This window comes from Paenibacillus sp. FW101-FHT12H11 (assembly GCF_058790355.1).
In genome coordinates, this window is the sequence record NZ_JBYTCO010000002.1 from 749,729 (window position 1) to 864,035 (window position 114,307).

The window sequence follows — 114,307 nt, forward strand, 5'->3', positions numbered from 1 at the left end:
CCATCCCATAGGCGATGACCGTAATGTCCGTACCTTGACGCTTCACGTCAGCTTTGCCGATTGGCACGATGTAGTCCTCTTCCGGTACATCAGCGGACAGCGCAAGATACGCCTTCTTGTGCTCGAAGAACAACACGGGATCCGCATCACGGATCGCTGCCTTGAGCAATCCCTTCGCGTCATACGGATTGGAAGGCGCGACGATTTTCAGACCCGGCGTGCCGAAGAAAACCGATTCCGGACACTGGGAATGGTACAAGGCGCCTGCGCCGGTCGCCCCGTAAGGCGCACGAATCACAATCGGGCAAGACCAGTCGTTATTGGAACGATAGCGGATTTTCGCCGCTTCGCTTAGAATTTGGTTTGTCGCCGGGAAGATGAAATCGGCGAATTGAATTTCGGCAATCGGCTTCATGCCGTACATAGCCGCACCGATCGCTACACCGACGATAGCGGATTCCGCCAGCGGTGTATCCAACACGCGATCTTCTCCAAACTGATCGCGAAGCCCTTTGGTGGTGTTCAAGACACCGCCTTTGCCAACGTCTTCACCGAGGACGAAAACATTGTCGTCCCCTTGCATTTCCTCCTGCATCGCAGATCGGATAGCTTCCAAATAAGTAATGACTGCCATAAATTAGTGGTCATCTCCTTCTGCGTAAACGTGGCGAAGCGTATCTTCCGGCTTCGGATATGGAGCTTGATCCGCGTATTTCGTAGCTTCGTTAATCTCTTGCTTGAGTTCTTCCTGAAGCTCACGATCCTGCTCATCGCTCCATAGACCGCACTCCATCAAATATTCTTTGAACTTGACAATTCCGTCTTTTTGACGATTTTCCTCAACTTCCTCTTTCGTGCGATACAGCATATCATCATCGGAAGTGGAGTGCGGCATCAGACGGTAGGACATCATTTCGATCAGGGTAGGACCTTCTCCGCGAGCTGCGCGGTCTCTGGCTTCTTTGGTAACACGATACATTTCCAACACATCGCTGCCGTCAACTTGAACGCCCGGGAAACCATACCCAAGTGCGCGATCTGAAATTTTCCCTGCTACTTGTTTATGTAGGGGGACCGAAATGGCGTATTGATTATTTTCACAAACAAAAATGACAGGCAGTTTATGTACCCCGGCAAAGTTGCACCCTTCGTGGAAATCCCCCTGGTTGCTCGAGCCTTCTCCAAAAGAGACGTAAGTAACCAAATCTTGCTTTTTCATTTTGGCGGCAAGCGCGATGCCAGCAGCATGAGGGACTTGCGTCGTTACAGGAGAAGATCCTGTGACGATATGATTTTTCCGGTCACCGAAATGCCCCGCCATCTGTCTGCCGCCGCTGTTAACATCTTCTGCTTTACAGAATACGGCAAGCATAAGATCCTTCACGGTCATACCAACCGCAAGAACAAACGCATAATCACGATAATAAGGCAGGAAATAATCTTTCTTGGCTTCCATGGCGAAAGCCATCCCTACTTGACCTGCATATTGCCCCATCCCGGAAACGTGGAAAGGAATTTTGCCCGCACGCTGAAGCATAAAAGCACGTTCATCATATTTAGCCGCAAGACTCATGACTCTATACATACGAATAACGACTTCGTCAGATAACCCTAATGTTCTATGCTTATAAAGCTGACCAATGGACATGGAGGTTGCCTCCTTAAAATAATTTAGATGCTATTCTTATTACCTGGTCCTAAGACTTGACTCTATAAGCTTATTATAAACGCAAACGCTTATGATTACAATTTTTTATCCGCTAATGGCAATTCCATCCACAGCAAGCATAGCCTCGCCTAAAGCTTCGGACAAAGTAGGATGCGGATGAATCGTTTGTCCGACTTCCCAAGGCGTCGCGTTCAGCACCTGAGCCAAAGCCGCTTCGGTAATGGAATTCGTCACATGAGGTCCGATCATATGCACACCGAGAATGTCATTGGTCACACTGTCGGCAATCACTTTCACGAAGCCGTCGCTATCGCCGTAAACAAGCGCTTTCCCGATCCCTTTAAAGCTGAATTTGCCTACTTTTATTTGATGGCCAAGATCGATTGCTTGCTGTTCCGTGTACCCTACGCTGGCAATTTCAGGTCTCGTGTACGTACATTTTGGGACCAGATGCGCCTGAAGCTCGTGAGGTGTTTGACCTGCGATATGTTCTGAAGCAAGAATCCCTTCATGCCCTGCCATATGCGCCAGCATTAACCCGCCAATCACATCGCCGACCGCATAAATGTGGGATTCTGTTGTTTGCATAAAACGATTTACACGAACGACGCCTTTATCTACTTTGATATCCGTGTTTTCAAGTCCGATGCCCTCAATATTGGCTGCTCGGCCAACAGAAACAAGCACTTTATCAGCTTGCAGCTCGATCAACTCGCCTTGCTTGTCCGCTTGCAAAGAGACCAAACCTTCCGCGATCTTCACAGAGTCAGGCAGCACTTTTGCGCCAGTCACCAAGTTAATGCCGCGCTTTTTGAACAAGCGCTCAAGCTCCTTGGAGATATCGCCGTCTTCCAGACTTACCAACCGTTTCTCATACTCCACGATTGTTACCTCAACACCGAAATCACGCAGCATCGAAGCCCACTCGACGCCAATCACGCCGCCTCCAATGATGATGATTGACTTCGGAAGCTCGTTCATCCGCAGCGCATCTTCGCTTGTCATAATATGTGTGCCGTCAATCTCAAGCCCTGGCAAGCTGCGAGGTTTGGATCCGGTCGCGATCACCAAATTGCTCGAAAGCAGTGTTTCGATATCGCCGTCTTCCTTCTCAACTGACACAGCTCCACTGCGTGGCGAGAAAATCGAAGGACCGATGATACGTCCATTTCCGTAATGAACGGTAATTTTATTTTTCTTCATCAGGAATTGCAGCCCTTGGTGCAGTTGATCAACGATACGCTGCTTGCGCGCAATCACATTCTCAAACTTGAGTTCAAGAGAGCCTGCAGTGATCCCGTATTCCTCGCTTTTTTTCATAGTTGCATAGACTTCGGCGCTTCGAAGCAAGGCTTTGCTTGGAATACAGCCTTGGTGCAAACAAGTGCCTCCCAGTTTCTCTCTTTCAACAACCGCCACCGTTTTCCCCAGCTGAGCAGCCCGGATAGCAGCCGTGTAACCGCCGATTCCGCCGCCTAGTACAACAACATCATATCTATGTTCACTCATTATATAATTCCTCCTATTGCCCTCTGTGCCATCATAGTCTCTACTATATTACCCTTTTTTGGATCGGAAATCATAGTCTTATTTGTGAATTAGACAGGCAAACCGTTTCAGAGTATGATGATAGAAATACCATGATCCCTAGATGTAAGGAGCAGCTATGAAAGCACCATTTTACCGATTTATCGCCATTCTTCTACTCGTTATTCCCGGTTTGACAGCAACTTATGGATTTCTCTCCATGAAAGACGCTTTTTTCGCACAGTTCGACATGGACGGCCACATGCTGTGGGGGAAATTTTTTCTAGGCCTTATTCTATTTCTTTTGGGAGTCGCTTTTATTGGTGGTTGGACTTTCTTCCGCGACCGCAAACGTAATTATCTGGCACCCAGGTTTAAAGCCAAACGGCGCAAATAGACCGGACCCTCAATTACTCAAGTCCGGCCTAGACGGTCTAGCCAATTTAAGAATCGGTTCCGCTCGATCAGGGCGGTAATGGAACTTACTTCAGCCTGTTTATGCAGCAAGATGAGCACGATTACAATCAGACATTGCATCTCCCAAGGAAGGGTCATGATGACAGTATATCCGAGCGTAAATCCAAGCAGATTCGCTCCGGCGTCCCCCAGCATGCCCTTGCCTCGCACATCCATGCCATATACCAAATAAGCTCCTAGGCATACTGGCCAAATAGGAAATACTAGAGGAATGCTACCGCCCGCCATCCATAAGGATACAACCCCTACAGTCACTACACCTGTGAAAAAAAACTTCAGCGAACGCCCAGGACGCACATCAAGCAAGTTCAAAGCGTTCGTCATCAGCATAAGCAAAAGCATCTGCCCCCCTATCCACCAGATAGGGGTTTGTTCGTTTTCGGCTGACAATGCCAGCCATCCCGCAGCTGTGGCTATTCCTAGCGCCTTGACGGCTCCCATGGAGAACGTTTTTGTCTCTTTCCAATAACGATAATGACCTTTTAAACCTTTCACAGCCTTGCTGCCGATTAAATCATCCGTCCAACCCAACAAGAAAATGAGGCTAGCTGCAAAAACAAACACCTGATGGTTCGTTTCAAGCGATTCCATCTTCGTCAAAGGGCCTAGCTGCCAATAGGCAAGAACGCGATTAACCAATTGCAGAACAAGCTCCTGCAGCCATAGAAGCAGCCACAGCAGCGCTCCCAACCCGCGCGGGACCTCCTGTCCGGCATAGTTCGTTTCAAGTTGTCTATGGCCCTCCAGGAACCTCAGAACGTGCGGCAGCAGCCATCGCCCGGCTGCCGCAATCACCATCAGATCGAGGAGCGATCCGATGAGTACCATAGCTGCTTCCTCTCCTTCCAGCGAGACAGCAGCGCCAAGCTAACCGCGGCAAATTGCTTGCCGCGATGCATGAATCCGTGCCAATCCCGCCCCGTTTCGCGGTGCGTGATTGGCACGTCCAGCTCCACGATGCGCAGGCCGTGCCGCGCCGCATCAATGGTTAGCGCGACTTCCACGCCGAAGCCGCGCCGAAGCTCCCCAAGCTCCCGCAGCCGATCTGCGCGCACAGCGCGCTGGCCGGACAAGGGAGCTTCGGTCTCATAGCCGCTGAGTCGGCGGATGCCGCGGCGGGCCAAGCCCTTCACTAAGCCGAAGCCGGCTTTGGTGCGGGGCGGCGGGAGCTTCGCGATCGCCATGTCCGCTTCGTGCCGCAGCAGCGGCTCGATGAGAACGAGCGCCAGCCCGGCGGTAGCCCGCAGATCGGCGTCCAGAAAAAGCAGCAGATCGCCTCTGGCTTCGGCGACGCCTGACTGCATGGCTGCGCCTTTCCCGCAGCGACGTTCATGCTTAATCAGCTTGTCCGCCCACGGCCAAGCGGCTTCATAGGTTTTATCGCAGCTCCCGTCATCCACCACGATAATTTCAATTCGCATTCCCGGATTATACATCAGATCCACTTGATCCTGCAGGTGCCGAAGCGTATGTTCAATACTTCCTTCCTCATTCCAAGCAGGAATGATAATGGATATGTAAGGTTTCATCCTTCACCTCCGAGTTTCCATACCACATGGGCGACCCGCTTCACGATCCAATGCAATTGGAATAGACTCAATGCGATAAAAAATAGGGAAAGTAACAAAGTTGAGCTAATCTCTTTCGTCCAACCGCGAGACTTATATAGGATACCTATGCTCTTGATGTCCACCAATCGCGCCCCGACTTTCATTCTGACCAGGAGCGTGCTCCCCATGCCCGCTCTCCCTTTTTCCAGAAAATCAATCATATGCGTGCGCGCGCCTACCGTGACTAACACTTCACACCTTTTCTCGTAAGCAAACAACAGCGCCATATCCTCGCTTGTACCAAAACATGGAAGCACATGGGCGGAAAGCCCCAAATCTTCGACTCGCGAAAGTCCCGGCGCGGTTCCATCCTCATAAGCATGCACAACAATTTCAGCGCCGCAGGATAGCGCCTTATCTGTCACGCTGTCCATATCGCCAACGATTAAATGAGGCAAGTAGCCACACTCGAGAAGAGCGTCCGCCCCGCCATCCACCCCGATCAGCACTGGCTTTACTTCAGCAATATAAGCTTTTGCGGCAAGCAAATCCTTCTTATACCCTTTTCCTCTGGAAACAATCAACACATGCTTATCTTCCAAATTTGTTTGGATAGCTATCTGAGGGAGAGGCTCCATCACCGCATGCATTTCACGCATGGCGTAAGATAACGTATTATCAATGAAATGCTCCATCAATTGTGTCGTCCGTTCATTCGCTTGCTGCTGCATGCCAAGCCATTTTTCACGTGTAAAAGCGCTGCAAGGAATCACTTGATCCTCCATTAGGATCCGATCCTCATAAACCGAAATTTCCGAATTAGTCTTGAAAGCTTCGAATACAGCGCTATCTGCTTCCCAAATCGGAATTTGTTCTTGAAGCAGCATAAGAGGACCGAGTGTCGGATACCTTCCGCTCATTGTCAGATCGCAATTTATGACAGCCTTGACTTTCTGATCGATAAGCTCTTGAGCGGCTACTTCATCGAGGTCACGATGCCGGAGCACGACAATGCGTCCAGGGGGTAAATCACGAAGCAGTACTTTCGTGATCGCTCCTGCGCTAATTTTCCCTCTGCACTGCGGCAGCGGCTTAGAAGAAAACAATGACAGCGAAAACCAATTCAAAATAGACACCGACTTTCCTTTCGTCTATAGATACGTCTATTTTGCCCTCTGCCATGAAATTCTATGTATAATATGCCCAGTTAATGGCAAGCATTGAGGTTATATTCTTGAGGAAAGGAGATTAACATCCATGGAGCTAAACATGAGTGCAGAGGAAGTGCTAGGCCATATTGTGCAGCTTCACAGCACAGGGGAATCACTAGCCAAAAAAAATGTGAAAAAGCTGCATCCTGATCTGATGAAAAACGCCCTGTATTACTACCCAAGCTGGGAACACGCCTTGCAAAAAACAGGAGTGGGCAATATCGTTCACTAAACATACATAGACACACATAGTAAAGCTCCGAGTGGCTGATCGCATGCCAAACTCGGAGCTATTTTTTCACCTTTATTCCTCGATAACTTCCCATTCCACCTGGATCATGCGGTCGACCCAAGTCCTGATCTTGATTTCTATCGCGCTCTCAATTTCTTCCTCTGTCATTTCCCCTAGCTTATGTTCAGCGATTTCCAACACATCTTGCTTCACCACATCGCCGGCCACAGCCAATTGAATGCTGATACGCAAATCACTCACCTCTTCGACTCACATCTATTTTCATTTTAAAAAAACTTTCCATTGCAGCTGCTCCCATGAATATTTAGAATGAAGAGGTACTACAAACATTCTACAACGAAAAGAGGAAGATCCCATGTCCAAATCGCAAGCGCAGAAGCTGCGGCAGCGCCATTTACGAGAAGGTAAACTTGATCCTGCCATTCAGCGTCTACACTGGAACGGCGTGAATCCCGTATCCAAAAAGACCCCAAGCCTGAAAGAATTGCAAGCTAAACAGCTGCATAAACACAAATCAAGGAATTTGAACCATCATCATGGGGACGATTCCTTTTTTCATGCAATCGTAATGCCCTGTTCAGCTGCATAACGGATGCATGCTTCTTTTTCGTCGGGACGAAATGTATACTTGCAATCAAATCCATTAAAGAACAGCTTCCACTCCGTGACGACGCCCTCATCATCCACCGCCAACTCGGCTACATATAAAGAATCAGGCTCATCTTCGAACTGCAGCCCGATATGAAGTTGCACCTTGCCCTCCACGATTTCCTGCTCACAATAATCGATTATCACCAGCGTAAGGCCTCCTATTGAATAAAATCTTTTTTATTTATATAATATACTAACGCGCCCAAGCTAATAAAGATAAGGGCATGCTAGTAGGAGGAATTACTAATGGCTTATGATCCGCAAGTAGTAGACGCAACAATCGTTAGTGATAATAAAAAAAATGGTCTTTTCGAAGTGGTCGTTTCATTGAAAGACCGGAACAAATGCCGTTTATTCTTTGAAAGAGATTCCGAAACCGGAATCGGCAGAGTGACCGACCTGAATAGATTGATGAAAGAACCTTGCCCGATCTGCCGCAAAGATTACCTTTGCAACTGCCTAGACCGGTACAAAGAATCCATCGCAGATCAAGCTTTAACTCTCATAAAATAATTGCTGCATCTAGAAAATGGTTGGTCAGGAGGATATCCTGATCAACCATTTTGCTTTTTCTCACCTTTATATCGCTCGCAGGCGAGGATCCATTTTTCTACAATCTCCGGATTCGAAGCGAAATGTACATGCGTGTAGCCAGCCACAAGACTCCCGCTCGCATATCCATCCGTTTGAATCCCCATGCGTCCACTTGATTGAAAAGCAGCCGGTATAACCGCTCCCTCCGCCGGTTCAAAAGTGGAATAGTGAAACTCATGTCCACGTGCTTTTGCCCCGGCTGAGAGTAAGAAGTCGGCTTCATTCGTACCCGTAATTTCACGGTAGCCTAATGCCGCTAGCTTCTTTTGCATGGTCACTTTTCCAGGAACAATTCCTACCATGTTATAGGCATTTCCTGTCGTATCTACAATTTGCTCCGTTAAATACATGAAGCCGCCGCATTCCGCCAACGTTGGAAGACCTTCCGCAATGCGATTGCGGAAAGACGCTTTTACCCGCTCATCGGCTCCCAGACGGTCTGCAAATTCTTCTGGAAACCCGCCTCCGAGATATAAGCCATCCGCATTGAGCGGAACCTCCTCGCCTGCAAGAGGTGAGAAGAACACGCATTGCGCGCCTCCCTCCTCCAATAGTTCGAGGTTCTCCGGGTAATAAAAGTGAAATGCGGCATCCTTGGCTACCGCAATTCTCACACGCTTACGCGCACCTGGGTCTGCGCCAGGAAACAGCCGCATCTGACTTTCAACCGGTTTTGCCGCTGCCACTTCAACCAGTTGGTCCAAGTTCACGGTAGCGGCTACCTGATCAGCCAACTTGTCAAAAAAGGGCTGCAGTTCTCCTCTCTCGATCGATGGGACAAGCCCCAGGTGTCTCTCCGGCAGCTCAATGCTCGCATCACGCGGCATGTAGCCAAGAACAGGAATGCTGCATTCCTGCTCGATCGCTTGCTTCACCATCTTATAATGCGCTTCACTACCCGCACGATTGACAATGACTCCAACAATGTTGTCGCCTTGCCCAAATTGCTGAAAGCCCATGACAATAGCCGCTGCGCTTCTGGCCATGCTCGCAATATTCACAATGAGAACGACAGGAGCACCGAGAATTCGGCTAATGTCAGCCGTACTTCCCTGATCGGTTGCAGGATCTTTTCCATCAAACATCCCCATGACGCCTTCGATAATCGAAATATCGGAGCCGTTGCTGCCGCGAACAAACAATTCCTTTACCCCTTCACGGCCTACCATCCATGAATCCAAATTGCGGGAAGGTCTGCCTGTCACGGCTGTATGATAGGTCGGATCAATATAATCGGGACCGCATTTAAACCCTTGGACCGCCAGTCCACGTTTTTGTAGAGCAGCCATGATGCCAATTGCTAGCGTAGTTTTGCCAACACCGCTGCCCGTTCCCGCAATAACCATTCTACGTGTCGCGCCTTTATTCATAGACAGCCCGATAAAGCCCCTCTAGTAAACTTTGATAGCTGCTCGCTTCATAGGTTATTTCCGAGAAAGACACATGAGTGACTTTATTGCTCGTTTTAACGATAAAAAAACTGTCTTCCGCCCGACCCGGGTCAATATACGTGTAGCATTCGAGCTGGCTGCTTCCTGTTTTTTGGCGCAAAAATTCAGTTGCTTCCGCACTTGCATTTGCATACTTAGGCATGGTTGGATTCCTCTCAAACTAATAAATTCATGTTTCCTAGTATAACTTTTTCTTGATCTAAAATCCAAAAAAAGAAAAGACTCGGTAAACGAACCCTACCCAAGTCTCTTTGAAAACCATATTCATTTCAATGGCGCCTTTTTCCTCTTCAATGCCAGATAGCCGCCTAACAGCGAGACCGGCACGATCGCGAAGAAGCCAATCAGCTCATACCATAATGGGATACCGTTATTGCTCAGCATCGAATCGAACCCGATCGCCGCCCCAATGACACCAATACATGCCGCATTAAAATATTCCGCACGTTTCGCTACCCTGGCAGCGACATATCCGCCAAGAAACGACCAGAAAAGGCCAATGACTAAAAACAACAGTAAAAGCATGACATTTGAATAAAATGTGCTAATATCCTGCTCGTTCACCGGGTTGCTTCCAAAGTATAGGCTGCCAAATAAAACGGTTGATACCAAAGTCCCCACATTATCAACCGCAACACCTAACAGCACGCCCAGGAAATGAAATTTTCTTTCACTTTTTTGCTCAACCATAAATTATTCTTCTCTCCTGATTACTTGTCTAGATCTACTCATCATACCATGCTGAAGACCCAGTATCCAGTTTCTTACCAACCTGGCGACTACCCGCGCATCTTCCACCAAGCAGTGTTCGGTACTTCATCTGCATGAATACGCACGGTCTGGCCGATTTTCGGCGTTGCGATTCGGACATGATTTCCATGTGCCGCTTTCACTGCCCGCTCCACAGGATCGAACCAATCATGCAGCGCTAAGGTGAAAGCTCCCCAGTGAATGGGAATGAGCAGCTTTCCTTTCACATCCTGATGGGCTTGTACAGTCTCTTCAGGCAACATATGAATATCAGCCCAGCGTTGATCATATTGGCCGCATTCCATTAACGTAACATCGAAAGGCCCATATTTCCGGCCAATCGCTTCGAAATGAGGGGAATACCCGCTGTCTCCGCTGAAAAATACGTTGGATTGCTCGCCTTTGATTACCCAGGAACACCAGAGCGTGGCCCCGCGGTCAGTCATGCTTCTTCCTGAAAAATGCGTCGCTGGCGTACAGGCAAATGTCAGCCCATCGTAGGTGAACTCATCCCACCAATCGTATTCCGCGATTTTTTCAGGTGGCACACCCCAGCGTTCCAAATGGCCTCCGACCCCTAGCGGGACCAGAAATTTATTTACTTTGTGCTTAATTTTCAGAATAGTGCCGTAATCCAGGTGGTCATAGTGATCATGAGATAACACGACGGCGTCAATGACAGGCAGTTCCGCAACTTCAAAAGGCAACCCGCCGCTATATCTTCCCTTCCCAAACCAAGGAAAAGGGGACGGAGCTCGGCCAAACATAGGATCGAGTAATAGGGCCTTTCCATCGATTGTGAGCAGTGACGCGGAATGGCCAAACCATGTTACTTTCGTTTCGGTATCCTTTTGAAGAAGCGGGGCTTCCATAACAAAGGGGATTGACGGTCGACGATTAGGGGCGCTTTTGGTAAAATCACGCAAAATACCCAATGTCGTTTTTAAGTTCATCTCCATCATGGCCGGAGCAGGATTTTGAAATTTCCCTTGAACAAATTGGGGAGAACGCGCTAATTTCAACGCTTTTTCCTTGGAAGGCCGTCGTCCAAAAACCGGATATCCATACATAACTAGCACAATAACAACAATAAGCACCATAACAATCACTAATGTTAATAACAACTTCTTCGCGCCTCCAAGCTTTACCTTACGGTGGTTAGTATGTTTTGACTTAGATGTATAACGTAAATTTGCAAAGTTTGGTTCCAATTTTTTTGCAATTCGGGACAAAAGCACAATCAGTCCTCTCGCCCAAACATTCATTTGAAAATAGTCATAAGCTATCTCGAAACACAAACCAAATCTCAGTTGGAGGTTGATTCGGATGAGTTGTGGAACTGGTGGGTATAATTCTTCAGCAGCAATCTTGGTTCTTTTCATTTTGCTGGTAATCATCACTAGCGCATTCGTTTGGTAATTAAACTTACAGAAAGGCTACCTGTTTGATAGGTAGTCTTTCTGACATTCCATCTACAACTTGCCCTTTTTAGTTAATTCACGGGGGACTCGCTTGTGATTAATTCATATAAATCATTTACTTCGCAGCCCAAAGTAACGGCAATCGAAATGGCCGACTTGAGCGGCATAATTCGTTTATTTTCCGCGAAATCAGAGAGCTTCTCCGGCTTATAATGCAAATCTTGTGCTAATTCCTCCATCGACATCCCCTTTTCTTGCAAACGCTCACTTAGCAGACACCTGCCGAGTTCATATTTCATGGATAAAATCCTCCGCTTCATCTCGTTGTAGGAAACAATAAAACCCAATAAACCAAATTGGTTCATTGGGTCCATATACGGTTATAAAGATTCTAACTGTCTCAAGAAACCTTATGCTCGATTCTGAGCTTATCCGCCACCATCGCGATGAATTCGCTATTCGTCGGCTTCGATTTCGAGATATTAATCGTGTAGCCAAAAATAAAGGAAATGCTGTCGATGTTGCCACGCGTCCAAGCGACTTCAATCGCGTGACGAATTGCGCGCTCAACGCGGCTAGGCGTCGTTTTGTACTTTTCAGCAATTGCTGGGTAAAGCGTTTTGGTAATCGCGCCTAGAATTTCGATGTTATTATACACCATCGTAATCGCTTCGCGAAGATATTGATATCCTTTAATATGTGCAGGAACGCCGATTTCATGTATGATGCTGGTGATATTTGCGTCCAAATTTTTTCCTTTAGGCATATGTACGACATTCGCGCGAGGTGTTGAAGCCGAGGAGGTTGTCGCATTGGTTTGCGTATTGCCTACCAGTTGGCGGATTCGATTCGTTAACGTTTCCATGTCAAAAGGCTTTAGTATGTAATAAGAGGCTCCAAGCTGTACAGCTTTTTGCGTAATATTTTCCTGACCGAACGCTGTCAGCATGATGATCTTGGGTTGTGTAGGGAGGTTCATTTCCCTCATTTTTTCGAGTACACCCAAACCGTCCAGATGAGGCATAATAATATCTAAAATGAGTACGTCTGGTAATTCGCGTTGTTGTTCGAGAAAACGAAGAACTTCATTACCGTTGTACGCAACCCCTACAATTTCCATATCCTCTTGCTCACCAATGAACTCGGATAATAAATGGGTAAACTCACGGTTATCGTCGGCTAGTAAAACTTGAATTTTTTGCAACGTAAAATCCTCCTTTAGCTACTGGGCAGGTTTGGTTATTTCTCTCTTAAGAAAGGTATTCGACACCCCAACTTAAATTCCTTCTGTCGAATATTATTTTTCTTTTCTTTTATTTCACTTTCTTATATAATAATATATTTATCTTCTGCATACTACATTTTTCGACAATTTCACAGTAAAACGGATATTCCTTTGTAGAATCCGGTTAAAATAAAACAAAGAACCAAAGGCTTTAGCTCGCCTTTGATTCTTTGAAAGTCGCTCCATTTGATGGTCTAAGAATGATCCCTGAGTCTTGCAGCATCCACTCGATAAAGCAACCATAGCCGCTGGTAGGATCATTAACAAACACATGCGTGACGGCACCGATGAGTTTCCCATTTTGAATGATGGGGCTGCCGCTCATCCCTTGCACAATACCGCCCGTTTTATCTAATAAACGAGGATCTGTGATTTTGATGACCATGCCTTTTGTCCCTGGCGTGTCCTGTTTAGAGACGTGTACAACTTGAATATCGAATTTCTCAACCTTCTGGCCTTCGACGACGGTATAAATCTGTGCCGGACCTTCCTTCACTTCCTCAGCGAAAGCAACAGGAATAGCTTCTTTATCCAAGCTGTGATCAGGTGCTGCATACATTTTGCCGAAGATACCGAAAGCAGTGTTACGTTCGATATTGCCAATCACTTTGCTATCTTTGTAAAGCGTAGCATGTTTTTCGCCGGGATCGCCGTTGTGGCTTTTGGAAATTGAGGTCACATTAGAATACACGATATCCCCGTCACCTACAATAATTGGCGTCTGGGTATCCATATCCGTGATGACATGTCCCAGAGCTCCATATACACCCTGATCAGGCGCATAGAAGGTCAGAGTGCCAACACCTGCAGCTGAGTCGCGGATATATAATCCCAAACGATAAGACTTGTCTACAACATCATAAACGGGTTGAAGCTTAACCGAGATCTCTTCATTGTTGCGCAGGATTTTGAGATCCAGAGGCGTTTTGCTCTCTCCGGATTTGGCAACCAGGTCCGCAACCTTACTGACATCCTTCGAATCCTTGCCATTGATTTTGGTAATCAAATCTCCGACTTGAATTTTGGCTTCTTCACCAGGTGAAACTTTTTGGTCTGGGGCAACAGTGACCAAGTGATGACCTACCACCAGAATACCGGCAGACTTAATCTTCACCCCGATGGTTTGCCCACCTGGAATGACTTTCAAATCAGGTACGACATTCACTTTCACTGTTTTAATCGGTATTGCGCCGAACAGCTTGAGCTTCATTTCGGTTTGCCCAGAGCGATCGGACTGTAATGAAATGGGTTCGTTCAGATTAACTTGAAATGAGTGCTCAGCATTGCCATTTACCTTCACAATGTCCGTGTCTTTGACCGTCACTTGAGCGCTAACGGGCATCGTTAATTGTAGCTGCTTTCCTTGACCGCTAAACAAGCGGAGTTCTTGGGGGAAAGAGGCAAAACTTTGAAAAGGCGGAGACAAACTTACCATACAAACGAAGAAGACGAGCAGGAGTCCGAACAATCTTTTCCTTTTGCTGGATTGCAATATCTTCACGCTCCCTCACACATCCTTAGGCCCTGACGAACTTCGTCGTCAAATGCGTACCTATAAGTTAACCCCACTCCCCCTGTTTTATAACTGAAAATGATGACTATCTATACTTTCATGCCCTTGCTTTCTTATTTCTTGCCATGGCAAGCATTTCCCCCGCATGATGCAGCGTCGTTTCCGTTACTTCGACCCCGCCGAGCATCCGCGCCAACTCTTCAATCCGTCCGGAATCCGGCATATCTTGCACCCGGGTGAACGTTCTGTCCTGATCAACTTCTTTGCGAATATAGAAATGAACATCAGCGAAGCTGGCGACTTGCGGTAAATGTGTAATCGAGAAAACTTGACAGCTGCCTGACAAATTAGACATTTTCTCAGCAATTGCTTGCGCCGCGCGTCCACTTACCCCTGTGTCAACTTCGTCGAAGACGAGTACAGGAATCTGATCGATTCGCGCAAAAATAGTTTTCATGGCCAGCATGATTCGCGACAATTCCCCGCCTGAAGCGATTTTGCTAAGCCCACGAAGCGGTTCCCCCGGATTAGGCGCCATCATAAATTCAATCTGATCGATCCCTTGGCGCGAAAATTTCACTTTCTTCCCTTCGACTTCGATCCCATTGCGCTCGTCAAGCACTTGCTCAACTTGGACGCGGAACTGGGTCCGTTCCATCTGCAGATCGCGAAGCTCATGCTCAATCTGCACGGCGAGCTGCTGAGCAATTCCGCGGCGCAAATTAGAAAGATCAAGCGCAGCGATGCTTAATTGCTTTTCGAGCGCAGCAAGCTTCGCCTCAATTTTCTGAATATGCTCGTCCTTATTCTCAATCGTGTCGACTTCTGTTTTTATTTTCTCCAAGTAAGTCAGGATCTCTTTAATATTCTCTCCATATTTTCGGCGAAGAGACGTAATTGTATCCAATCTTTGTTCAATAAAATCCAAACGTGACGGATTGAACTCAATGCCTTCTCGATAATCGCGTAATTGGTAAGCGGCATCCTCCAGCTGATAGTAGGCGGATTGCGCCTGTTCAAGCAGTGGCGTAAGGTTAGCCGGATCCAATTGAACGATATCCTGAATGCGAGAAACCGCTTTGCCGGCGGCATCCAAGCCACGATTCGTCGCATAAAGGAAATCGTAAGCTTCGGAAGTGCTTTGATACAGCCTTTCTGCGTTGGCCAGTTTGCGCTTCTCTTCCGCCAAAGTTTCATCTTCGCCAGCCTTCAGCTTGGCAGCCGATATCTCATCGATTTGGAAACGATATAAATCCAGCATCTGAAGCGCTTGTTTACTCGTTTCCTGAAGCTCGCGCAAATCCTTATGCAATTTCATATATTCATCATAAGTAGATTGATAGATTTTTTTAGCCGCAGCTATTTCCGCATCCCCGAACAAATCAAGAGAATGGATGTGCTCTTCATCGTTGAGCAGCGATTGATGCTCGTGCTGTCCATGGATATTAACGAGCCATTCCCCTGTTTGACGCAGCATCGTAAGATTCACGAGCTGACCGTTAATTCGGCTGGAGCTCTTCCCAGTAGCCGTAATTTCCCGGCGGATCAGCAAATGCTCGCCCGGATCCGCTTGAATGCCGAGCTCAGTCAGCGTATCCCAAACCGGATGAGTCGGCGGAAGCTCGAACATGGCTTCAATCTCAGCTTTGTCTGCTCCATAACGGACCAAATCGGAAGAACCCCTACCGCCAACAATGAGTGTTAACGCATCGATGATGATGGATTTCCCCGCGCCTGTTTCCCCTGTAAGGACATGAAACCCCATTTTAAAACGGATATGCACGTGTTCAATAACCGCCAAATTACGAATCGATAATTCTGTAAGCATGTATTCCTCCTGGCTTTAAGATAATAAGGACATAACTTCGTTTACAAAAGAAACGCTTTTCTCTTTGCCGCGGCAAATCACAAGAATCGTATCATCACCGCAAATGGTTCCCATGACACCTTCCCACTCCAAATTATCGATCAGTGCGCAGATGGTGTTTGCAGTACCCGGCAGACATTTCATCACAACCAGATTGTCGGTGCTATCAATGCTCACAAAATGATCGCTGAGCGCTCTACGCAGCCTTTGCATAGGGTTGAACCGTTGATCGGCCGGCATCGAATATTTGTATCTCCCGTCATCCAGCGGGATTTTAATGAGATGAAGCTCTTTGATATCCCGGGAAACCGTCGCTTGGGTAACGTGGAAACCAGCCGCCCGCAGGGACTCCACCAATTCATCTTGCGTCTCGATTTCGTTATTCGTAATGATTTCCCTGATTTTTACATGCCTTTGACCTTTCATGCCTACACCTCTATATGGAATGTGATTTTTTTGATTTTATTCATGGCCATATCGACATAAAGCACCCCGTCAGCCTCCGGATAAATAAGACTGTAAGCCAGCAGCATATCGCGAATGGAGCTGCCTGTCATTTCAAGCGGCTTCCGTTCCTTGGCTACTTTAACCAGGTAAATGCGATCATCCTTCTGGACAAAATAGTCAATAAATAGCCTGCTTTCCAGCTGCTCTTTATCATTCACGGTCATGGAGATTGGAATTTTTGTTTTACCGGCCAACACGTCAAAGCCAGCGCCTTCCAGCAGCTCAACAACTTCATCCTGAGGAATTTCTGAATGTTTCGGAATTCGGATTCGCTTTTTCGTTGGCCCATTCAGCCACCTTTGAAATCGAAAAAAAAGAAAACCTATACCTACAATCAGGATCAGCAAAATGACTGTGACATCGCCCTTCTCCATGTCCCTCACCTCGCCATAGTATTCGCGGATATGATCCGTAAATCCTTTTTATGAAGCAAGGAAAAGCGACTTCGTCGTGCTTTTCAGGATTAGCGCGCTTGTCAACCAAGGATAAACGATTTCGTCGTCCTTTAGGACAAGCGCGTTTGTCAAGGTAGGGCGAAGCAAATGTAAAAACTTATACTTTCTTTATCTACTGAAAAAACCCATCTCTGGGCCGCAAAAAGGGTGCTCAAAGATGAGTTTATTTGCCATGCAATTTTTGTGCTTCTTTTACGGTAAGGGCAATGAGGTCTTTCAGCGAAGCAGCGTCAGCAAGCGTGGCATCATCATTCGAATCGCTTGTCCAGTAAGCTAAAAATTCAATATTTCCTTCCCCACCCGTAATCGGTGAGTATGTTAATCCTTTTAATCGAAAACCAAGCTCTTCTGCAAAAGTGAGTACTGTGGTCAAAACTTCAGCATGCACGTCTGGATCCCGGACAACACCTGATTTACCCACTTTCTCTCGTCCTGCTTCAAACTGCGGTTTAATGAGCGCTACAACGGCACCCTCGTTCAATAAAATTTCTTTCAGAGGAGGTAAAATAATGCGCAAAGAAATAAAAGAGACATCAATACTGGCAAAAGTTGGCCGCGGGCCGTTCAGGTCTTCCATTGTGGTGTAACGGAAATTCGTTCTCTCCATCACTTGAACACGCTCATCATTGCGCAGCGACCAATCCAATTGATTGTAACCTACATCAACCGCGTAAACCTTGGAAGCGCCGTTCTGCAACGCACAATCTGTAAAACCGCCTGTGGATGCGCCTATATCGATCATGACAGCGCCAGCTAGATTGATCTCAAACTGTTTTAACGCCTTTTCCAGTTTCAAGCCGCCTCTGCTTACATAAGGATGAAGCGCCCCTTTCACTTTCAGCACAGCTTTGCGGCTGATCTTCATCCCTGCTTTATCTACGGGTTCTTCATCAGCAAAAACAAGGCCTGCCATAATGGCGGCCTTTGCTTTTTCCCTGCTTTCAAAATAGCCTTGCTCCAAGAGCAATAAATCCAATCGTTCTTTATCCGATGACATTGTGTTTGTCTTTACTCCTATTCGTAGCGTAGCAGCGTTTAGGCCCGTTGTCTTTTGCGAGGCACGAGCTTCTTCACTTCGGCAATTAAATTATGTGCAGTAAGTCCGACCTCTTCACGTTGTTCCTTCACCGATCCATGCTCAACGAAGTAATCGGGAATCCCCATCACGTTAACATGTAATCCTGTGAAATGATTAGCTGCAAAAAACTCCATGACAGCACTGCCGAACCCGCCTTGAATGGCGCCTTCTTCCATCGTGATGATCGGTATCGATTCATTCGCCAACTGGTGTAAATATAATTCATCCAGAGGTTTAATGAAGCGAGCGTTCACAACGCGAAGTTTGATTCCTTCTTTGGCTAATTGCTCAGAAGCCTCTAAGGCAACTTGAACCATTGGACCCACAGCCAAAACAGCGGCATAATCGCCATCACGCAGCGTCTCCCAAGTCCCAATAGGGATTGCTTTCGGCGCTTCATCCAGGTTCGCCCCGACGCCGCTGTTCCGAGGATAACGATAGGCAATTGGCCCTTCGTCATATTCAAGAGCTGTCTGCATCATATCCTGTAATTCTTTCTCATCCTTCGGCATCATCAGCACCATATTAGGCAACGAGCGCAGGAAGGCGATATCGTATACGCCTTGATGAGTTTCGCCATCAGGTCCTACAAAACCGGCGCGGTCAATGGCAAAGGCCACGTTCAACTTCGGACGGCAAATATCATGAACCACTTGGTCGTAAGCTCTTTGCAGGAAGGTAGAATACACGGCAAACACCGGCTTCAATCCTTCGCTGGCCAAACCTGCGCATAACGTAGCCGCATGCTGTTCCGCAATCCCAACGTCGATCATGCGGTCTGGGAATTGCTTGGCAAACTTGAGTAAGCCTGATCCCCCTGGCATCGCAGGTGTAACCGCCACGATGCGGGAATCCTGTTCAGCCATCTGGATAAGTGTGTTGCCAAACACTTCTGTATACATGGGAGGTCCAACCGATTTCAGCACTTGGCCTGACTCAATTTTGTAAGGTCCCGGTCCATGCCAGCTATGAGAGTCTTGCTCAGCAGGCGTGTAACCCTTCCCTTTTGTAGTGACGACATGCACAAGTACGGGCCCGACAACTTTCTCTGCTTGCTTCAAAGTATCCAGTAAAACAGGCAAATTATGTCCGTCAACGGGACCAATGTAAGTAAAGCCTAACTCTTCAAACCAAACTCCGTTTAATACAAAATATTTGAGACTGTCCTTGAGCTTCTCCGCTGTCTTAGCCAACGTGCCGCCAATGGCAGGTATTTTCTTAAGTAAATGTTCAACTTCTTCTTTCGCCTTCAAATAATGGCGATCCGAACGAATCTTGCTTAAATAGTTATGAATCGCCCCGACGTTGGGCGCAATGGACATTTCGTTGTCATTCAGAATGACCATAATATTCTTCTTCTCATGACCAATATGATTCATGGCTTCTAACGCCATGCCGCCAGTAATGGCACCGTCACCGATGATGGCAACGACTTTGTTGTGTTCGCCTTTGAGATCACGCGCCATGGCCATGCCCATCGCTGCGGATAAAGAGGTACTGCTGTGTCCGGCTTCCCAGACGTCATGTTCACTTTCAGATCGCTTGATAAACCCACACAAGCCTTTGTACTTACGCAATGTATCAAACTTATCCTTGCGGCCTGTCAAAATTTTGTGCACATACGCCTGATGACCCACATCAAAAAGCAATTTATCATAGGGGCTGTGGAACAAGGTATGTAAAGCGATGGTGAGCTCAACCACACCTAAGTTCGAGGACAGATGTCCACCTGTAACGGATAACTTTTCGATCAGAAATTGACGGATTTCACCAGCCAATACCTCAAGCTCCGCCATGGATAACCGTTTCAAATCCTCAGGTCGATTGATTTGTTCGAGCAGCACGCTTGTTTCCTCACTTTCAATGTGAAAATACTGTGATTCATTTCAACATTATATCATAGTTTTGGGCAAATCGTGAAAATCCACCCAAAGTAACAACAAAATATGTAAAATAAACCTTTAATGATCTCTTTCCATTAAATAATCAGCAAGCTGAAACAGCCGCTCCGGATTCGTAAACCCGCCTTGCAGAAGCGCTTTTTTAGCCTTCTCGGTCAATTCTTTGACCTTCATCTCGGAAGCTTCGAGTCCAATAAAATACGGGTAAGTCACCTTTTGCTGCTTCTCATCGCTCTTCACCGGCTTACCGAGCTTCTGCTCATCCCCGATAATATCCAAAATATCATCTTGAATTTGAAAAGCAAGTCCGATTGCATTCCCGAATTCACTTAACGCAGCTAGCTGCCCTGGTGTGGCTCCGGCAATATGTGCGCCCGCCCGCAGCGAAAATACGATAAGATCACTCGTTTTATGCAGATGGATGAACTCCAACTCTTCAAGCTTCGTTAAGCCCTGTTCTCCGAGCATATCAGCGGCTTGACCGCCAACCATACCTCTTGCTCCCGCGTATGCGGCAAGTTCTTCTGTAATGGCAAGCACTCGCTCCGCTGGGATGCCATGTACTTTGTGAGCTTGCGTGATGCTGTAGAAGGCATGTGTTAACAGAGCGTCTCCGGCCAGGATAGCCATGGCTTCCCCGTATACTTTGTGATTCGTCAGTTTCCCTCTGCGGTAATCATCATTATCCATCGCAGGGAGGTCATCATGAATCAAGGAGTACGTATGCACCATTTCAATCGCAAGTGCTGCAGGTAATGCCGCAGCCCCAGATCCGCCAAGCGCCTCAGCTGCCGCCAGAACGAGAATAGGCCGCAGCCGTTTCCCGCCAGCCATCAGTGAATAGTTCATGGACTCACGCAGAGAGGCAGGTACATTCCATTGCGCAGGGAGTGCTTGTATTAGTGCTGCTTCGACCAGTTCAGCATTCGAAGCAATATATTCACGAATAGTGGACATTGTCTTCAACCTAATTCCCCTTATCTTCCAAGACAGGTTGGAAAGGCTTCCTGTTTACAGTGCCTGTTTCCCCTTCAACCAGCATCTCAATTTTCTTCTCGACTTGCTCTAGCTTCACACCGCACAAGTGAGAGAGCCGCACACCTTCTTGATAAAGCTCAATCGCTTTCTCCAAAGGCACGTCGCCGCTTTCCAATTGCGCCACAATACGCTCCAATTGCTCAATTGCGACTTCAAAACTAACTTCCGTTTCATTCGTTGACATTTTGGTTCTCCTCCATCCCCGATACTTGGCAGTCCAATCTGCCGTCCTTGAGGCGAATCTTCACATGATCCCCAACCTTCACCTGGCTAACGGATCGAATAAGGACTTGGTCCTCTTCGTCATACGCCAAGCTGTAGCCGCGCTGCATGACCTTCAGCGGGCTGAGGGCGTCCAGATGACGGACGCTGGCTTGCCACTCCTGCTTCTTCGCACGCAGGAGGGTCTGCATGGCCGTGAGCATCTGCCGCCCCGAGGTATCGAGGCGCCGCCTTGCGAACACGGCCTGCTCTTTGGGATTGAAGCTGCTGAGCGTACGCTCCAGCTTCATGTGCCGCTCCGCCAGCCGCTGAACGCGCTGGCGCATCCGGTAACCGAGCTGCTCCGCCAGCCGGTCGAGCCTTTCCGCAGGCTGCATCAGCAGCTGCCTGCGGGGGTTCGTCAAGAACGGCGAGCGCTTCGCGCGCTCCAGCCGTTCCTGCTTGCGGCGCAGCTGCTGGAGCAGCCCGTAGTGCAGGCGCTGCGCCTGCTGCGATAGCTGCTGTTTCAGCTCCAGCGTGCTGGGCACGGCGAGCTCCGCCGCCGCCGTGGGCGTCGGGGCTCTCAGATCGGCGACGAAGTCCGCGATCGTGAAGTCCGTCTCGTGGCCGACGGCCGAGATGACAGGAATCGCGGAAGCTGCAATCGCCCGCGCCACGGCTTCCTCGTTGAACGCCCACAGCTCCTCCAGTGAGCCGCCTCCGCGGCCCACGATGAGCACGTCGGCTTCACCGAGGCGGTTCATCGCTTCGATCGCTTTGACGATCGAAGGAGCTGCTCCTGTCCCCTGTACAAGTACGGGGTACAGGAGGATCTGTACCGACGGGAAGCGCCGCTGAAGCGTGATGATGACATCACGGATCGCAGCCCCCGTCGGGGAGGTGATCACGCCGATCGCGCGCGGAAACCGAGGAATCGGTTTTTTGCGCTCCGCCGCGAACAGCCCTTCCGTTTCGAGCTTCTTTTTCAGCTGCTCGAAAGCTAAATACAAGCTGCCGATGCCATCCGGCTGCATCGCCGTCACATAGAACTGGTAAGCGCCGTCCCGTTCATACACGGAAATATTACCTCGGGCAATCACCTTGGTACCCTCTTTGGGGATGAAGCCTAGCCTCTGGTTATGGGAGGCGAACATGATACTCTTCAGTCTGCCATCGGCATCCTTCAGCGTAAAATACATATGTCCGCTGGAATGATGCGTGAAGTTGGAAATCTCCCCTCGCACCCACACATCCTGAAGGCGATTGTCGCCTTCAAGCAGCAATTTAATGTAACGGTTTAAATCCTTGACAGAAAAAATCTTCGTCTCGTTTCTACCCATAAGCTCGGTTAAACACTCACATTCACTTTAGTGGCGCGGCTTGCAGCATCCACCGTATTGCGAAGCAGCATCGTAATCGTCATTGGTCCCACACAGCCCGGTACCGGTGTAATCGCGCTTGCTATTTCTTTTACCGCTTCGAAATCAACGTCGCCTGTCAGCTTGCCATCAGCAGGACGATTCATCCCCACATCGATGACAACAGCGCCTGGTTTTACGTGATTAGCTTTAATTAAATGCGCTTTACCTACGGCAACAACAAGAATATCCGCTTGCTTCGTAATTTCTTCCATATTCGGGGTACGTGAATGAACAATAGAAACCGTTGCATGCTCGCGCAGCAATAACATAGCCATTGGTTTTCCAACAATATTGCTTCTTCCAACGACAACAGCGTGTTTCCCAGCGATTTCTACCCCTGTGCGTTTCAAGATTTCAATAACTCCGTGAGGCGTACAAGGCTTCATACCGTCTTTACCGATCATTAAATTCCCAACATTCACGGGGTGAAAGCAATCCACGTCTTTCAATGGGTCGATTTCATCCACAACTGCTTCTTCATCAATATGTTTAGGCAGGGGTGATTGTACAAGAATGCCGTTAATTTTGTTGTCGCTATTAAATTTGTGAATGAGTGCGATTAATTCTTGCTGAGTCGTAGCTTCAGGCAGACGGTGTACTTCCGAATAAATGCCTACGTCGTCGCATGCCTTTGCTTTATTTCGAACATACACTTGCGAAGCCGGGTCTTCCCCTACAATCACAACCACAAGGCCTGGTTGATGGCCACTCGCTGTAAGCGCTGCAGCATCCGCCCGAATTTCCTCACGAATAGAACTTACCAATTCTTTTCCATTAATAACTTGACCAGACATGTCTTTTCCCCCTAAAAATGTTGTGAACATCATCTTCGTAAGCTGTTAAGTTAAGTTGGTGTGACCTTACTTTTCAAATCTTCGACTTCCTTGATCATTTTACCAAGAACACCGTTGACGAATTTTCCGGATTCGTCCGTGCCATAATGCTTCGCCAAATCAATGGCTTCATTTACGACAACTTTCGGCGGAACATCGTCTCGGTAGAGCATTTCGTAGACAGCCAGACGCAGCACTTCACGATCAATGCGTGACAGCCTGTCCATAGCCCAGCCTTTCAAATACTCTTCAAGCAGCTCATCAATGCGAACTTTGTTGCTATATGTCCCCTCAACCAGCTCCAAAATGTAAGCTGAATTAATTTTGTCCCCTTTGATTTCCAATTGCGTTTCATTGTCATTTTCCGCTTCATGAACGGCGATTTGGACAGCTTCCTGAGGAGTAGCCTCATTCATCTGGATTTGGTATAAACTTTGTACAGCAAGCTCTCGTGCAACTCTGCGTTTCATTTTGTTCCTCCTAAGAGTTTTGCTTTAGCAAAACTGTCTTCGTAAGCGTAAACTTTGAGTTTTGCTAGGCAAAACCGTTTTCGTCCTTTTTTAAGCTCTTTTTGTTAGTATACGTCATAATGGAGCCAATCCAAACAAAAAAATCCATGGATGTACCAGGGATTTTAGCGAAACATTCTCCATTTTTGCGTGAGATAGCGCCAAATGTCTTCAAGCATGACGAAACTTTCCTTGCGATCCAGTTTGTTCCCAATATAAAATCCGACCAGAACAATGAATCCAAAGATCAGCATATCCCAGAATCCAAAAAATAAATAAATGAAGCCGAAGAAAATGCCTGCTGCCACTCCGATCACTTTGCCCCTATGGGACTCCCACAATTCGTTCCACATGAGTGGGTTCACCTCTATTCGACTCGGCTTTTAAACGTTGGGGCTGATTGCACGATATTTGCTACGAATACGGTTACGGAAGCTACGGGAATGCCGGTAATGTCCTCTATGTAACTTTTCACAGTACTTTGCATCTCTTCTGTGAGTTCAGGAATCGAACTTTCCCCATCCACCACGGTTCTGAGCGTAATTTCAAGTCCTGATTGATTCACTCTTACACGTGCGCGCAGATCCTTGGCACCTTTCGAACGACCAGCAGCTTTCAAAGATAAATTCTCGACGGTTTCCATAGAAATGCGAATATCGCCAAAATCCGTGCGTTGATCAATCGATGGCGCTTGAGCGCGGCCGCGGCGAAGCGTTAGAATGAGAAACCGAACAGAAATTAGCAGCATAACCAAGCTGATAACGATGGCCGGATATGCGTAGTTCTTCTCGTAATAGAAATTACGCAGCAGTTGACCTACTTGTTCTAATGGGATCCAGCTCGATGCTGTGAACAATACAAGGATAGATGCAACGAAAATAATTAGGCTATAGAGAAGCAGCAAGAGCCTGTCCACAATTTTACCCACGTAAGCTTGTCCCCTTCCTATAGTTAGAGGAAACCCCCTGCATGCTGTAGGGGGTTTCAATGATCCATATGGATGCAGCAATTCCGCCTTATTTCACTCGACCAGCAGCTGCTGTTTCTTCTTCAACCGGTTTCTCTGCCTGTTTAAAATGAACATCATGAATATGAACATTAACCTCAACGACGCTAAGTCCCGTCATTGATTCGATTGCGTGCTTGACATTCTGTTGAATGGCGCTAGCAACCTCGGGAATGCGATTCCCATATTCGATAATGATGGAGACGTCAATGGCAGCTTCACGTTGTCCGACTTCTACCTTTACGCCTTTGGACAAGTTCTTGCGTCCAAGCAATTCAGCAATGCCGCCAGCAAGTCCACCGCTCATCCCCGCTACTCCTTGCACTTCCACCGTTGCCAAACCGGCAATGATTTCAATAACCTCGGGGGCAATTTGGATGCTGCCCATGTCTGTTTTGACGTAATCCGGAGCGATTGTGCTCATTGTGGCACCTCCTAATAATTTTTGGATAAGCCATCCTTAATTTATAACTATACCATTTTGCCAAAAATATGACAAATGATTATCTATGAATCTGCATCGTTCACATCGTGCTCTTCCAGGAATTTAATATCATGGTCGCCTTTGATGAACTTCTTGTGTTCAAGCAGCTTCAGATGAAACGGAATCGTTGTGTTAACACCGTCAACGGCAAACTCCGTGAGCGCTCTTTTCATGCGGGCAATCGCTTCATCGCGCGTACTTCCCCAGACGATAAGTTTGGCGATCATAGAATCATAGTGTGGAGGAATCGTATAGCCCGGATAAACGGCGCTGTCTACGCGAACCCCAAAACCACCAGGAGGCAAATAGAATTTCACTTGACCTGCTGAAGGCATGAAGTTCCGGTTCGGATCTTCCGCATTTACACGGCATTCGATCGCCCAGCCATTGATACGAACATCATCTTGCGAGAAGGATAACGGATTGCCTTCAGCAACGCTAATCATCTCTTGGATAATGTCGATACCGGTAATCATTTCAGTTACGGGATGCTCGACTTGGATTCTCGTATTCATTTCCATGAAATAGAAATTACCGTCAGGTCCAAGCAAGAACTCAAGTGTTCCTGCACCCGAATAATTAACAGCCAGAGCTGCGCGAACGGCTGCCTGCCCCATCGCTGCACGCGTTTCAGGCGTCAGGATTGGACAAGGAGCTTCCTCAACGAGTTTCTGTCTACGGCGCTGTACGGAACAATCACGCTCACCCAAGTGAACGACGTTGCCATGTTTGTCCGCTAAAATTTGAATCTCAACATGCTTCATGCCCGTTAAATATTTTTCCAAATAAATACCGGCGTTGCCGAAAGCATTTTGTGCTTCTTGTTGCGCAGCCGTAATTTGGGAGACAAGCGTCTCTTCATTTTCGGCAATACGAATCCCTTTACCGCCGCCGCCGGCTGTCGCCTTAATGATAACCGGATACCCGATATCTCTTGCGATGACGATTGCGTCTTCCACGTTTTCAACCAAGCCGTCAGACCCTGGAATAATTGGCACGCGCGCGTCTTTCATCGTTTGCTTGGCAACCGCCTTGTCGCCCATACGGCTAATGGCGTCAGGTGAAGGACCGATGAACGTAATGTTGCAGCTTTCGCAAATTTCTGCGAAGTCGGCGTTTTCCGCTAAAAATCCATAACCGGGATGAATGGCATCACATTCTGTCAGTGTGGCAACACTCATCAGGTTCGTGAAGTTCAAGTAGCTGTCCTTGGACGCAGTCGGACCAATACAATAGGCTTCGTCAGCAAGTCGCACATGCAGCGCTTCACGATCTGCTTCCGAATATACAGCCACCGTATAAATGCCCAACTCACGGCAAGCTCGGATAATACGAACAGCTATTTCTCCTCGGTTCGCTATTAGGATTTTATGAAATTTCATTAATTTTCCTCCTAAGAGTTTTCCGTTAGCAAAATACTAACTTACTCCGGTCTCACCAAAAATAAAGGTTGTCCGTACTCAACAAGTTGACCGTTTTCAACGAGTACTTCAACGATTTCACCTTTGATTTCAGCTTCAATCTCATTCATCAATTTCATAGCTTCAACGATGCACACAACTGTTTTATCGCCTACTTTTTGACCAACACTTGCGAAAGGAGCAGCGCCAGGAGAAGCAGACTGATAGAAAGTTCCTACCATCGGTGAGACGATCTTATGTAAAGATGAGTCCTCTTGCTTAGCATGTCCAGTAGTCGCAGGTACAGAAGTTTCCAAAGCCGCAGCCGGTGCTGCGTGAGGAACACTTGCTTGACCAATCGGAGCATATGTGTGTTGAACTGGTGCTGTTACGTATACAGGCTCTGATTTATTCGGCTTGCGAATCGACAGGCGAGCACCTTCATTTTCAATTTCAAGTTCTTGTAAAGAGGATTGATCGACGAGTTTGATTAACTCTTTGATTTCACTCAATTTGAACATTCATGTCACTCCTTCAAAGTTGGTGAACCAGTAAAAAATGCGGTTTCATAGCCGCAACGTATGTATTATACCCATAAACGCAAGAAATGGAAAGAGTCCAGTTTTACCTGGACCCTTTCCTGTACCCTCCCTTGCCGTGTTGACAGCTCTTTTAAACTATGGACGCACGTATTGGATTTTGATGTTTTCCGGAGCAGCACCAAGCTCTTTGACGACCATATCAACGATCGTAACCCCTTGGCTTTTCTCTAGTTTATCGCTTTGAACCGTTACTTTCCATTTGTTGCCTTCTTGATTAACGATGGCTTGCGGGAAGTCTTTCATCAGCACATCTTGCAGATTTTCAACTTTTTCTTGAACATCTGTCAATTTAGATAAATCATTCGTTGCTTTCGCTACCGCTTCAGGTGTTTTTTTCGTGTCAATGATGATTTCCATCAGATCGGAAGAAGCTTTGGCGAAATATTCACTTTGTTTCATCTGCTCATTCGTAAAGTAGTCGCTTGCCGACGTTGTTTTCGCTTGTTCTTCCATTTGTTTCAGCACTTGATCGTCCGTTTTCACATCTGCTTTTGCGTCCGTTTTCACGTCTGTTTTAGCATCAGTTTTCACATCTGTTTTTGCATCGGTTTTAACATCCGTTTTCGCGTCTGTCTTAACGTCTGTTTTTGTTGAATTTTGCGGCGTTGTTGCTTTCGTGTCGACTTTTGTATCAGTGCCAGTAGTTGCTTTTACGTCTGTTTTTGCTGCATTTGCCGTGTCAACCTGAGCCATATCAATCTTCACTTCTTGGCTCTGCTTCGTCGTATCCGTCGATGCCAGATCGAGTTTATTCACATCCTCAGTGAACAAGTAGTACGCGGAGAGCACCACCATCAAGCTAAGCATAGATACGAGCCAAATTGTTTGTCTTTTTGCGTTCATTGTATATTCCTCCTCAAATTTGATTACCTATTGGATTTATTCACCGGTTTTCCGGGGTAAAATGGAGATACGATTCAATGGGACATCAAGCCCGCGCTCAACGGCTTCCGAAATCATTTTCTTCACCGTCAGATTCTCAGCGCCCTTCGCGACAACGATGACCCCTCTGATCTTAGGTTTGATATATTTGAGCACAAGCGGCTTCTGGTCGCCTGACACTTGATAGATAACCACTTCCCCGCTTCGCGTGACCTGGGATATATTCCGAGTCGCCCCGCCATTGTCGCGTTCTGTCGTCATTTGCTGGTTATCATTGTAATTTTTGTCGACGGTCAATTCCTCCGTTGACTCAATAGTGACCAGGACTTCAACATCGCCAACACCAACGATTTTCTGTAAAATATCTTTGAGCTGCGACTGATACGCCAGTTCATATTCGTGAAAGCTCGAGTTTTCCTTGGATGTATTATTGAGAAATGTTTCTTTACTGGGAGGCGGAGAGGCTCTGCCCGCAGTGATGGGATCAACCTCTTTTACAGTCATAAATGCATTCATAATCATCAGCGCCGCTCCCATAAGTCCGATCATGATGACCCATAGGAGTGTGTTCTTACGTTTCGGCCCTCCCGGACCTCCGCCGAATTTGTTCTCCATCCATTGCAGCAATGTTCCCATCGATTCACCTCGCAATCCTTCCATTCCTTTGTTCAACTTGGATATCAATGCGTGCAGGTTCAACCAGCCAATTGCGCGTAATGCCTTGTTTCAATCTTTCAACCTCCTGCTCGTAAGGTGCTGCAGCCTGGGCAGATGCGGTTGTTTCTTGTTCATTCGCTTTAATCCTTATCGGATCAATAGGCTTGACCGGTTCCATAGCAGCAATACTTTTGGAGCCGGCAGCAGGACTTGACTTGCTTTTGACTTCTATATCATCAAGGGCGACCCTGACTTTCGTTATGGCAGGTTTCCCGTTATTGTCTATTTGCGCGACGACCTGAACGTCATGAACGGTTAGGTCCGTCTGTTTCTGAATGTCCTCTTTCATCAGTCCGGCCAGTTGGGTCTGGATCATCTGCTGTGATTGCTCTTGGCCCGCAGCCTGAAGTTTTTGGGCATCCTTCGTAATCACATCGAGTGATTTCATCCAGAGACTTCCTCCGCTTCCGCTAGCAAGCATCGTCTTTTCGTTTTGCTGCTTTTCGGCTTGGCTAAGCAATTTATCCACATCCCAATCTTTCTGAAATAACTGCAAGACGGGCGTTAAAAGTGTTAGTAGGATGAATAAGCTCATGACGGTTTTTACATAGCGCTGCATGGTGTTGCTGGGGAGTAGAAGATCAACGAAGGTAGCCAGCATGATGACCATGATGACCGTTTTCAGCCATCCGCCTAACCAGTCCATAGCGAATCTCCTTTCACCGCATCATCACCGAGACGTTACTAATCGTAATCATGATCGTTAAAGCCAGAAAGAACATTAAACTCACAGCTGCCAGCGCAGCGAAAACGTAGATCAAACTTTTGCCAATCGTCTGCAAGCAAGCAATGATCGGGCTGTCTCCCAAGGGCTGCATAACCGCTGCAGACAAGTTGTAGATAAAAGCCAAGGTCAAAATCTTAATCGCCGGGAACGCGCACAGCATGATCAAAATGACAACGCCGACAAGTCCGATCGCATTTTTCACAAGCAAAGATGCGCCTATAACCGTCTCAGTTGCATCGGAGAATAAACGGCCTACTACCGGAACAAAGTTGCCTGTGATGTATTTGGCTGTTCGGATGGCCACGCCATCTCGCACCGCACCGGCAGTCCCTTGTATCGAAATCACGCCGAGGAAAACAGTGACGAAAACCCCGAGCATACTAAGACTGATTGTGCGAAGCAGATTGGCCAGCTGGGTGACTTTGTATTTGTCACTTAGCGAACTCACGATGTGCAGAACAGCTGAGAAGAACAATAACGGAAAAACAAAGACATAAATCGCTGTGCCCACCGAGTGAATCATGAAAACGATGAGCGGATGCAAGATGGCTACTGAGGTGACATTTCCCATAGAAGCTAGCAGTGTTAGCAGCAGCGGCATGATGGCGATCATGAATTCTATCATCGATGTGATTGCAGTTTTGGCATATCCGATTGCTACGCTGAAGGAATTGATCGCGATAATAATCAAGACCATGTAGGTAATGGAATAGCCGAGCTTGCTTACCGTGTTTCTTTCGAATGAACTCTGCAGCGTTTCGAGAATCATGCTGAAAATCGTTAGAATCACAATGGAAGCGAGCAGTTTGCCGTTGATGATGATTTCATGAAAAACGTAGCGTAAGAGCCCTTTGAATATGCTTTTCATGCTGATTCCCTTCGTGCCCAAGAGCAGTTCCATGAAGGTTGGCGTCTTGCTTTCAGGGAAGTAGCCGCCGTAATCTTTCATGAGCTTATCCCAATATTGCTCGACAGGCTCCGTATTCAGATGTTCTGCTTGCTCCTTGATGACGGCGTCTGTCGGTGATTCTGCGGTCGAGAAGCTCGACATGCCAAGCCACAAAGCCATTGTCATGATGAACAAGATGATCCAGCGGTTGTTCAGCTTCTGGTGCGAATAAAGCAGGTTCATTTGAGTCACTCCTAAATGGATCATCTAAGCAGGGAGCAGCTTAACGACAGTCTCGATGATGACGGTAATGATCGGAATCGCCATTACCATAATGAGCACTTTCCCAGAGAGTTCGATCTTGGAGGCGATGGATTCTTGTCCGGCATCGCGCACAATTTGTGCGCCGAACTCAGCAATGTAGGCAACTCCGATGATTTTCAGGATCGTTTTAAGAAACACCATATTGATATTTGATTTTTGCGCTAAATCTTCAAGCACCTGGATGACACTGGAGATTTTGCCGATCAGAAACAAGAAAATCATGATGCCTGTAAAGGCCGCCAGCAAGAACGCAAACATGGGTTTCTGCTCCTTGATGATGAGCGTGAGTATCGTAACGATGAGCCCCAGGCCTACAATCTGGATGATTTCCATACGGCGCACCTCATTGGAATAAGAAGATCGTTTTGATTTCTTTAAACAAATGATCGAGCATGCTGACAACCATGAAGAGCACGACCACGAAGCCAATGACCGTGACCCAGTGTGCCATATCCTCTTTCCCCATCTGCTTGAGCACCGAATGGATCATCGCGATGATGATGCCGATGCCGGCAATCTGGAAAATGGCATTCACATCTACGTTCATTCCAGGCACCTCACTCTGCTGACAAGGAGCTTCTGCATAGGGCAAGTTCCTCGCTTCCCTTAATACATCAAAATTACGATTAGTGCTCCGATAAGGACACCCAGGCTTTTCCACATTTTTTCGTAACGGCGTTGATCTTCTCTAGACTCGGTCTCTTCTGCCTGAAGCTGTGAAATAGCTAGCCGCAAATGCTTGATTTGATCACTGCGATCCGTCACACCTAGTACAGACCCGAGCTGCAGTACAACCTCTTGCTCGGCTTGCTTCATCGATGTTCTTCCCCAAACATCCTTAACGCTTCTATGCCAAATGTCACGAGTCGATGTCCCGTCGCTCGTCAGCAACCGCTCCGATGTTAATCGAAACAAGGAGGAAAGCGGTTCAGCAACTTGTTTGCCAAGAGAGGAGAAGGCTTCGGGCAGTGGTGTAACTGCGTATGTGATTTCTGTTTCCATCCGTCCCAGCGCCGAAATCAGCATCCGGATTTGTTTAGGTCGCCTAACGTAATGAGCGGCTTGCAGAAAACCATACAAGGTGGCGGCACTGATAATGAGCACCCCGCCAACGAATTTCAGCATTTTTCATCATCCTTTTCGTGCAGGATAGTGTTCCAACGGCTTACCCGACCGATCCAGTATGCGATAGGCAGCAGGCTCGCCTTTTCTTCGATGCAGGATGACATATCTCGTAAATACACCCTCTTCCAAAAGCTGCTTCAGAACAGGCCTCATTCGCACATCCTCATAATCGGCACCATGCGCGGTTGCAACGACGCGAATCCCCGTATGGACAGCCTCGTGGATTGCTCCTGCATCTTCTGGCCGGCCGATTTCATCAACAACCAGCACATCTGGCGATAAGGATCGGATCATCATCATCATGCCTTCCGCTTTTGGGCAGCCGTCCATGACGTCTGTTCTCGGTCCGAGATCGAATCTGGGCACTCCTCTGACACAAGCCGCCAATTCCGAGCGTTCATCGACTACGCCTACCTTCTTGCCTGTCGTCCCTAGGCTGTTCACGCCCCACTCACCGCGGCTGATGAGCCTGGCTATGTCACGAACCAGGGTTGTCTTCCCTTGCTGCGGCGGCGAGATCACGAGCGTGTGATGGACACTTCTCCGAATGGGGTCGAAGAGATGCGGCAGCACTTGCCTGCCTACCCCTTGAATCTCACGAGCAATCCGGATGTTAAATGAGCTAACATCGCGAATCTGCTTAACATCCCCTTGCTCTAACACCGTGCGCCCGGCTAGTCCGACGCGATGGCCGCCGGCAATGGTGATATACCCTCTCCGCAGTTCTTCTTCATGGGTGTACATGGAATGGTTCGTCAGCATCTCAAGCAAGGTCAGACAATCTTGTCGGGTTGGCTTGTACGCCCGATCTTCCCCAGTCACCAATTGGCCTCTCTCATCAACGAAAGCGTACCCGTCCCCCCAGATTAGCTCGAAGGGGCGCGATTCTCTCACCCTGATTTCCTCAACGCTAGCTTGTACGTCCGGCGGCAAAGATGAGAGTAGAATCCGAAGCGTTTGAGGAAGAATGTGCATGATCGTGTCGTGCATAGCGAAACATCCCTCCAAGTTGTCCAGTCTTCTATATTCATTTCTATGCTTAATAGAAAGAAATATGACCGATTACTTTTTTAAAATACCAATGAATAGACAGCTTACTCCCGCAATCACCCAGAGCATCTTCCCATAGGAAAGCTTCTCTGCTATCCCTACCAAACCTATCGTCGTAGTAGCTAGTAGTACTAGAGGACCTACTAGAGCGAGCGTAGAGTTCACTAGCAACGCTTTTTCCACAGTCGCCAGTCTCAGCATCACGATCGCAGCTATGATCTCTATGCTCCCAGACATCAGCCTCAGCGACGCCATCGCTAGGACAATTTTATTCATGTTTTCTTCTCCTTTCGTAAAAAGAAACAGCTCTTTTGAACCTGCGCCAATTTCGCTTTGTGGAGCAATTTTATAAAAAGCCGGAAGAGCGACTTTTGCAAATCTGTTCCAACCATAAAAATAAGTTAAAGAAGGAACAGATTTGCAATGGAGCCTGGAGGTTTTTATAAAATTGCGGAGCGCTCTAGCGTAACTCAATTGGCCAAAGGTTCAACGACAGCTCACTCTTTTTACCCTACCTTATGCGGGCTCGTCTGATTTTAGGCATAGTGGGCACCACCATTTGCCCAGATGCATATGCTGTACACATAATTGAACCTTCGAAGGACAGTGAGGAGAAATACCGATGGAAGTTACCTCTTATTTGAACTGGAATCCCGTTCTGGCCGACCCCACAGGACAAAGGCAGGCCAAACCCAGAACGCTGGGTAAAACTATGGTAATGGATAAAGGCTTAGGGCCAAATGCATTTGAAGATTTGCTTACCGCGGGCAGCAGTCATGTGGATATGATCAAACTCGGCTTCGGCACATCTCCTCTATATCCGCAGCATGTGCTGAAAAGCAAAATTAACGCCGCCAAAGAAAATGGCATTTGCATCTATCCGGGAGGCACTTTTCTCGAAGTTGCGATCACACAGCACGCAGTGGCTTCCTATTTCGATATGATTGTCGCACTCGGATTTAACGGTGTTGAAATATCCAATGGCACCATTGATTTCGACCGTAAGCTTAGAAATGAGTTGATCGCTCGCGGGCTAGACGAAGGACTAGAGGTTGTTACCGAATATGGTAAAAAGGGCTGGGGTTCAGCCATCGAATTAGAGGAATTAATTGAGACCGTTATGTTAGACACGGAATTCGGAGCTTCCCTGGTAACGATTGAAGCTCGTGAATCCGGGATGGGTGTCGGGATTTTTGATTCACAGGGAAAATGTAAGGATGAGGAAGTTGGGCAAGTGCTCTCCGCCGTTCCCGGACAGCGGCTTCTGTGGGAGGCTCCGCTCAAAAGTCAACAGGTGCACTTGATTAGCATGCTTGGAGCAGATATCCACTTGGGCAATATCTCACCGGATGAGCTTATTGCTTTGGAAGCATTGCGCAGAGGACTGCGTTCCGATACGTTGTCCTTAGGTACCAGAAAGGAATAAAAGATGCATATCGAGGTTGTCGCCAACATCGGCGAAGCAAGAAGTGACGATTTTCTTCATAAAACCGTCATCGTCGTTGATGTTATCCGTGCAACTAGCACGATCATCACCGCATTGATTAACGGATGCAAAGCCATCGTTCCAGTGGATACCGTTCTGAGGGCCAAAGAACTGCAGCAAGAGGGTGATCTGCTTGGAGGGGAACGCTTTTGCAAGAAAATTCCCGGTTTCGATTTCGGTAATTCACCATTGGAATATACCAAGGAAGCTGTACAGGGCAAACGTGTGATCCTGACGACAACGAATGGTACTAGAGGCATTCAAAAAGCAATAAAAGCCGATCAAGTGCTGGCAGGTTCTTTTTTAAATAGTAAAGCTTGCGCAGCGGCCGCGATCGCCTTCAAGAGGGACACTGTTATTCTATGCGCAGGGACACAAGACGTCTTCTCCCTAGAGGATGGACTTTGTGCAGGGCATATTCTTGAGGAGCTAATCCTGGCTCTAGGCGAGAAACAGATAGCAACCAATGATTTCGGCTTAGCTATGCGAGGAAGTTTTTTGCAGGCCCAAAAAAACTTATACGATACACTGCTGTCCTCCACGAATGGAAAAAAAATGTGCAAGTCCGGTTTTCAGGCGGATATTGCAGCCTGTGCCAAAACAAATATCACGGATCAAGTGCCGGTTCTTGAACGTGATCAAATGGTGCTGTTGGGGACTTCAGGGCGTCCTGCGTTCTAAATACAAGCCCCCCTCATAAACTAAGATGGAAAGTTATGAGGGTGAGGGGTTTTGAAGATGAATGGCAATATAATCTTAGTTACGCTCATTGTTATTGGACTCATAGGCCGTTCTCCGATTATTACAACTGCTTCTTGCATGCTGCTTGCCTTGAAACTGGTTGGATTAATGCGGTTTTTCCCCGCTATGGAGCGCAGAGGTTTGGAGCTGGGATTGCTTTTTCTGACGATTGGCGTCCTTGTGCCATTTGCGAGTGAACGAATCTCGATGAAGGACATCATGTCGGTATTTACCTCTTGGCCGGGAATCATTGCTCTACTTGGGGGAGCGATTGCAACGTATATGAACGGAAAAGGGTTGGAACTATTAAAAATAGACCCACAATTAATTGTGGGTCTTGTCATTGGTTCCATTTTTGGCATCATCTTTTTGCGGGGGATTCCGGTCGGCCCTTTGATGGCCGCCGGGATCACAGCTTTTTTATTAAAAGTCGCTTATTTTATATCCGATAAATTCAGTTGAGAACTGGGATTATCTGCGATCTTGCGGTCCGCCAACGAAGGCTTGCTCCGTTGTGTCCAAGCCGTAAGCCGTGTGCAGAGATTGGATCACTTCCGTCAAGTTCGAATTCTCGATGACGCAAGAGACTTTAATCTCGGACGTGCTGACCAGCGAGATGGAGATACCCAGGTCAGAAATTACTTTAAACATCGTAGCAGCAACCCCAGGCGTACTAACCATGCCGGCGCCAACGATGGATACTTTCACCATGTTTACTTCGGAAGTTACTTCACGGAAGCCGATTTCACCGCGGATGGATTCAATCGCATCCAAAGCTTTTTCGCGGTCAGCAAGCGTCGTTGTGAATGAGAAATCCGCTGATCCATTGAGTACACCGCTTTGTACAATGATATCTACATCGACTTGAACCTCGGCAAGCGCCATGAATACTTTTGCCAGCTGGCCCGGTTTCTCGGGTACACCTAGAATACTAACTCTTGCCACATTCTTGTCATAGGCGATGCCACGGACAACGATTCCTTGCTCCATCACTGCTTCCTCCTTCACGTTGGTACCTTCATTGTTAGTAAAGCTGGAACGTACCACCAAGGTAACGTTATAATTTTTGGCATATTCCACTGCTCTTGGATGAAGTACAGCAGCTCCCAAATTCGCAAGCTCCAGCATCTCATCGTAAGAAATTTCATTCAGTTTTCTCGCTACTTTCACAATGCGCGGATCCGTTGAGTAAATACCATCTACGTCGGTGTAAATCTCGCAAAGATCTGCTTTGATTGCAGCAGCAAGAGCAACGGCCGTTGTATCGGAACCGCCGCGGCCAAGCGTCGTAATCTCTCCAGCTTCCGTCATACCTTGGAAACCGGCTACAATCACGACATTGCCTTGTTCGAGCGCATTCAGAACACGCGCTGGCTGAATATCCGTAATTCTCGCTTTTCCGTGTACATCTTCCGTGAAAATCCCGCTCTGCCAACCGGTGTAAGAAACCGCTTGTTCCCCTAAACTATGTATCGCCATCGATAAGAGGGCTACAGAAACCTGCTCTCCTGTCGTTAAGAGCATATCCATTTCACGAGCCGGTGGGGCTCCATCGTAAATTTGCTTAGACAGGTCGATAAGATCGTCCGTTGTATCTCCCATCGCAGATACGACAACAACGCAGCTGTGACCTGCTTGCTTTCGCTCAACGATTCTTTTTGCAACACGTTTCATTCGCTCCGCATCACCGACAGAGCTTCCGCCAAATTTCATCACTATTAGAGACAAAGCTGACCCACTCCTAACGCATACTAGTGCATAACAATTCAATATTATAGCATAAAATGTAGTTTTGTGTGAAAATTTGCACACACAAAATAAAAAAACTCTCTGACTTGTCAAAAGTCAGAGAGGCTTGTCCTAGTTGAAACTAGGCACGGGAGATATAACGGCCATCTTCGGTATCAACTGTAAGCACGTCGCCTTCGTTGATGAACAGTGGAACTTGAACAACAAGGCCAGTTTCCACTTTTGCACCTTTAAGCGCGCCTTGAGCTGTATTTCCTTTAACGCCCGGCTCTGTTTCGACAACTTTCAAGTCAACGCTTTTTGGCAGATTGATCCCAAGAATTTCACCTTGGTAGCTCAAAATTTTGATGTTCATGTTCTCAAGAAGGAAGTTCAATTCCCATTTCAATTGTTCGCGGGAAAGGCTGAATTGATCAAACGTTTCCGTATCCATGAACGTGAACTCGTCGCCGCTTGCATACAGGTACTGCATTTCGCGGTTATCGATGTGTGCACGGCCTACGTTCTCGCCCGCACGGAAAGTACGTTCAACCGTGTTGCCGTTGCGCAGGTTTTTCAGCTTGGAGCGCACGAATGCAGCGCCTTTACCTGGTTTAACGTGTTGGAAATCTAAAACTGTAAAAATATCGTGTTCTACTTCAATGGTAAGACCTGTTTTGAAATCATTTACTGATATCACTTGTGAATCCCTCCGCTAGTCAATAATAAGAAAATCTTTTGTAGAGCTTGTAAGTATTTTAATGCCGGTGTCAGTAATTACTGCGTCATCCTCAATTCGAACTCCCCCAAAACCAGGAAGATAAATGCCAGGTTCCACCGTAACCACCATACCAGGAGTTAAAATTGTATCCTCGGTTTTCGCCAAGCGCGGAGACTCATGAACCTCCATGCCTAAACCATGTCCGGTACTGTGACCGAAGTAATCGCCATAGCCATGCTTCACAATAACATCTCTTGCATAAGCGTCGCCTTCTCTGCCCGTAATCCCCGGCTTGAGATTGGCTAAACAGTTGAGTTGGGCTTCCAACACAATATCATAAATTTCTTTATGCTTGTCCGTTGGCTTTCCTAGCATAACCGTTCTTGTGATGTCAGAGCAATACCCTTTATAATACGCTCCAAAATCTAATTTGACAAATTCGTTTATTTGGAGCACGCGATCGCTTGCTTTGCCGTGCGGCAGAGCGGAGCGTTCGCCGGAAGCAACAATCGTTTCGAACGAAGTCGAGGTGCCGCCGTTTTTGCGGATAAACATTTCAATTTCAAGCGCAATATCGAGTTCTTTCACGCCTGGCTTGATATAGGACAAAATGTGTGAAAAGGTTTGGTCAGCCAAATCTGCTGCTTCCTGCATCACTTGCAATTCTACATCGTCTTTGACCATTCGGATGCCCTCGACGAGTTTCGCCGTCGGCAAAAGCTCAATGCCTGGTAAAGCTGCTTGATAACCCAGGAAGTCACCATAGGACACATCCCCTTGCTCGAAGGCAAGTTGTGTAATTCCTTGTTGATTCAATAGTCCTTTAACAGATTCCATCACTTTAGCCTGGTGCTCAACCACTTCAAAAAGCTTCGCTTGTTGAGGGGCTTGCGTCATATAACGGAAATCTGTCAAAAGAATTGCTCGATCTAACGTTATAAGAACATAGCCGGAAGAACCGGTGAAGCCAGATACATATGTACGGTTATAGGCATTCGTGATGAGTACAGCCGGTAAATTTTGCTCTTGCATAACCTTGCGAAGACGTTCAATACGTTTCTCCTGCATCGAAATCACCATTCCTTCTTTACTGCATATGGGATAGAAGTGCTCTCAAACCCAGCTCATAGCTCTGCACGCCAAATCCGCTAATCTGACCGATAACAACTGGCGCGGTGACCGAGTGATGACGAAACTCCTCGCGCTTATGAATGTTCGATAGATGAACTTCAACGGTAGGCAATTGAACGGAAGACAACGCGTCGCGAATGGCGTAGCTATAATGCGTAAATGCGCCAGGGTTAATGAGAATGCCGTCTTTCGTGCCAAAGGCTTCATGAATTTTATCAATAATACCGCCTTCATGATTCGATTGGAAGCTCTCAATCTCAACTGAAAGCACTTCGGCTAATTCAGTCAAGCCTTGAATAATGACGGGTAGGGAAACCGTTCCGTACACACCAGGTTCACGTATGCCCAGCATATTCAAGTTGGGCCCGTTAATCACCAGAACCTTTTTCAACAGGAATCACTCCCCAGGATTTTTCAGTTGCACAGACTTTATCCGCCTATTTAACCTTTGATATTTTACCATAACTTTCATGTCTTGTGTATAGGTTGTCTTGTTCTTGTATCTGTGTACTCGATCGCGATGGAATATCCAATAAACATTCCCCACACCAGGAACAAACATAGATCCGTTAGAATACTGTTGAGGTCCAGATCCTTAATCCAGTATGTCATTCCCGCCAATGGACCGATCAACAAATAGATCGCTGCCCACCAGAGCGCCCCATACCCAATTCCCCACCAGGCAGATTGCAGCTTCCACATTGTAACCATATAGATGAAGGCCGCGATGATGGAAAACACCGTAAAAAAGCCCCAGCCAACGAGTACCCCCTGCCAAGTCAGCAGAAAATCATGTTTAAAAAAAGGCTCTACAAGAAAACCCACCACAATGTTGGTAAATTTAAAATAGTGTTCAATTATTTTCATTGCTCCCCAAATGAGGCCAGCGAAAAAGCCAATGTATAAGACGAAAAGCCAACGATTTGTTTTCATTTCCCCCACATTTTTCTCATTCATTAGTCGTTCTCTTCCTTTCTCTACAGAGATTGCACGTCAATCACAGGTAAGAATAGTATGTTCTACCGTTATCGGTAGCATTCAAACCGTGAATCCGTTACAATAGGAAAGTACGAAAAACCGAATTCGAGAAGGATAAGAAGGTGGATCTCATGGCAGAACAAAACAGTATATACGGAGGACAAGCCGTCATTGAGGGCGTCATGTTCGCAGGAAAAAATGTGCATGTAACCGCCGTGCGCAAGAAAGATGGCTCACTTGATTTCTTGGAAGTCCCTAGGAAAGATATCCCCTGGGTACAATCGCTCAAGAAGATCCCATTGGTCAGAGGGATCGTCGGCATTATAGAATCCAGCGCCAAAGGTGCTCAGCATCTTAATTTCTCAGCGGAATCCTTCGCTGAACAAGAAGGCGAGGACAAGTCCTCAGCCAATAAAGATGAGAAACCTGGCTTTTTCTCAAATATTTCGATGATCCTCGGTGTAGCTGTTGTGGGTGTGATCTCGTTCCTTTTTGGGAAATTCGTGTTCACCCTAGTCCCGGCGATCATTGAACAGTTTTTGTTTGGGAATGTATTTAGCAATCAAATTCTTCATAACCTTATAGAAGGTGTTATCAAGATTATTTTGCTTGTCGGATATATCTACTTCATATCCTTAACACCTATGATTCGCAGACTTTTCCAATATCATGGAGCTGAGCATAAAGTCATCAGTGCCTATGAAGCAGGCGTCGAGTTAACCGTCAGCAATGTACAGAAATTCAACACACTGCATTATCGTTGCGGCAGCAGTTTCATTGTTTTTACCGTTTTGATCGGCGTCGTTATCTACTCATTCCTGCACTATGATGGATATGTAGAGCGTATCTTGCAGCGTTTAGTGCTGCTACCTGTTGTAATCGGGGTTTCTTATGAAGTGCTAAGATTTACGAACTCCCTTCGTGAAGTGCCGGTACTCCGCTACCTGGGGTATCCGGGACTATGGCTCCAACTGTTGACAACCAAAGAACCTGAAGACAGCCAGGTTGAGGTGTCCATCGCTTCTTTTAACCGGATGCGTGAAGCAGAAAAAAGAATAATGGAGGGACGGGTATGAGGAGAAGATTTTCGCCGGTCGAGATCGCTATCGGTGTTTTGATTGCGATTGGATTGTTGGTAAGTTTGCGAACTTTATTCATTCCGATTCTCGTATTAGGGCTCATATTTCTTCTATACAAATTCCCACCGTCTCGTTGGAAAAAACCTTCCTATGGCAGCCGTGGCTCATCTAAGCCCAGAAGAAAAAATGCGAAATTTCGCGTCATCAACGGAACGAAAGATTCAGATTCGGATGATTATCCGAAATATCATTAAGCCGTCACTTGGATGGAATGCGTAATACGTATTTCTCATAATTCTCTTCGTAGGTTTTGGCGGACCATTTAGTAAAGTAGTCATTGGTCGCTTGGTACCCAGAATCGTACAGGGACAAACTCAATTCTTTAGACAAATTGAATTGTGTATTCCCCACACCGAGCGTTGGAATTTTGACGGTACGGAACCGGTTTTTCATCTCGATGTATCGCTCATCATGTGCACTCAGCATGGTCCCGAACAAAGCTTCAAGCATCGTAATCGGTCCTCGGATGGTGTGCGTGGGCGTCTCACTTTTACCGACTAATTGAAACCCGATAACGGGAATGATTTCTTCCCGATCGGTATCCCGGTCGAACACCCATAAGGGATAATTGCTTAACAACCCACCATCAACGATATAGTAAAACTGCTCTGCGAACGGCGCTGCCTTCGCAGAGCTTTTTATTTGCCGGCGAATCATGACCGGATCAAAAAAATAGGGGATGCTCGTACTCATCCGCACGGCTTTAGCAACGGAAAACTTTCGCGGATCAACCCCATACTGCGCAATATCCGCAGGCAAAATTAGCAGCTTGCCTTGCGTAATATCGGATGCGATAATTCGCAGCTGATTGGGCTTGAGATCTCCGAAATTGCGGATGCCCTTAGCAGCAAGCAGCCCCGACACCCACCGCTCCAGCGCTTCACCGGAGTAGAGGCCTTTCTTGATCAACAGCCGCGCCGCCGGCCCGATGATCTTGGTATTAAAAATCGGTGATCGCTGCATGAACGATTTAAATGGAGTCCTGAGGATGATTTCCCTCATCTCTTCTCCGGTATAGCCGGCAGACAATAAAGCCGCTACAATTGATCCAGAGCTTGTACCTGCGACTTGATGGAATACATGCCCCTGCTCCATCGCTGCAGTGACGCCGCCCGCAAGTGCGATTCCCTTAACGCCGCCGCCTTCGAACACGCCATTGATTAACATTCGACACCCCTCCCCGAAATCAAACAAAAGGGCTTACTTTGTTATGTATGCGGGGGCAGTTTGTTTCTATGCACAATAAAAAGACAGAGCGCCGCGCGTTGCGGCCTCTGTCTAATTATCAGCTTCTAATTCTTTACGAACATTCAACAGTTCATCTGTCCGACCTGGATCTCTGCGGAAATATTCGACCAAAGTCTCGATACATGTAATGGAATCCCAGCTTAAGTGATGCTCGATTCCCTCAACATCCTTATATATATTGTCCTCTTGGACGCCAATGATTGTTAAGAAATTTTCGAGCAGTTGATGACGTTCAACTAGTCGCTTGCCCATTTTCTTACCTTTTGGAGTTAACATAAGTCCGCGGTACTTCTCATAGATCAGATAATTGTCTTTGTCCAGCTTTTGAATCATTTTCGTCACGGAGGAGGGATGCACTTCAAGCCCTTCAGCAATGTCGGAGACACGAGCGTAACCTTTCTCGTCTATGAGTTTATATATTCTCTCCAGATAGTCTTCCATGCTAGGCGTAGCCATTGCTTTATTTCCCCCTGCTTTCCTTTATTTCCTGCCACTTGCTTACCTATCATAATCCATCAACCTCGATGCGGTCAAATATCCCATGGTTCATCCACGCTGTTCTCTGGCAAACTAAATGTCAGGAACGAACTTCATCCCGGGTTATTGAAAGGAGAATCGCATGTCAACAGAATTGCTTAGTAGACCCGTACCTAACACAGCTGTCTTCGTACCAGAGCTTGTTTATTTTGAACCTGATGCGATGAATTATACCAAGGGCAAAATGATCTATGAGTGGGCCAAGCAGCAAGGGTTAGAGATTCATATGACAACCTCGCATAATCAAATACGCGATCTTCCGGGTGATACCGAACTTGAAAAATATCGTATAGCCAAACGAACCTTGGTTGTCGGCATACGCAAAACACTTAAATTCGACACTTCAAAACCTTCTGCCGAATATGCGATTCCAATCGCTACTGGCTGTATGGGGCACTGCCATTATTGCTATCTCCAAACTACTTTAGGGGCGAAGCCTTACATTCGTATTTACGTCAATATCGACGATATTCTAGGTGCCGCCCAAAAATATATCGATGAACGGGTACCCGAAATCACCCGTTTTGAAGCTGCCTGTACCTCGGACCCTGTAGGTTTGGAACATATTTCGGGCTCGTTAAAGCAGCTTATCGAATTCATGGGACAGCAAGAGCATGGCCGCTTACGGTTTGTCACCAAATACCACCATGTAGAACCGCTATTAGATGCCAAACATAATAAGCATACCCGTTTTCGCTTTAGTGTTAATGCCGATTATGTCATTAAAAACTTCGAACCGGGTACTTCCAAATTTCACGAAAGAATCGAAGCTGCCGGAAAAGTGGCCAAAGCCGGGTATCCTCTTGGCTTCATTATTGCCCCCATCATTTGGCACGAAGGTTGGGAAGAAGGTTATGCTACCCTTTTGGAACGGCTTCACCAAGAACTCCCAACCGAAGCCACGATAGATTTAACTTTTGAAATGATTCAACATCGATTTACCAGAACGGCCAAAAACGTCATTGAAAAACGATATCCCAAAACAAAACTTGAGATGGATGAAGAAAAACGAAAATACAAATGGGGCCGCTGGGGACAAGGCAAATACGTATATCCAGATGAGCAAGCAAACGCGTTAAGGGAATTTATCACAGAACAAATCTTTGATAAATTCCCTCAAGCCAAAATTGAGTATTTTACTTAAAACTTCAACCAATCCGGGGTTATGGTGTTTAACCAAAGTGTGATCTGCGTCATTTTACCTGTATAAAGTAAAACCGCAATCACTACCATTAAACCCCCTCCAATTTTCATAATGAGGTTGGAATAACGTAAAATCCATTTGGTAGAACCGATAAAAAAGGAAAGTACAAAAAACGGAATAGCGAATCCTAAGGAGTAGGCGGTTGTTAGCTGAAACCACGTTCCAGGCTCTGTTGTAGCCAAAGCGAGAATGGCCGACAAGATGGGTCCTACACATGGAGACCACCCCGCAGCAAACCCCATTCCTACTAACACCGAACCAAGATATCCTGCGGGACGGAACTTGATTTGCAGCTTGCGTTCTTTCATCAACCACTGCGGTTGGAAAACGCCAAGCAAAAATAATCCCATGATAAAAATCAATAACGCTGCAATTTGCCGAAGCAAATCTCGATAATCAATAAAAAAGTTTCCTAAAAATCCTGCCGTTAAGCCGAGCGCATAAAAAATGATAGAAAACCCAACGATAAAACTTAGCGTATGCAGCATTGTTTGCCTGCGCACCTGGGATGATGTCTCACCAGACTTCAATTCACTTACCGAGATTCCTGTTATGTAGGAAAGATAGGAGGGATATAATGGCAAACAGCATGGCGAAATAAAAGATGCGATCCCCGCCCATAAAGCAATCCATAAATTCACAGAGTCCATGTTAAATCCTCAATCCTCTTTTTAAAATGATCCCGATCAACATAGCAATGAGTGTAAGCACAACCGTTCCACCCGGAGCTAGATCCCAAACGCCAGCAACAACCAGCCCGATGACAACCGCGATTTCTGAAAAAATAACAGCCAAAATAACGGAGTGTTTAAAGCTTTTTGCGATTAGCAAACTACATGCGACTGGAATGGTAAGCAAGGACGAAACAAGCAGTGCGCCTACAATCTTGATGGCAACCGAAATAACAAGTGCAGTAAGCATTGTAATCATCATATTATAATATTTAAGTGGAAGTCCACTTACGCTGGCTGCATCCTCGTCAAAAAACATGAGAAAGAACTCTTTAAAGTGAACAGCAATGACCCCGACAACAAGCACAGATACACCAAGAACAACCCATAGATCTTGCCGATCCAGCGTATAGATGCTTCCGAATAAATAGCTCATGACATTCATATTAAAGCCTTTACCCAGCGTAAAAAGAATCGTAGCCAGAGCGACGCCGCCTGACATGATGATGGCGATGGAGAGCTCTGCATAGGTTTTATAAGCTTTGCGCAGACGTTCAATAGCGAACGAAGCTAACAAGGCGAAAATAAGCCCAACGCCCAAAGGGTAAACGTTAATAAGAAATCCCAGGGCGACCCCCGCAATGGAAACGTGAGCGAGCGTATCTCCGATCATCGACAATCGCCGAAGGACAAGAAAAACGCCCATTAATGGCGCCGTCAGCCCGATCAATATACCGCCAATTAAAGCGCGTTGAAAAAAATACTCCGTGAATATGTCCAAAATGCCCGCTCCTTACTGAACTCCGATCATCTCGCGAATCTGGCCGATCGAATGTGTCAAATTCGTTTCCCGGCAATCCTCGGGATCATGGGTATGCTTCACATGAAACTTGATACCGCCGCTAACTTGCTGCGGCTCCGAACCTAAATATGACTGCATCATGTCCATATCATGCGACACCATGATGAACGTCATATGATGATGCTGATGCATGTGGCGGATCATCCGGAAAAATCCGAGCTGCGATTCCGCATCAATTCCCACGGTCGGCTCATCCAATATGAGCAGCTCCGGGTTGTTCACGATCGCGCGCGCGAGGAAAGCGCGCTGCTGTTGTCCACCTGACAGCTGGCCGATTTTGCGGTCAGCTAAGTCCTCGATGCGCATGGCGAGCATCGCGTCTTCCGCTTTTTGCAGGTCAGCTTTGGACAACCTGCGGTAAATCCGCTTCTTTGAATACATCCCGGATAAAACAATTTCCCGCACAGTAGCCGGGAATAAGGGATTGAAGGCATTTTTTTGCGGAACATAGCCAATGCGTTCCCAATCCTTGAATTGGCTTAGTGGACTGTCAAACAACCTGATCTCCCCGCTCGTAGGCTTAAGAAGCCCTACGAGCATTTTGAGCAGCGTTGTTTTACCTGCACCATTGGAGCCAATGACACCAACAAAATCTCGTTCAAGTACATTAAAACGAAGCTTATCAATGACCTTCTTATTTTCGTATGAGAAGGAAACATCATCAATAGACACAATACTTTGGTGGCAGAAATCTTTATGGCTTATCTCCATGTTTATAACCCCTGACTCATAATGAACTACCCTTCTATTGTAAGGCAGTCACTAAATTTTTCAAATTTTTATCCATGATCGAGATATAATCCTCGCCAGCGTCAGCTTGCTCCTTCGTTAATCCTTCAAGAGGATTCAAAACCATCGTTTCTACCTTGGCGTCATTGGCTAACGTCTTCGCCAACTTGTCGGATACAAGCTCTTCAAAGAATATATATTTCAAGTTATGCACTTTGATGTATTCATTCATATTCTTTAGATCCTGAGCGGTTGGCTCGGCATCAGGCGATAGACCCATAATGGATAATTGCGTTAAACCATAATCTCTGCATAAATAAGCAAACGCCTGATGCGAAACAGCAATTTCTTTTTTTGAAGTTTGCCCCAGCTCTTTTTTATAACGAGCATCAAGATCTGTTAACTTGGCAGCATAGCTCGCATAATTTTGCTCAAATGCATCTTTATGAGCCGGATCTGCACTAATTAGTGCCGTTTTAATATTATTAGCCATTTTCACAGCATTTAACGGGCTAAGCCATGCATGTGGGTCAAATTCCTCTTTATTTTCAGAGGTTCTTATCAAATTTGCCCCATTACTCGCTTCTACTACTTTTAAAGTAGAATCTGGTGCTAGACTTCCCAGAAAATCTTTCACCCAACCTTCAAATCCAGCACCTTGATAGACGAAAACCTGTGCTTGCGTCATATTTTTGATGTCCCTGCTCTTCGGAGACCAATCGTGGGGCTCGACTCCTGCGGGAACCAGGTTAATGGCATTCACATATTCGCCGCCAATTGCCTTAGTAAACTCATATAAAGGATAAAAACTTGTTACAACATTTACCTTTCCTTCAACAAGTTTAGCTTTTGAACTTGCAGCAGTACCGCATCCAGCCAATATAACAGATAAAATAACCATGACGGTTATGGACATAATCCATTTCGAACGTATCATAATCCTCACTCCACTCGCGTTCTAAATCGTAATAATTTTTATTAACGAATTGATTATACGAGTCCCCCTACTTGAAGTCAATACATCTTATAGGCAAAATAAAAAGCCCTGCCGTGAAATGTCACAGCATGGACTTAATTCAATTACTGCTTCCCTTGGTCATCCTTTTGCTTTGAACTGTCAGAATCTTCTTTGGAGGAACTCTTATCTTCCTTATCGGCTCCGTCTCCAGATTTGGATTCCGTTTTTTTGTTGCTTTCCTCTTTCAATTTCTTATATCGCTCTTCCGACTGCTTAATTAGCTTATTCTCTTGCTTTACCTTATATTGAATAATCTCATTGTACATCTCATATTGTTTTTTTAACTCTTGATTAATGACACTATCATCCTCTTTTTTTGTGCTCGATGCCTTGGACTTAGATTCATTTTTTGCTTTCTCTTCCTCTTTCTTTTTATCCGAACCTCCGCCAAAAATAGAACAAGACGTTAAAACAAGAACCATCACCGAAATACAGATCAACTTTAAGAAATTTCTCGCTCTCATCTATATCACTCCGTGGTTAGTTTCCCTTAGAGTACCCCACTTATATGAACCCCCATACGAAAAAAAAGCACCCTCAACCTATGAAAAAATAGGGAAAGGGTGCCGTCTTGATTATTTTACAATCGCGCCGTTAGGCATAGAATCAGGAACGGTGGCCAGTGTCAACTGGTCCCCGTGCGAAGCGGCGAGAATCATACCTTGCGACAGCTCGCCGCGCAGCTTGGCCGGCTTGAGGTTGGTGACGCAAATAACTTTGCGTCCAGCCAGTTCCTCGGGCGTGTAAAACTTCGCAATGCCCGAAACAACCTGACGCTGCTCATATCCAAGATCGAGCTGCAGTTTTAGAAGCTTATCGGCGCCTTTCACAGGCCCCGCCGATATTACTTGAGCTACGCGCAGCTCCACCTTGGCGAAATCGTCAATCCCGATTTCCTCCTTAGGCTCTGGCGCGGGTACTGTTGAAGCAGCAGCCGCAGGTGCTGCTTCTTTCACTTCATCGGCGGCGTTGGCCGCTCCTCCGCCCATAGCTTCAACGATGTACGCGACCTCAGCCGGAGCGTCCAATCTCGGGAACATTGGCTCTCCCTTTTGAACGGTTGTACCCGTCGGGAGATGCCCGAATGATTGCACGCTTTCCCATGCGGTCAAGCGAGGCAGATCCTCGGCTGCTAAGCCTAGCTGCTGCCAAATCAATTGCGGCGTCTTCGTCATGAACGGACGCAGCAGTACGGACGAAATGCGCTGGGATTCAGCCAGCACATACATGACGGAGCCAAGTGTTTCGCGCTTGGCTTCATCCTTAACCATCGACCACGGCTGAGTCTCGTCGATGTATTTGTTCGTGCGGCTAATCAGCTGCCACACAGCGGAAAGCGCAATGGAAAACTCCATTTTTTCCATTGCTTCTTCATACTTCGCTACCGTCGTTTGAACAGTCTCCAAGAGACTGTCGTCGAATTCGGTAGCCCCTTGCACATACGCGGGAATCGTGCCCGCAAAATACTTATCGATCATGACGATCGTACGGTTAAGCAGATTCCCCAAATCATTGGCGAGGTCATGATTGACCCGCTCTACAAAGCTTTCCGGCGTGAACGTTCCGTCAGCCCCGAAAGGCACTTCGCGCATCAAGTAATAACGAAGCGCGTCCAAGCCATAACGATCAATCAATGTCACAGGATCAACAACATTCCCTTTGGACTTTGACATTTTGCCATCTTTCATTAACAGCCAGCCATGAGCGAATACTTTCTTCGGCAGCGGCAGGTCTAGCGCCATCAACATAATCGGCCAATAGATCGTATGGAAACGAACAATCTCCTTACTCATTAAGTGAACATCAGCAGGCCAATACTTATCAAAATTACTCGTATCATCCGAACCATATCCAAGTGCAGTAATATAGTTCGAAAGAGCATCAATCCACACGTAAATCACATGTTTAGGATCCCCAGGGACTTTGATCCCCCAATCAAACGTCGTTCGAGAAACAGCTAAATCCTCAAGTCCAGGCTTAATGAAGTTATTAAGCATCTCATTTTTGCGGGACTCCGGCTGAATAAACTCCGGATTTTCTTCATAATACTGCACCAAACGGTCAGCATATTTGCTCATCCGGAAGAAATAGGTTTGCTCCTTCATTTTCTCAACTGGACGCCCACAATCAGGACATTTTCCATCCACGAGCTTGCTCTCTGGGAAAAATGACTCATCCGGAATACAGTACCAACCTTCATATTCCCCTAAGTAAATATCCCCTTGATCAAGCAATCTTTGAAAAATCTTGCTAACCGCATCCTTATGGCGAGTTTCTGTCGTACGAATGAAATCGTCATACGAAATGTCAAGCTTGCTCCACAGGTCCTTAATTCCAGCAACAATACCATCTACAAACTCCTGTGGCGTTGTTCCCTTTTCTTGTGCTTTACGTTCAATTTTTTGCCCATGTTCGTCTGTCCCCGTTAGATACCTTACATCAAAGCCGCGAAGCCTTTTGTAGCGAGCCATAGCGTCGCCTGCCACCGTTGAGTAGGCATGACCGATGTGCAGCTTATCACTTGGATAATAGATGGGCGTCGTGATGTAAAACGTATTTGATTTCGTTGTCATCCAGAATTCCTCCTAGCTAAATGTAGAAAACACAAAAAACCCTCATCCATCTTGGGACGAGAGCTGAACTCACGCGGTACCACCCAGTTTCCCCCGCCTTTCACAAGCTCGGGGCTCAGTAAGTCTATAACGACTTGCCCATTAACGCTGGGACACGAAGCCAGCTTACTCCCAATCTTGCGCATGGATACTTCTCATACGCAGTCTGAGCCGCTCGAAGGCTTATTCTCCAGGACCATCTTCCAAACTTACTCCTATGCCGGCTTTCACCTTCCCCGGCTCTCTGTTCATAGGCTTCCGTCTGTACTTATCCGTTCATCGAATCCATATATAACATCTTAAGGCAAATATATCGAAAAAAAGAGCCACCTGTCAAGCCGACTGATCGTTTTGAATTAATTTTTCCATCCGCGGAGGCACATGATCAATCCCGCCAGGATGAAATGGATGGCATTTACAAATCCGTTTCATAGAAAGCCATGAACCTTTTAAAGGACCATGCACTTCAATAGCTTCTAATGCATACTGCGAACATGTGGGATAGAATCGACAGGTCGGCGGCTTTAACGGCGAAATGAACTTCCGATAGAAATGAATAGGAGCTTGCAGCGTCCTTTTCATAAGATTCTTCTCTCCCTCACCCAAAGTTAATTGAACATTGTACTCTACCATCATGCCTCAAAAACAGTATGGGGTCAAATCGAAGAATTATACTTATTCGGGAATGTGAAAACACTTAAAAAATGTAGGATAAAAATAATTGGATATTGCCATTTTGATCCACTTAATCAAAAAACGTTCATGATCACACTTATCATTAAATTGATCTTTGATATATCTACCTAGTTGTGTATTACTGTAGTGATTATTATAAATTGTTAATTTCTTGTTTAGTCTGTTTAATTTGGATTGAAGATACGCATGCAGATCTCGAGTTGAAGATCTATTATGAATTAGTGGAATTGGCGGAGTCGGGGCGCATTGGTGTGGTTCATCCGTGGTTGAAAGATTATCAGATTTTTGTGATTCGCGGTTAGAAGTTTCAAGTTTATTAAGTAAATTAGTTCTATTCTGAGTATACTCGAATGCAAACTGGATTTTTTTCAGCAATAATTGCGCACTTCTATAATTAATCTCAAGAACATGAGATAGACCGCTAGCGGTACACTCTACCCCTTCATTAAACAAAAATTGAATGGCTTGGAACCATAGTAATAATGGAAGCTTCGATTTATGCATGAGTGTCCCCGCAGTTAAAGAAACCTGCATTCTACACTCTTTGCATTCTAGCAATTTACGAGTTCGAATCTTGAAAGCCTCATTATGATCGCAACGCGGACAGCAAAACCCATTTGTCCAACGCATTTTCAATAAAAACTCCTCACATTCTTCTTCCGAACGAAATGTGTATGAGCTCAGATCCATAAATTGCTGTTCCATCTTCTCACCCCGCAAATAGAACTTTTGTTCTTATTTCCATTATACCAAACATATGTTCGAATTGGAAGTTTTTTTTATTTTGCCCCCTTAGTTTGGAGGAGGATAAGTCGGTGAAATACAATTTCTGTGATATATGCAAAAGTATTAAAATACTGTTTAACTGGTGCTCAGATTCATAACTAATAAAAGGCTAATTCAAACCGACAGTTCCTTTTTGTAGATACGACAGATTTTGCTAAATCAAGTTATATGGAATCGTCGTCGGAGCTTGCTTAGGTTACAGAAGTAAATGTGGGTTCAGTGTTAGACACTAGGTTGGCGCGGTAGTCTTGGGCTGAGGGCAACTGTGAGTGTGCTCCGAGGCGAGTGATGTGGTTATTGGTGCTATTTGTAATCGGATATGTTTTGGGCTGAGATAAGATGCGGATAGGCACGTTCATGCGGTTGCGCTGGGGCGAGTTCTTGTAGATGTTGGTGCTTTCTGTAGGTTAGGTATGCTGTGGCTGTTGGTGGTACGGGGGCTTGGGTAGGTGCGGGGCGGTAACTTGGTGTAAGTTTGCACTAGGGCGAGTGTCGTTGTGGATATCGGTGCTTTCTATAGGTCGGGTATCCTTGGGTGCTTAGAGGTAAGATGCAGATCGATACGTTGGTGCGAAGCGCTGGGGAGCTGGTTGTTGTGGATGTTGTTGTTTTCTGTAGGTTGAGTATTCGAGGAGGCTGGGGGACAGTGAGAATCGGTCGTTGGGCTGAATGTAAAAAAGATGCCAATGAACATGTTGGGTTCATTGGGCATCGTTTATGGCGAAGGATTTCATTTATCTGAATGAAACAAGATCCAGGATAATTCCAGCTGTTTCTTCGATTGCTTTGTTGGTGACGTTGATGACCGGGCAGCCTAGCTGCTTCATAATAGACTCGGCATAGTCGAGTTCTTCTTGGATGCGGCGGTAGGTGGCGTATTGGGATCCATCCGGGAGGCCGACGGCTTTGAGGCGTTCGAGACGAATTTGCAGGATTTGGCCTGCGTCCATGGTGAGGCCGATGATGCGTTTGCTTGGGATTTTGAATAGCTCCGGTGGTAGCTTTATTTCTGGGATGATAGGAAGATTTGCAGATTTAATTCCTTTGTGTGCTAGGTAAATACTTAGCGGTGTCTTGGAAGTGCGTGAAACTCCGATAAGGACAACTTCGGCCTGAAGCATGCCGCGGTTATCTTTGCCGTCGTCGTATTTGACGGCAAATTCGATGGCATCTACTCTGCGGAAGTAATCGGCGTCCATCTCGTGTAGTAAACCCGGTTTGCGCTTAGGTAGGTGTCCATACGTTTCTGAAAATGCTTCCAACATCGGTCCCATTATATCAACGGTTCGCACACCGAGGCGTTGCGCTTCATTTTTCATGGTTTCGCGAAGCTCGGGCTGCACGAATGTATAGGCCACGAACCCCCCCGCTGCAGCTGCTTCCTGCAGCATTTGAACGATTTCACTTTGTTGGCTGATATGACCGTAACGTTTAATTCTCATCTGTTCGGAATTGAATTGACGAACGGTAGCTCTGGCAACGGCATCGGCGGTTTCTCCAATTGAATCTGAGCAAATAAACAGCTGCTGTTGTTCGGTCACTCTGCACCTCCCCTTTGAACCTACTATACGTGAAATTATACCAAAAATGCAAAAAAACCTCTATCCTTAAAGCGACAGAGGTTTTTCGCTAATGGCTAATGTTTTTTTAGAATGATAACTGCTTTTGCCGGGAGCGCAATGGTGTTTTCTATTTGGTGATTGGTTATCATATTTATTGCTTTGAGATCTCCTAGATCCACTGTTTCCTCATGATCATTATGGTTCAAAAGGAACAAATAGGTGTCTTCATCTCGAGTTCTAACGGATATCTCCACGCCTGCAACAGGTGCTACAGGCGGAATAATTCCTTTGTTCTGGCACAAATTGCGAATGAGTCCTTGTAAGAATGAAGGTTCCGGGCTGGTAGCTACATACCAGGCTTGGCCAGAACCGTATGTGTTTACGGTTAGTGCAGGCATTCCTGCATAGAAGTCACTGCCATAAACGGCTTTGATCTCCGCGCCTTCTGAATGGATTAGGTCACAAAGTATGCCGCATGGATATTCACCTTTCAGTTCTCCCCACTGCTCTCTCATGACGATTTGGTTGGACTGGTCTGGGAACAACGCATCGATTTCTTCAGCCCAAATCCCGAGTACTTTGCGTAACTCACCAGGGTAACCGCCTAAGGTGACGATATCGTTCTCATTGACAATACCGCTGAAGAATGTGGAGAGGAATGTCCCACCTGCATGTACAAAGTCTTCGACACGTTTTGCATAGCCCTTTTTAACCATGTAGAGAACTGGTGCAATGACGATGTCATAGCCAGATAGATCGGTTTCAACCCCAATCATATCAACTTGGATGTTTTGCTGGAAAAGCGCGTCGTAGTACTTATGGACTTCGTTCACATACTTCAGCGCAACGGTTGGCCCGCTGGAAAGTTCGACTGCCCAACGGTTTTCCCAATCAAATACGATAGCTACTTTAGCTTCGACTCTGGTATCCAGCAGTTTATCTGAAAGTATTTGCAGTTCAGCCCCCAGCTCCGCACATTCACGAAATACTCGCGTATTCTCGTGACCGGCATGCTCGATGACGGCTCCATGATATTTTTCACATGCTCCAACCGATCTGCGAAGTTGAAAGAACATGACGGTATCCGCACCGCGGGCCACGGCTTGGTAGCTCCAAAGTTTCATTACTCCTGGACGTTTGAGCGAGTTGTAGGGCTGCCAATTTTGCTGGCTTGGCGTTTGTTCCATCAGCATGAAAGGTTGTCCTTGTTTTAACCCCCGCATAAGGTCATGCGTCATAGCCGTCAAGCTGATCGGCGTGTCCAGAGATGGATAGTTGTCCCAAGAAATCACATCCAAATAATTGGCCCATTTAAAATAATCCAGTTCTTTGTATAACCCCATTAAATTTGTGGTGATTGGAAGATCAGGCGTATGTTTTTTGATAGCGTTGTATTCAAGCTTATAACACTCTAGCATGCTATCAGACATGTATCTGCGATAATCCAGTGAAATGCCTTGGAAATTGGTGTTATCCACTCCCCATTCTTCTGACAAAGCATTTGGCGAAACGATTTCTTCCCATTCATAAAAGGTGTGACCCCAAAAGCTTGTATTCCAAACTTTATTTAATGTTTCAATTGTCGTATAGCGTTCTTTAAGCCAACTGCGGAAACCGTCTGCGCATTGCTCACAGTAGCAGTACCCGCCGTATTCATTTGAAATGTGCCAGATTAAGATGGCAGGGTGATTTTGATAACGCTCTGCCAGCTTCTCAGCGAGGAGCGTAGAGTATTTACGATAAGTTGGGCTGTTTGGGCAAGAGTTGTGTCTCCCGCCAAATTTACGCTTCCTTCCTTCAAAATCAACACGGAGAACGTCCGGATAGTTACGCGCCATCCAAGCAGGATGAGCACCCGTGCTTGTGGCTAAGCAAACATAAGTCCCGTTCTCATAAAGCTTTTCTATGATTTCATCTAACCATTCAAAGTCGTATGTATCCTCATTCTTTTGCAATCTCGCCCACGAAAAAACATTAACTGTCGCTACATCAATTCCCGCAAGCTTAAACATGCGTAGATCTTCATCCATGATTTCTTTATCCCATTGCTCGGGATTGTAGTCTCCGCCGTACCAAATCTTAGGGAGTTTCTCATTGATCATAACTGCCACCTCATCAAATTGGATAAATAAATATAAGAATAAATCCATTGTATTGGATTATTTTTCATCTTAAAATATAATATTTTTTACATACTCATATAATAAAATGGAACAGGTGGACTTACTCATGCACAAAAGATATGAATTAACACCTTCAACTGCGCAACCGTTTCCAATCTTTATTGAGAGTATTGGACATCATGAGGATCAGGAAAAATTGGTTAGACCGGAGGGCTTCCCCAATTATCATTGGCTCCAAACCTATGCCGGTGAAGGAGAGTTCGTCCTGGATGGCAAAAAATATTCACTGCCGGAAGGAACGGGTGTTTTCATGCTACCGGGAGTTCCGCATTCTTATTATGCCGTTACGGAATTATGGTGCACGCAGTATGTCACCTTTGGCGGAGCTTGTATTGAAGCCATCCTTGGCACTTTAGATCTGTTGGATTCTGCCGTTTACAGGTGGGATTTGGGGGGGCCGATGAATACGGTAATTGGTCAAATAATCAAACAAATGGATGCAAGCTCCGAGTACTCCGGGTATGACGCCTCAGCCGATTTATATCATTTTTTCATCCAACTTAAGAAACATGGTCAGGTCAATAACCGCACCTCGATTCGCAATCAAATTGCTCTTTTACAACCTTTACTGATGTGGCTTGAAATTCATTATCATAACCCTGATACAAGTCTTGAAGAAATGGCTGAAGTGTTAGCCATAACACCTCGGCATATGAACACGTTGTTTCAACACGCTTTCGGGCTCTCACCTTACTCCTATCTAATTCGGATGAGGCTTCGCAAATCCAAAGAAATCCTCATTCACCAACCTGCCAAAACAGTCAAGGAAGTGGCTAAATACGTTGGGTTCCGTGATACGAGCCACTTTGTAGCCAGCTTTCGCAAGCACGTCGGACTGACACCGGAAAGGTTCCGACAGATGAATTAAAGAAGCTAATCGTATATAATGAAAATATAGTAACTATTTTTTTATTGAAGGAGTTTGAGTTCTTTATGATGATAGAAATTTTTGAAGATATTGTTTGTCCTTGGTGCCGTATCGGCAAAAAGAATTTGGAAGATGCTCTAGCCAATTTTACAGCGGAGCCGGTTGAAGTTCACTATCGCGCCTTTCAACTAGATCCGTATACCCCAACAGAAGGCTCTCCGTTCCGCGAGGTCATGCACAAAAAGATGCAAGCAGACGAAGATCGATTAAACGGTATGCTGGAGCAGGTCACTCAAGCAGGCAAAGCCTCCGGTTTGCATTTTGACTTCTCCAAAGTTGAGAAAATGCCGAATACGCTAAAAGCTCACCAACTGATTGCAATTGCACCAAAAGAGTTAAAAAAACCAGTCGTAGACGCATTATTTAAAGCTTATTTTGAAGATGGCAAAGACATTGGCCATTTGGATGAGCTTCTGGCCACAGCAGAACAACTCGGTATGGACCGTGAGAAAACAAGATCGCTTTTGGACGCGAAAGAAGGACTGGAACAAGTTGAAGATGATTTTGAGTTTGCTAGGCAAGCCGGTGTCACTGGCGTTCCCTTTTTTGTGATTAACCGAAAATATGCGCTTACTGGCGCGCAACCATCCGCGACGCTCCTCCAGGCCATACAACAGATTAGCGCTGAGCAACCTGACGAAAACAGTAATGAGAACGAGTAATAAAAGCGAATTATAAAATAAAATTATAAAAACGATTCATAAAATTGTGCAGCAAAAAACCGACTCGCTTTTCTCCAAGAGAAGCTGTCGGTTTTTTTATTTGCAATTTAGGCTGCTGCTTCTGATGTTACTCCTGCTGCCTTTTTAGTGAATATTCGCAAGTAGAACAATCCACTAACGATGATCACTGCCGCAAAAATGATCAGCAGATTACTGTAAGGAATTGCTGTTATTGAATTCAGAACAGGATTCTTGTAAAACTCCATCATGCCGCCATCCAACAATTTGGCGACAAGTGCCGTTCCTACAGCCCCAGAAATAAAGCTGATCAGATTGAAAAGTCCCATGCCTACTCCGGTTTCACTCACGCTCAACGTCAAGGAGACACGGTTCGCCAGAGCCGTTTGCACGAAGGAGAAGCCGACGTAAGTAGGAAGAAGCGCCGCAGAAATGAACCATGGAGAATGGCCAACCAAGAAAGCAATGGCCACAAGGCTGATCACCAAAAGCCCAAGACCAATAAACACGACAAAGTTATTGCCCTTTTTGTCCGCCAAATTTCCGCCAATTGTACCAAAAATAACGGCACACATGGCCCCTGGGAACAGAATAAGCCCAATTGTGCTCGTGCCTAGCTCATTCACTTTGGCTAACATGAGCGGAATGACAAACATGATCCCCATGACGGTGCAAAATACGAGGAATCCAACGATTAAACCGCCCCGCAGCAGTTTATTCCGGAATAGCGACGGTTCAATAAAAGGATCTTTGGCTTTAAGAATATGAGAAATAAACCAAATGAATAGCGCTAAGCTCGCGGCCAAATAGTACCAATGAGGGAAAGATAAGTAGACGATAATGCCAGCGACGGAAAATGCAACGAGCGCCGCCCCTAAGATGTCGACACTGCCTTCTTTGCGTTTTTCCTCTGGTAAAATCTGATTAAAAAACGGGATTGAAATCAGAGTAAACAAAGGAATAATGAACAAGTACGTCCAGTGGAGTGATGAGGAAACAAAACCGCCCACTACAGGCCCTACGGCGATGGCAAAGGAAACAGTAGAAGTTAAAAGCCCGAAAACTTTTCCTCGATCTGAAGGTGAAAAGTAGCGTGCAACAACGACCATAACAAGCGCTGGAATAGCTGAGGCCCCTGCTCCTTGCACGGCACGCGCAAAGATGACCGCCGGATACCAGGCCTGAAGCACAAAGCCAAGCGCAGATCCAATGCTATAGATGAGAATTCCGGCAACAATCAGCTTTTTCAAAGAAAAAATATCCGATAACCGCCCATATATGACGGACCCAATCCCGAAAAAGATGATAAACGTAGTGAGCACCCAGCTAACTCCTGTCGGCATAATTCCGTACTGCTTAGCGATTTCGGGTGTTGAAACGTTGAAAACTGTTTCGTTTAGTACAGCAAAAAAGATAAGAAAAATAATCCATGGCACAGCCTTTTTGGCATCTATAACCTTCTCTTGTGCCACCTCAGTTGCAGAAGCAACGTGTCGCATGGTTTTCACCTCCACTTTCCTTCAGTTATCTGTAAGTTTTTAGATTACAATTAACTGTAATGTTAATTGTTATAGTTTAATCTGTCAAGGGATATCTTCCCTCTTTGATCAAGATATAAGATAATGAACGAATGGACTTGCACTAATCGAACAGGAGTTACTTTAATGACGACTTTACTTCAATGGCTCAAGCAGCTGCCCTCCCGTATTATGATTGTGATTTTGCCTTTTTTCCTGATGATGATGATCGAATATTTGGATCGCGGCTCATATGAAGAGCTCCACAAATGGGTGATGAACCACCCTCTCTCCATGGTTCTTGCCTACTTCGTAGTGGGAACTTTGTATCTCTTCCTTATTGCTGTTACCGGCAAAAGCCGCTTATCCTTCTGGCTGCTTTGCGCTGTGCTTTTACCGCTTGGTGCTATTAGCGGTAGTAAATTAAAGGCAATAGGAGCCCCTTATTACCCGTGGGATCTTTATTTTAACAATCAAATTGTCGCGTACATGCCCTTTTTGAAAGGGTATCTCAATCTGAGAATTCTCGGGTTTGTCGCGCTCTTTCTCGGATTGCTCGCCTTGTTATTTCATTTGGTTCTGCGACGTCAGCGTATCCAGTTTACGTGGATAGAACGCGGTATTTATGCCGTTGTTGCCATCGTAATGGCGACGAGCCTCTATATGGATAAACCAATTCCATTCATGAATCTTTACGGGATATACACGGTCCCCTGGGATCAAACAATAACCTATGATGAGAATGGATACCTTTATTCATCCGTGCAGATGTTAGGTTTTCTGAATGTAGCCAAGCCGGAGGGATATAGTAAAAAAGCGATAGCGGATATTTTAGCCAAAATTTCAGAGAAACCGGCTGCAGGTGATAAAAAACCAAATATCATCGTCATGCTTGGAGAATCATTCTGGGATCCAACACTTATGAAAAACGTAACATTTAGCCGTGATCCGATCCCTAACCTCCACCAACTTCAAAAAACGTATACGAGCGGCTGGATGCTGTCTCCCCAATTCGGCGGCAGTACGGCAAACGTAGAATTCGAAGTACTATCCGGTAATTCTATGCAGTTTTTCGGCAAATCTCCGGATAAAATATTGCCTTATATCCAATATATGAATCATGGCGTTGATTCTTTGGCCAGTATCATGACTAGACAAGGGTACACCGCTACTTCTATCAACCCTTTCTTTAGCTATTTTTTTGACAGTCGAAAGGTATATATGGATTTTGGATTTTCGCGGTTTATTTCCAGTGAGTATTTCCCAAATGATTTTGAGGGGCCGAATTATGCGGATCGGGCTGTCGTGAAGAAGATTATTGAGGAAACTGAAAAAAGCCCAGGACCTGATTTTATTTTTGCAAACACGATGGAAAATCATCATCCTTACAAGCCAGGGAAGTTCAACAAAAACACGATTGAAGTGACGGGGGATATTAGTTCGGAATCCAAAGGTATTTTGGAAACGTATGCTCAAGGTATTTCGGGAACTGACAAAGCGCTTCAGTCTTTGGTGGATTATTACTCCAAAAAATCTGAGCCTACGATTCTGCTGTTTTTCGGCGACCACTTTCCTTTTTTTGAAGATGATTACAAAGTGTACCGCGATGCGAAGTATGTTCTTCCGGGCGATCCTGATCTATATACAAAAACGCACTATACGCCATTTTTGATATGGAACAATTTCCTTCCTGCAGACCAAGAACAATTGAATCTCAAGATGAGTCCTTCGTTCCTTGGTCCCAAGCTCCTTCACATGGCTGGTGTTAAAGGCAGTTACTACACTGATTATTTGTATGATCTATCGCAGAAGATTCCGGTCATACCGCCAAATGACATGTGGGAAAAATATAATATTAAAGCAAGCGACCTTAGTGACTATATGAAGCTTCAGTATGACAATTTATTTGGCGGTTGTTACGGGTATGAGTCCAAAGGTTTCAAAGACACAATCGTTCAGCCAGGATATGTGTTAGGGTATGGAGATCCAGTTATTACCAAGGTAAATCGCAGTGATAATAAACTTCAGGTTGTGGGCAAACCTTTTTATTCTTCCTGTAATGTGTATATCGATGGTAAGTTGTTTAAGTCTAATTTTGACGGTGAAGATACCTTGTATGTTGACCTGACGGATAAAGAGAATCCGGTCCTCGATAACGACAAGCCTCATCAGGTCGAAGTGCGGGTTTATGACGATAAAAAGATGAAAATTGGCCAATCACCTCTATACCCGCTCCCGCAGTCATGACGATAGCCCTCTTGGAATAGGATGAACCATATCCTGCTTCAAGGGGGTTTTGCGTTTGTCCAGTTATGTTCCGCCTGCTCACGTTCATTTTTTTAAGACTATGTCATCCATGACCCTCGGCCATAATCATTTATTACGCCTATATACCTTTAATGTGAATGGCACTGCTTATGATGGCCATGTTCACCAATACCAAGGGATTACCGGCATTCGATATGGGCATTACCATAATTATTTTGGCACGACCGGCCCTGCCATTCCACTTCAAAACGGCACGCATATCCATTTTTTAGAGGGAGTCGTAGAACTTAATGCATATAACACATCAAGAGGGGGTGCACTTAAAAGCTCCGCTCAAAAAACAGGACTGATTTCAGAGTTGCATCAGCATACTTATTCCGGGTATTCTACGGTAGGTTTTGGCTATGAACCTTGGTGAAAAAAAAGAGCCAAGTTCAGAAGCTGGACGGCTCCTCTTGACTCTCTCTGCTTTATTCTAATGTTTGGATCTGAATGGACCACTCGAAAGTGAAGTTTTCTCCTGCCGCTAAGCCCCGTGCACCGGATATTTCGGGTGCAAAAGACTCGTTGAACACGTTCATGATGCTCGTGTATGGTTCCAGAGATACGGCATTCGTCCATGGCGCCGTGAACAGAACATGAATGGGAAACTTGTCGCCCATGTTGAACACAAGCTTGGTTCCACGAGCTTCATACTGAATCTCGCAGGTCTGAGGGCCCGCCTCGATGCTGAGCATCTGCGAGCCGCCTGGATAGCTCGGCAGCGCCGTCACGAGCTCGCCCTGCTGAAGCGCCGCGGTGAGCGGCGAAGGCGCAGGCTCGCCTGCGGCGTAGCCATCATCGCTGAGCGGCCACTCTGCCGCCGCGGGGATCAACACCTTCACGCGGCTGGCTTCGCCGTCCGCGTAAGCGAAGTATGGGTGAAAGCCAAGTGAGAGCGGCATCGTGCTGCCGCTCTCATTGGCGATTTCACCGCTGAGGGACAGCGTACCGTCCTTCAGCCGGTACGTAAAACGAAAGCATGCGGCGTGTGGAAAATACGCCAGCACGTCCGGATGCTCCGCGATATTGAACTCCGCGGAGACATAAGCCCCGCCAGCCGCATCCGCGCCGCTGGCAACGACCTTCCACGGCCGCTCGCGCAGCTCGCCGTGGGAGTGATCCGGCTCCCGGTTAGCGGGGAGCCGATATTCGCGGCCTTCGAAGGTGAAGGCCGCTTGCTTGACGCGCCCCGGCGGGAACAGAATGGGCACGCCGTAGCGCGAAGACTTGACGCGAAGCTCAGCGACGCTGCCTGGCTTCGCGATGTAGGCCTGGTTCCGCACGTCGAAGCGGAACAGGTGCAGTCCGACGGCCGGAATGATTTCGGCCGTGGCTTGGGCTTCGTGGTCGACGAGGCGAAGCGTCGACTCCCCGTCCCATTCACTATGGATAAGTTCATAACGTGACATTATTAAATCCTCCTTTGTTTATGGTTAAGATAAACTTTTTTTGTAGGTCTGTGTTCTGGCTGGTTGTCCATAATAACTCATGACCAACAGTATCCCCACTACGAGTATGATCGTGGTGACCAAGCTGCCTTCCGCGCCAAAGCTGCCACCGGAAAGAAGCGCTCTGCCTTGATCTTGGACTTTGAATATTGAAGGCATCGGTGTGCCAGATACTTGAAATCCAAAAATGCAGCCTTGAATAAAGTTCCACGACAAGTGCATGCCGATCGGCATCCACAAACCTTTTGAAAGCTCGCGGGACAACCCGAACAACAAACCTGCCAAAATCAAGTTCAATAGCGGCATAGGCGTGTTCCACATCCCAGGATTGAAAGAGTGCAGGAATGCGAACACAAGCGTTGATATGAGTATGGCAGCCGTCCTACCAAACCTTTCTTTCACCAGTCCCTGCAGATAACCGCGGGCAAATAATTCTTCATTGACAGCGACGCCAATGAACAACAAGAAACCCCCTACTAATTCGGCCAACATCGATTCGGTCCATGAATTGGACCGGACGTTAATGCCGCCGAGCAGCCAGATGCCTAAGCAGGAGACTGTGATAAGGAGCGCCCCCGCAACGAAGCCTTCACCCAATCGCCTTGCAAGATGCCGACTCTGTAAGCCTAGCGTCCATCCTTTGCGCCGTTCAAAAATCCCATACGAGAGAAATACGCCGCTTATGAATCCGATAATTTGCGCCCACAAAGCTGCCTTAACGAAAAAGGAATCGCCAGCAACAGCCGCCATGCTCCTCTCCAGCTCCGGCTGCTTCAAAATCGCAATAACCGCTGCCGCAATCGATAAGATAACCGTAATGACAACAATGAAAACAAGGGTCAAGAGTACTTTGCCCAAAATGGTCAGAATGGATAAGGACATTCGCTTCTTTACATCGATGAGGCTTCACTCCTTTCTCCCACTTATTCGCGAAAAAGGGCCTAAATCCTGCCAGTTACCCGGCAAAGGAACTCTTGTGCAATTGTTGGCTCCGTGCCACAATAGAGGAAATATTGGATTTGCCTACGGAGGACTCATGCTGTTCGTTCTATTTGCATTATGGATTATCGCGCTTGGCCTTGTGATGGTCGATCCCCGGTCGAGCACCATGCGCTGGATGAGCGCCATCGCTTTTACGGGTGGTTTTGGAGCTCTTGCAGCCGTCTTATCGGAAACCTTCATCCCTTACATCCAACAAACAGTGCCTAACCCTTCAATTAGCACCATGCTTTATCACTTCATGGGCATTTGCTCGCTAATTTCTTATTATGGCTTGCCCTATTCGTTCGCTATGCTCTCGCTCAGCTATAATACGACATGGCAGAAACCCGTTTTGCGCAAATGGCTGCCATTTGTTTTATTTCTGCCTGCAATTGCGTGCATTCTGTTCACACCAGGATATACAGAGGAAATGCCGATTACATTCCCCATCGTCGCGTTATGGGCAGTGCCTTATTTTTTCATTGGTTCCGTACTCATTGTGATGAAAACAGAGCGCCTACCCGCTTTAAAACGAACGCATTTGTTTACATGTCTTGCACTCCTGCCGCCAATCCTCTGTGTTGGTGTGCTGAACTATGTGATGCCAAGTTTCGGTTATTACCGGATGTGGGTGTACCACGTATGGATTCTTGCTTTTGTCGTCCCTTTTTTCGTTTACACATTTTTTAAATACGGCTTCCTCGGGATGAGGCTTTTAATCGAACGTCGTAAACTGGACTCGACACTGCGTGCGATCACCTCAGGGACCGCAATCTTAAATCATGCCATTAAAAATGATGTCGGGAAAATGCGCTTGTTTCTGGAAAAAATGAAGCAGCATGCCGAAGAAACCCAGCAAACGGAGCTTTTGCAGGACATTGAGGTCGTCATGGGCGCTTCCGGGCATATCCGCGATATGATTTCCCGGGTCCACGAACAAACACAGGAGCTCCCCCTGCGGGTCACTTCTGTTCCTATCGGTGAATTGATCAATGAGGCGCTTCTCCCTCTCCAGCCTTTTCTTGCGAACATCGGCGTTCAGTTGAACATCGCAGAAAATTTAACGCTCCAAATTGACCGCATTCAAATGGCGGAAACGCTAACGAATGTGCTGATGAATGCAATTGAAGCCATGCCGCATGATGGCGAGCTTATGATTCGCACGTTGCACGTGAAAAAAAATATCGTCCTGGAAATCAAAGATAACGGCATGGGGATGGACAAAGATGTTTTGAAACAAGTTCTGGAACCTTTTTATACGACGAAAAGCGGCAGCCGCAATAACTTCGGCCTTGGGCTCGCCTATTGCTATAGCGTCATGAAAAAACATGGGGGGTCTTTGGAGCTTAGCAGTTCACCGGGGAAAGGCACGAGTGTGTTTCTTACATTTCCATACAGCCGAATACTAACTTAAGGGGGTTCAAGATGGAACCAATTCGTATATTAATCGTTGAGGATGACCTGGATTGGCTGCGCGGCCTCAAAGCGTATTTAGACCGGCAGCCTGATCTGCAAGTCATTCGTACCCTCTCTACCGCAGAAGAAGCGAGAGAGCTCTTTACGGCGTCTGAACCGGATGCTGACGTTGTACTTATGGACATTATGCTGCAGAATGAACCTGCAGGGATCGGCCTTGCCGAGCAGGCCCTTTTGGCGTGGGGTGCCAAAGTCATCATGTTAACTTCTATGGAGGAAAAGGACTTCATTTTCCGATCCTTCCAAGCCGGCGCCATCGATTACCAAATCAAATCCAGATTTGAGGAACTACCGGATATCATCCGCGGTGCGCATGCCCGGAAAGCGTCCATTAACGCCGCTGTAGCCGAGCAAATGCGGGAAGAGTTTCGCAGGCTCAAGCGGCTTGAACATCAATTCAAGGTCAAGGAAGCCCGCGATTTGATCACACCGACAGAACTTCAAGTACTGGAAATGATTGATCAAGGCCATACACAAACGGAAATTGCGAGCCGTTTTTTCATTTCGCTGCGGACAGTGAAAATTCATGTGGGCCATATATTGAAGAAATTAGGAAGTCCAAGCAGCAAGGATGCCGCTCAGAAAATGAGAGAATTAGGACTGTTCGAGCGAGGAAACTCGACACAGACAAGTGATAGCGAAAAGGACTAGTGAATATCCTTCTTTTTAAATCTTCCGCCTTTGACATCGTGGATATTGCCGACTGCGAGGAATGCCGATGGATCGAGTTCATCAACAATGGATTTCAGCTTCGCCTCCTCCAGTCGCGTGATGACACAGAAGATAACCTTTTTATTGTCTCCGGAGAAACCGCCTTCCCCTTCCAAATACGTAACACCACGCCCCAGACGGTCCAAAATGGCTTCTCCGATCTGTCTAAACTGATCACTGATGATCCAAACGGATTTGGACTCGTCGAAACCCTCAATCGTCACATCAATCATTTTATAAGCGATAAAATAAGCAATTAATGAGTACATCGCGCGATCCCAGCTGTATACAAAACCTGCACTGCCTAGAATAAATACGTTGAAAAACATCACAACCTCGCCGACGGAAAAAGGAATCTTTTTCGAGATCAGAATCGCAATAATTTCTGTTCCGTCAAGCGATCCTCCGAATCGGATAACCATCCCGACGCCAATCCCCAGGATAATCCCTCCAAATACGGCAGCCAATAAAGGGTCATTCGTCAGTTCATGAACCGGATGAAGCAAGGCCGTGCCTGCGGACATCACCAGAATAGCGAATAATGTCGATAACGCGAACGTTTTTCCGATCATTTTATAGCCGATAAACAGGAATGGAAGATTTAATAGCGTAAGGAAAATCCCTACCTGAATGTGGGTTAAATAAGACAAAATGATGGAAATACCGGTGATACCACCATCAATAATTTTGTTAGGAACCAAAAATATTTCGAGTCCGACAGCCATTAAGGCTGCACCGATAAATAGAAAGACACCCCTCCGCAGTAAGCTGGTTTTGGTCATCCTGCGATGCTGCGCTCTAATGGCAGCTCTCTTCTGCAATTGAATCTGTTCTTTAGCCATCGTTCATCCCCTTTCGTCACTTACATTTTTCTACTTACTATCTTCTCGTCGGAACCATCATTTCCCTGCCTAAAGCAGCCAATTTTTCACGTCAAAATGCCTTAAAATAATTAGATAAACTACCATCGAATATTGCCGATTCCCATGGTATAATGTCAGATGTCCTTTACAATTTATCTACAATCCATAGGAGAAAATATGAAATTACATCTAGAACGTTTACTGCAGCTGTCCCGGCAGCGGCTGCCCTTTATTCTTATAGCTTTAATTCCTGTGGTCATCATGGAAATTTTAAGCCGCGGTCAATATATAGAGATGTTCACCTGGAGCTATAAACATATAATTGAGTTGCTTTATAATGAATGGATTGTATTTAGTCTGCTCCTGCTTTTCATCGCCATTATTGGCCGTACTAGAGTAGCCTATTGGATTCTTTCAGGCATCCTGCTGGTGATGGGACTCATTAGCGGGATAAAACTCAAAATACTAGGTGTCCCTTTGACGCCTTGGGATATTGTATTAGCAGGCGAAGCATCCGATATGGTGCAATATATTAAAAATATTTTCACCTTCAATGTGCTGTTTATGATCGTGTTGTTCCTTGCAGCCAGCTATCTCTTGTTATACCGCACACAGTTATTTATGAAGAAAATTCATATAAAAGAACGGGGAATTGTCGCTGTTATTGCGCTAGCCATGTTGGCAGCGGTTTATACCGATTTGCCACTACCTGTTCAGAAATGGTGCGGCATTAAAGCTTCGGTATGGAATCAGGTTGAAAATACGCAAACCAACGGTTATGCGCTAGCCACGTTCCTGAATACCAAGTCGATGTTCAGCGATAAAAGAGAAGGTTACGACGATAAAGCGGTCGAAGCCATCGTCAGCAACTCACCTAAACCGCCGATTAAAGCCGGCGATCCGAATGTTAAGCCGAATGTGATTGTCGTATTGAGCGAAGCATTCTGGGATCCTACCGTGATCAAAGGCGTACAATTCAGCCAGGATCCGATCCCATTTTTTCACCAATTACAGCAGACAGGTACGAGCGGTACCATGCTTTCGCCGCAGTACGGCGGTGGGACTGCCAATGTGGAGTTTGAGGTTTTGACGGGGAACTCGATGCGCTTCTTGCCGCAAGGATCGATTGCGTATAACCAATTTATTACGAATGAAGTGGATTCCTTAGCCAGTATTTATGCGAGACAAGGTTACACTTCGACAGCTATTAATCCTTTCTATAATTGGTTTTTTAATAGTAATAGAGTGTATAAAGACTTCGGTTTCTCTAAATATATTCCGATTGAGTATTTTAAACCTAATTATTCCGGCCCTTATATCGCTGATAGCGAGGTTGCTGCGAATATTATTCATACGACGGATCTCAGTGAGGGTCCCGACTTTGTTTTCGCGAACACGATGGAAAATCATTTCCATTTCTTCCCGGGCAAATTCCCTAAAAATACGTTTGATGTCACAGGGGACATGTCTCCTTCTTCTCAAGGTATGCTCGAAACGCTTGCCCAAGGCATCAATGCATCAGATAGAATGCTGAAAGAGCTTGTCGAGTATTATGAGAAAAAAGGCGAGCCTACCATTATCGCATTCTGGGGCGACCATTTGCCGGCCTTAGGCGATGATTACGCCACCTATATTGATACCAAGTATATTAGTGGTAAAGATGATCCGGATTTCTTGAAAAAAATGTACAGCGTTCCCCTTGTCGTTTGGAACAATTTCGACACGGAGCGCAAGGATAAGCTTAATATCAGTCCATCATTCCTAGGTCCTTATCTTATTGAATTATCTAAACAGCAAGGCAGCTATTATACTAATTATTTGAGCCAACTTTCGAAAAAGATCCCTATCATCCCGCCCAAAGATTATTTTGAGGCGATGCACATCAACGAACAAGATTTAAAAGACTATGAAACCTTGCAGTATGACATTATGTTTGGCGACCGACATGCCTACAAGGATTACAAGGTGCCTATTATTAATTCGAAATATATGCTCGGTTTTGGTCCCATTCTCCTTGATAAAGTCGAAGCAGATACACAAGACCAAGATATCTCCGGGCGCTCCAGTGTTACACTCCTGATACGCGGCAATAACTTGCCCCCTCTCAGCATTGTAACGCTGAACGGTAAAGCCATTCCGACGACATGGCAAGATGAGCACATGGTTACGGCCAGGGTGGAAGGCAATTTGCTAAAAGCCGGCATTTGGGACATCCAAGTGCAGGTGAAAGACTCGAAGGAAACGGTAGTGGGGAAATCGAACACGCTCCCGATTGAGATGGGCGGAAGATAAATTAAATAAAAGAGAGTGTCCAACAGCCAAATTCATGGCTTGTGGGACACTCTCTTTTTTCATATAAAATGCAATTAGAGCGTAATGACTTTGCCTGTTGCTTCGGATTCGAATGCAGCCAAGATAACTTCCAAGGAACGTTTGCCTTCTTCGCCAGAAATGCGCGGTTTTGTACCACTCACGATGCAAGATACGAACTCATCGATTACGCCGCTGACCGTTTGCTTCTCATTCGTCGCTACTTGGCCAACTTTGTAACGTTCAACCGTGCCGTTACGAAGTTCAACGATAACTTGATCGTTAGGATCTGTATCGATTTTGATAACGCCGTTCTCGCACCAGAGAACCGTGGAGTTGTCTTGGCCTTTGTAGTATGTCCAGCTTGCAACTAGAGAGCCAGTAGCGCCGCTCTTCATGCGCAGCAAACAAGTGGAGTTATCATCTACATCCGTTCCCTCTTTGTGAATAGTGCCCACGAAAGCTGCCACTTGTGCAACTTCATCATTCAACAAATAACGGATCAAATCGGATTTGTGCACGCCAAGGTCGCCCATTGCACCCATGATGGCTTCTTCTTTGCGGAAGAACCAGCTCTCGCGGCCGTCAACGCTCCAGCCTTCCGGTCCCGGATGTCCGAAAGAGGTGCGGAATGTCAGCACTTTGCCCAGCTTGCCGGATTCCAAAATTTCTTTCGCTTTCACGTGCGGCGCCATTAGACGTTGGTTGTGACCAACCATCAAGAACACGCCGTTTTTCTTAGCAGCTTCAATCATAGCTTCCGCTTCTTCAGCTGTAGCAGCCATTGGCTTCTCTACAAGTACGTGCGCGCCAGCATTCGCTGCGGCAATAGAAACTTCTGCGTGCAAATAGTTAGGCGTACATACGCTAACAGCATCGACTTTTTCTTCTTTCAGCATTTCAGCGTAGCTGCTGTAAGCTTTTCCGCCGTGAAGTTGAGCGTAATGCTCAGCTCTTTCGATAATCGGATCAACGAAAGCAACAAGCTCAACATTAGGATTCAATGCGTATTCCGGGATATGTCTATGTTTGGAAATCGAGCCGCAACCAACGACGGCCACTTTAATTTTACTCATTTTAATTGTACACTCCTCTAAAAGATAAGTTATGAATTAGTTAGGAACAACGTTGATGTAATGCTCTTTAACCCAGTTCAAACTGTTTTCAATGCTCACAAGTGGCGGCTTCTGGCAGTGATCCTGCTCAACTACAAGCCATTCCACGCCTGCTTGCTCAGCAGCTTTAATCACTTGCTCCAGTGGAACTTCGCCTAAGCCCAGCTCCAACGTAACCAGCTTGCCTTCAGCATCCTTGGAGAAATCTTTGAAATGAAGCAGCGGCAGACGTCCAGCATACTTGGCAATATAAGCTAATGGATCTTGTCCTGCATATTTAACCCAGCACACGTCCATTTCCACTTGAATCGCATCTTTCCCCGCGTACATCGCATCAAAGACGAACTCGCCGTCTACCTTATGATGAAATTCGAAATCATGGTTATGGTATAAGAACTGCAAACCTTGTTTGCCAACTTCAATCGCAATTTGCTCACACTCAGCAATTAGCTTTCTCCATTGTTCTGCATTCTCACGTTCTTCAGCACCCACATAAGGGCAGATCGCATATTTCGCGCCAATCGTGTGCAGGTAGTCGATTTCGCCTTGCAGATCATTGCGGAATCTCTCCAGACTTACATGGCTGCCAATAGCTTTCAGGCCAAGCTCATCCAGCAATTCTTTCATTTCAGCAGCAGGCTTGTCAAAATAACCCGCAAACTCAACGCCTTCATACCCTAACTTCGCAACATGGCGAAGTGTGCCTTCCAAGTCTTTAGCCATATCATCACGAAGTGTATACAATTGAAGACCGATTCCTAAACGTCCCATTTGTTTCCCTCTTTTCTTAAATTCCAATTTATGCATTTCTTTAACCTTGTAGTCAGTATAACGGAACATAGCTTATTATGACCATTCACGATATAATCAAAACATCTCTTATTTGGCTACGAAAGGTGATTACCATGGATACGGAGCTGTTGACCTGCGGCTATTCTTTTCATATGGAACCGTTTAATGTGAGTACGAAATCCGGACTCAATACTTATCTTTTCCGTTTACAGACAGAGGGTACATGTGAAATTCTCGTTGATGGGCAAATGATTCAAATCGAATCGGGCCATTTGCTTCTATATAAGCCGGGCGATCCGTACGAGTTAAAGATCGAACCTGCGAAAGATAACCCCGGCGGCAAAATCGCCAGCGGAGATTATTATTTATTTTGCAAAGGGGCATGGATCGACGCCTGGTGGAAACGGAGCTACAAGCAAACTTGCACACGAATCGATCTAGATGCGCGGCTCATTTCGCTTTGGCGCCAGCTTATTCTTGAAAAACGCAGAATGGAAGAGGAAAACCGGGAGCTTAGCGGGTATTTGCTGCAGGCGTTATGCCTGTATGTGGAACGCGCGGCAACGGAAACCGTCTCCTTGCAAGGACGTCCTTTTACGGGCACCCGGATGAAACGGTTTATTGAGGCGCATGCAACAGCCACTTTCAAAGTGGACGATGTTGCTGACCATGTGGGACTCAGCGTTTCCCGCGCTGTTCACTTGTTCAAGGAATGCTTCGGCAAAACCATGATCCAGTACGCCTTGGAAGTCCGTTTATCCAGTGCAGTGGAACGCATGCATGATAGCTCCATGTCCTTGGAGCAAATCGCCTTGAGCTGCGGCTTTGGCAGCTATCCATACTTTCATCGCGCCTTTAAACATCGATTCGGGATCTCTCCAAAGCTGTATCGGCAGAAAGATTCGCAAAATTAACGAAAATTCACAAATTTTTCATGTAGTTTTTCTTAGACTATGGAACTTTTTTGCCTTCTAAATCGTATATTCTTTGACAACTGAAAAAGCTAGTCGTTTACTAGATCCAAAATGAGGAATTATTTTGAATAGTTTTAACATATATACATGAAATGCAAGTTTGTTTCAAAATTGTAAAACTATTTTAAGGTTAAATTAATAATCCTCATATATGCTTGATGTATATCCAATTCCTAGGATGGTGAAAATCTATGAAAATGTTTATTACGATTCATAACAAACCCGTGCCTGTCTACTCCGATGAGAAAAATAAAAAGAAATTCAACCTATTGAAATCCGCTCTTGAAGCGAAAGTTACGAAAGGCAGAGCCACCATTAAGAAATGTTTGGAGTCGATCATTAGCATCGAAATCGTTGGCTGTGAAGCGATCCTTCATTCCTTTAACGAACGCGATTCGTTGGCTTTATCGCTATATTAAAAAAAGAGTTTGTCGAGGGCGTCCCCCAGACAAACTCTTTTTTCTATAAATATCTTTCCTTCACAATGCTTAGATGGTGTTCAGCATGACCGGCAATCACGTAAGCAAGGCCTCGTGCAGTGATGTCAAACGTGCTGACGTTCGCCTGGCGCGACCAAGCGGAATCTGCAATCGTACGGCGAAGCGTTAAGGTCGCCTGCCGGACCGCCTTGAAATCATTTAATAGATCCTCGATAGACAGCTCGTCGAACGAAGTATTCGCAACAAAGACGTCTTGATCAAATCCGGGCAGTACCGTCGCATCTCCGCGAGAAATACGCAGCATCCGGTAGCTCATTACCCGCTCTGTGTCCGTAATATGCCCTAATACTTCCTTCAAGCTCCATTTCTCCGGCGCATAGCGATATCGTGCCTTTTCATCGTCGATCTCCCCAAATAAAGCAAGGATTTCATCACGTTGACGATCTAAGAACACCTCGTATTCCTCGTCAGTCACTTTGCTGATGTACTGTTCATAATATGGCGCGTATTCATCTTTCCCAGGCCGCTTCAACATAGCGCAGTAATCTCCCTTCCATGATCAGTCTATTTATGTAATAGACTAATCATAGCGGAAATTTGGATCATTGAGAAGATGCCTGTAGCACCCATATTTTACTTTGGAAGTCTCCGCGCAAATCGTTGACGGGAAGACCGGCGTATAGCAGGTGATCGCCAGGATACTCCTCTTCCTTGCCCGCAATGCGGTAATCGAAATCTGGGTTAAGCCCTTTTAACCGCAGTGATTTGAGAGGTGCGTTCGGTTCTGCCAATACGCGGAAGTAGCCGACCAGCGCTTGTTTCTTATCTTCAGAGACGATCATCCAAGCCGTTTCGTTGCCCTCAAACGGACTTAACAGACGATACAAGTCTCCGAATTGGACAAGCGGACGAATTTCTTTGTAGTTCGCGATTTGCTGTTTAACAATCTCTTTCTCTTCATCCGTGAAACGGGTGAGATCCAGCTCGTAACCGAAGTTTCCGGACATCGCCACATCACCGCGCATCTTCAGCGAGGTTTCGCGGTGCACCTGGTGATTCGGAACAGCGGATACGTGCGCGCCCATCGAGCTTACCGGATAGACGATACTTGTACCGTATTGAATTTTCAAGCGGGAAACAGCGTCCGTATTGTCGCTCGTCCACGTTTGCGGCATGTAATAAAGCATGCCAGGGTCGAAGCGGCCTCCCCCACCAGAGCAGCTTTCGAACAAAATATGCGGAAATTCTTTCGTTAACGATTCTAGAACGCGATATAGCCCTAGGATATAACGATGAGCGGTTTCCCGTTGTCTTTCTGGCGGCAGCGCGGCGGAGCCGATTTCCGTCATATTGCGGTTCATGTCCCATTTGACATAAGTAATCGGGCTGCTGCTCAGAATGTTGCGAATCATCCCCAAGATGGCCTCGCATACATCCTCGCGAGAGAAGTCCAGAATTAATTGCTGCCGGCCCTCTGTACGGCGGCGGTTCGGCACGTGCAAGCACCAATCTGGATGCTGCCGGTACAGTTCGCTGTTCGGAGACACCATCTCCGGTTCAAACCAAAGTCCGAATTGAAGCCCCATGCCGTTCACTCGGGCAACCAAATCTTCCAACCCATTCGGCAGCTTCGCTTTATCGACGAACCAGTCTCCCAGGGAGCTATTGTCGCTGTCTCTTTTGCCGAACCAGCCGTCGTCAAGGACAAACAACTCAATGCCAAGGTCCTTGCCCGCTTTGGCGATGCTTTCGATTTTGTCGGCGTTAAATTGGAAATACGTCGCTTCCCAGTTATTCACGAGCACCGGTCTCGTACGATCACGGAACTCCCCACGGCATAGTCGGGTACGGTACAGTTTGTGATAAGACCGGGACATTTCCCCTAAACCGGAGCTGGAGTAAACCATAACGGCTTCAGGCGTCTGAAAAGCTTGTCCAGGCTCAAGCAGCCAAGAGAAATCAAACGGATTAATTCCCATGGAAACACGTGTATTCCCATACGGCTCTACTTCGGCATGAGCGGCAAAATTCCCGCTGTACACGAGGCTAAACCCGTATACATCCCCATGGTCTTCGCTTGCTTCTTTGGAGAGCAATGCAATGAATGGGTTATGCTGATGGCTGCTGGATCCGCGGCGGCTTTCTACCGTCAATTTGCCGGGAGCAAGCGCTCTGCGTTCGATATGCCGTTCTCTCACCCAGCTGCCTGAAAGCTGCAGCAAATCAAATTCGCTGTGCGAATAATCAACGCTCATACTAAGCGCGCGAAGCAGCTTCAAATCAGCTGTGCCTTCGTTCACGAAACGCACGGATCTGGTCAATGCCGCATGCTGGTCAAAGATGGTGTAAGAAAGAATGACGCGCAAACCAATCAACGCATCCACTAATTCCAACTCAAGCGTTTGCGCTTCGTTCTCATTCTCTGTATACGTAGCTGGCAAACCTTCTAATGCAGGCTTACCTGCGTAAATTCGATGCTTATCATAGATTAGTTCAGTAATCGTCGACCCGTTCGAAAGCGCAACTTGATAAGCAGGCTCCCGGAAGTCACTTGTTCCATAGGCCGGATATTCCTGCGGTAACGTATCGAAAGAGATGCTGCGGTCTTCCGGAACCGGGTTCGGAGAGAACGAACATCTTTCATGAAATTGTAAAATGGCGGCCAATTGCCCGGACCGGATGGGGCGACCCCAGTAGACATGTGCCGGGTAAGCATTTTGGACAAGCTGAATCACATAACTCATCTGGCTGTTTTTTAAATGGAAAATACCTTGTGTCTGTTCAAAAGTTATCTGCATAATATCCCTCCTGCTCCTTATTATCTTATTCTTTGCCAATCCGCACTATGGAGATTGTACACTTACATATGGAGAAATGTAGTTTTGCTATAGTATTCCCTAATTTCAGCAAAAAGGAGCAGCGGCTCGAAAGCCCTGCTCCCTTCCATAAATCCTTCCATTTAGCCGAATTTATACGTCATGCCGTACCCACCTTTGGGATACACCCAATCAATGTTGTGCGACGGACAGGCAATTCGGCAGGTTCCGCACTCAATGCAATTCTCAAAGGCGACTGTCGTAATCTTGAGTTTCTTTTCCCATTCATACACGTCTGACGGACAAAAGTAGTTGCAATCCTTGGTCACACAACTCAAGCAAGTTTGTTTGTCTTTAATGACGAGGTGTGACTTGTCGTCGCATTTGTAACGGATCGTAAACAGCTTATCAGAAATGTCGCTTTGACTCATCCGTTCATCGCCCTCCATCCCTTGTAGCCCAGCTTCATCAAATTCACCGTGCCGCCTGCGGCGTTTTTAATCAGCTTCATGGCCATTTTCTGCTTATCCGCCTTGGCAATGCCATCTACCAGGAACATGTTGTAAGCCGCTTCATTCAGCGCTCTTGGCAGCTTATCAAACAGGAGTTCAGGGTCCTGCTCCTTCAGGAATTGATGCATGCCCTTATACTTTTGCAAATCTTTGTGCACAAAGGATTCGCGTATCTTTTGATCATACGCTTGCAGCGAAGCGGCGGTGTAATCCCCGCGCCCTTTGGCCTCCACAATGGCCTCGCCTGCCAATCGGCCGGAAGTCATTGCCAAATTCGTGCCTTCCCGATGGACGAAATTGATGAGCTGCGCAGCATCCCCGCAGACGCACCAGCCGTTGCCCGAGAGCGGAGGAATGGAGTGAAAGCCGCCTTCCGGAATCAAATGCCCGGAGTACTCTTTCGTTTCTCCTCCCTGTATCAGCTTGCGAATCATGGGATGCTGTTTCACCGCGTCCAGAACGGCATAAGGCTTCACTTTTTTATCGCGCAAATGGTTGACCATCACGCCTACTCCTAAGGAAATCGTATCTTTATTCGTATAAAGGAACCCCATCCCCGCCATGCCGAGTGAAGTTTCGCCCATAAATTCAATCGTCACGCCCTCGTCGCCTTCCAGCCCGAAGCGGTCCTCGATTTTCTCTTTGGGCAGCGCAATCACTTCTTTCACGGCAAGCGACACTTGGTCCGGCGTCCATTCCTTATGAATGCCCATGGCTTTTCCGAGCAAGGAATTGACGCCATCGGCAATCACGACAACGTCGGCATACAAATCGCCGTCATCCCGATCCGTTTTAACCCCAACAACCTTATCGCCCTCACGAATGACATCCAACGCAACGGTTTCATACACAGGGATGGCTCCGGCGGCAACCGCTTTATCGGCAAACCATTGATCAAATTTGACACGTAAACCGGTGAAACAGTTGTAAGGTTCTTTGTACGCCTCATTGCGGTGACCGAATGTGACCATCGATTCTTTGCCCATCATCCAAATGCGCTGCTCCACAATGTACCGTTCCATCGGAAAGTTCTTCTCTTTCCAGAACTCGGGAACGAGCTCTTCAATTTGCTTCCGGTAGAGGACACCGCCGAAAATGTTTTTGGCACCGGGGAACTCCCCACGTTCCAGAAGTACAACAGATAACCCGGCTCGCGCCATGGTTAACGCTGCTGCAGCACCGGCTGGCCCCCCGCCAACGACGATTGCATCAAATTTTTCATTCACTTGGCCTCACTCCTTTCCAGCGTTGGTACGGAAGCGGTTGTATCGGCAGCGGGTTTGGCAAACAGGGTACGGCGTTTTTTCACCTCTTGCGTGATCGCCGGAACCAGTTTAAACAGATCGCCCACCATCCCGTAGTGGGCAAATTGGAAAATAGGCGCTTTCTCGTCTTTGTTAATGGCGACGACAACGTCCGCGTTGCTCATGCCCACGGTATGCTGCACAGCGCCGGAGATGCCGATGGCGAAGTACAGCTTCGGCCGCACGGTCGCACCGGTCTGCCCGACCTGGTGCTCGTGTCCGATCCAGCCCGCATCCACCGCCGCGCGGGATGCGCCAACGACACCGCCGAGCGCCTCCGCCAGCTCGGCGAGCAGCCCGAAGGGCTCAGGGCCGCCTAATCCGCGGCCCCCAGCCACAATAATCTCGGCGTCCTCGAGATTGAGCTTGCCCGTTTCGTGCAGGAAGTCCAGCACCTGCGCGGCAATCTCTTCCTCCCGCATCGCCGCCTCGATGGCGACGATTTCGCCTTGGCGCGCCATGTCCTTCGGCAGCGCCTGGAACACCCCGGCCCGCGCCGTCGCCATCTGCGGCCGGTACTGCTTGCAGAGGATGGTGGCCATCATCTTCTCGGAAAAAGCCGGCCGGCTGGCCAGCAGCAGCCGCGACGGAGGCGGCTCCACGTCGAGCTGCGTCGTGTCGGCCGTCAACCCCGTCGGCAGGTGCGTCGCGATGGCGCCTGCCAGATCCCGGCCCGTTGCTGTCGCGCCGAACAGCACGATCTCGGGCTTTGCTTCCTCTATCAGCTTCAAACAGACCCGGCTGTAGGGCCGGGTTCGGTACGTGCGAAGCTCCGGCGCTTCGCAGAGGTACACCCGGTCCGCGCCGTAGTGCACGGCTTCATCGGCGAGGTGGGCTACACCTTCGCCGATGACGAGCGCCATGAGCGGCGTGTCCAGCTTCGCTGCCAGCTTCTTCCCTTCACCCAGGAGCTGCCAAGACACCTTTTTCGCTACTCCGTCCCGCTGCTCCACTACGATTAATACTCCCCGATAAGCGGACCAATCGGGCATTGCCGCTTCGGCCTGCTCCGTCGTTTGTTCATTGGCCATAGTGACTTCCTCCATTCGTTACATGATCCTTACTGTATCTCTGCTCTTGCATCCTTCCGGCTTTGCGGCTTTGCCTATGCCCAGTCAAGCAGCGTCTGCATTTCCTTGCTCATAAGCTGTTCAGCGAGTTGCGCCGCGCCCGCTTCCGGCGAATCATAAGCGATCATATTGGTTTTAACAGCCTTCACTTCAGGCACCCAAGTCTTTGCAACAATTGTCGGGGAACCTTTGAGACCGATTTTCGCCCGCTCCAAGTCCGGAAAATCCGCCGTCGTCCACACAGTCGGCTTATATCGCGCTGCTCGAATCATGCCTGGCAGCGATGCCCTTCGTACCTTGTTCAGCTCCTTCAGTGCTGTGATCAACACAGGCATGCTTGTCTCAACCACTTCAATACCGTCTTCCAATAGGCGGTGCACGCGAACTTTGCGATTCTGTTCATCAACGTCCACCACTTTGTTCACGTACGTGAGCTGCTCCAAATCCAATCGGCACGCGACCCCTGGCCCGACCTGACCCGTGTCGCCGTCGAGAGTTTGTTTCCCGCAAAAAACAATATCCACCGGCCCCCACGTCTCGGCGATTTTACGTATCGTCCGTGCCACGACATAGGAAGTAGCCAGCGTGTCCGCTCCGGCAAAGCCGCGGTCCGTTACGAGGACGGCATCATCCGCGCCAAGCGAAATGCACTCCTTCAGGCCTTTCTCAGCGGGAGGCGGTCCCATGGTCACGACGGTCACTCTTGCCCCGGTTTCATCCTTGATGCGAAGCGCCTCTTCCAGCCCATGCATATCGTAAAAATTCACAATGCTGGGAACTCCTTGACGAATTAACGTGTTATTTTTCGGGTCAATGCGAATTTCTCTAGAGTCAGGCACCTGCTTGATACACACTACGATATGCAGCATTTCTGCACCCTCCTGTTTCTTCCGGAATCTTGTATGACACCGTTTGACAAAACACCCGCAATGCTTGTCATCATTGTGAAAAATGTCACTTAAATGACGTATGGAAATCGCTTTCATAACTAACTTAATAACGCAACAGCCTACAACAATATATGCAAATTGCTATCTAACATGACATTTACTTTTGGCTTGGGCTATTATCTCTGAGTTACTGTGAACATTCCGCACAAAAAAAAGGCCGGCCAGGATTCATCCTGACCGACCTAATTGCCAACTGCTATTCATCTTCCGGCTCAATCTCATAGGTGCATACAAACCGCTCAACACCAGGGTATTTCTCGCCAAGACTGCGAATCACGAAGCCAATGCTCCTGTAAAACTGAACCGTTTCCTCATCCGTTTCTGCCACGATTCTAACTGGGTGCATCTCTTCTATGATTTCGAGGATGATGCCCCGGCCGAACCCGGCTCCTCTGCTATGAGGTTCTACCGCCAGATGATGAATCGTCATTTCCTGCTCATCATTGATTCGAAATCCGATAATGCCGACAAGTACTCCTTCTGATTCATACCCGTAAAGCCACATATTCGAATCCGTTTCATAACTCTTAATCGTCTCTTCCAATACATCCGGATCAGGGAAGACGCTGTAGCTGAGCAGTTCCTGAATAAGGTTCTCTTGAAGGCGAGACTTCACATCCATTAACACTTACGATCACTTCTTTCTCTTCTTCATATGTAATCTATACATAATCTAACAGACTTAACAGCTTGTCAATCTGAGCCGCCGGTTTAACGCCTTTTTCCACCATCAACGGCACACCGCTCCCATAACTTATAAAAGGAATCCCTGCTTCCCCTGCAGCTTGGCCATCAAGCCAAGAATCGCCAACAGAAATCCAATTATCCGCTGCCAATTCCGAAAAATGCCTCATCACAAATAAATTCCCTGAGGGAGAGGGCTTCATCTGGCCCATCTGTTCCCTTCCGACAATCAAATCAAATCGATCCTTGATTCCCGTGATCTCCAACGCTTTAATAGCTGCCGCGTAAGAGTTATTGGTCACAAGCGCAAGTATATATGTTCCCTGAAGCTTTTCCAAAAGCTCCAGCGCACCCGGCTCAAGACCCGCACCCTTCATACCTTGAAGCTCAAATCCCTCAGCAATCTGCAAAGCGGCTGCCAGTACTTCATCCGATGCCCCCTCTTCTTTGACATGAGAAAGAATAGTTGAAGTTGTATGCGAATCAATCGCAAACTCTCGCGATAGCATCCCCTCTTGAATTAAAAAACGGGCAACCGCCTGTTTCATTGCGGGAAAATCAATATGAGATTGAAGAAGGGTATTATCCATATCAAAAATAATGCCACCAATTGCGTTAGTTTTTTTCAACAGCGCTTCCTCCTCCCTATATCAAGATTTAGTGTATTTCGACACAATTCGATTTTAATTAACATTAACCGCTATATACACGCCATTGACTGACAACTATAATAAAACCACCACAGACTGGCACACCATCAATCTATGAGAGGAATCGGATATGCATCTTGCAGAAGCTCATCCCTATAATTTGTACCTCATACTTCTAGCTTTCGTCGTTGTTCTGTCAGCTTCTTGTACTAGTCTGAAATTGACCAAAAGAATTACTGATTCCAGCCCCTGGCAACAAAAATTATGGATCTTAAGATGTGCTTCTACTTTAGCGGCAGGCATCTGGTCCATGCATTTCATCGCGATACTGGCCCGTCCATATCCGTCTGTTAAAAACTTCGATATGACAACCTTATTTACATCTCTGGCGATCGCAATCATTGGCTCCATCATCGGCTTTACTGTCATGCATTTCGCCGCATTTGAATTTCCGAAATTTCTGCTCGGCGGCACATTTATGGGCTTATCGATAGCCGGTATGCATTTCATGAATATGAGTGCCCTCAATCAAGTGGAAATTCGCTATGCGCCTATTCCATTTATCCTTACTATTCTAATAGCTATCATAGCATCCATAACCGCTTTATATCTATCCGCCTACGCCAAGCAAAAAGTAGTCATTAGTAGCTTTGTTATCAGTTTTGCCCTGACTGGCATGCATTACCTCGGAATGTCTGCGGGGAAAATGACATATCCAGACAGCAGCATGCTAGCAGAACATTATCGCACGAGCATGGACAGTTATGTTCTCGCCTTGTTAATTGCTTTTGGAACGATCATTTTTCTCTCCATCAACTTGTTGTATTCCATGAAAATCGATCAGAAGGTTGCCGAACAATTTGCCCTGAAAGCTTCTTTACTGGACACAAGCATCGACAGTATCATGGTGTTTAACAGCCGGGGGTGGATTATTGATTGTAATCCGGCAGCATCCGCTGCATTCGGTTATACACGCAAACAAGCTTTGTCCTTAACCATCTTTGATTTTCTATTTCCTTTTGATCGAAATGGGGAAGCGGCCGCTTCTTTGTTTCAGCAGTTATCACGGCAAGATGCCGCTTTGCTCGGCAAACGAATGGAAATGGCGGCCTACCGTGCAGACCGTTCCGAATTTCCGGCAGAGATCACCATCACCGGCTTCCAATTCAAAGGCAAAATGATGTTTGCAGCAACAATCAGGGATATAACGAATCAGAAGCGTTCAGCTTCTGATTCTGCTTCTGCTTCCTGAATCGTCCTTATCGACACAAAGAACCTGAGGGACTCCCTCAGGTTCTTTGGTCATTTTCGTTATTCCCGACTTAAGCCGCCTGTTTGGATGTAGATTGAATCATAAATGGAATGAACATGGAAATTAAGCAGACAATGAAGCCAAAGACGAACATCCCATGGAAGCCGATGTAAAAAGCAGTCGCTTTCGTCAAAATCGCCCCCATGATGGTCACGCTCACAGCCGTTCCAATATTACGGGCGAATAGCTGCAGCGAAGTAGAGATCCCTTTCTGGTGCGCCTCAACTAGCTGCTGTGAACCAATCGTTGAAACCGTAAAGATGAGCCCATAAGCAAGCCCAAGCATCGTCATCGTCGCAAATGAGTACCAGTAAGCTGTCTTTTCTCCCATAAAATAAAGCATAATTGCCGTAACCAAGAGCAAACCGTTCCCAATGATCAGCAGCGGTTTGTAACCATATTTGAGCACCCATTTCCCGCTTGGAACAGCAACCACCATCCAACCAATCGACGTACCTAGCAGAGCAAGCCCACTCACAAATAGCGAATACCCTTGATTTTGCAAATATAGCGGTATAAAACTTGAAGTCCCGAATAGCGCTGCACAGGAGATGAACGAGACCGCAATCATAATGGCCACAGGCCGGTTTCGAAGCAGGTTCAAAGGAACAATCGGTGCGCTATGCCTTTTCTCATAAAAGAAAAAGGCAACCATACATACTACGCCTAATGCCCCGTAAATAAAGTTGTATTGCTCAACCGTTGTCGTAAGGAGCAGCAGCGAGATCCCCAAGGCGAACAGCACGGCCCCCCCGTAATCCACCACGGATTTCTTCGCTTGATAAACTTCCTTATACGGCTTCAAAGCTAAAAGCGAGACCAAACAAATCGGAATATTAACGAAAAATATCCATCGCCAGCTCAAATAAGTCACAAAAAATGTCCCTAATAACGGTGCTAATACAGCCGCCAGCCCCCACATCGCTGTGAAAAAGGCCTGCACTTTCCCACGCTGCTCCACGGGATATATATCTCCGGCAATGATCGCTGGAAACGGCATCATCACCCCTGCGCCTATCCCTTGAACGGCTCTAAACAGGATCAACTGGAGCATGCTCTGGGATAAACCGCAAAGAACAGACCCACCAAGAAACAATAGGATCCCTGCGGCATAGATCTTTTTCCGACCAAATAAATCGGATAACCGGCCTGCTAGTGGAGCAAGTACGGTAGAGAGCACCATATACGAGGTAAATGCCCAGGCGAACAGGTCACTACCGCCAATTTCCTTCACAATGATCGGCATCGTCGTATTGGCTATGGTCGCATCCATAGACGCCACTAGCATCGCCAGTACGATGCTGACCATAACCGTTGTGCGATTGCTTCGATTACTACTCATCATTTTTCTTATGTACCTCCTTATGCTGTCTTCCTAGTCACATCCATATATTGTAACTGATTCGCTATCTAATGAATAGCGTGATAAAAGATTTGGTCGCCATGACTCGAAACTGCTTGCAAAAAAATTCTTTACATATGGCTAATGCATATAATAAAATTAATCCAATTGAATTAGTGGGTAATTGACAGGGGACATGACTACATGACTTTGAGTATTTTATTTATGGGTGTAATTGTTGGTTTTTTGGTTGGATTAACCGGTGTTGGCGGAGCTTCGCTGCTCACCCCCATCTTGATCCTGATCGGTATTCATCCTTCTATTGCCGTCGGAACAGACCTGCTTTATAATTCCATCACGAAGCTTTTCGGCACCATTCAGCATTGGCGGCAGAAAACGATTGATTTCAAGCTCGTCAAAATGTTAGCTATGGGCAGCATTCCCGGCGTCATCGTCGCGGTAATCTTCCTGAAACTCTTCAACTCGTTTTATAATAATCAAGAAGTCATTATTAAACACGCGCTCGGCTACGTCTTGATTCTGGTTGCCTTTGCCACCTTGTTCAAAGTTTTCTTCGGCCATAAGATCAAAGAAAATCGTTGGCAGCTCAAGAACTTGGAAGAGAAACGCGGTCTGACAATCACCATTGGCGCGGTTCTTGGATTCATTGTAGGCATAACCTCCATCGGTTCCGGCTCCTTATACGCCATTGCAATGCTTTACTTCTTCCGCATGGCTCCAGCACAACTCGTCGGCACAGATATCGCACATGCATTTTTCCTGGCAACGACAGCAGGTATTTTGCACGCCAGCATGGGGAATGTCAATTACACACTCGTTATCAATCTTCTACTTGGCTCAATCCCTGGCGTACTAATCGGCAGCATGCTAGCTACCAAAGCTCCGACCAACGTCTTGCGGACCATTATTGCCAGCCTGGTATTAATTAGTGGCCTTAAATTAATATGAGAATAACATAAGCGCCCGAATGTATTCGGACGCTTTTTTTCGTTGGGATTCCCCGGGAAATATCTGTTCCTTACTTCAACGTCATTTCTTTCGTAAACCATAATTTATAGCTGAGAATGCTTAAAATAATTCCTGTCATTGCTGCCGAAGCCGTGAACGCAAACAAAATCAAAATTTGATACCTCACCGCTTCAATCGGACTTGAGCCTGCAATAATCATGCCTGTCATCATCCCAGGCAATTGAACTAATCCAACCGTCTTCATCCCGTCTATTGTAGGAATCATACTTGCCTTCACAGAGCGTTGAAGTGCTTGTTGGATGGCCTGTTTCGGTGTTGCTCCCAATGCAAGAAGGGCATCAATCATGTCCCGGGAGGACCCTACCTCACGATTCATTTGGTTCAAAAACAAACCGCAAACAATCATGGAACTTCCAATGGTCATCCCGCTGATAGGAATGATGAATTGCGTCGTTGGTTTGATAATTTGGAGGCCGAGCATCAGTCCCATCGTTAGAATTTCCGTTATGGCAATTGCTGCTGCGATTCGCCAATGGATTCCCTTTAACCCTTTTGCTCGTTTCCCCGCATTTTGTGTAGCGATCATGATCATTATCGCGATAATTCCTATAATAAGTCCCAAATGTTCAGTTTGAAAAACAAAATGTAGCACATAACCTATGAATAATAGCTGCAAGGCGCCACGAATCGTTCCCCATGCAATGTCCTTCTCAAGCCCCAGTTTTTGCCATCTGGATAAAACCATCGTAATCATAATAAAAGTAAGCGTAAAACCCAAGGCAACTGCTGACATAATTACTCCACTCCCCCTTGACCAAGGGAAAAAGAAGATATGTCATCTTTTTTCACTGTTTCTGATAACACTCCGTTCTCCAGATACCAAAACCGTTTGGCCACTCGCTCGGCCTGCTCCTGCTCATGGGTCACCCAAACAAGCGCTGTTCCCCTTTCTTCCTTCCATCTCATGAGCATCGACTCCACCGCTTGTTTGCTCTGTGCATCCAGCGCTGAGGTCGCTTCATCAAGTAAAAGGATGTCAGACCCCATCAACATCGAACGCACAAGCTGAACGCGTTGTTTTTGTCCGCCTGACAACTCCGCCGGATTTTGAGACCAGCTAAGATCCCCCAGCCCAACCTCATCCATTAGTCTCTTTGCTAGAGGCTGATCAAACTTGCGCTGATGAAGCTTGCTCACCAAAGCTAAATTGTCCTCCACGGTTTTCGGCAGCATGGCCGGTTGTTGAGGCACATAACATACCTGTTTCCGCCATTCGCAGGGGCCCCAACTCTCAACAGGACGTCCATGTAAGGATAAACAACCACTCTGAATGTTGTCTAATGCGGCTAAAACTCGTAATAGCGTACTTTTCCCCTGCCCGGACGGCCCCTGGATCGCTATAACATCTTTTGGCTTTACTTCCACGCTGATTTGTTTAAAAAGTGGAGTTGCCCCTCCGTTTGGATGGTTCTTCTGTATATTTTCAATCACGAAAAAAGGCTGCAGAATGTCTCACTCCCTAGATGATTTAACACATATGATAACTAAATTATATCATAGCTAACATTTCACCGTGGTATGAACCCATTTTTTTCGCAAACAGGCGCTGGCCTACACAAGATGACTTGCCCTATTCATACGTTGTGATGAACACCCAATGTGATGATAAAGGAGCTACTGCATATGCAGCGACTAATGTGTAAAGGTAAAATCCACCGCGCTACGGTAACGGAAGCCGATCTGAATTACGTCGGAAGCATTACCATAGATGCTTTGTTAATGCGTAAAGCGAACATTTTACCCTATGAGATGGTTCAGGTTACCAGCCTGCGCAACGCCACAAGATGGAAAACATATGCCATCCCTGCGACAGAAGGCTGCGGAAAAATCGGACTGAACGGTCCGCCCGCCCATCTTTTCCACCCCGGGGATCTTGTCATCATTTTGAGTATGGGACTGATGAATGAAGCTGAAATAGCCTCCTTAAAGCCACAAGTCGTATTTGTCGATGAAGAGAATCAGGTGCTCAGGGTCGAGGAGCATGATGTCATCATTCAAGAGCAAGAAGTGAAGCCCTATGAGTAAACTCAGCACCAGTAAGTGGACGAAATACAAGCTGCTCCGCAAATCGGAGAAGCTCCGCGCGTACCTCCCAGAAACCGAATGGCTGAAGGAATCCGCGTTCTGGCGACTGCTGAACAAATACCAACAAGTTATTATTAAGCCTACTGGCAGCTATGGCGGACATGGCGTCATTCGAATTAAAAAATTGGAAGATTCCGGATACGAACTCCAGGACGGGGCGAAAAAGAAACGGTTTACCGATCAAGAGCAAGTAAACGCCTTTCTCAAAAAGAAAACCGGCAAAAATTTCATTGTCCAGCAGCGCATTCCACTCGCTACCGTTAACGGGCGGCCTTTTGATATGCGAGTGATGGTGCAGCGGCACCCTCATTCGAAGTGGCAAGTAACGGGTAAACTGGCCAAAGTCGCTGGCAGCGGTTTTATTGTGACGAATATCCGCATGAGCAGCGGCAAAGTTGTATCCGTGGAGCATGCTATCAAACATTCTCAGCTAAAATCCATGCGATCCTCCGATCTGTTGGCGCAGCTCGATAAAGTCGCACTTAAGAGCGCTGCCACGCTTGGCCCCTCCTACCGGTGGGTAAACACGATGGGAATCGACATGGCTTTTGACAAATCGGGGCATGTTTGGATCATTGAGGTCAACTATGCACCGATGCTGGAACTGTTTTTGAAACTAAAAGATAAATCAATGTTCCGCCGAATCAAGTCCTTTCACAAAAAATAAACAGATGCAAGAGACACAAGCCGTCTCCATCTTCTCCCGGCTGTAATAGTCTACATTAGAGTTGGCAGATGCGAATTCATGCTAACTAACCATTCGTTTTCCCGCTGAAAACGGCGAGGAGGCCCAGAAAATGAAACAATTGGGGCTTTATTGCTCACGATGTTCGGCAAAGCTCCCTTTCCGCTATCAAGACATGAAATGTACTTGCGGCGGTACGTTATTGGTCGATTACGACTTGGAGCGCTTGAGCAAATCATTGAAGAAGGAAGCATTACAGACTCGCTACCCATCCATGTGGAGATACAACGAACTGCTTCCGGTGAGCAACCCGGATTGTATCATCACGCTTGGCGAAGGCTGGACCCCGTTAGTACGCTTACTGAATTGGGAACAAAAGCTGTCCCTTAGGCAGCTGTGGATTAAACGCGAAGAACAGAACCCGACGGGAAGCTTCAAATCACGGGGATTTTCCGTCGCCGTTTCTCTCCTGAAAGAATCGGGAGCAACCCGAGCGGCGGTTCCTTCCAACGGCAATGCCGCTGGCGCGCTCGCTGCTTATGCCAGCCATGCCGGGATTAAGACTTCGGTATTCATCCCTTTGGATTGCCCTCCGCTCATCGTAGAGGAGTGTCCACTTTATGGGGCGGAAACCTTTCTTGTGGATGGCTTAATCCATGACGCCGCGGCAATTATTGAAACCGGCAAGGGGGAGCAGGGTTGGGTAAATGTCGGCACCTTGAAGGAACCAGGGCGCGTAGAGGGCAAAAAAACAATGGGACTTGAGCTCGCCGAGCAACTCGGGTGGACGTTTCCCGACGTTATTATCTATCCGACCGGCGGAGGCTCCGGGATTATTGGCATGTGGAAAGCCTACCATGAGCTCAAAGCGCTTGGTTGGGTTGACGGACCTATGCCACGGTTCGTTTGCGTGCAGGAAAAAGGCTGCCAACCCATCGTCGACGGTCTGCTGCCGCAAACGGCAAGCAATCAGGCCGGAACAACCGATGAGCCTAGTCCGACAGGCATGCGAGTTCCTCTGCCACCTGATTTGCCTCTCATCTTGTCGATCGTTAAGGAAAGCGGCGGTACAGCGCTCGCCTTATCCAAGAACCAGATCGCCGATGCCACACGCTCTTTAGGCGCTCAAGGCATTTCTTCCTCGCCGGAAGGTTCTGCCACCTGGGCAGGCTTGATCGAGCTCTGTGACAATGGCTGGCTGCGTCCCACCGACTCGGTCGTGCTGTTTAACACTTCGCATGCCATGAAATATGCGCAGTTGGAACGTATGTCCTCCGTTCCAAGGATAAGGAGCTATGCGGATTATAAGTCGCTTGGGCGCTGAAAAAGAAAAACCGTCAGGAAAGAATTGCTCCTGACGGTCTTTTTTATGTTTAGCGAATCTAAGCTTGACCTAGATTATTTTCCTCATACAAACGGTACATCGCTTGAATCAGAGGCTCTGCCGGATCACGGTTCAATAAGAATAAAGTCATTAAATATTGCAGCGGAAGTGCGCAAGTGTTGTTCCCGTCTTGCACAGCAACGAAGCCGGCTTCCAGAACCGGGCCATGCTCCTCATGAAGCTCTAGATCCACATAAATCTTTTGATCAGGGAATTCTTCACGAACAGCTGATGCACAGTAAGGAACAATATGTTTATCCAGAAGTTCTTTTGCTTGGTCTTCCGTTTGCGGCGGATTAGGAAGCGCATGATTCTCCGGGCTTCTCAACAAGTCCACAAAGAAGGAAGAAAGCCAGAGTCCAGCGTTCGGATTGGTTTGGAAATTTCGCATAATTTCATTGAGGAAAAATCCACATGACGTGAACTTCTCATCTTTTTTAAGTGTAAAAGCAAACATCGGGCCATACGTTGGGTTATTTCCGATTTGTCCCTCGACTTCATATTCGGGAAATTGCGCCTTCATAACTTCGTTTATGTGCTGAAACCAAGTCATAATGATCTGGGCCTGTTCTTGTTCCAAATCTTGTGCGTTATTTTCTTCGGTTTGTGTTTCGATCTCTTTTTCTGTCATTGTGGTAAAAGCCTCCTGAATCATTCATATTGGCACGAATATCCCTATTGTACCGCATTTAATCCAGATCAGAAAGCTATTGTTGCATTTTTAAGGACGAATGCGGACGACACCAACCTCAGAAGCGTTCACCGAGATCGAATTCCCGCCTTGACCAATGGTTGCACTCGCGGATTGTCTGACTCTCACTTTTGTTTTTCCGCTGCTGTAGCTCGATTTTTTGTTTGTTTTGCGCTGCATGCCTTATCACCCCCTCTCAGCAAACATGGCACTTCATGCTTGAACCAGGAAGGGGCTAGCGCTTTTTCTGCTTTTTGCGTTTTTTGTAAATTTGAATATTTAATGCATTGCTAGCCAGCGCATTCCCTACCTCGGCTGATGCCTGGGCCGATTGATGGATGTGAATGACGATCACATGCTTTTTACCCATGCGATACCGGTACGTCTTGACCTTTGATCGAAGCATCGTGAGCCCCCTCGCAAGCGCATTAACAACGCTGTGTATTGCTGTAGCATATGCAGCCCGTTGACAGGCTGTATCAGCAAATACATAAGAGGAGCACAATGGGCTCTATCTAAGGGATCTTTTTATAATCGTTTAGGAGTCGGCATACCGAGCAGTTCAAGCGCTTCATGAAGGGTAGCCTTCACCGTTTGTGTAATCCACAAGCGGTGGGAAATGCTCTCTTCGCTCCCTTTTAAAACCGGACATGCGCTATAAAAATGATTGAACAAAGACGCTAATTCAAACGCATAATGACAAATTAAACTAGGTGCCAACTGAGCAGTGGCATTCTCCAAAGTTTCCGGCCAGTAAGCGATATGCCTTAGCAGCTGGTATTCCTGATCTTCCAGAAGAGTTCCGTGGAACTTGGCCGCTATGGCTTGCAGACGATCGTCCACCTTCGCTTTATCTAAAATACGATTCGCTCTTGCGTACGCATAAAGCAAATAAACGCCTGTATTTCCTGTCACTTCGGTCGCTTGCTCCAGATCAAAAATCACTTCGGTTTGCAGTTGATATTTTAGCAAATAGTAACGAATCGAAGCCGCGGCTATGGCTCTGCTGGATATTCCCGCTTTTCTTGAACGTTTGGCATCGATCACTTTCTCCATGCGATCAAGCAGGTCTGCGACTTTAATCCCAATGCCTTGACGGCCTGACATCGCATAGGAACTTTTGCCTTCGGAAGTATCCAGACCAAGCCCTGCCGCTGTATCGGGACTTAAAGAAACAACGCCGTAGCTTACATGCTTGAGCTGACTGGCCTGCTGCTGATAACCAAGCACTTCAAGTGCCAGCTTCACCATCTCTTGCGGATACTGCTGACGGTAGTCAATGACATTAATGACCATATCTGCGCGCCCGATCGTTTTTTTACTTCCTTGGGCAGCCGTTGACCACAAGCCATCCTCCCATTTTTTATACACAAAATGATTCTCCAGCAGTCCGAATTTCCACAGGTGATACGCGATATCCTTCGCGGTGTAGGTGAGAATGCCATTTGAACGAACAAGCACTTTATCCCCTTGAAAATCCTGGTTGTCCGCCGGGGTTTCAGCTCCGCCTTCTTCGAGGTTCTTCAGTACCCAACAGCCTGCCAGTTTCCCCTCCGTCACCTTATGAAACATTTCCGTTTTGCTCAGCAGCTCGAAAGTGGTATCCCAGAATCCGGCACGTACAATGCTGCTTTCCCAAACCAGCACATCATAGGAGATGCCGAATTGCTTCATTTCCTCCAACTGCTCACGCACAATTCGCTCTGCAACCAAAGCACCCATCCACGCAAGATTCGATGTCCCGCTTTCAATAGCGTGAAGGACCACAGAACGCTGCTCGGCTAATGCCGGCTGATCTTTATAGGCTTGATTCACCTTCGCGTAGGTTTCCCAACAAAAATCCCCGAATCGCGGAAAACTTCCCTCCGTTTGCGTATGAAGAATACCTACCACCGTATCGGCTAATTGGTTCCCGAGGTCATCAATATAATTATGAACCTCCACTTCATATCCGGCATGCGATAGCATACGTGACAAAGAGTCACCGATACAGGAATTTCTCAAATGCCCCACATGTGCGGCTTTGTTAGGATTAATGGAGGTATGTTCCACCAACACCTTGTTTTGTTTGCTGCGGCTGGTGCGCTTCGTTGGAGCTTGAAATTCTCCATTAGCCCAGGCATCCCAGTTGATATAAAAGTTCAGAAAGCCGGGTGCAACAGCAGCTGCTTTGCTAAACAAACCTTGAACAAGCCCGTTCTGTTCGATGCGGCTTTGAAGCTCCCCAGCGATCTGCAAAGGGGACTTGCGCAATATTTTGGCCAAAAGCATGGCAATGTTGGAGCTGTAGTCTCCATGTTCCGGGTGCGCCGGATGTTCGGTTATAATTTTTAAAGTAGCTGGACGCTGCGTCCCGGTTTCCTGAAACATGGCTTCGACGTGCTGCTCAATTTCAACGGTTAATAGCTCTTGAATCATCGTAGTTTCCTCCCAAATAGCATCATTTGCATACAAAAAAGCTCCCGTCTCTAAATAAGAGACGAGAGCTGTTCATTCCCGCGGTACCACTCTAAGTGTTAAATCTGCAGATTTAACCCCTCCAACGATAACGGCTTATGCCGGATCTCCCTACTGCACATTTCGGAAGACCATTTCCCAGGTCCGTTTCGTTCCTGACATTCGTACCGGTTCCCACCAATTCCGGCTCGCTGCGACTGTCCGACAAGAACTACTGTCCTGTTCATCAATGTTACATATCAAGTTATGAATTGACTGAATATTACTTTAATATGCTGGAGTTGTCAAGAGGCAACTACCTTCATCATTAAAATGCCAATAAAGGCCAAAGCCAATCCAGACTGTTCCATCTTTGAAAATTTATCCTTCAAAACAAATCGCGTGTACAACAGAACGATCAGTACATTCAATGCGACAACAGCTGAAACCAAGCCTGCCTTGCCATGATCAAATCCATGAAGGATGAAAATCATGCCAACCACATTCGTAATGCCCACGATCATCCCGAATAGAAAAGTCCGTCTTTCCGTCCAGCCTGTGGTGGCTGCCACTTTTACCTGTGCAGGCTGCTGATTACTTTGCTTCTGATCCCGCAACCACCACAGACCAAAACAAACAGTTCCGGTAGCAAACATACAAAATAACGTTGGAAACAGCGGGGCCGCGACCAAGGTCGTCCACTTACTCGACAAGTCATTGGCGGCAAAAAGAATCAAGGCCAGCGCTCCCCAACCGGCGCCTTGCAAATTTTTGAGCGTAATGTCATTGGAGTAACGCACGACTAAAATTCCGATAACGATAATAACAAAGGCTAGAAACTGCATGATATTAAGCCGTTCATCCCAAATCAGATACGCAACGAAAACCACAACGACGGAGGGCAAACCGGTCAGAATCGCGACCAATGACGCTTTCCCTACGGCAAAACCTTTGAACATACTGGCATTGGCCCCGAAAGAAAACAGCCCCATTTGGACGCCAATCAGTGCAGGCATGGTCCAAGCTTGATGTAAAAGAAGGGCGCAGCTGCCGCTAATTAACGCCCCCATGAAAAATGTGCCGCATAGCAGCACATTCCGGTTTAATGATTGCTGGCTGGACCAGTGATACAGAATGCCTCGCAGCCCGAAACTGAAAGCCGCAAGTACGGAATACATGAGCCACATCCGAACAGCTACCCCTCTCTTTTGCTTGCAAAGATCGGGTAATTTTACCACATTAATCTTTATTGAACAACACTTTGTTGCAACACAAGGCGCTCAAGAATGGCATCTCCGCCCGCAGAGACTTTCACTTCTGCAAACTTGGCATTTTGTTCGTAGGTACGACCCGTACCTTCTGGAATGAAATAATTTTCAATGCCGTACTCAATCCGCTCGTACCCTTGCAGGGTACCGTTCATACGCACTTCTCCTGGGGCAAGTTCTTCCCCTTTTGTATAGACACGATTGAATTCATACACATCAGTAGCTGTGTTCGGAGCGAGCACGACAGAGATTTTCTTTTTAGATGTCATATCATCGTTCTTCATATCGGAAATAGGAGGCTCAGAAATCGTGTAGCGCAAACGTACGTAATCCCCTTGAATAAGCGAACGCGGGTCCAGCGGTTCAAGCTGGAGTTTGATGAGTTGTCCATGGGAGAGCAGCCACTCGCTTTTGCCAATTTGTATCGACATGGCTGCGATCTGCAGCAGCACCAGCACGGCAATAAGGAGCCGATTTGCTTTCACGTTTGCCCCAGCAGCCGTTTCGGGTTCGACAGCTTCAAGGCGATGCCTTTTTTCATACCAAACGGTAAAGATCAGTATCAAGATGCCAATCATGCCAAACGTAATCGATTTGTGCAGCAGCTTCCAGGCTAAATCGTAATATTTGTACACGAGGAAAGCTGTCCAGAACCCCATCGACCAAGCAAAAATCCAACGGCTGTTCAGCTGCCTGCTAACGGCTAAGGCAAGCACGACAAGGATAAAGAAAAGGGCGTTGGTGACATAATACCAAGCAGATTCGGTCATAAAAGTTAACACAAACAATGTGAAGAGAAACGATGGATAGCTGCTATAGAGCACCGGCTGCCTGACCGCAGCATTCCCGATGATCTGCCCGCCTGCAAACAGGACGAACAATAAGCCCGTAATCACTGATAAAATGACAACACTGCTATCAAGCCAATTGGTTAGTATCGCAGCTGTGATCAAAATTGCCGCAAGGAAGAAAAAAATGCGATGCACCATCCCGGCAATATAGATAAACGCGGCGATTGTAAGCGCTAAGAAAGCGAATAGGACGGGGATATTTTCTGCAAACACAGCCGCTCCCGCTCCAAGAAGCAGTCCGCTGATTAGTATGGTGTACCTCACTAGCGCGTTTAGCTTTTTCAAAAAGACCATGCTGGTTACAACGACAAGTCCAAAACCCATCAACACATTCTCAGGGTTCTCAAACCCCAGCACCAACGTAACAATCCCAATAACCGTCAGGCTGCCTAGCAGCGATCCGATGATAACGACGGAAACCGTGAGAACACGCACAATCCATTTGGTAAAATCACCTTCCGGTTTGACGTCCCCTCCTGCCTCACCTTCGAGTACTTCATTCCTTGGCTTCCCAGCAGGCTGCCATGCCCGGATAAATGTCATGAACTTCACATTGGCCCCGATGAATACAATCACAAATAGCAAGCTGATGATGAAAAAAAGCTCATTATAATGGCGAACGACGAGTTCGATGTATTTAAACGTAATCGTGGCTGAAATCCATAAGCCTGAGAACAATAGATAAGCTTTGTTGCGCATTTTATGTGAGTACCATACAGCTGCCGCTAGAGCTCCAACCAGGGGCAGATTCATGAACACCCCGTAATCTTCGAATGCGTACGAATTTGAAAGGATGAGCAGTATACCTATTACCGCTTGAAATGAAATCCACTTCATTAACGAAGAGTTCAGCTTCCCACGCTCTGTTAACAGATAGAGAATAACATTCACAATTGCTAAGCCTACCCAGATCGCAATTTGAACTCCTTCCGAATCCGATCCACCTTGCCAATGAGGGAAAAAATAAAAGCAATAAGCCAAATGCCCAAGAATATACGACAGGATGTAAAAGGGCTGCCAACGCGTCCATATGGCAAAAAGAAAGGCCGGGATAAACCAGACCGCAAACAACGTGTAGCTGTCGGCATGAGAATTGTAGGTTTGCCCAATGAGCCCCGCTCCTACACCAAAGGAAACGCAGCTTGCAAACAAGCTAAGCCTACTTAGAAATTGCCGACCCGTTTGATGGGAAAGCCAAACTGATAATCCATAGAAGCCGAGAATAAGAAGAAAAGCGGGCGCAAACTTTTCCCAGCGGTTTAATTGCTCCCAATTGGTTGCGAAGAAATATACAATGGCCGTTAGCAGGGAACTGGCTCCCAGCACATAGCCTAATTGAATCGTAATCCATTTCGATTTCATGATGCATAACCCCCTCTCGTCTTAATTCTCATTGTACTTGAGATATACGTTTTGAGAAGTACTAACTATTCCTAGTACCCCGTCATTAGCCTTTAATAACGCTCCACTACGAATTTTGACTATAAAATCATAAGAAAAAGCCAATTCTGCCTTAGGGGCAATAATTGGCTTAGTGTGTGTATTGAGATGCTAATCTTTCTTTACTTTCCGCTCTACAAACCATCGTCTCCTAGCAAATCCACTTCAACTGTCTATTTTACTAAGCAAGCTTCAATTTCACGAAAAAATGAATTTGGCCGTTGCTTTGCTCAGCCCAAATGGCACCTTCGTGCGATTCCACAATACTTCTGGCAATCGCGAGCCCTAGACCGGAGCCTCCGGTATTGGAAGATCGTGAAGCATCAACCCGATAGAACCGATCAAATAACTGATGCAAAGCGTCATCGCTAATCACTTCTGCTTGATTGCTAACTTGTAGAGTGACATACCGATAATCATGGTGCAGGCTGACGGTAATCGCCCCTGGCTTCAAACTGTACTTCAGGGAATTTCCCAGAAGATTCTCAAAGACACGAATCATTTTATCCACATCAATACGAACCAACAGCTTCTCCTTCGGGATTGTGCGGTTAATCGAAAGCTGTTGCTCCTCAGCCAATGTGACAAATTCCTCAAGCAATTGGTCCAATAGCTCGTTGATTGCTACCCCTTCCCTGTAAAGAGGTTCATCGCGATTGGATAACTTCGTGAACTCGAACAAGTCATCAATAAGTAGTTTCAGCTTTTCGGACTTATGATAAGCAATACTAATATACCCAGCCGCCTGCTCAGGTGTTTCATAGCTTTTATCATGCAGCAGCCGTAAATACCCCATGATGAGCGTCAGAGGCGTGCGTAAATCATGAGAAACGTTGGTAATCAGCTCGCGCTTCAAACGCTCACTTCTTCTTTCCTCCTCAATTTTTTTCTGCAAATCTTCAGCCATAAAGTTCAAATCCCGGGCAAGAGAACCAAGCTCGTCTTGACTACGTTCAATAACGCGGTAATCCAAATTCCCGGTTGCAATGATACGCAGACCACCCGCCAATTCCTCAATGTGGCGCATTTTCTTTTGCGTCATGAAGTAGAACAAGAGGATAAAAACAGCAACGGCACTCAACAGGGATAGCGGACTTTCACCCTTTTGATACGTAATGTGCGGTTCCGGGATGCCGGAGACAATCAGATAAGATTTTTGTCCCATATAGTTCACAGGGTAAAAACTAGAAAATTCTTTTCGGCCATAATCCTGTTCCGTTCTGGCGTTCATCGCGTTGCCGATCACATTATAAATTTCGACATTTGTTTCCGCTGCATTTTGACTTCGATATATGACTCGACCTTCCAGATCCGTTATTAGAACTTTAAACTTCTGATCACTCATCCCCTTCACATGATTTTCGAAGAACTCCGGATTTCTCTCCGAATCTTCACCACCGGGCAAATCTCGTTGATTTTGGAGGGCTGATAGTTCATTCACCAGGCTTCGGGCTTCACTATCTATTCGTTCAATTCCGAATTTATAATCAATTACAGCCGTCTGCCTCATTTCTCCGAACAAATTAGAACAAATGCCATAAGTCAGTAGTCCCGCCAACAAACAAACGACAAAGGTTATCATCAACTGCATTCTTATACTCCGCTCAATTTGCCCCATCGTAATCTTATAGAGCGTCTGAACCAAAATAATCAGCTTTCGAATAAGATTAAAGGGAAAAAAGGTAAACGGAAATCGGTTTACTTTAGCGTATGGATCGATATCGTAACGTTTATTCAACTTTATAGCCAACCCCCCAAACCGTTTTTATAAATCTAGGAGTTCTTGGATTTGATTCAATTTTTTCGCGAATTTTGCGAATATGTACCATGACCGTATTATCAGAGTCATAGTAGGCTTCCTTCCATACGGTTTCGTACAATTTCTCCGAGCTCCACACCATCCCTCGGTTGCGGACTAACAGCTCAAGAATAGCAAATTCCCTTGGGGTTAGCTTAATTTCTTTACCTTCCAACTTGACTTCATGCGTCTGTGTGTTAATCGTCAGATCATCCACTTCGAACTCGTGATCCTTGTTCACATGAGGTACGTTAAGCCTAGTGTAGCGGCGAAGCTGGGACTTAATGCGAGCGATAAGCTCCAACGGATTAAATGGCTTACTCATGTAATCGTCGGCCCCAGAGCTTAAGCCCCATATTTTATCCATATCCTGACTCTTTGCAGACAGCATGATGATCGGCATATTTTTTTGCTCTCGGATTTTTAAACAAGCCTCGATCCCATCCATTTTCGGCATCATGATGTCGAGAACGATAAGATCTATCTCTTCCTTCTGAAGAACCTGAAGGGCTTCTGCTCCATCAGATGCTCGAAGCAGTTGATAACCTTCATTTTTCAAATAAATGGCAAGCATATCTATAATTTCTTTCTCGTCGTCGACTAGGAGTATTGTAGGTTGTGCCATTCCGAATTTCCTCCTTACATAATTTCTGTGTTACTAAACGTATCAAGTTGGACTCGTAAATTCAATCAAAATGTTGATAGCTATCATGAGGTTTAATATAGACACCGAATCTTAACAGATTATGGAGACAATTCTTAAGATTTTCTTAACTTCAGGGATCTTACGCTTAAGATGCTGCCAGCTCTCTATTTGATTAGAACGCATATAAAAAAACCAGCCCTAGGCTGGTTAGTCCATTTTTCATTTATTCTGTGGCTCAGTGAGCTTAAAGCTTTTCACCGACTTTTGCAGTTCAACCGCCATCTCCGCTAATTGGCGAATTGCTGTTGTAATCTCTTCGATCGAAGCGCTTTGCTCTTGCGCAGCAGCCGCAACTTCCTCATACCCGGCAGACTGATCTTCGGTAATGCCCGAAATTTTGTGCATCACTCGGGAAATGATCTCGAATGATCGCACCGCTCTCTCCAATGTATGCAACAAGTTATCAGTCCGCTCGGAAAACACGGAAATCCCATTAAAAATGACTTTGAAATTTTCATATGTATCATTAATCCACGTTTGCCCCTGCTCGACAGCATGATTACCCTGGACGATGCTTTCCATGACCAGACGGCTGTCTTTTTGAGTGCCGGACACAAGCTCCGTAATCGAACTTGCGGCTTTCGATGACTGCTCTGCCAGCTTCTTCACCTCTCCGGCAACAACGGCAAAACCTTTGCCTTGCTCGCCAACGCGAGCCGCTTCAATCGAAGCATTCAAGGCCAACAAATTCGTTTGCTGCGCGATCTCCGTAATAATGTTGATAATCGCTCCGATTTCCTTCGAACGATTGCCTAATTGAAGAGCGGCTTCATGCGACGATTTCATCTCTAGCTGAATCACATTCATCTGATGCAGCGTCTTCTCGACGAGCTGCTGGCCGTCAACCGATTGCGCCCCAACTTTATGCGCCATCTCCTGCATCTCTTTGACTTCCGTCGTGACTTCGGTCAGTTCAGAGTTGATCTCAACGATCGATGACGTGCTCTCTGATATGGAACTTACAACTTCCGCCACACCGTCATACATGCTGTTCATAGAAACCGCAACCAGTCCTGCACTGGAGCTTGACTCATCCGCAGATTGATACAATTGCTCACTCGTATGAGTAATGATATGGGAAGAATCATACATCTGGCGGATAAGCGATTCCAAGTTCCTGCGCATCACATTAAAGGAAGCAGCCAGTTTACCAATCTCATCGGTGCGCTCAATGGAGACTTGTTCAGTTAAGTAACCCGCAGCAACCTTCTCTGTGATATGCATGAGATGAACGACCGGTCTGGTTACGCTACGACTAATATAGTAGGCAATCAAACTTCCAATGGCCAAAACAATAAGCGTTATGCTCAGCATCGTCCAGAACATTTCTTGATAGGTTTTGGATATAACGCTCGCATCCAAATCAATGCCAATGATGCCGACGTTTTCACCATTTTTGTTTCTGAGCGGTACAAAGATCGATTTATGAATGCCATATTCATCTTTATAAATATTGCTGATCATGGGTTTATCTTGCGCTATTGCCTCATTCATTTCCGGCGTAAACGGGTATTCGGTTCCGTAATCATCGGCAACACCCGTTAGAATTACGATCTGTTCTTTCGCGGGAGTTTTGGTCAATACATACACGTTCTCCAACGTGTCATGCTTCTTGAACTCCTCGAATTGTTTTTTTATTCGCAGGTAGCCTGGATGTTTGGTGTCCGTTATATCTTCAGGACGTTCAGGAATGACGGCTAAATAGTTGGATACGTTTTGAATATTTGACGTTAACCGCAGAACAAATTGATCCTCAAGTTTCGTCGCTAATCCTTTACTCACCCAGTATCCAGACAATGAGAACATCGAGCTGACAACTAACAACAGCACAACAATGCTGAGCGTCATTTTTACGGCAATATGTTCACGAACCCAGTTCATTGCTTTCGTATTGAAAAGTTTCCCTTTATTTGTAAGAACTTGCTTATGCGTAGCCACACGTGTTACCTCCCGCTTATCGTAGATGCTTCAGCATATTTCTCAAAAACTTGTGAGACGAATGTTTTCAAATACTGCACGATTTCCGGTACATGCTTAGCCTCCGTATAGGGGGAAATTACAAAAATTTTGGTCGCATATAAAGCTGTAAAACTCCCCTCTTTCGTTGGCACTAGCAAGTGCTTTTTGGTGTCGCCGAAAAATATGCGGTCGCGCTGCTTCCCAAGAATTTCAAACAAAATTTCATTAAACTTGTTGTTACGATCAATTTCACTTAGCGAACAAGCACCCGAAACCTCTTCCTCAAGACGGGAGCCGCCCTCTGGATAAAGCCGGAATAACGTGATAATACCGGGATTATCCGCATTCACAATAACAGCCTCCGGGATTTCCAGACGCAGTGCCTCACGGAAGGCAAGATTAACTTCAACGAATTGAGCTAACAGCTGCTGATACCCTTGAATGCCAAATGCAAGAAGAGCGCTGTAAATACTGATTGAGCTAGCCATGCGAGAACATTCCAGTGTATATCCCGTATGATACTGGCCATAACCACGATGCCCGACATATGGCGTTTCGTCCGGATGTAGGTCCATCAACATTAGATCAGCTGCTTCTTTGACAAGAAAAAGACTTGTTAAGTAAGGGGTTTGCCCCAGCTTTTGAAAATCAAAGCAAAGCGAATCCGCCAAATGCAGATGTTTCATCCGGTTATGTATAGCTTCCAAGGCTTGCAATACCTCATCTTTGAAAGCTAGCGGATTAGCTGTGAAATCATAGTCTTGGAAGAAAGCAAAAAATCCGCCTAACGCCGAGTCCGCATGGATATGAGGTCTTAACAGCCCAAACTGAGCAGCAACCTTGCCGGCTGTAGCCTGGATCATCTCCAAATCGTCAATCCCCATGGCATCCGTCGTACCTGTTGTAGCGACAATATAAATCGGTATCCCGCCTCGGGCGATGACCTCCTCCATCTTAAGCTTCAGGTCATTAACGTCCATGGAGCTGTCAGCCTTCGTACGAACACGTATTAATTTATCAGTTCCGATTCCCGTGGCCTCGACAGATTTGAATAAGCTGTAGTGGGCGGCATCGGAACAAAATGCGTACAAGTTGTCAGGAACACCTTTCTGCAAGGCTTCCGGGGCGAATTTGGCAATTGCTATACGCAGTCCTGAGAATACAGCTCCTTGACCACCCCAAGTCGTATAACCACCGCTTTTCATGGCATCATAACCGATTAATTTCGACATCATGCTGATAACTTTTACTTCCGCTTCGGCACCCGCTGGACCGTACACATCCCATAGATTGTTGCCGTTCACCATGAACGCTGCAAGCATGCCCACAATACCCGGTATACTAGCCATCGGCAAAATATTGGTTAGAAAGTATTTGGTATGGTAAGGATGGTTGTGCAGCAGGGTCAATAACTCCGAGTTGACTTCCTCCATCGGTATGCTTTCAGAGGGGATCGCACTATGTTGAATGAGGTTGTTATAAAAGCGGTCTATGCGGTCTTTTTCGCCTCTAAGATTGACACCATCGGGATTTTTCAGTCCATCCACGCCGGTCAAAATCTGTTCAAAGAATTGCATCATCATTTGGCGTGATTGCTGGTTACCATTCTCACTAGGAAACAATCTCTGTACGTTTGGCAATCTTCTCTCTCTCATAATTTCCTCTCCTATCGATAGAATCGTTTAAAGAAAATAGGCAGAAAAACGTCTAACCGCGGCACCCCCCCCTTACTTTCGACAATAGCCGACAAAAGTCTTACATTTTTATACAATAGTATAGTATAGTAAATTAAATATAACAACACAATTTACCAAATATTATACTTATATAGTACTTTTGTTATATAGTTGAATCGTTTCCATTTAATAACCATAGGTAGAATAAGAAAAATAAAAAAGCTTTATCAGCATTCCCAAAAGGAACGTGATAAAGCTTTTCATGGTTACTCTCATCTTGTCGACTAAGACTAGGAAATGGATTGCGCCGCGTCCATACTCCCGTGAGAATGCAAGTACAATTGCTCATAATAGCCATGCAGAGCAAGCAATTCAGAATGATTGCCTTCCTCTACAATTTGACCTTGGCTCATAACCAGAATACGATTCGCATGAATAATCGTTGAGATCCGATGGGCGATCACCAGTGTTGTTCTTCCCTCAGCAACAATCTGCAGGGCCGTCTGGATCAGCTGCTCCGTCTGAGAGTCCAAATTCGCCGTAGCCTCATCGAGAATCAATATTTTCGGTTGGAAAACAATGATCCGCGCGAAAGAAATCAGTTGTCTCTCCCCCGCAGACAAACCGCTTCCTCTTTCCGAGATCCGCGTCTCGTACCCGTCCTTCAACCTCGTAATCAAACTGTCTGCGCCCACCAATTGACAGGCTTTGATGACATCCTCACGCGCAACGGATTCATCAAACATCCGCACATTATCGAGAATGCTGCCTGCATATAAATAAGGCTCCTGCTGGACCAGCCCGACCATGCGATGTAAGTTAGCCTGCGCAATATCCCGAATGTCCGTACCATCAATCCGGATGCTTCCTTCCTGCACATCGTAAAAGCGGCAAAGCAAGGAAATAAGCGAACTTTTACCCGCTCCCGTCGTGCCGACAATCCCGATCATTTCGCCGGGTTCAATTCGAAGCTCGAGATCTTCAAGCACGGAGATATCCTTCAAATAGCCAAACTTCACATGGTTAAAATGAATCTCGCCCTTGACCTTGGCCAGCGGGATCGTTTTCGCATTCTGCTTGTCATTGACTTCCGGCTGTGTAGCAAAAATGTTCCAGATCCGGTTCATGGAAACCGTTGTAGACTGAAGCGTATTCCATTGCTGCGTGATATTATTAATCGGTTGAAAAAACTGCCGAATATACGTAATAAACGCATACAAGACACCAAACTCAATCGTTTTATCAAATACAGCCATTCCACCGACCCAAGTGATAAAAGCTACGGAAAGATTCCCCAAAATATCAAAAGAGCGGTTAAACAACACGTTCGTGCGGATTTCCCGCAAGTTTGCCTGAAAGTAGCTTGAATTGCGATCTACGAAACGTTTCATCTGTTCATTCTCTTGGTGAAAGGCTTGAATCAGATGCATGCCTGATAAATTTTCAGCCACATAAGCTACCATTTGAGACAATCGCGTCCTGGAAAGCTGATACGTTTTGCGCATGTATCTACGAAAGCTTATAGCAATAATCGCTATGATTGGAATGACGATCATACTGTATAACGTTAGCGTTGGATCCAGATGATACATTAACACGATGATGAAAATCAAGGTCATGCCGTCGCGCACCAGACTTAACAAAACTTGCGTAAAGAACTGGTTTAGAGTCTCAGTATCGCTGGATACATGTGTAATGAGACTGCCGCTAGGCGTCTTGTCATAATACGACATCGACTGTTTGAAAATGTGCTGAAACAAATCCTTGCGGATTTTGGCTACAATGCTTTGTCCGGCGAATTGCAGCAAGTTGTTCTGAAGGTAACTGAAAAATAATGAACTTACCGAAAGTCCTACATAAAATAGACAAATCATCAGCAGTCCGTGATAATCATTTTTCCCGATCATCAAGTTATCATCGATCGCGATCTTTACGAGATAGGGCTGAAACAAGTCAGCAGCGATGCCCATCAAGGCGCACACCAGAACGGCTGCAAATGTCAACCAATGCGGTTTGGCATAAACCGATAAAGCCCGGAAGGACGTTTTCACCGCTTTGGGCTCAGTGGTGGTACTCTCTTTACTCCGCGACATCGTGGCTGCCCCCTTCCTGTATCGCATGAAGCTCGGCGTACAAGCCTTCCTGCGCAATAAGTTCTTGATGTGTGCCGCGTTGAACAATTCGACCTTCGTGAAGCACAATAATTTCATCCGTATGCTTTAATGCCGATATCCGGTGGGCAATCCATATCGTCGTTTTGTTGGAACGTTCTTTACGAATCGTATCGATGATATGCTTCTCTGTTACAGAATCCACTGCGCTAACGCTATCATCCAGAATCATGAGCGGTGAATCCTTGATGATGCCTCTGGCAAGGCTCGTACGTTGGCGTTGGCCGCCTGACAAAGTCACCCCGCGTTCTCCCAGCTTCGTCTCAAACTTCTCGGGAAAGGAGATAATGCTGTTCAGGATTTGCGCATTTTTGGCGGCGCGTTCTACCTGCTCAAGCGGTAATTCCCGTTTATAAAACGCAATGTTGTCCCGGATGGTTGTGCTGAACAGAAAGCCCTCTTGAGGCACATAGGCGATTTGATTCCGGAGGCTTTCCAAGGTCACATCCCGAATGTCCGTATCCCCGATGTAAACGGTTCCCTCAGGAGGATCATAAATCCGCAGCATCAGCTTCACCAACGTGGATTTGCCGCTACCTGTTTTACCGATAATGCCAATCGATTTACCCGGCTCAATCGTTAGCGAAATATCATGGAGCACTTCATCCTCGTCATCAGGGTAAGCGAAGGACAAATGCTCAATCCGAATTCCCTCTTGATCGAGGTGTGAAGGTTGCGCCAGCTCTGACTCTGCAACTTCCGATTTCAAATCAAGCAGCTCATTGATCCGCTCAAGCGATGCTTTGGACCGCTGCATGGCATTAATAACACGTCCAATCTGCTGAAGCGGGTTGACCATCATCCGTATGTAGAGCGTTAGTTCAACGAAATTCCCAATCGTAATCCGACCATGAATCGTCAAATAGCCCCCAAATGCAATCGCGATAATAAGCGATATTGCGCCCAGAAACGGAATTAATGCTTCAAATAGGGAAGACAGACGAACCAGTCTTAATTGGTTGTCGCGAATCCGGTCCACCGTTGTACTGAACCTGTTAATCATGATCGGTTCAACCGCGAACTTTTTCGTGACACGGATGCCGCCAAACTGCTCCTCAGCTGATTCGGTCATTTTACCTAAAGCCTCTTGAACCTGTAAGGAACGATTTTTGATAATAGGTTGAAATTTCACGCTCAGAATCGGGATAAGCAATAGTGGCAGAACACTTACAAGAATTAAATACAACGGAACTGAACTGAAAAGCATGGTCACGACAACAGCAATAATCAAAATCGCCGAGTTCACAATCTGGTTAATTCCCATCGAAATCGATTCCCGGATGACGGTCACATCGTTCATCACATAACTCAGGAGCTTGCCGACGCCATTTTTGGAGTAAAAAGTAGCCCCCAGCTGTGTAAAATGATCAAACAATCGATTTCTGGCGACGAACTCGAATCGTCTTCCGTTTCGCATAATCAAATACTGTCCAATTGCTGTTAAAACACCGAATGTAATACCAATAATCAGGAGCTGCACGCTGTAGGTCACAATTAAGTCTCTGCTCAAGCCCCCAACCTTAAGGTGATCCGTAAATGCGCCTAGCTGCTTAGGGTAATACGAATATACGATGTTGCCTACGGAGATTGACAATGCGGCTACGATGTACAACGGCCATTTCAGTTTCAGGAAATCAATTAATAACCTAGTTGACTTCAAAACGACATCACTTCCTAATACTTGTTGTCTGGAATAATAAGTATTCCGAAGGAACATTTGTATCTTGCTAGGCGCCCCCCTACAGTATACGCCTATTCAAAGCCACTTCCTATATCAGATATTGACGTTATAATAGAGAAGTCATCTAATTTTCACATATGTTGCCTAGGAGGATTATCGAAATGGATTTTATATTAGACCGGATTGACAATAAAATTGAGTTCTTTCAAGCCTATGACTTGCGAACGCTGGAGAAGCAAATTAACGAACAAGTAGATAATAATAAAGCGCTGTTATTAAGTGTTTACGCCGTTCAGCATCACACCACATTCGACCCGAATGCCGGTAAAATGCTCTACAGTGCGGTTGTCCACTTCAAATCGTAATAGAAGACATGAAAAAATGACTTCCCATCCGATCGATGGGAGAGTCATTTTTTGCATTATAAGCCCAGCATAAACTGGAGCGTCTTATCATTAAAGCCGGGAAGGCCTTCATGTCCGAAATCTGGATACAGCTCGTAGCTTTTAGGCGATTTGATTTTGTTGTAAGCAGCAAATTGCGTTGAAGGCGGACATACCGTGTCGGCTAAACCAACAGCCATCATGACTTCACCTTGAATTCGCCCGGCTAGATTTTGAATATCAATGTAGCCTAACTTTGTGAAAATTTCCTCTTCCCGTTTATGCTGCGGGTCGTGGCGGCGGAAAAAGTCCTTCAGCTCTTGATAGGCATCCTTCGCCAAATCCATTTCCCATACGCGCTTATAGTCGCTAAGGAACGGGTACACCGGCGCCAATCGCTTAATACGCGGCTCGAGCGCAGCGCAAGCAATCGTAAGAGCTCCGCCTTGAGAGCCTCCCATAGCTCCAACACGCTCTGCATCCACTTCCGGCATGCTCATCGCGATGCCAGCCAGCTGCGCCGTATCAAGGAAAATATCTCTGAACAATAATTGATCAGGATGATCGTCCAATCCACGCACGATATGGCCTCTAAGCGTAGTCCCTTTCATGCCTCCTACATCTTCGGACAAGCCGCCTTGCCCACGGCAATCCATGGAGAAAAACGAGTACCCTAAAGCGGCATACTGAACTTTATCCGACCAATCGCCGGAATTGCCTGAATAACCGTGAAATTGTACGATAGCTGGATGAGGAGCGGATGAGTGCTTAGGGCGAATATATTTGGCATAGATCCGTGCGCCCTTTACGCCTGTGAAATAAAGATCGAAGCATTCAGCGAAAGGAACTTGAAATTCACTAGGACGCAGCTCGATTTGCGGGTCAACCGCTTTCATTTCGGCAATGGCCCGCTCCCAATACGCATCAAAATCAGCAGGTCGGGGATTGCGGCCCTCATAAGCGAGCAGCTTCTCTAAAGGCATATCCACTAATGGCATGATAACTCCTCTTTTCTTTTATTTTAAAGGGGCCTTGTACGCATCGAACTGAACAGCTTGACCATTGACCCATCTGCCCAGATCGCGGCCAAGACCGCTTTTGAAAACAAGTACATCATTATTCAGCGTCGTGTAAGTCAATACGGCTCCGCCCTCATCTGACTGAGCGTGCTCCGGATGCCTGTTTTTCATCGTGCTTGCGAATTGACGTACGCCCTCCATCCCCTTTTGCAGCGCGTCATGCTTGTCGATGCATTCAATCACAACGGCATTATTGCGGCTGCTGCTCGTAATGATGGAACGGTCGTCGAGCACTTCCCTTTGATACGACTGCTGAATATAGACAGCCATGTACGCTTGTCCACAAATGCCGAACAACGCATGCTCATCTTCCACCCATTCCCCTGCCGGCAAACAGCCAATAATTTGATCTTGCTGGCTTTCGGGGATTTGATAGTCGGCAATGACGGTGTTCCGGTGAAAAAACACTTCTGAAAATTCGCTCTGATGCCGCAAATCTCCTTCTTTATTTCCAGCAGCTGGATGAAAAAAATAAGCATGATTGACGCCTGTCACAGCATCCAGGGGAAGCGACACATCCCAGCGATGCTGCTCATTGTCAAATTCAAGCATACGCTCGTAGATACCGCCTACCGCGAAACTTTCTGTGATATATACATAGCTATGCAGATCATCCTCATCATTAGCTGCCGTTCCCGCCTGTTTGGGAATTCGGAATTTCACTTCAGTTGGGGACTTACGATGCAAGGCGAGTTCCAGAGCATCCGCTGGAGCTTCATACGCGAGAAAACCTGCAAATTCGGTTCGAGGCATGTCCTCAGGGAGCGTAAAATCCCCATACTGCACGTAATCATGCAGGACATTCGTATCCCTAGGCATATCATGCGGCCAAATTCTGGAATGGGGTCCCACCCAGGCCCCCCTCAAATAATACGTCGAGCGGATACGCCATAAATAATCCAGCATCTGAGCGAGCTCCTGTTTCAGCTCTTGATCCTCCATTAGCTGCCAAGCGCACGTAAACGCCTGAACCCAATGCCAGAACCATGGCAGCCCTCCGTATTCGGACATACCAATTGAGGTAATCCGATCCAATGTAAGGCGCAAGCTCGCAATGCCATCCTCCAACAATTCTTTATCTGCAAAGCGCTGCCCAAAAATGAGCTTGGCAGCCGTGTATTTGGCTTCGTGATGGTTGTAATGCTCAACCTTTTTACGATAAAAATTGCTTTTATAGATATGTTGAAGCGCTTCTTCAAATGAGCCGCATAAGGGCTCACTAAGAACGGTTGAGTATCGATCATAAAAATAAACCATTAAACTTCCCATCAGTTCCACGGGAAGTGTGTTTTTAGAAGCTTCCTGCGGCGATGGTTTTAAATTTAACGGCCAATGTCCGTAAGTTGGGCTTTGCGCATCCTGATCCTGCAATTCAAGTAAACGTTGAAGAATCGTTTCTGCTTTGCTTTTCGCCAATTGGCGATCACCCGCAAATTCGATTTCTTGCTCTTGAGAAGCGGCAAATAAATAAGAAGCATAATAGAAATTATCTCGAACATCTTGATGAAATAGGAAGCCGCTTTCTAGTATTGGCAGTTGATAGGCCGCCGCGGCTACCTTTGATTTGATTTCGTTTTGTCTTTGTTGCAAATTCGTCAAATTTGTCATCCCCTTGCGTCCTTCATCAAAGATAACGGTTTATTTGTATAATAAAGCGCTGTCTTTCTTAGTTGAAACGTTTAACTCAAGTTTATATGCAATCATATGCAGCGTCAATGACTGACGGAACATTCATTTTTTCATATTTTGGCTGTTGCTTCCCTTTACAATTTCTTATAAAATAATCTACCGTCGGTCAAAATCTATAGTCACCCTTATTTGCTTGGGATAGGAGGTATTCATCCTGATTCATATCGAGAACTTACAAAAAGTGTACGAGGATGTACCGGGACGTGTACCGGCTATCCAGCAGATCCATTTACATATCGATCGCGGAGAAATCTTCGGCATCATCGGACATTCCGGCGCAGGGAAAAGCACCTTGTTGCGATGTGTAAATTTACTTGAACGTCCATCCTCGGGAAGCATCACCATCGACGGCGAAGACATGACAAGTTTAAATGCCAAACAGCTGCAAGTAAAGCGCCGCAAGATCGGCATGATTTTTCAACATTTCAATTTGCTCTCCTCCTCTACGGTTGCCGATAATATCGCTTTCCCGCTGAAGCTGGCGGGTATGGGACAAGCTGAAATAAAAGCACGGATTAAAGAGCTGCTTGAATTGGTGGGACTGCAAGACCATGCCGGCAAATATCCCAACCAGCTCTCGGGTGGACAAAAGCAGCGTGTCGGTATTGCCAGAGCGCTAGCTAACCATCCGGACATTTTGCTCTGCGACGAAGCTACTTCTGCCCTTGATCCGCAGACTACGAATGCCATTCTCGCTCTGCTGCTCGATATTAACCGGAAACTTGGCATTACGATCCTGTTGATTACGCATGAAATGCAGGTCATTCGCGCGATTTGTGACCGCGTTGCTGTCATGGAGAAAGGTTTGATCGTCGAAACCGGCAAAGTGCTCGATGTGTTCCTTCAACCGCAGCATCCGGTAACGAAGGACTTTGTCGGTCAGGTTGCTGATTTCGCGAGCAGCCTCACGGAAGACGGTACGAACCTGAACAGAGGAAATACGCAAGGTACTGTCATTCGAATTACGTATATCGGCGCGAAGACGTATGAACCGATTCTCTTCGAGACTGTCAAATCGACGAATGTGACCTTCGCTATTTTGCAAGGTACGATTTCTTCCATGAAAGGGGTGCCGTACGGCCAGTTGGTCGTGCAATTATCCGGTGCTCATCAAGAGGAAATCGAAGCTGTTATTGCCAAATTGAAGCAAGAAGGAATGGATGTGGAGGTGATGGCCCCATGAATATGACCTGGGAGATTAACTGGGCTGAGATTGCCAAAGCAACCGGCGATACGCTTGTGATGCTGGGGTGGTCGCTCCTGTTCACCATCATCATTGGTTTAGCCCTTGGCATTATTTTATTCCTTACTTCCAAAGGGCAGTTGCTGCAAAATATGCCGCTATACGGCGTGCTCTCATTGATCGTAAACATCCTGCGTTCCGTGCCCTTCGTTATTCTCATGATCTCGGTGTTCCCGATCACGAAGGCGCTCGTGCACACCACAATCGGCGTGAAAGGCGCGATCCCGCCTCTCGTGATCGCCGCCGCGCCCTTCCTGGCGCGGCTGGTTGAATCCGCGCTGCGCGAGATCGAGAGCGGCGTCATTGAAGCCGCTCAGTCGATGGGCGCAACGCCATGGCAAATCGTCTGGCGCGTTCTGCTGCCGGAAGCACGCTCGGGCTTGATCTCAGCCGTTACCGTGACGGCTGTGGCCTTGCTCTCCTACTCCGCCATGTCAGGCGTCGTAGGCGGAGGCGGGCTCGGCGATCTTGCGCTCCGCTACGGCTATATGCGGTTCCGTACGGATATTATGATCGTCACGGTCGTTATCCTAGTCCTTTTCGTTCAGCTTCTACAAATGCTTGGTGATCGCATGGTCGCCAAATACAACCGCAAATAAGACATCACGATTATTGGAGGTCATTTTATCATGAAAAAACTTTCTGTTTCACTTGTTGCTCTATTCTTCGTGTTGGCGCTTGCCGCATGTGGACAAAAACCGGCTGAGAACCAAGCCAGCACAGCGCCAGCTGCTTCTGGAGCGCCGGCAGCAACGACGCCTGCCAAAGAAGTTACTTTGAAGGTTGGCGCGTCTTCCGTTCCTCACGCTGAAATTTTGAACGGCATCAAAGCAAAAATGAAGACTCAAGGCGTTAACCTGGAAATCATCGAGTTCAACGATTATGTACAACCGAATGTGCAAGTGTTTGAAAAACAATTGGACGCGAACTTTTTCCAACACCAGCCTTACCTGGACCAATACAATGCTGATAAAAAGCAAGACCTTGTTAAAGTCGTCGGCGTACACATCGAACCATTTGGTGCTTACTCTCAAAAAGTGAAATCCGCTGCTGAATTGAAAGAAGGCGCAACTGTCGCTATTCCGAATGACCCGTCCAATGCGGGCCGTGCGCTAGCTTTGATGGAGAAAAACGGTTTGATCAAGCTGAAAGACGGCGTTGGCATTAAAGGAACTGTGAAAGACATCGTCGAAAACAGCAAAAAACTTCAAATTAAAGAGCTTGACCCGGCTATGCTGCCACGTACGATCGGTGAGTTCGATCTAGCGCTCATTAACACGAACTACGCGCTTCAAGCGAATTTGAACCCTACGAAAGATGCGCTGTTCATCGAGGATAAAAACTCCCCTTACGTGAACATTCTCGTCGCTCGTCCGGACAATAAAGATTCCGAAGCTATGCAAAAGCTGGCGAAAGAATTGAACTCCGCTGACACGAAAAAATTCATCGAAGATAAATACAAAGGCGCTATCGTTCCAGCGTTCTAACATAGAAAAACCGTCAGGAAAATCTTCCTGACGGTTTTTCTATGCTTATTGTAAGAGAGATTGAATATCCGTATATGCGTAGCCATGCGCCTCAGCGACAGCCTTGTAAGTAACATGCCCGGCTACAACGTTAATCCCTTTAGCAATCGCTTTATTGTCCAGTGCAGCCTGTACGTACCCTTTGCCGGCAATTTGCAAGCCATATGGCGTAGTCACATTCGTTAGAGCCAATGTAGACGTGCGAGCTACGGCACCAGGCATGTTCGCTACCGCATAGTGAATGACGCCATGCTTCTCGTAAGTCGGTTGATCATGCGTTGTAATTCGATCAATCGTCTCAATGGAGCCGCCTTGGTCGATCGCAACGTCCACGATCACGCTGCCGGGACTCATCGTTTTGACCATCTCTTCGGTCACCAGACGTGGAGCGCGAGCGCCAGGAATAAGTACGGCGCCGACCACCAAATCAGCTTGCCGTACGACTTCGGCGATGTTATAGGGACTAGACATAATCGTTTTCACACGTCCTTGGAAGAGATCATCCAATTGGCGCAATCGATCCGGATTCAGGTCCACGATCGTAACATCGGCGCCTAATCCAATCGCCATTTTCGCTGCGTTAGCTCCTACGATTCCACCGCCGATGACGGCTACTTTTCCTGGCTCAACACCGGGTACGCCGCCTAGCAGAATCCCTTTGCCTCCATGCGCTTTCTCCAAGAAATGCGCGCCGATCTGGACGGACATGCGGCCCGCTACTTCGCTCATTGGTGTCAATAGCGGAAGACTGCCATTGTCCAACTGAATCGTTTCGTAGGCAATTGCGGTTACCTTGTTGCGAGCTAGAGCATGTGTCAATTCAGCTTCTGGTGCAAGGTGAAGATACGTGTATAAAATCAAGCCTTCATGGAAGTAGCCATACTCCTCTGGGAGCGGCTCTTTCACTTTGACCACCATTTCAGCTGCCCAAACGTCCGATGCTGCAGCGACAATCGTCGCTCCTGCTTGTACGTAATCTTCATTCGTGAATCCGATACTGTGACCTGCCATGGTTTCTACCAATACTTCATGCCCCGCTTTTGTATAAGAAAGCACGGAACTAGGCGTCATGCCTACACGAAATTCGTTATTTTTTATTTCCTTAGGAACCCCAATAATCATTCTGCATCTACCTCTCCTAGGGACCCACGAAAAAAAGGATCCGTCTTCACTTGATAGTTCCAAGTATAAGAGGGATCCGCTCTTGTTCCATTAGACAAATTGTCAAAAATCTGTCTGTGTTTTTTTCACAATTTTATTTCCGGATAAAGCAACTGATATGCCCGTATTCCGACCTGCAGCGCTAATCGCTTCTCAGGGAGCATGTAATCTGCGCCTAGCAGCTCCTCTATTTTCTCCAAGCGGTAATAGAGCGACTGCCGAACGATAAAAAGCTGCTGGGCCGCAATCTGCTTAGACCCGTCGCTGTCTAGATAAACCTTGAGCGTACGAAGCAGCTCGCTGCCTTTCATGTGATCATAATCAATAATCGGCCCTAAATACGTACGGACAAAAGACTGCAGAATGTGCTTGTCGGCAATATGAAAGAGCAGTTGGAAGACACCCAACTCGTCATAAAACTGCACTTTGCCCCGCAGCGTCGGAGCAAGCGAAATCGCTTGAAGCGCCTCTTGATAGCTTCGGTGGGCTTGCAAAAAACCGCGGTTGCTTTGGCCAACACCAATGGTCAATTCCATCTCTTCCTCCGCTTTCAAGAACTGAAGCGACTGAAACACCTGCTGAAGCCGTTCTTTGGCCGGCCGTTTGGACGTTTTGTCAAAAGCTACGACGACAAGCCGGTTATTTTTCAAAGTTAATAAGGGATGAAACGTGTGCTGTTCAAAAATGGAACGTGCGGCTAATGAAAGATGAATACCCGCAGATTCTATGCCATCACCGTCTTCAAGTACGGATTTGTATTCAATCTGTCTATGTTCAAATTCGATTAAAATAACATGATAAGGCAGTTCATTCAGCTGTTTAAATCCATGGCCAATCAAAACTTTGACCTGCTCCTCGTCTCGAATGCGAAGATGGAGCAGATCGTCTACCCATAAGGTTTGCGAGTACAATTTGCGCTCTTCCATGTAGCGTTTGCGCAATAAGTCCTGCGCGATCGACAAAGAGGCGGAGTCCAGAATCAAGTACTCATACTCCTGTGGTTTACGACCTAGAACAAGAATAATATAGGCCCATGTTTTCCCCATCGCTCCAACAGGCTGTACGATAACTGTCTGGCCTTCTAATTCAAAAATGACTGGAGAGCCTGCATTGCTGGCGGTTGTTTCCCGCTCTATTTGGTTATTCAAAATTTCCAGCCATTGCGTCGTCTCCCGGCTCCCCAGCTGTGGAACAAATTTGGGTTGGCTATCTTGAGGCATATAGATGACTTGGGCTTTTGTACTGCTCTGGAGCAGCCCCAGCACGTGGGATACGCCCTGCGAAGATAATGTCATGCGATGGAATTCTCGTGAAATTTTCTCCAGATCTTGGAGGGCTTTATGATGTTGGTTAATGATGTGAGCATGAATATCTTGCGTAATGTCGATAAAGCGCACCGCTTGAGGGAAAATAATGAGAGGGAGCCCGCAGGCTTCCGCCGCGTCGATCCACGTCTGCGGGATAGCACTTAAATAATGGCCCATCTCTATGCAGAGACAGGATACGTTATTATTAATCAGCTGCTCCAAATAGAGCATAAACAGCTTCGTATCGCTCTTAAAGGCAGCCCCCGTCGTCAGGATCATCTCTCCGCCCTGCAGCAGCTCTTCAAACTGGATCACTTCAATGATGTGCACCCAGCGCACTAGCCGCTGCAGCCCCTCTTGACCTGTTGCCATATAGGCTTGCTGAAAGAAAGGTCTACCCAGTACTTCTTCTACCGTTAATTGATAATCTTGATTCAAGACTGTCACGCTACTTTCTTCTGGCTCACCAAAGTTATCCACAACTGACTATTCAGGCTATATGGGGATAAAAGAATTAACGAAGTTTAGTATACATGAAAAAAGCGCCTGTTTCACTAGGAAACAAGGCGCTTTTTGGCTATCCAAACTTATATGGCTTTATCAATGGCAACGGTTTGCCCGGACCAAACCTTCTGCGAGGTCCAAGGCGCATCCGCATCGCTCCAGAACGCATCATCTGCCGGCAAACCAAGCGGCAGGAAGACAGCGGAGCACAGGTATAGGCTGCCTGTAGAGATGTAAGGCTCGCCAAGTTCAGGCTGGTGACCGCATAAGCCGATCGTCAGCCAGCCTGCTTCGTCGAACGTGCCCGGCGCTTCAATGAGTCGCTTCATCACCGCGCTTAATGCGCATCTTACTTGCGAAGGAGAAACACCAACCGGCAGTTCGCGGCGCAGCGCTGTCTGAGCTAGCGACTGAAAAGCGCCAAACCGGTAAGCAAGCGACCTGCCGATAACAGGGAACGTGCCCTCAGGAGAGATGGAACGCTCCTGAACAGCGGCATAACGCTGCGCACGCGCCAAAATATCCTTGCGCATAACAGCCCAATCTTCATAATGCGTATCCACATGCTCAATGATATCAACCAGCATAGGCTGAATCACGAAGCTGTTGTAGTAGTCCGCATGATAATGGGGGCCATCGCCGTACATGCCGTCTCCGAGATACCACTGCTCATGCTGCTTGAGGGCAAAGTCCACACGCATCTGGTCCCAATCCTCGCCCATAAATCTGAGCGCGGTTTCCGTCATCGCAGCGAACAACAGCCAGTTGTTGAAACCCGGCTTGCGAGTTCTCGTCGCTTTCAAGGCTTGCACCAGATTGCTCTGAACGCGGCGCTCTAGTCCATTCCAAAGTGTGTTAGGAGCACGCAGAATCGCATGCGATAGAAAAGCAGTGTCCACAATCGGCTGAAATCCGTGGCTAAAATTCATGAAATCAGGCGATTCAGGAT

Annotated in this window: 119 protein-coding genes and 1 other annotated feature (2 of these 120 cut by a window edge); of the genes, 29 read left to right on the forward strand and 90 right to left on the reverse strand. The window is 46.7% G+C overall.

What is annotated here, in order from left to right; translation table 11 throughout:
• The 3 genes from AC3WTJ_RS09120 to lpdA all read right to left on the reverse strand — a co-directional run.
• A protein-coding gene (locus AC3WTJ_RS09120) for an alpha-ketoacid dehydrogenase subunit beta (protein ID WP_127458222.1) crosses the window boundary here: on the reverse strand, window positions 1-634 show its 5' portion. It extends 347 nt beyond the left edge of the window; 634 of the gene's 981 nt are visible here — the first part of the coding sequence; it begins with the start codon at window positions 632-634; its stop codon lies beyond the left edge, outside the window.
• A gap of 3 nt (window positions 635-637) precedes the next feature.
• Window positions 638-1,648 (reverse strand): thiamine pyrophosphate-dependent dehydrogenase E1 component subunit alpha, encoded by a 1,011-nt coding sequence (locus AC3WTJ_RS09125; protein WP_492521509.1) that lies wholly within the window; start codon window positions 1,646-1,648, stop codon window positions 638-640.
• 105 nt (window positions 1,649-1,753) lie between these two features.
• Window positions 1,754-3,178: a dihydrolipoyl dehydrogenase gene (lpdA, locus tag AC3WTJ_RS09130; RefSeq protein WP_492521510.1), complete on the reverse strand. Its 1,425-nt coding sequence runs from the start codon at window positions 3,176-3,178 to the stop codon at window positions 1,754-1,756.
• Window positions 3,179-3,335: 157 nt separating this feature from the next.
• On the opposite strand from lpdA, the gene AC3WTJ_RS09135 reads away from it, so the two are divergent.
• Complete coding sequence (locus AC3WTJ_RS09135; RefSeq protein ID WP_492521511.1) at window positions 3,336-3,593, forward strand: DUF2627 domain-containing protein; 258 nt, start codon at window positions 3,336-3,338, stop codon at window positions 3,591-3,593.
• A 17-nt stretch (window positions 3,594-3,610) separates the two neighbouring features.
• Here the strand turns inward: AC3WTJ_RS09135 and AC3WTJ_RS09140 are convergent, their stop codons facing one another.
• From AC3WTJ_RS09140 to steA, 3 genes are read right to left on the reverse strand one after another with little or no spacing between them, the layout of a single operon-like run.
• Window positions 3,611-4,501 carry a hypothetical protein gene (locus tag AC3WTJ_RS09140; RefSeq protein WP_492521512.1) on the reverse strand — a complete coding sequence of 297 codons (891 nt, stop codon included), beginning with the start codon at window positions 4,499-4,501 and terminating at the stop codon, window positions 3,611-3,613.
• On the reverse strand, window positions 4,471-5,202 hold the full coding sequence (locus AC3WTJ_RS09145) for a glycosyltransferase family 2 protein (protein ID WP_492521513.1): 732 nt from the start codon (window positions 5,200-5,202) through the stop codon (window positions 4,471-4,473). Before AC3WTJ_RS09145 ends, AC3WTJ_RS09140 begins: the two co-directional genes overlap by 31 nt.
• Entirely contained in the window at window positions 5,199-6,359 is a 1,161-nt protein-coding gene (gene steA, locus AC3WTJ_RS09150; protein ID WP_492521514.1) for a putative cytokinetic ring protein SteA, read from the reverse strand. The genes AC3WTJ_RS09145 and steA overlap by 4 nt, the downstream gene beginning before the upstream one ends.
• Before the next feature lie 121 nt (window positions 6,360-6,480).
• Here steA and AC3WTJ_RS09155 point away from each other — a divergent pair, with 121 nt between their 5' ends.
• Window positions 6,481-6,666 carry a hypothetical protein gene (locus tag AC3WTJ_RS09155; protein WP_157319941.1) on the forward strand — a complete coding sequence of 62 codons (186 nt, stop codon included), beginning with the start codon at window positions 6,481-6,483 and terminating at the stop codon, window positions 6,664-6,666.
• A gap of 72 nt (window positions 6,667-6,738) precedes the next feature.
• On the opposite strand, the gene AC3WTJ_RS09160 is transcribed toward AC3WTJ_RS09155, so the two are convergent.
• On the reverse strand, window positions 6,739-6,927 hold the full coding sequence (locus AC3WTJ_RS09160; RefSeq protein ID WP_492521515.1) for a hypothetical protein: 189 nt from the start codon (window positions 6,925-6,927) through the stop codon (window positions 6,739-6,741).
• Window positions 6,928-7,042: 115 nt separating this feature from the next.
• On the opposite strand from AC3WTJ_RS09160, the gene brfA reads away from it, so the two are divergent.
• Window positions 7,043-7,276 (forward strand): ribosome rescue factor BrfA, encoded by a 234-nt coding sequence (gene brfA / locus AC3WTJ_RS09165; RefSeq protein WP_492521516.1) that lies wholly within the window; start codon window positions 7,043-7,045, stop codon window positions 7,274-7,276.
• Here the strand turns inward: brfA and AC3WTJ_RS09170 are convergent.
• Window positions 7,243-7,482 carry a hypothetical protein gene (locus AC3WTJ_RS09170; protein WP_492521517.1) on the reverse strand — a complete coding sequence of 80 codons (240 nt, stop codon included), beginning with the start codon at window positions 7,480-7,482 and terminating at the stop codon, window positions 7,243-7,245. The genes brfA and AC3WTJ_RS09170 overlap by 34 nt on opposite strands.
• A 102-nt stretch (window positions 7,483-7,584) precedes the next feature.
• Between AC3WTJ_RS09170 and AC3WTJ_RS09175 the strand changes: the two genes are divergently transcribed.
• Window positions 7,585-7,851 carry a hypothetical protein gene (locus tag AC3WTJ_RS09175; protein ID WP_127449685.1) on the forward strand — a complete coding sequence of 89 codons (267 nt, stop codon included), beginning with the start codon at window positions 7,585-7,587 and terminating at the stop codon, window positions 7,849-7,851.
• 41 nt (window positions 7,852-7,892) lie between these two features.
• Here the strand turns inward: AC3WTJ_RS09175 and AC3WTJ_RS09180 are convergent, their stop codons facing one another.
• The 4 genes from AC3WTJ_RS09180 to AC3WTJ_RS09195 all read right to left on the reverse strand — a co-directional run bounded on the left by AC3WTJ_RS09180 (window position 7,893) and on the right by AC3WTJ_RS09195 (window position 11,257).
• Entirely contained in the window at window positions 7,893-9,302 is a 1,410-nt protein-coding gene (locus AC3WTJ_RS09180; RefSeq protein ID WP_492521518.1) for a cobyrinic acid a,c-diamide synthase CobB, read from the reverse strand.
• On the reverse strand, window positions 9,295-9,525 hold the full coding sequence (locus AC3WTJ_RS09185; protein WP_492521519.1) for a hypothetical protein: 231 nt from the start codon (window positions 9,523-9,525) through the stop codon (window positions 9,295-9,297). The genes AC3WTJ_RS09180 and AC3WTJ_RS09185 overlap by 8 nt, the downstream gene beginning before the upstream one ends.
• A gap of 122 nt (window positions 9,526-9,647) precedes the next feature.
• Complete coding sequence (locus AC3WTJ_RS09190; RefSeq protein ID WP_127449678.1) at window positions 9,648-10,073, reverse strand: hypothetical protein; 426 nt, start codon at window positions 10,071-10,073, stop codon at window positions 9,648-9,650.
• 89 nt (window positions 10,074-10,162) lie between these two features.
• On the reverse strand, window positions 10,163-11,257 hold the full coding sequence (locus AC3WTJ_RS09195) for an MBL fold metallo-hydrolase (protein ID WP_492521520.1): 1,095 nt from the start codon (window positions 11,255-11,257) through the stop codon (window positions 10,163-10,165).
• A 202-nt stretch (window positions 11,258-11,459) separates the two neighbouring features.
• Between AC3WTJ_RS09195 and AC3WTJ_RS09200 the strand changes: the two genes are divergently transcribed.
• Window positions 11,460-11,552 carry a YjcZ family sporulation protein gene (locus AC3WTJ_RS09200; RefSeq protein ID WP_145655433.1) on the forward strand — a complete coding sequence of 31 codons (93 nt, stop codon included), beginning with the start codon at window positions 11,460-11,462 and terminating at the stop codon, window positions 11,550-11,552.
• A 73-nt stretch (window positions 11,553-11,625) separates the two neighbouring features.
• Here the strand turns inward: AC3WTJ_RS09200 and AC3WTJ_RS09205 are convergent, their stop codons facing one another.
• The 27 genes from AC3WTJ_RS09205 to AC3WTJ_RS09335 all read right to left on the reverse strand — a co-directional run bounded on the left by AC3WTJ_RS09205 (window position 11,626) and on the right by AC3WTJ_RS09335 (window position 33,644).
• Entirely contained in the window at window positions 11,626-11,853 is a 228-nt protein-coding gene (locus tag AC3WTJ_RS09205) for a helix-turn-helix domain-containing protein (RefSeq protein WP_492521521.1), read from the reverse strand.
• 101 nt (window positions 11,854-11,954) lie between these two features.
• Entirely contained in the window at window positions 11,955-12,758 is an 804-nt protein-coding gene (spo0A, locus tag AC3WTJ_RS09210) for a sporulation transcription factor Spo0A (RefSeq protein WP_157319935.1), read from the reverse strand.
• A 232-nt stretch (window positions 12,759-12,990) separates the two neighbouring features.
• Window positions 12,991-14,331 (reverse strand): SpoIVB peptidase, encoded by a 1,341-nt coding sequence (gene spoIVB, locus AC3WTJ_RS09215; protein WP_174806719.1) that lies wholly within the window; start codon window positions 14,329-14,331, stop codon window positions 12,991-12,993.
• 118 nt (window positions 14,332-14,449) lie between these two features.
• The gene (recN, locus tag AC3WTJ_RS09220) at window positions 14,450-16,180 is read right to left on the reverse strand and encodes a DNA repair protein RecN (RefSeq protein WP_492521522.1); all 1,731 of its coding nucleotides are present in this window, start codon (window positions 16,178-16,180) and stop codon (window positions 14,450-14,452) included.
• Between the two features lie 15 nt (window positions 16,181-16,195).
• Window positions 16,196-16,645: a transcriptional regulator AhrC/ArgR gene (gene ahrC, locus AC3WTJ_RS09225; RefSeq protein WP_127449667.1), complete on the reverse strand. Its 450-nt coding sequence runs from the start codon at window positions 16,643-16,645 to the stop codon at window positions 16,196-16,198.
• A 2-nt stretch (window positions 16,646-16,647) separates the two neighbouring features.
• A complete protein-coding gene (locus tag AC3WTJ_RS09230; RefSeq protein ID WP_492521523.1) occupies window positions 16,648-17,100 on the reverse strand; it encodes a hypothetical protein in 453 nt (150 codons plus the stop codon).
• Between the two features lie 244 nt (window positions 17,101-17,344).
• On the reverse strand, window positions 17,345-18,178 hold the full coding sequence (locus AC3WTJ_RS09235) for a TlyA family RNA methyltransferase (RefSeq protein ID WP_492521524.1): 834 nt from the start codon (window positions 18,176-18,178) through the stop codon (window positions 17,345-17,347).
• A gap of 38 nt (window positions 18,179-18,216) precedes the next feature.
• Window positions 18,217-20,103, reverse strand: a complete 1,887-nt coding sequence (gene dxs / locus AC3WTJ_RS09240) for a 1-deoxy-D-xylulose-5-phosphate synthase (protein ID WP_492521525.1) — start codon at window positions 20,101-20,103, stop codon at window positions 18,217-18,219.
• Window positions 20,104-20,220: 117 nt separating this feature from the next.
• Window positions 20,221-21,117: a polyprenyl synthetase family protein gene (locus AC3WTJ_RS09245; RefSeq protein WP_492521668.1), complete on the reverse strand. Its 897-nt coding sequence runs from the start codon at window positions 21,115-21,117 to the stop codon at window positions 20,221-20,223.
• Between the two features lie 10 nt (window positions 21,118-21,127).
• The gene (xseB, locus tag AC3WTJ_RS09250; protein WP_127449659.1) at window positions 21,128-21,382 is read right to left on the reverse strand and encodes an exodeoxyribonuclease VII small subunit; all 255 of its coding nucleotides are present in this window, start codon (window positions 21,380-21,382) and stop codon (window positions 21,128-21,130) included.
• On the reverse strand, window positions 21,369-22,739 hold the full coding sequence (gene xseA, locus AC3WTJ_RS09255; RefSeq protein WP_492521526.1) for an exodeoxyribonuclease VII large subunit: 1,371 nt from the start codon (window positions 22,737-22,739) through the stop codon (window positions 21,369-21,371). Before xseA ends, xseB begins: the two co-directional genes overlap by 14 nt.
• Before the next feature lie 8 nt (window positions 22,740-22,747).
• A complete protein-coding gene (gene folD, locus AC3WTJ_RS09260) occupies window positions 22,748-23,614 on the reverse strand; it encodes a bifunctional methylenetetrahydrofolate dehydrogenase/methenyltetrahydrofolate cyclohydrolase FolD (RefSeq protein WP_492521527.1) in 867 nt (288 codons plus the stop codon).
• Between the two features lie 50 nt (window positions 23,615-23,664).
• The gene (gene nusB, locus AC3WTJ_RS09265) at window positions 23,665-24,123 is read right to left on the reverse strand and encodes a transcription antitermination factor NusB (RefSeq protein ID WP_492521528.1); all 459 of its coding nucleotides are present in this window, start codon (window positions 24,121-24,123) and stop codon (window positions 23,665-23,667) included.
• Between the two features lie 164 nt (window positions 24,124-24,287).
• Entirely contained in the window at window positions 24,288-24,515 is a 228-nt protein-coding gene (locus tag AC3WTJ_RS09270; protein ID WP_127449651.1) for a DUF2273 domain-containing protein, read from the reverse strand.
• Window positions 24,516-24,529: 14 nt separating this feature from the next.
• Entirely contained in the window at window positions 24,530-25,090 is a 561-nt protein-coding gene (amaP, locus tag AC3WTJ_RS09275) for an alkaline shock response membrane anchor protein AmaP (protein ID WP_127449649.1), read from the reverse strand.
• 88 nt (window positions 25,091-25,178) lie between these two features.
• Window positions 25,179-25,592, reverse strand: coding sequence for an Asp23/Gls24 family envelope stress response protein (locus tag AC3WTJ_RS09280; RefSeq protein WP_127449647.1), 414 nt, complete (start codon window positions 25,590-25,592; stop codon window positions 25,179-25,181).
• Window positions 25,593-25,675: 83 nt separating this feature from the next.
• Window positions 25,676-27,034, reverse strand: coding sequence for an acetyl-CoA carboxylase biotin carboxylase subunit (gene accC / locus AC3WTJ_RS09285; protein ID WP_157319926.1), 1,359 nt, complete (start codon window positions 27,032-27,034; stop codon window positions 25,676-25,678).
• Between the two features lie 41 nt (window positions 27,035-27,075).
• Window positions 27,076-27,573, reverse strand: coding sequence for an acetyl-CoA carboxylase biotin carboxyl carrier protein (accB, locus tag AC3WTJ_RS09290; RefSeq protein WP_127449643.1), 498 nt, complete (start codon window positions 27,571-27,573; stop codon window positions 27,076-27,078).
• Between the two features lie 156 nt (window positions 27,574-27,729).
• Window positions 27,730-28,497 carry a SpoIIIAH-like family protein gene (locus tag AC3WTJ_RS09295; RefSeq protein WP_407872092.1) on the reverse strand — a complete coding sequence of 256 codons (768 nt, stop codon included), beginning with the start codon at window positions 28,495-28,497 and terminating at the stop codon, window positions 27,730-27,732.
• A 36-nt stretch (window positions 28,498-28,533) separates the two neighbouring features.
• Window positions 28,534-29,172: a stage III sporulation protein AG gene (gene spoIIIAG, locus AC3WTJ_RS09300; protein WP_127449639.1), complete on the reverse strand. Its 639-nt coding sequence runs from the start codon at window positions 29,170-29,172 to the stop codon at window positions 28,534-28,536.
• 4 nt (window positions 29,173-29,176) lie between these two features.
• Complete coding sequence (gene spoIIIAF / locus AC3WTJ_RS09305; RefSeq protein WP_492521529.1) at window positions 29,177-29,899, reverse strand: stage III sporulation protein AF; 723 nt, start codon at window positions 29,897-29,899, stop codon at window positions 29,177-29,179.
• Between the two features lie 13 nt (window positions 29,900-29,912).
• Entirely contained in the window at window positions 29,913-31,112 is a 1,200-nt protein-coding gene (spoIIIAE, locus tag AC3WTJ_RS09310; protein ID WP_492521530.1) for a stage III sporulation protein AE, read from the reverse strand.
• A gap of 24 nt (window positions 31,113-31,136) precedes the next feature.
• Window positions 31,137-31,526, reverse strand: coding sequence for a stage III sporulation protein AD (gene spoIIIAD / locus AC3WTJ_RS09315; protein ID WP_127449633.1), 390 nt, complete (start codon window positions 31,524-31,526; stop codon window positions 31,137-31,139).
• 10 nt (window positions 31,527-31,536) lie between these two features.
• Window positions 31,537-31,740 carry a stage III sporulation protein AC gene (gene spoIIIAC, locus AC3WTJ_RS09320; protein WP_029197158.1) on the reverse strand — a complete coding sequence of 68 codons (204 nt, stop codon included), beginning with the start codon at window positions 31,738-31,740 and terminating at the stop codon, window positions 31,537-31,539.
• 59 nt (window positions 31,741-31,799) lie between these two features.
• Window positions 31,800-32,318: a stage III sporulation protein SpoIIIAB gene (gene spoIIIAB, locus AC3WTJ_RS09325; RefSeq protein WP_492521531.1), complete on the reverse strand. Its 519-nt coding sequence runs from the start codon at window positions 32,316-32,318 to the stop codon at window positions 31,800-31,802.
• 6 nt (window positions 32,319-32,324) lie between these two features.
• Entirely contained in the window at window positions 32,325-33,308 is a 984-nt protein-coding gene (gene spoIIIAA, locus AC3WTJ_RS09330; protein WP_492521532.1) for a stage III sporulation protein AA, read from the reverse strand.
• Window positions 33,309-33,380: 72 nt separating this feature from the next.
• Complete coding sequence (locus AC3WTJ_RS09335; RefSeq protein ID WP_127449627.1) at window positions 33,381-33,644, reverse strand: YqhV family protein; 264 nt, start codon at window positions 33,642-33,644, stop codon at window positions 33,381-33,383.
• Window positions 33,645-33,990: 346 nt separating this feature from the next.
• Here AC3WTJ_RS09335 and comA point away from each other — a divergent pair, with 346 nt between their 5' ends.
• The 3 genes from comA to AC3WTJ_RS09350 are packed head-to-tail and all read left to right on the forward strand — an operon-like array spanning window position 33,991 to window position 36,057.
• Window positions 33,991-34,794 (forward strand): phosphosulfolactate synthase, encoded by an 804-nt coding sequence (gene comA, locus AC3WTJ_RS09340; protein WP_407872087.1) that lies wholly within the window; start codon window positions 33,991-33,993, stop codon window positions 34,792-34,794.
• Window positions 34,795-34,797: 3 nt separating this feature from the next.
• Window positions 34,798-35,535: a 2-phosphosulfolactate phosphatase gene (locus AC3WTJ_RS09345; protein ID WP_492521533.1), complete on the forward strand. Its 738-nt coding sequence runs from the start codon at window positions 34,798-34,800 to the stop codon at window positions 35,533-35,535.
• 57 nt (window positions 35,536-35,592) lie between these two features.
• Window positions 35,593-36,057 (forward strand): DUF441 domain-containing protein, encoded by a 465-nt coding sequence (locus AC3WTJ_RS09350; protein WP_127449623.1) that lies wholly within the window; start codon window positions 35,593-35,595, stop codon window positions 36,055-36,057.
• Between the two features lie 9 nt (window positions 36,058-36,066).
• Here AC3WTJ_RS09350 and AC3WTJ_RS09355 read toward each other — a convergent pair whose 3' ends face one another.
• The 5 genes from AC3WTJ_RS09355 to AC3WTJ_RS09375 form a co-directional block, all read right to left on the reverse strand.
• Window positions 36,067-37,323: an aspartate kinase gene (locus AC3WTJ_RS09355; protein ID WP_157319919.1), complete on the reverse strand. Its 1,257-nt coding sequence runs from the start codon at window positions 37,321-37,323 to the stop codon at window positions 36,067-36,069.
• Between the two features lie 142 nt (window positions 37,324-37,465).
• Window positions 37,466-38,023, reverse strand: a complete 558-nt coding sequence (gene efp, locus AC3WTJ_RS09360; protein WP_181646554.1) for an elongation factor P — start codon at window positions 38,021-38,023, stop codon at window positions 37,466-37,468.
• Between the two features lie 15 nt (window positions 38,024-38,038).
• Entirely contained in the window at window positions 38,039-39,112 is a 1,074-nt protein-coding gene (locus AC3WTJ_RS09365) for a M24 family metallopeptidase (RefSeq protein WP_157319918.1), read from the reverse strand.
• 19 nt (window positions 39,113-39,131) lie between these two features.
• Window positions 39,132-39,566, reverse strand: a complete 435-nt coding sequence (gene aroQ / locus AC3WTJ_RS09370) for a type II 3-dehydroquinate dehydratase (RefSeq protein WP_492521534.1) — start codon at window positions 39,564-39,566, stop codon at window positions 39,132-39,134.
• Window positions 39,567-39,643: 77 nt separating this feature from the next.
• A complete protein-coding gene (locus AC3WTJ_RS09375) occupies window positions 39,644-40,132 on the reverse strand; it encodes a YqhR family membrane protein (RefSeq protein ID WP_492521535.1) in 489 nt (162 codons plus the stop codon).
• 152 nt (window positions 40,133-40,284) lie between these two features.
• On the opposite strand from AC3WTJ_RS09375, the gene AC3WTJ_RS09380 reads away from it, so the two are divergent.
• Together AC3WTJ_RS09380 and AC3WTJ_RS09385 are read left to right on the forward strand one after the other, a co-directional pair.
• Entirely contained in the window at window positions 40,285-41,229 is a 945-nt protein-coding gene (locus tag AC3WTJ_RS09380) for a DUF1385 domain-containing protein (protein WP_157319916.1), read from the forward strand.
• Window positions 41,226-41,486, forward strand: a complete 261-nt coding sequence (locus AC3WTJ_RS09385) for a hypothetical protein (RefSeq protein WP_492521536.1) — start codon at window positions 41,226-41,228, stop codon at window positions 41,484-41,486. The genes AC3WTJ_RS09380 and AC3WTJ_RS09385 overlap by 4 nt, the downstream gene beginning before the upstream one ends.
• A 4-nt stretch (window positions 41,487-41,490) precedes the next feature.
• Here AC3WTJ_RS09385 and AC3WTJ_RS09390 read toward each other — a convergent pair whose 3' ends face one another.
• Complete coding sequence (locus AC3WTJ_RS09390; RefSeq protein WP_492521537.1) at window positions 41,491-42,459, reverse strand: patatin-like phospholipase family protein; 969 nt, start codon at window positions 42,457-42,459, stop codon at window positions 41,491-41,493.
• Window positions 42,460-42,570: 111 nt separating this feature from the next.
• The gene (mntR, locus tag AC3WTJ_RS09395; protein WP_127449606.1) at window positions 42,571-42,996 is read right to left on the reverse strand and encodes a transcriptional regulator MntR; all 426 of its coding nucleotides are present in this window, start codon (window positions 42,994-42,996) and stop codon (window positions 42,571-42,573) included.
• 163 nt (window positions 42,997-43,159) lie between these two features.
• Between mntR and splB the strand changes: the two genes are divergently transcribed.
• The gene (splB, locus tag AC3WTJ_RS09400; RefSeq protein ID WP_492521538.1) at window positions 43,160-44,221 is read left to right on the forward strand and encodes a spore photoproduct lyase; all 1,062 of its coding nucleotides are present in this window, start codon (window positions 43,160-43,162) and stop codon (window positions 44,219-44,221) included.
• On the opposite strand, the gene AC3WTJ_RS09405 is transcribed toward splB, so the two are convergent.
• The 10 genes from AC3WTJ_RS09405 to AC3WTJ_RS09450 all read right to left on the reverse strand — a co-directional run bounded on the left by AC3WTJ_RS09405 (window position 44,218) and on the right by AC3WTJ_RS09450 (window position 55,319).
• The gene (locus tag AC3WTJ_RS09405) at window positions 44,218-44,931 is read right to left on the reverse strand and encodes a cytochrome c biogenesis CcdA family protein (protein ID WP_127449603.1); all 714 of its coding nucleotides are present in this window, start codon (window positions 44,929-44,931) and stop codon (window positions 44,218-44,220) included. The genes splB and AC3WTJ_RS09405 overlap by 4 nt on opposite strands.
• Window position 44,932: 1 nt before the next feature.
• Window positions 44,933-45,733, reverse strand: a complete 801-nt coding sequence (locus tag AC3WTJ_RS09410; protein WP_492521539.1) for a metal ABC transporter permease — start codon at window positions 45,731-45,733, stop codon at window positions 44,933-44,935.
• 12 nt (window positions 45,734-45,745) lie between these two features.
• Window positions 45,746-46,525 carry a metal ABC transporter ATP-binding protein gene (locus AC3WTJ_RS09415; protein ID WP_157319907.1) on the reverse strand — a complete coding sequence of 260 codons (780 nt, stop codon included), beginning with the start codon at window positions 46,523-46,525 and terminating at the stop codon, window positions 45,746-45,748.
• Window positions 46,526-46,559: 34 nt separating this feature from the next.
• Window positions 46,560-47,480, reverse strand: a complete 921-nt coding sequence (locus tag AC3WTJ_RS09420) for a metal ABC transporter substrate-binding protein (protein WP_492521540.1) — start codon at window positions 47,478-47,480, stop codon at window positions 46,560-46,562.
• A gap of 143 nt (window positions 47,481-47,623) precedes the next feature.
• Window positions 47,624-48,025: a hypothetical protein gene (locus AC3WTJ_RS09425; RefSeq protein WP_492521541.1), complete on the reverse strand. Its 402-nt coding sequence runs from the start codon at window positions 48,023-48,025 to the stop codon at window positions 47,624-47,626.
• A gap of 111 nt (window positions 48,026-48,136) precedes the next feature.
• Window positions 48,137-50,134 carry a methionine--tRNA ligase gene (gene metG, locus AC3WTJ_RS09430; RefSeq protein WP_492521542.1) on the reverse strand — a complete coding sequence of 666 codons (1,998 nt, stop codon included), beginning with the start codon at window positions 50,132-50,134 and terminating at the stop codon, window positions 48,137-48,139.
• 372 nt (window positions 50,135-50,506) lie between these two features.
• On the reverse strand, window positions 50,507-50,755 hold the full coding sequence (gene yidD, locus AC3WTJ_RS09435; RefSeq protein WP_492521543.1) for a membrane protein insertion efficiency factor YidD: 249 nt from the start codon (window positions 50,753-50,755) through the stop codon (window positions 50,507-50,509).
• A gap of 93 nt (window positions 50,756-50,848) precedes the next feature.
• Window positions 50,849-51,574: a transposase gene (locus AC3WTJ_RS09440; protein WP_492521544.1), complete on the reverse strand. Its 726-nt coding sequence runs from the start codon at window positions 51,572-51,574 to the stop codon at window positions 50,849-50,851.
• Window positions 51,575-52,389: 815 nt separating this feature from the next.
• A complete protein-coding gene (locus AC3WTJ_RS09445) occupies window positions 52,390-53,196 on the reverse strand; it encodes a pyruvate, water dikinase regulatory protein (protein ID WP_492521545.1) in 807 nt (268 codons plus the stop codon).
• A 95-nt stretch (window positions 53,197-53,291) separates the two neighbouring features.
• Window positions 53,292-55,319: a beta-galactosidase gene (locus AC3WTJ_RS09450; protein ID WP_492521546.1), complete on the reverse strand. Its 2,028-nt coding sequence runs from the start codon at window positions 55,317-55,319 to the stop codon at window positions 53,292-53,294.
• Window positions 55,320-55,446: 127 nt separating this feature from the next.
• On the opposite strand from AC3WTJ_RS09450, the gene AC3WTJ_RS09455 reads away from it, so the two are divergent.
• Window positions 55,447-56,268, forward strand: coding sequence for an AraC family transcriptional regulator (locus AC3WTJ_RS09455; RefSeq protein WP_492521547.1), 822 nt, complete (start codon window positions 55,447-55,449; stop codon window positions 56,266-56,268).
• Window positions 56,269-56,333: 65 nt separating this feature from the next.
• Window positions 56,334-56,990, forward strand: a complete 657-nt coding sequence (locus AC3WTJ_RS09460; RefSeq protein WP_492521548.1) for a DsbA family oxidoreductase — start codon at window positions 56,334-56,336, stop codon at window positions 56,988-56,990.
• A 107-nt stretch (window positions 56,991-57,097) separates the two neighbouring features.
• Here AC3WTJ_RS09460 and AC3WTJ_RS09465 read toward each other — a convergent pair whose 3' ends face one another.
• Window positions 57,098-58,507, reverse strand: a complete 1,410-nt coding sequence (locus AC3WTJ_RS09465) for an MFS transporter (RefSeq protein WP_492521549.1) — start codon at window positions 58,505-58,507, stop codon at window positions 57,098-57,100.
• A gap of 165 nt (window positions 58,508-58,672) precedes the next feature.
• Here AC3WTJ_RS09465 and AC3WTJ_RS09470 point away from each other — a divergent pair, with 165 nt between their 5' ends.
• Window positions 58,673-60,772 carry an LTA synthase family protein gene (locus AC3WTJ_RS09470; protein ID WP_492521550.1) on the forward strand — a complete coding sequence of 700 codons (2,100 nt, stop codon included), beginning with the start codon at window positions 58,673-58,675 and terminating at the stop codon, window positions 60,770-60,772.
• Between the two features lie 55 nt (window positions 60,773-60,827).
• Window positions 60,828-61,211 (forward strand): YmaF family protein, encoded by a 384-nt coding sequence (locus tag AC3WTJ_RS09475; protein ID WP_492521551.1) that lies wholly within the window; start codon window positions 60,828-60,830, stop codon window positions 61,209-61,211.
• A 52-nt stretch (window positions 61,212-61,263) separates the two neighbouring features.
• Here AC3WTJ_RS09475 and AC3WTJ_RS09480 read toward each other — a convergent pair whose 3' ends face one another.
• On the reverse strand, window positions 61,264-62,244 hold the full coding sequence (locus AC3WTJ_RS09480; RefSeq protein ID WP_492521552.1) for an aldose 1-epimerase: 981 nt from the start codon (window positions 62,242-62,244) through the stop codon (window positions 61,264-61,266).
• Window positions 62,245-62,268: 24 nt separating this feature from the next.
• Window positions 62,269-63,165 (reverse strand): CPBP family intramembrane glutamic endopeptidase, encoded by an 897-nt coding sequence (locus AC3WTJ_RS09485; RefSeq protein ID WP_492521553.1) that lies wholly within the window; start codon window positions 63,163-63,165, stop codon window positions 62,269-62,271.
• A 154-nt stretch (window positions 63,166-63,319) separates the two neighbouring features.
• On the opposite strand from AC3WTJ_RS09485, the gene AC3WTJ_RS09490 reads away from it, so the two are divergent.
• Complete coding sequence (locus AC3WTJ_RS09490; RefSeq protein ID WP_492521554.1) at window positions 63,320-64,678, forward strand: sensor histidine kinase; 1,359 nt, start codon at window positions 63,320-63,322, stop codon at window positions 64,676-64,678.
• An 11-nt stretch (window positions 64,679-64,689) separates the two neighbouring features.
• On the forward strand, window positions 64,690-65,391 hold the full coding sequence (locus tag AC3WTJ_RS09495) for a LuxR C-terminal-related transcriptional regulator (RefSeq protein ID WP_492521555.1): 702 nt from the start codon (window positions 64,690-64,692) through the stop codon (window positions 65,389-65,391).
• Here the strand turns inward: AC3WTJ_RS09495 and AC3WTJ_RS09500 are convergent.
• A complete protein-coding gene (locus AC3WTJ_RS09500) occupies window positions 65,388-66,233 on the reverse strand; it encodes a YitT family protein (RefSeq protein ID WP_492521669.1) in 846 nt (281 codons plus the stop codon). The genes AC3WTJ_RS09495 and AC3WTJ_RS09500 overlap by 4 nt on opposite strands.
• Before the next feature lie 258 nt (window positions 66,234-66,491).
• Here AC3WTJ_RS09500 and AC3WTJ_RS09505 point away from each other — a divergent pair, with 258 nt between their 5' ends.
• A complete protein-coding gene (locus tag AC3WTJ_RS09505) occupies window positions 66,492-68,606 on the forward strand; it encodes an LTA synthase family protein (RefSeq protein ID WP_492521556.1) in 2,115 nt (704 codons plus the stop codon).
• 74 nt (window positions 68,607-68,680) lie between these two features.
• Here AC3WTJ_RS09505 and AC3WTJ_RS09510 read toward each other — a convergent pair whose 3' ends face one another.
• Both AC3WTJ_RS09510 and AC3WTJ_RS09515 read right to left on the reverse strand, forming a co-directional pair.
• Window positions 68,681-69,700 (reverse strand): Gfo/Idh/MocA family protein, encoded by a 1,020-nt coding sequence (locus AC3WTJ_RS09510; RefSeq protein ID WP_157319877.1) that lies wholly within the window; start codon window positions 69,698-69,700, stop codon window positions 68,681-68,683.
• A 36-nt stretch (window positions 69,701-69,736) separates the two neighbouring features.
• The gene (locus tag AC3WTJ_RS09515; RefSeq protein ID WP_157319875.1) at window positions 69,737-70,510 is read right to left on the reverse strand and encodes a sugar phosphate isomerase/epimerase family protein; all 774 of its coding nucleotides are present in this window, start codon (window positions 70,508-70,510) and stop codon (window positions 69,737-69,739) included.
• A 134-nt stretch (window positions 70,511-70,644) separates the two neighbouring features.
• Here AC3WTJ_RS09515 and AC3WTJ_RS09520 point away from each other — a divergent pair, with 134 nt between their 5' ends.
• Both AC3WTJ_RS09520 and AC3WTJ_RS09525 read left to right on the forward strand, forming a co-directional pair.
• Entirely contained in the window at window positions 70,645-71,445 is an 801-nt protein-coding gene (locus tag AC3WTJ_RS09520; protein WP_407872063.1) for an AraC family transcriptional regulator, read from the forward strand.
• Window positions 71,446-71,696: 251 nt separating this feature from the next.
• Entirely contained in the window at window positions 71,697-71,924 is a 228-nt protein-coding gene (locus tag AC3WTJ_RS09525; RefSeq protein ID WP_127449564.1) for a 3-dehydroquinate dehydratase, read from the forward strand.
• A 43-nt stretch (window positions 71,925-71,967) separates the two neighbouring features.
• Here AC3WTJ_RS09525 and AC3WTJ_RS09530 read toward each other — a convergent pair whose 3' ends face one another.
• The 8 genes from AC3WTJ_RS09530 to AC3WTJ_RS09565 all read right to left on the reverse strand — a co-directional run bounded on the left by AC3WTJ_RS09530 (window position 71,968) and on the right by AC3WTJ_RS09565 (window position 79,910).
• On the reverse strand, window positions 71,968-72,480 hold the full coding sequence (locus tag AC3WTJ_RS09530) for a DinB family protein (protein WP_492521557.1): 513 nt from the start codon (window positions 72,478-72,480) through the stop codon (window positions 71,968-71,970).
• Between the two features lie 67 nt (window positions 72,481-72,547).
• On the reverse strand, window positions 72,548-74,743 hold the full coding sequence (locus AC3WTJ_RS09535; RefSeq protein ID WP_492521558.1) for an alpha-galactosidase: 2,196 nt from the start codon (window positions 74,741-74,743) through the stop codon (window positions 72,548-72,550).
• Window positions 74,744-74,904: 161 nt separating this feature from the next.
• On the reverse strand, window positions 74,905-75,192 hold the full coding sequence (locus AC3WTJ_RS09540; protein WP_407872060.1) for a ferredoxin family protein: 288 nt from the start codon (window positions 75,190-75,192) through the stop codon (window positions 74,905-74,907).
• Entirely contained in the window at window positions 75,189-76,499 is a 1,311-nt protein-coding gene (locus AC3WTJ_RS09545; protein WP_181646549.1) for an FAD-dependent oxidoreductase, read from the reverse strand. Before AC3WTJ_RS09545 ends, AC3WTJ_RS09540 begins: the two co-directional genes overlap by 4 nt.
• Window positions 76,496-77,608: an electron transfer flavoprotein subunit alpha/FixB family protein gene (locus tag AC3WTJ_RS09550; protein ID WP_492521559.1), complete on the reverse strand. Its 1,113-nt coding sequence runs from the start codon at window positions 77,606-77,608 to the stop codon at window positions 76,496-76,498. Before AC3WTJ_RS09550 ends, AC3WTJ_RS09545 begins: the two co-directional genes overlap by 4 nt.
• 74 nt (window positions 77,609-77,682) lie before the next feature.
• Window positions 77,683-78,516, reverse strand: a complete 834-nt coding sequence (locus tag AC3WTJ_RS09555; protein WP_492521560.1) for an electron transfer flavoprotein subunit beta/FixA family protein — start codon at window positions 78,514-78,516, stop codon at window positions 77,683-77,685.
• Window positions 78,517-78,793: 277 nt separating this feature from the next.
• Window positions 78,794-79,219, reverse strand: a complete 426-nt coding sequence (locus AC3WTJ_RS09560; RefSeq protein WP_492521670.1) for a GNAT family N-acetyltransferase — start codon at window positions 79,217-79,219, stop codon at window positions 78,794-78,796.
• A 40-nt stretch (window positions 79,220-79,259) separates the two neighbouring features.
• Entirely contained in the window at window positions 79,260-79,910 is a 651-nt protein-coding gene (locus AC3WTJ_RS09565) for an HAD family hydrolase (RefSeq protein WP_492521561.1), read from the reverse strand.
• A 151-nt stretch (window positions 79,911-80,061) separates the two neighbouring features.
• Between AC3WTJ_RS09565 and AC3WTJ_RS09570 the strand changes: the two genes are divergently transcribed.
• Window positions 80,062-81,183 (forward strand): MHYT domain-containing protein, encoded by a 1,122-nt coding sequence (locus tag AC3WTJ_RS09570; protein WP_492521562.1) that lies wholly within the window; start codon window positions 80,062-80,064, stop codon window positions 81,181-81,183.
• 70 nt (window positions 81,184-81,253) lie between these two features.
• Here the strand turns inward: AC3WTJ_RS09570 and AC3WTJ_RS09575 are convergent, their stop codons facing one another.
• Window positions 81,254-82,588 carry an MFS transporter gene (locus tag AC3WTJ_RS09575; protein WP_407872055.1) on the reverse strand — a complete coding sequence of 445 codons (1,335 nt, stop codon included), beginning with the start codon at window positions 82,586-82,588 and terminating at the stop codon, window positions 81,254-81,256.
• A gap of 201 nt (window positions 82,589-82,789) precedes the next feature.
• Here AC3WTJ_RS09575 and AC3WTJ_RS09580 point away from each other — a divergent pair, with 201 nt between their 5' ends.
• Window positions 82,790-83,554, forward strand: a complete 765-nt coding sequence (locus AC3WTJ_RS09580) for a sulfite exporter TauE/SafE family protein (protein WP_492521563.1) — start codon at window positions 82,790-82,792, stop codon at window positions 83,552-83,554.
• A 70-nt stretch (window positions 83,555-83,624) separates the two neighbouring features.
• Here the strand turns inward: AC3WTJ_RS09580 and AC3WTJ_RS09585 are convergent, their stop codons facing one another.
• Window positions 83,625-84,368, reverse strand: a complete 744-nt coding sequence (locus AC3WTJ_RS09585; protein WP_407872053.1) for an ABC transporter permease — start codon at window positions 84,366-84,368, stop codon at window positions 83,625-83,627.
• A gap of 2 nt (window positions 84,369-84,370) precedes the next feature.
• Entirely contained in the window at window positions 84,371-85,066 is a 696-nt protein-coding gene (locus tag AC3WTJ_RS09590; protein ID WP_492521564.1) for an ABC transporter ATP-binding protein, read from the reverse strand.
• A gap of 192 nt (window positions 85,067-85,258) precedes the next feature.
• Here AC3WTJ_RS09590 and panD point away from each other — a divergent pair, with 192 nt between their 5' ends.
• From panD to AC3WTJ_RS09605, 3 genes are all read left to right on the forward strand, one after another.
• The gene (gene panD, locus AC3WTJ_RS09595) at window positions 85,259-85,660 is read left to right on the forward strand and encodes an aspartate 1-decarboxylase (RefSeq protein WP_157319858.1); all 402 of its coding nucleotides are present in this window, start codon (window positions 85,259-85,261) and stop codon (window positions 85,658-85,660) included.
• The gene (locus AC3WTJ_RS09600) at window positions 85,653-86,387 is read left to right on the forward strand and encodes a YheC/YheD family protein (RefSeq protein ID WP_492521565.1); all 735 of its coding nucleotides are present in this window, start codon (window positions 85,653-85,655) and stop codon (window positions 86,385-86,387) included. Before panD ends, AC3WTJ_RS09600 begins: the two co-directional genes overlap by 8 nt.
• Window positions 86,388-86,517: 130 nt before the next feature.
• The gene (locus tag AC3WTJ_RS09605; RefSeq protein ID WP_492521566.1) at window positions 86,518-87,729 is read left to right on the forward strand and encodes a threonine synthase; all 1,212 of its coding nucleotides are present in this window, start codon (window positions 86,518-86,520) and stop codon (window positions 87,727-87,729) included.
• 58 nt (window positions 87,730-87,787) lie between these two features.
• On the opposite strand, the gene AC3WTJ_RS09610 is transcribed toward AC3WTJ_RS09605, so the two are convergent.
• The 12 genes from AC3WTJ_RS09610 to AC3WTJ_RS09665 form a co-directional block, all read right to left on the reverse strand.
• On the reverse strand, window positions 87,788-88,420 hold the full coding sequence (locus tag AC3WTJ_RS09610; RefSeq protein ID WP_492521567.1) for a hypothetical protein: 633 nt from the start codon (window positions 88,418-88,420) through the stop codon (window positions 87,788-87,790).
• A 90-nt stretch (window positions 88,421-88,510) separates the two neighbouring features.
• Window positions 88,511-88,660: a hypothetical protein gene (locus tag AC3WTJ_RS09615; RefSeq protein WP_315949087.1), complete on the reverse strand. Its 150-nt coding sequence runs from the start codon at window positions 88,658-88,660 to the stop codon at window positions 88,511-88,513.
• Between the two features lie 55 nt (window positions 88,661-88,715).
• Window positions 88,716-88,886, reverse strand: a complete 171-nt coding sequence (locus AC3WTJ_RS09620; RefSeq protein WP_492521568.1) for a hypothetical protein — start codon at window positions 88,884-88,886, stop codon at window positions 88,716-88,718.
• A gap of 122 nt (window positions 88,887-89,008) precedes the next feature.
• Window positions 89,009-90,898 carry an arginine--tRNA ligase gene (locus tag AC3WTJ_RS09625; protein ID WP_492521569.1) on the reverse strand — a complete coding sequence of 630 codons (1,890 nt, stop codon included), beginning with the start codon at window positions 90,896-90,898 and terminating at the stop codon, window positions 89,009-89,011.
• 54 nt (window positions 90,899-90,952) lie between these two features.
• Window positions 90,953-91,173: a binding site (T-box leader), on the reverse strand.
• 48 nt (window positions 91,174-91,221) lie between these two features.
• Window positions 91,222-92,103, reverse strand: coding sequence for an EamA family transporter (locus AC3WTJ_RS09630; protein WP_492521570.1), 882 nt, complete (start codon window positions 92,101-92,103; stop codon window positions 91,222-91,224).
• A gap of 59 nt (window positions 92,104-92,162) precedes the next feature.
• A complete protein-coding gene (locus AC3WTJ_RS09635; protein ID WP_492521571.1) occupies window positions 92,163-94,397 on the reverse strand; it encodes a GDYXXLXY domain-containing protein in 2,235 nt (744 codons plus the stop codon).
• A gap of 259 nt (window positions 94,398-94,656) precedes the next feature.
• Window positions 94,657-96,213, reverse strand: coding sequence for a sensor histidine kinase (locus AC3WTJ_RS09640; protein ID WP_492521572.1), 1,557 nt, complete (start codon window positions 96,211-96,213; stop codon window positions 94,657-94,659).
• Complete coding sequence (locus AC3WTJ_RS09645) at window positions 96,206-96,898, reverse strand: response regulator transcription factor (protein WP_157319847.1); 693 nt, start codon at window positions 96,896-96,898, stop codon at window positions 96,206-96,208. The genes AC3WTJ_RS09640 and AC3WTJ_RS09645 overlap by 8 nt, the downstream gene beginning before the upstream one ends.
• 240 nt (window positions 96,899-97,138) lie before the next feature.
• Window positions 97,139-98,917: a methyl-accepting chemotaxis protein gene (locus AC3WTJ_RS09650; protein WP_492521573.1), complete on the reverse strand. Its 1,779-nt coding sequence runs from the start codon at window positions 98,915-98,917 to the stop codon at window positions 97,139-97,141.
• 5 nt (window positions 98,918-98,922) lie between these two features.
• Entirely contained in the window at window positions 98,923-100,593 is a 1,671-nt protein-coding gene (locus AC3WTJ_RS09655; RefSeq protein ID WP_492521574.1) for a pyridoxal phosphate-dependent decarboxylase family protein, read from the reverse strand.
• 311 nt (window positions 100,594-100,904) lie between these two features.
• Window positions 100,905-102,707 carry an ABC transporter ATP-binding protein gene (locus AC3WTJ_RS09660; RefSeq protein WP_492521575.1) on the reverse strand — a complete coding sequence of 601 codons (1,803 nt, stop codon included), beginning with the start codon at window positions 102,705-102,707 and terminating at the stop codon, window positions 100,905-100,907.
• The gene (locus AC3WTJ_RS09665; protein WP_157319842.1) at window positions 102,694-104,445 is read right to left on the reverse strand and encodes an ABC transporter ATP-binding protein; all 1,752 of its coding nucleotides are present in this window, start codon (window positions 104,443-104,445) and stop codon (window positions 102,694-102,696) included. The genes AC3WTJ_RS09660 and AC3WTJ_RS09665 overlap by 14 nt, the downstream gene beginning before the upstream one ends.
• Window positions 104,446-104,627: 182 nt before the next feature.
• Between AC3WTJ_RS09665 and AC3WTJ_RS09670 the strand changes: the two genes are divergently transcribed.
• Complete coding sequence (locus AC3WTJ_RS09670; RefSeq protein WP_127449519.1) at window positions 104,628-104,831, forward strand: YrzA family protein; 204 nt, start codon at window positions 104,628-104,630, stop codon at window positions 104,829-104,831.
• A gap of 56 nt (window positions 104,832-104,887) precedes the next feature.
• Here the strand turns inward: AC3WTJ_RS09670 and AC3WTJ_RS09675 are convergent, their stop codons facing one another.
• Entirely contained in the window at window positions 104,888-105,847 is a 960-nt protein-coding gene (locus AC3WTJ_RS09675) for an acetylxylan esterase (protein ID WP_492521576.1), read from the reverse strand.
• 18 nt (window positions 105,848-105,865) lie between these two features.
• Window positions 105,866-107,536, reverse strand: a complete 1,671-nt coding sequence (locus tag AC3WTJ_RS09680; RefSeq protein WP_492521577.1) for a hypothetical protein — start codon at window positions 107,534-107,536, stop codon at window positions 105,866-105,868.
• A 235-nt stretch (window positions 107,537-107,771) separates the two neighbouring features.
• Here AC3WTJ_RS09680 and AC3WTJ_RS09685 point away from each other — a divergent pair, with 235 nt between their 5' ends.
• Genes AC3WTJ_RS09685 through AC3WTJ_RS09695 form a run of 3 tightly spaced genes read left to right on the forward strand, consistent with a single transcriptional unit; the run spans window position 107,772 to window position 110,347 of the window.
• On the forward strand, window positions 107,772-108,800 hold the full coding sequence (locus AC3WTJ_RS09685) for a methionine ABC transporter ATP-binding protein (RefSeq protein ID WP_492521671.1): 1,029 nt from the start codon (window positions 107,772-107,774) through the stop codon (window positions 108,798-108,800).
• Window positions 108,797-109,459, forward strand: a complete 663-nt coding sequence (locus AC3WTJ_RS09690; RefSeq protein WP_157319838.1) for a methionine ABC transporter permease — start codon at window positions 108,797-108,799, stop codon at window positions 109,457-109,459. Before AC3WTJ_RS09685 ends, AC3WTJ_RS09690 begins: the two co-directional genes overlap by 4 nt.
• A 30-nt stretch (window positions 109,460-109,489) precedes the next feature.
• On the forward strand, window positions 109,490-110,347 hold the full coding sequence (locus AC3WTJ_RS09695) for a MetQ/NlpA family ABC transporter substrate-binding protein (RefSeq protein ID WP_492521578.1): 858 nt from the start codon (window positions 109,490-109,492) through the stop codon (window positions 110,345-110,347).
• A 45-nt stretch (window positions 110,348-110,392) separates the two neighbouring features.
• On the opposite strand, the gene ald is transcribed toward AC3WTJ_RS09695, so the two are convergent.
• From ald to AC3WTJ_RS09710, 3 genes are all read right to left on the reverse strand, one after another.
• Entirely contained in the window at window positions 110,393-111,508 is a 1,116-nt protein-coding gene (gene ald, locus AC3WTJ_RS09700) for an alanine dehydrogenase (RefSeq protein WP_492521579.1), read from the reverse strand.
• Window positions 111,509-111,633: 125 nt separating this feature from the next.
• Window positions 111,634-113,301 (reverse strand): PucR family transcriptional regulator, encoded by a 1,668-nt coding sequence (locus AC3WTJ_RS09705; RefSeq protein WP_492521580.1) that lies wholly within the window; start codon window positions 113,299-113,301, stop codon window positions 111,634-111,636.
• A 140-nt stretch (window positions 113,302-113,441) separates the two neighbouring features.
• Window positions 113,442-114,307: the 3' portion of a DUF2264 domain-containing protein gene (locus AC3WTJ_RS09710; protein WP_492521581.1), read on the reverse strand. The gene runs 286 nt beyond the window's last position; the window shows 866 of its 1,152 coding nt (coding positions 287-1,152); its start codon lies off the right edge, out of view — the gene reads right to left on this strand; it ends in the stop codon at window positions 113,442-113,444.

Bases quoted from the DNA above. Each gene is read 5' to 3' on its own strand.
- AC3WTJ_RS09500 (WP_492521669.1), bottom strand. From the start codon at position 66,233: ATGACCAAAACCAGCTTACTGCGGAGGGGTGTCTTTCTATTTATCGGT.
- AC3WTJ_RS09440 (WP_492521544.1), bottom strand. From the start codon at position 51,574: ATGGAACAGCAATTTATGGATCTGAGCTCATACACATTTCGTTCGGAA.
- AC3WTJ_RS09185 (WP_492521519.1), bottom strand. From the start codon at position 9,525: ATGCCTAAGTATGCAAATGCAAGTGCGGAAGCAACTGAATTTTTGCGC.
- AC3WTJ_RS09145 (WP_492521513.1), bottom strand. From the start codon at position 5,202: ATGAAACCTTACATATCCATTATCATTCCTGCTTGGAATGAGGAAGGA.
- AC3WTJ_RS09125 (WP_492521509.1), bottom strand. From the start codon at position 1,648: ATGTCCATTGGTCAGCTTTATAAGCATAGAACATTAGGGTTATCTGAC.
- AC3WTJ_RS09465 (WP_492521549.1), bottom strand. From the start codon at position 58,507: ATGCGACACGTTGCTTCTGCAACTGAGGTGGCACAAGAGAAGGTTATA.
- spoIIIAB (WP_492521531.1), bottom strand. From the start codon at position 32,318: ATGCTGAAATTCGTTGGCGGGGTGCTCATTATCAGTGCCGCCACCTTG.
- AC3WTJ_RS09270 (WP_127449651.1), bottom strand. From the start codon at position 24,515: ATGTGGAACGAATTGTGGGAGTCCCATAGGGGCAAAGTGATCGGAGTG.
- AC3WTJ_RS09480 (WP_492521552.1), bottom strand. From the start codon at position 62,244: ATGTCACGTTATGAACTTATCCATAGTGAATGGGACGGGGAGTCGACG.
- AC3WTJ_RS09175 (WP_127449685.1), top strand. From the start codon at position 7,585: ATGGCTTATGATCCGCAAGTAGTAGACGCAACAATCGTTAGTGATAAT.
- AC3WTJ_RS09515 (WP_157319875.1), bottom strand. From the start codon at position 70,510: ATGGGACGTTTAGGAATCGGTCTTCAATTGTATACACTTCGTGATGAT.
- AC3WTJ_RS09390 (WP_492521537.1), bottom strand. From the start codon at position 42,459: ATGTTAATCAATGGCGTGTTCGAAGGCGGCGGCGTTAAGGGAATCGCA.
- AC3WTJ_RS09570 (WP_492521562.1), top strand. From the start codon at position 80,062: ATGCATCTTGCAGAAGCTCATCCCTATAATTTGTACCTCATACTTCTA.
- AC3WTJ_RS09505 (WP_492521556.1), top strand. From the start codon at position 66,492: ATGAAATTACATCTAGAACGTTTACTGCAGCTGTCCCGGCAGCGGCTG.
- brfA (WP_492521516.1), top strand. From the start codon at position 7,043: ATGTCCAAATCGCAAGCGCAGAAGCTGCGGCAGCGCCATTTACGAGAA.
- AC3WTJ_RS09525 (WP_127449564.1), top strand. From the start codon at position 71,697: ATGAAAATGTTTATTACGATTCATAACAAACCCGTGCCTGTCTACTCC.
- AC3WTJ_RS09235 (WP_492521524.1), bottom strand. From the start codon at position 18,178: ATGTCATCGGATAAAGAACGATTGGATTTATTGCTCTTGGAGCAAGGC.
- AC3WTJ_RS09415 (WP_157319907.1), bottom strand. From the start codon at position 46,525: ATGGAGATAAGCCATAAAGATTTCTGCCACCAAAGTATTGTGTCTATT.
- AC3WTJ_RS09135 (WP_492521511.1), top strand. From the start codon at position 3,336: ATGAAAGCACCATTTTACCGATTTATCGCCATTCTTCTACTCGTTATT.
- ald (WP_492521579.1), bottom strand. From the start codon at position 111,508: ATGATTATTGGGGTTCCTAAGGAAATAAAAAATAACGAATTTCGTGTA.
- AC3WTJ_RS09495 (WP_492521555.1), top strand. From the start codon at position 64,690: ATGGAACCAATTCGTATATTAATCGTTGAGGATGACCTGGATTGGCTG.
- AC3WTJ_RS09560 (WP_492521670.1), bottom strand. From the start codon at position 79,219: ATGGATGTGAAGTCTCGCCTTCAAGAGAACCTTATTCAGGAACTGCTC.
- AC3WTJ_RS09460 (WP_492521548.1), top strand. From the start codon at position 56,334: ATGATGATAGAAATTTTTGAAGATATTGTTTGTCCTTGGTGCCGTATC.
- AC3WTJ_RS09645 (WP_157319847.1), bottom strand. From the start codon at position 96,898: ATGGCACAACCTACAATACTCCTAGTCGACGACGAGAAAGAAATTATA.
- AC3WTJ_RS09365 (WP_157319918.1), bottom strand. From the start codon at position 39,112: ATGCAGGAGAAACGTATTGAACGTCTTCGCAAGGTTATGCAAGAGCAA.
- AC3WTJ_RS09625 (WP_492521569.1), bottom strand. From the start codon at position 90,898: ATGATTCAAGAGCTATTAACCGTTGAAATTGAGCAGCACGTCGAAGCC.
- AC3WTJ_RS09510 (WP_157319877.1), bottom strand. From the start codon at position 69,700: ATGAGTAAAATTAAAGTGGCCGTCGTTGGTTGCGGCTCGATTTCCAAA.
- AC3WTJ_RS09190 (WP_127449678.1), bottom strand. From the start codon at position 10,073: ATGGTTGAGCAAAAAAGTGAAAGAAAATTTCATTTCCTGGGCGTGCTG.
- AC3WTJ_RS09660 (WP_492521575.1), bottom strand. From the start codon at position 102,707: ATGTCGCGGAGTAAAGAGAGTACCACCACTGAGCCCAAAGCGGTGAAA.
- AC3WTJ_RS09490 (WP_492521554.1), top strand. From the start codon at position 63,320: ATGCTGTTCGTTCTATTTGCATTATGGATTATCGCGCTTGGCCTTGTG.
- spoIIIAE (WP_492521530.1), bottom strand. From the start codon at position 31,112: ATGAACCTGCTTTATTCGCACCAGAAGCTGAACAACCGCTGGATCATC.
- AC3WTJ_RS09280 (WP_127449647.1), bottom strand. From the start codon at position 25,592: ATGAGCACAATCGCTCCGGATTACGTCAAAACAGACATGGGCAGCATC.
- xseA (WP_492521526.1), bottom strand. From the start codon at position 22,739: ATGGGTAGAAACGAGACGAAGATTTTTTCTGTCAAGGATTTAAACCGT.
- panD (WP_157319858.1), top strand. From the start codon at position 85,259: ATGCAGCGACTAATGTGTAAAGGTAAAATCCACCGCGCTACGGTAACG.
- AC3WTJ_RS09335 (WP_127449627.1), bottom strand. From the start codon at position 33,644: ATGAATAAAATTGTCCTAGCGATGGCGTCGCTGAGGCTGATGTCTGGG.
- AC3WTJ_RS09485 (WP_492521553.1), bottom strand. From the start codon at position 63,165: ATGTCCTTATCCATTCTGACCATTTTGGGCAAAGTACTCTTGACCCTT.
- AC3WTJ_RS09540 (WP_407872060.1), bottom strand. From the start codon at position 75,192: ATGAGTCAAAGCGACATTTCTGATAAGCTGTTTACGATCCGTTACAAA.
- AC3WTJ_RS09470 (WP_492521550.1), top strand. From the start codon at position 58,673: ATGACGACTTTACTTCAATGGCTCAAGCAGCTGCCCTCCCGTATTATG.
- AC3WTJ_RS09615 (WP_315949087.1), bottom strand. From the start codon at position 88,660: ATGCAGCGCAAAACAAACAAAAAATCGAGCTACAGCAGCGGAAAAACA.
- AC3WTJ_RS09600 (WP_492521565.1), top strand. From the start codon at position 85,653: ATGAGTAAACTCAGCACCAGTAAGTGGACGAAATACAAGCTGCTCCGC.
- AC3WTJ_RS09670 (WP_127449519.1), top strand. From the start codon at position 104,628: ATGGATTTTATATTAGACCGGATTGACAATAAAATTGAGTTCTTTCAA.
- AC3WTJ_RS09535 (WP_492521558.1), bottom strand. From the start codon at position 74,743: ATGCAGATAACTTTTGAACAGACACAAGGTATTTTCCATTTAAAAAAC.
- AC3WTJ_RS09180 (WP_492521518.1), bottom strand. From the start codon at position 9,302: ATGAATAAAGGCGCGACACGTAGAATGGTTATTGCGGGAACGGGCAGC.
- AC3WTJ_RS09425 (WP_492521541.1), bottom strand. From the start codon at position 48,025: ATGAGAGCGAGAAATTTCTTAAAGTTGATCTGTATTTCGGTGATGGTT.
- mntR (WP_127449606.1), bottom strand. From the start codon at position 42,996: ATGGCTACGCCTAGCATGGAAGACTATCTGGAGAGAATATATAAACTC.
- accB (WP_127449643.1), bottom strand. From the start codon at position 27,573: ATGTTCAAATTGAGTGAAATCAAAGAGTTAATCAAACTCGTCGATCAA.
- AC3WTJ_RS09385 (WP_492521536.1), top strand. From the start codon at position 41,226: ATGAGGAGAAGATTTTCGCCGGTCGAGATCGCTATCGGTGTTTTGATT.
- metG (WP_492521542.1), bottom strand. From the start codon at position 50,134: ATGACAACGAAATCAAATACGTTTTACATCACGACGCCCATCTATTAT.
- AC3WTJ_RS09620 (WP_492521568.1), bottom strand. From the start codon at position 88,886: ATGCTTCGATCAAAGGTCAAGACGTACCGGTATCGCATGGGTAAAAAG.
- AC3WTJ_RS09520 (WP_407872063.1), top strand. From the start codon at position 70,645: ATGGATACGGAGCTGTTGACCTGCGGCTATTCTTTTCATATGGAACCG.
- AC3WTJ_RS09200 (WP_145655433.1), top strand. From the start codon at position 11,460: ATGAGTTGTGGAACTGGTGGGTATAATTCTTCAGCAGCAATCTTGGTT.
- nusB (WP_492521528.1), bottom strand. From the start codon at position 24,123: ATGAAACGCAGAGTTGCACGAGAGCTTGCTGTACAAAGTTTATACCAA.
- AC3WTJ_RS09555 (WP_492521560.1), bottom strand. From the start codon at position 78,516: ATGCTGCATATCGTAGTGTGTATCAAGCAGGTGCCTGACTCTAGAGAA.
- AC3WTJ_RS09675 (WP_492521576.1), bottom strand. From the start codon at position 105,847: ATGCCATTAGTGGATATGCCTTTAGAGAAGCTGCTCGCTTATGAGGGC.
- yidD (WP_492521543.1), bottom strand. From the start codon at position 50,755: ATGAAAAGGACGCTGCAAGCTCCTATTCATTTCTATCGGAAGTTCATT.
- AC3WTJ_RS09295 (WP_407872092.1), bottom strand. From the start codon at position 28,497: ATGAACGCAAAAAGACAAACAATTTGGCTCGTATCTATGCTTAGCTTG.
- AC3WTJ_RS09610 (WP_492521567.1), bottom strand. From the start codon at position 88,420: ATGACAGAAAAAGAGATCGAAACACAAACCGAAGAAAATAACGCACAA.
- AC3WTJ_RS09635 (WP_492521571.1), bottom strand. From the start codon at position 94,397: ATGAAATCGAAATGGATTACGATTCAATTAGGCTATGTGCTGGGAGCC.
- lpdA (WP_492521510.1), bottom strand. From the start codon at position 3,178: ATGAGTGAACATAGATATGATGTTGTTGTACTAGGCGGCGGAATCGGC.
- ahrC (WP_127449667.1), bottom strand. From the start codon at position 16,645: ATGAAAGGTCAAAGGCATGTAAAAATCAGGGAAATCATTACGAATAAC.
- accC (WP_157319926.1), bottom strand. From the start codon at position 27,034: ATGAAATTTCATAAAATCCTAATAGCGAACCGAGGAGAAATAGCTGTT.
- AC3WTJ_RS09375 (WP_492521535.1), bottom strand. From the start codon at position 40,132: ATGAATGAGAAAAATGTGGGGGAAATGAAAACAAATCGTTGGCTTTTC.
- AC3WTJ_RS09155 (WP_157319941.1), top strand. From the start codon at position 6,481: ATGGAGCTAAACATGAGTGCAGAGGAAGTGCTAGGCCATATTGTGCAG.
- AC3WTJ_RS09550 (WP_492521559.1), bottom strand. From the start codon at position 77,608: ATGGCCAATGAACAAACGACGGAGCAGGCCGAAGCGGCAATGCCCGAT.
- AC3WTJ_RS09450 (WP_492521546.1), bottom strand. From the start codon at position 55,319: ATGATCAATGAGAAACTCCCTAAGATTTGGTACGGCGGAGACTACAAT.
- AC3WTJ_RS09350 (WP_127449623.1), top strand. From the start codon at position 35,593: ATGAATGGCAATATAATCTTAGTTACGCTCATTGTTATTGGACTCATA.
- AC3WTJ_RS09580 (WP_492521563.1), top strand. From the start codon at position 82,790: ATGACTTTGAGTATTTTATTTATGGGTGTAATTGTTGGTTTTTTGGTT.
- AC3WTJ_RS09695 (WP_492521578.1), top strand. From the start codon at position 109,490: ATGAAAAAACTTTCTGTTTCACTTGTTGCTCTATTCTTCGTGTTGGCG.
- spoIIIAD (WP_127449633.1), bottom strand. From the start codon at position 31,526: ATGGAAATCATCCAGATTGTAGGCCTGGGGCTCATCGTTACGATACTC.
- AC3WTJ_RS09630 (WP_492521570.1), bottom strand. From the start codon at position 92,103: ATGTGGCTCATGTATTCCGTACTTGCGGCTTTCAGTTTCGGGCTGCGA.
- AC3WTJ_RS09245 (WP_492521668.1), bottom strand. From the start codon at position 21,117: ATGTCCACTATTCGTGAATATATTGCTTCGAATGCTGAACTGGTCGAA.
- spoIIIAA (WP_492521532.1), bottom strand. From the start codon at position 33,308: ATGCACGACACGATCATGCACATTCTTCCTCAAACGCTTCGGATTCTA.
- AC3WTJ_RS09575 (WP_407872055.1), bottom strand. From the start codon at position 82,588: ATGATGAGTAGTAATCGAAGCAATCGCACAACGGTTATGGTCAGCATC.
- AC3WTJ_RS09585 (WP_407872053.1), bottom strand. From the start codon at position 84,368: ATGTCAGCAGTTGCCTTGGGTTTTACGCTTACTTTTATTATGATTACG.
- AC3WTJ_RS09230 (WP_492521523.1), bottom strand. From the start codon at position 17,100: ATGGAGAAGGGCGATGTCACAGTCATTTTGCTGATCCTGATTGTAGGT.
- recN (WP_492521522.1), bottom strand. From the start codon at position 16,180: ATGCTTACAGAATTATCGATTCGTAATTTGGCGGTTATTGAACACGTG.
- AC3WTJ_RS09655 (WP_492521574.1), bottom strand. From the start codon at position 100,593: ATGAGAGAGAGAAGATTGCCAAACGTACAGAGATTGTTTCCTAGTGAG.
- AC3WTJ_RS09680 (WP_492521577.1), bottom strand. From the start codon at position 107,536: ATGACAAATTTGACGAATTTGCAACAAAGACAAAACGAAATCAAATCA.
- AC3WTJ_RS09420 (WP_492521540.1), bottom strand. From the start codon at position 47,480: ATGATACGTTCGAAATGGATTATGTCCATAACCGTCATGGTTATTTTA.
- spoIIIAG (WP_127449639.1), bottom strand. From the start codon at position 29,172: ATGGGAACATTGCTGCAATGGATGGAGAACAAATTCGGCGGAGGTCCG.
- folD (WP_492521527.1), bottom strand. From the start codon at position 23,614: ATGTCTGGTCAAGTTATTAATGGAAAAGAATTGGTAAGTTCTATTCGT.
- AC3WTJ_RS09380 (WP_157319916.1), top strand. From the start codon at position 40,285: ATGGCAGAACAAAACAGTATATACGGAGGACAAGCCGTCATTGAGGGC.
- comA (WP_407872087.1), top strand. From the start codon at position 33,991: ATGGAAGTTACCTCTTATTTGAACTGGAATCCCGTTCTGGCCGACCCC.
- xseB (WP_127449659.1), bottom strand. From the start codon at position 21,382: ATGTCAACGAATGAAACGGAAGTTAGTTTTGAAGTCGCAATTGAGCAA.
- AC3WTJ_RS09455 (WP_492521547.1), top strand. From the start codon at position 55,447: ATGCACAAAAGATATGAATTAACACCTTCAACTGCGCAACCGTTTCCA.
- AC3WTJ_RS09345 (WP_492521533.1), top strand. From the start codon at position 34,798: ATGCATATCGAGGTTGTCGCCAACATCGGCGAAGCAAGAAGTGACGAT.
- AC3WTJ_RS09205 (WP_492521521.1), bottom strand. From the start codon at position 11,853: ATGAAATATGAACTCGGCAGGTGTCTGCTAAGTGAGCGTTTGCAAGAA.
- spoIIIAF (WP_492521529.1), bottom strand. From the start codon at position 29,899: ATGGACTGGTTAGGCGGATGGCTGAAAACGGTCATCATGGTCATCATG.
- splB (WP_492521538.1), top strand. From the start codon at position 43,160: ATGTCAACAGAATTGCTTAGTAGACCCGTACCTAACACAGCTGTCTTC.
- AC3WTJ_RS09690 (WP_157319838.1), top strand. From the start codon at position 108,797: ATGAATATGACCTGGGAGATTAACTGGGCTGAGATTGCCAAAGCAACC.
- AC3WTJ_RS09530 (WP_492521557.1), bottom strand. From the start codon at position 72,480: ATGTTGAAGCGGCCTGGGAAAGATGAATACGCGCCATATTATGAACAG.
- spoIIIAC (WP_029197158.1), bottom strand. From the start codon at position 31,740: ATGAACGTAGATGTGAATGCCATTTTCCAGATTGCCGGCATCGGCATC.
- AC3WTJ_RS09405 (WP_127449603.1), bottom strand. From the start codon at position 44,931: ATGGACTCTGTGAATTTATGGATTGCTTTATGGGCGGGGATCGCATCT.
- AC3WTJ_RS09605 (WP_492521566.1), top strand. From the start codon at position 86,518: ATGAAACAATTGGGGCTTTATTGCTCACGATGTTCGGCAAAGCTCCCT.
- AC3WTJ_RS09140 (WP_492521512.1), bottom strand. From the start codon at position 4,501: ATGGTACTCATCGGATCGCTCCTCGATCTGATGGTGATTGCGGCAGCC.